The sequence below is a fragment of the Sphingobacterium zeae genome (assembly GCF_030818895.1).
Classification (GTDB): domain Bacteria; phylum Bacteroidota; class Bacteroidia; order Sphingobacteriales; family Sphingobacteriaceae; genus Sphingobacterium; species Sphingobacterium zeae.
On record NZ_JAUTBA010000001.1, the window covers coordinates 4,037,003 to 4,152,345 of the forward strand.

Consider the following 115,343-nt stretch of genomic DNA (forward strand, 5'->3'; position numbering starts at 1 on the left):
GACCGGGAATTAACTCATGCTGAACTGTACCGCGGGAAAAATAAGGATTATTGCCGCGCATGCTCATCAATTTTGCCTGCTGATCCATGGTATTTGTCGGATAGGATATGCTAATTTCCCGCCCGCCTGTAAAAAAGGGGTTGACCCGCTGCCGTTCAGGTGTCATCATGATCATACCCCAGGTCTCGTCTGCCAGCTCGGGAATATCCATGAGTTTATTTTGTTCGATAAATTGCTGTGCATCATTATACAATTTCACAATGAGCTCGGGCTGTTCGCCAATGGGTACATAGGAGTTTTTAACCTTTTCCTGCGCTGCCCGCCAGTCATCCCCAAAGCCCATTTCACGGCTTGCTTTCAATAACTCTGCTTCACACCATTTAAACTCTTGATCAGCCAATTGTAAAAGGTCAGTAGCGGTATAACTGATCATTTCAGCTTTGAGCCTTCGGTTTATATCCTTTTCGCCAATTGGCACACCCGCAATCTGGCTACCATCATCAAACACTTTCCGGTCGCTTTTTGCGCCTAATTTTTCCTTGTAGTCTGACAACTTGTTTTTCACCTGTTGAAATATAGCGGGTACCCACCACGTAAATTCGGGGTCGTAACCATTGTAAAAATCGAAGGTGCTCGTGATCCTTAAATCCAACGAATTTAATAAGGCGGTTAGAAAGTTCACATCGGCATCAGGAATTTTGGTCTTTCCCTGCAAAGCTGCTATTGATTGATCTATTTCTCCCACAACGAGCGTCAGTTCTTTCGCGACATCTTCTCCCGCCAAACGTTTTCCTCGACGACGTTCCTTTTCAAGTGTAAATATTCGCTGTGCAAAAGGTAAATACATGGCTAACCGCTTGTAATTCGACTCATCTTCTTCCAATGAAAGGAGATCACTTTTTAGTTTGCGCTTCAGTAAGATAAAATCCACCTGCCCAGATGTTTCAAGTTGTTCATAGGGAAACTTGTCCAGTTTGTTCAAATATTCGTTATCCAAACGTTGGAGACGTGCCAACTGTTCGGGCGAAGCGGCAGCCTGTTGATTGCCCCAGCCTTTGGGCATAGGGCCATAAAAATAATTTATCGCCTCAACATCATGCTTGTATTGCACAATAAAAGGTTCTATAGGGGTTGTATGGTCGTATAATTTCATCTTCTGTGCATGCATGGAGATGGGGAATAGAAAGAGCAGCCCATAAAACAATGTTTTGGGAGCTTTAAAAGAAAAAGAACGATTCATAATTTGGGTGTTGGTTTATATCCTAATTTTATCAGTCAAAACGATCAGGCCTAAAACCAGCGATTTCAGCGTCTATTTTCTTTCCTGCCAATAAATCTGCAGCAACTTTCCCGTAGGCAGGGCCCAAGCTTAAGCCCATCATACCGCCCCCGCCGGCAATTACGACATTATCAAATTTTTTCAATCTTCCCAGATAGGGCAATCCATCAGGCGAGCAGGGTCTGTAACCGTACCATATTTTTTCGCTTGGGTAATCGACCTTCAACTCTGGATAGTATTTAGGAATGGATTCTACAATTCCACGGACACGGTTTTCATAAATACGGTCATTTGCAGGTCCCAACTCCATTGTGCCACTGAATCTAATCTGGTCGTTCATAGGCGTTACGGCAACACGAGCCTCCAGTAATAATGCTGCATGATTCAATGTGTTCTCTTTCTCGGGCTGATACATAAACGAGTATCCTTTTCCTGGCATAAGCGGTGTATTTACGTGCAATTTTGAAGACAGTTGTGGCAAATAAGCGCCACCAGTCAAGACAAAAGCATCTGCTTGAAAACTTCCCTTATCACTGATTGCCTCTTTAACCTTATTTCCGGACGTAATAAATTTATGGACTTCAGTTTTTTCAAAAAAAGCTACGCCAGCGGCTTTCAGGTAGTGAATCAATTGCTGCATTAACTTGGAAGGATATAGTTTTCCATCACATCGATAAAGTATAGCACCTAAAACATCCAGCTTCAGATTTGGTTCTAAATCCTGAACAGCGTTCCCTTCCAGAATATCGACATCCAGTCCAAGATCCTGGGCACGATGGGCCAGTTCAATCTCTTCATGTTGCATTTCCTTGGATTTATACATCATCAGGATACCGTTCTGTTTCAATTCAAAATCAAACCCTTCTTCCTGCGCTAATTCATCATATAATCTGCTACTGTAGAGATTCAAATCACGTATTGCTGTCGCATGCTGTTCTACGTGTGAGCGATTAGCATGTTTTAAAAACTTTAGTCCCCAATTTACCAACCGTGGATTTAGCGAAGGCCGTACATAAAAAGGGCTTTTACTATTAAACATCCACTTTATCCCTTGCGCTACAATACCGGGGGCAGCCAAAGGCGTAAAATGACTGGGGACAATCATGCCGGCATTGCCATAAGAACAGTTATCATCCAAGGTATTTTTTTCCAGGATTTTCACATCCCATCCGTCTCTCATCAGGTAATAGGCCGAAGCAAGTCCTGCAATTCCAGCGCCAATTACGACAACTGTACCTCTATTGTTTTCTTTCACGTTGCTATTGTCTTATTAATTTCTAAATCACCTCAACTATATTAAATCACCTGAAAACCGCCAAAATAAGGATCTTCATCATCCAAAAAAATGGTATTATAACCCGTTATGCGTGCCCAGCCTTCGATCGATGGGACAATGGCCGGCCGACCATCCACGGTTGTCTCCGCTTCGATTTTACCGGTAAATTGCGAACCTATATAGCTTTCATGTATAAATTCGGTTCCTTTTTTGAGTTTTCCCTTTGCATACCACTGCGCCATACGGGCTGATGTACCAGTACCACATGGTGAACGATCCAGGGCATTATCTCCAACCAATACGGCGTTGCGTCCAGATGAATTAGAAAGCTTTGGATTGCCTGTCCATTGGATGTGGGTCAATCCATGTATATTGGCATCTTCGGGATGAACAAAAGAATATTTTTCGTTTAGCAACAGGCGGATTATCTTACCATAATGAATCAGTTGGCTCGCAGAATAGGAGCTAATATCATCAAAATTAGCCTGCGGATCGATAATGCCGTAGAAGTTTCCACCATAAGCAACATCAACGCTGATGTTACCTAGATCGGGGCAATCGACCGTTAGCCCTTCAGCATATAAAAAGGACTTGACGTTGGTAAGCTTCACGCTTTTCACCTTAGGTCCCTCTTGCTCATAGTCAATATGTACAAGTCCGGCCGGAGTTTCCAACCTCAATTTTCCGGGAACCTTAGGTTGAACGAGCCCCTCCTCAATGGCAATGGTCACGGTGCCTATCGTTCCATGTCCACACATTGGCAGACAGCCACTGGTCTCAATGTAAAGGACACCGATATCATTTTGCGGATCAAAGGGGGGATAAAGCATACTTCCGCTCATCATGTCGTGCCCTCTTGGCTCAAACATCAATCCCATACGAATCCAATCGTAGTCACGTATAAAATGTAATCTGCGCTCCATCATGGAATTTCCCGCTAATAACGGGGCTCCCCCGGCTACCAATCGCACGGGACAACCACAGGTATGCGAATCAATACAAAAAAAAGTTTTCTTCATTTCTGATTCCTTGTTGTTGATATGCTCATTTGTTTAAATTATGCTTTCGTCCATCGCTGATTGACCAAACGGTCAATTTGTAATGGATTTCCATCTTGCAATTCTTTCGGTAAAAATTCATTTGGCCAATTCTGAAAGCTAAAAGGTCGGAGGAAACGCTTTACCGCATCGGGTCCTACAGAAGTGAAACGCGCATCTGTGGTTGCCGGAAAAGGGCCACCGTGCTGCATGGCATATTGAACTTCTACGCCTGTTGGCATACCCTGAAACAAAAGCCTTCCGCATCTATCCTGTGCCAAGGCAAAAAGATTCTGACATTCGCGAATATCATGCGTCGATGCCGCAAAAGTGATGGTAATCTGTCCTTCGAGCTGCTCCATTACCTGTTTCATTTCGTTGAGATCCGCACAAGATATAATTAGTCCAAAAGGTCCAAAGACCTCTTCCAATAACTTAGGATTAGCCAAAACTTGGCTTGCCTCCGTTTCCACAAGTAGCGGCTGAGCAAAATCTTGCGCTTCATTATTCTGTCCCTCTTCCAATATACGGACAGCATCGTATTGAATCATTTGCTCTTTTAAACGGTTGTAGCTTTCCAAAATTCCTGCGTGCAGCATTTTGCCAGTGGTGGCAGCTTGAAGTTCTTTTTTCAACTCCGCTTTAAGATAATCCAGCTGTTCGCCTCCGACACTTACCAAAACACCTGGATTAGTACAAAACTGACCAACACCCAAAAGTAGTGAGGAAATATACTGCTTTGCAAATGCTTCAAAATTGTTAGCAAGGTAATCAGGTAAAAGAAAGACCGGATTTACGCTTCCCATTTCAGCAAATACCGGAATAGGATCGGGCCTTGACTGTCCGAGATCAAACAAGGCTTTCCCGCCATGAAAGGAGCCTGTAAATGCGACCGCCTTCACACAGCTATGGCGGACCAACTGCTGCCCCGTATCAAAAGAATCTGACACCACATGACTAAAAACACCATTTGAAGCACCATACATTGAAACCGCACGATCAATAGCGTCAGCCATTAATTGCGAGGTTTTAAGATGAGCAGGATGAGCTTTTACAATAACCGAACAGCCTGCACCAATGGCACTTGCTGTATCTCCGCCAGCAGTCGAAAAGGCGAAAGGGAAATTACTAGCGCCAAAGACGACAACTGGACCGAGTCCTTTGTTATATTTCCTTAAATCAAATTGGCCATTTGGATCCCGATCTATCCGAGCTTCACTGTATAAACCTGTGCGGACGGCATCGGCATACAGACGCCATTGATTGACGGTTCTCGCCTTTTCCCCTTGCAGTCTTCCCAAAGGAAGTGCCGTTTCCAGATGAGCTGTTTCAATCAATATTTCGCCCAATCCCTCAATCTCAGCGGCAATAGCATACATTAATTCCGCTCTTTCAGTGACATCAGTTTTCTGAAGAAACTGAAATCCAGTATCTGCCTGTTTTACGACGTAATCAATGTCATTTTGCGTTCTATCCATTCCTTTTGTTTTTATTGTAAGTAGTATCTTCAAAAATCAATAAAAACCTTCCCTATATTTCATCCCTTGTGGCTTGAATATAAATAAGAAGGTTCTTTCCGCCTATTATTAACAGACCTTAAAAAAGGAAATTTTCTGAACCTTCTTTCAGAAAGCTCAGAAATGTTCCTATAGTTGTGGTCTAGTTGCGATTGAATCTGCAATAATTTTTTTCACCCGTTGCTCTTCCTCACCAATCAATGGTAATCGAGGGGCGCGAGTATAGGGTGTTGAAATTCCTTCGGCTGTTGCAGCTAATTTAATATATTGGACCAATTTAGGGTGAATATCCAATTCTAATAAAGGCATAAACCAACGGTATATTTCTACGGCTTTGTTATACTCACCCGCCTTCACTAAATCGTACATAGCAACCGTTTCTTTAGGAAACGCATCGACCAATCCAGCCACTAAGCCATCAGCTCCCAACATCAAGGACTCGAGCCCCAACGTATCTACACCGGCCATAATCTTTAATCGATCACCAAAACGATTTTTCAATCGCGTGATATTGGTCAAATCGCGTGTAGACTCTTTCACCGCCTGAATATTTGGTTCTAACAATAGTTCCTCAAACATATCCAAGGATACATAAGTACTATAGTCAACAGGGTTATTATAGATTAAAATTGGCAGTTTGGTACTTTGCGCAACAGCACGAAAATAAGCGACAGCTTCTCTATCATCGGCTCTATAACGCATCGGTGGCAATAACATCAAACCATCTGCTCCTAATTCTTCACTGGTCTGAGCTACTTTGATCGCTGCAGCAGTTGTATTTTCTGCAATATTCAACAACACCGGTACACGCCCAGCGACAACTTTCAACGCATATGTCAATAAATCATACTTTTCTTCCGTACTCAAAACACTTGCCTCTCCCAACGATCCAGCGATAATCAAACCGTGAACACCTCCATCCAATTGTGCTTCAATGTTTTTACCAAACATATCAAAATCCAAATTTCCATTTTCATCAAATGGAGATAACATTGCAGGGTAAATTCCTTCCCATTTAAATTGTGCCATAGCGTATATTTTATTATTTCTTTATCACAAATCTATCTGAAATAAGATACACAGTCTTCTTATGAATTAATCAACACTGACCTAATATTGACCTTTTCCAGCAAAATCATCCATGACAAACCTGAAGAACGGCTTTTTACCTAAAATGGAGACATGAAACTCTTTTCAGCAGGAGATGTAGCTATTTTAAGATACAATTAGGTATGAACCACTTCAATGTAAGTTCAACATTTATAATAAGATTTACAAAAAATGGGCTATAAAAAGTACGTTTTCAATTCATAAGGGATGCGTCGGCTTTTATATGTCATTATTCCACGTTTTGAGCGTTCTTTATAACAATTACAACGATAGCGACTATAACCAACAAAGGTTGCACTGTCTGACAGGCAACCTTTGCATCGTATATAATAATTAAAAATGGGTAACTAATCGCGGCTCTCCTTTTTATATGCGTAATAAAAAACTATTGGTAATATTGAAAAGGACAGTATCATACACATAATCAATCCGCCCACAATCATGATAGCTAGTGGCTTTTGAATTTCGGATCCCATTCCATTGGAAAGCGCCGCTGGCAATAATCCCATTGCACCCATTAGAGCGATCATTAAAATCGGCCTTATACGGCTCTTCACAGCTTCATAAATAGCAGGCTTTAAACTCATTTTATGCAACAGATTTTCTTTCATAACCCCAATTAGAACAATACCGTCAATTGTCGCTACACCAAAAAGAATAATAAATCCAATGCCTGCCGAAATTCCAAAAGTTGTTCCGGTGACCCACAAGGAGATGAATCCGCCAATAAATGCAAAGGCGAGTGTCAGTGAAGATATCAGTGTATCTTTTACATTGCCAAAATTGGCATAAAGTAATAATAAAATTAAAATCAAAGAAATAGGAACGACATTCATCAACTGTTTGGTTGCGCGTTCTTTGCTTTCAAATTCGCCAGCCCATACCACTTTATAGGATTTAGGCAACTGAATATCCTTATCTATCTGCTTTTTTGCATCGGCAATAGTACTTCCCAAATCTCGTCCTTCAATGTTAAAACCAACGCCGATATAACGGGAATTACCTTCTCTATAAATAAAAGCCGGGCCGGTATGATAATCTATTGTTGCAATCTCCCGTAGTGGCACTTTCTGATCATTCATTGTCGGTATGATGATATTTCCTATCTTTTCTGGATTATCACGATATGATTTTTGGAAGCGTAGGCGAACATCAAAAATACGCTCATTTTCGTAGAAATGTGTAACAGATTGCCCACCAATAGTCATTTCGATAACAGACTGTACATCTTTGGTTGAAACACCATATTTAGCCATCTTTGAATCATGCAATTGGATACGCAACTCAGGAAGGCCTATATTTTTAAAAACATTGACATCTGTGATGCCATCCACCTTTTTAAGCGACTCTGCAAATTTATTAGCTTTATTTTCTAAATCTTGTAAGTTTTCACCAAAAATTTTGATCACTAGCGGGCTTTTTACTCCTGCAACATATTCCTCTACGTTATCTTGAATCGGCTGGCTAAAACCAAAGTTAATTCCAGGAAAAGTCTGTAGGCTGTCTCGCATCTGACCGATCAATTTCTCTTTTGACAGTTTACGTTTCCACTCACCCTGAGGTTTTAATTCAATATTGAATTCTATATTAAAAAAACCTGTTGGATCTGTTCCATCATTGGGGCGGCCTGTCTGCGTCATAATAAACTCAATCTCATCAAACTGCTTCATCAATTTTGTCTTCATCGTTTTGGTCAATTTGACCGATTCTTCCAGATTGACACTGTTGGGTAGAGTTGCACGAACATAAATTGCACCCTCATTCAGCTTAGGAAGAAACTCAGAACCATAGTGACTAAATCGAACAATACAAACTAACAACACACAGGCAAAAATTGATAACGTCCATTTTGGATGATCAAAAGCTTTCTTAAAACCTTTAAAAATGGCATTTCGACTAACTTTAGTGATCTTATTTTCATCCTCTTTGATATTTTTTTTCAGCAAGTATTTACACATGGCGGGCACATAGGTCAAACTCAGGATCAATGAACCTAACAAAGCATAACCGAGTGTGAAAGCCAATGGTGAGAACATCTTTCCTTCCACCTTTTGAAAAGAGAAGATCGGAGTCAACGCGACGATTAAAATCAACAGGGCAAAAAAGATATATCCGGCTACTGAACCCGCACTTTTTTTGATAATTCCTAACTTGGATATCTTATTAAAACGGGCTGTCCCAAGCCGATGTGCCTCTTTTTCCAGAGACACAAAAACAGTTTCTACAATGACTAGTGTACCCTCGAGCAGCAGTCCAAAGTCTAGGGCTCCCATGGAGATCAAATTGGCCGGCAATCCTTGAATCTTCAATAAGATGATTGCGAATAGGAAAGCTAATGGAATAACAGATGCTACGATAAAAGTTGTCTTCCAGTTGTTTAAAAAGATAAAGACGATAATCGAAACGAGCAGGACTCCCTCTATCAGATTTTTAGAGACTGTATGTACCGTATTGTTCACCAATTTCGTACGATCTATTACGGGTTCAATCTTGACATTTTCGGGTAAAATACGTTCATTCAATTCCGCTATTTTTTCTTTTAGCTTTGTCACCACTGCAGATGGATTTTCTCCCCTAAGCATAATGACAATTCCCTGGACAAGATCATCTTCTTGATTAAGACCTACCTGCCCGAGCCTAGGCTTGGCCCCTAATTCTACTTCTGCGACATGCTTGACTAGTATCGGTGTATTGCCCACCACTTTGATTAATATATTGCCTATATCATCGATTTTATCCAACAACCCAACACCTCGTACCACATAGGCCTGATTACCTTTTTGGATAACATCTCCGCCAACATTGATATTCGACCGCGATACGGCCTCATATACATCCAACGGCGAAAGGTTATAATTGGCCAATTCTGTTGGATTGATTTTTATTTCGTAAATCTTTTCCTCGCCCCCAAAACTAACGACGTCTGCCACGCCGGGCACACCCACGAGTTCCCGTTCAATCACCCAATCCTGAATGGCAGAAACCTCTTTAATCGGAAGATTACTCTTCACCACATAGCGAAAAATTTCTCCTGTTGCGCCAGACGGTGGTTCAATGGAACTTTCAGCGCCTTCTGGCAATTCAATAGAGCGCATTTTATTACCTGCATATTGCTGTGCGTAAAAGTCTGCTACACCATCTTCAAATTGAATTGTTACAACAGATAAACCAAATAATGATATCGAGCGAACATCCGTTTTCTTTGGAATCGTATTCATTTCTTTGGTGACTGGCAGTGTGACGAACTTTTCTATTTCCTCAGCACTGCGTCCCGGCCATTGCGTGATAATCCTAACCCTTGTATTGGTAACATCGGGAAAGGCTTCAATCGGTGTATGCAAATAGGCATATATACCGCCGAATAACAATGCCATCGTAAAAAAAAGGACGACCAAGGAGTGTTTCAATGAGAATGAAACAATATTTTGTACAACTTTCTTCATCCTATTTATTTATCAATTCATCAAATACAATCAGCTCATTTTCAGTCATCACCTGATCCCCCTCAGCCATTCCTGTTTTGACGAAAGCATAGGTTTCATTCTCAGCAACAATGTCTACTGGCTTTACAGCTAAATCACAATCATTCTTATAGAGAACTACAAAATTCTGATTGTTGTGAAGAATAATTGCATCTTTGGGTATGGCCAACATGTGCTCTTCCTGTCCAGAAACGGCTTTTTCTACCAACACATCTACACTCATGCCGGGCTTTAATCTCAAGTCTTTGTTTAACAATTTTATACGCGCTTTAACAACACGTTCATCTGGATCAAAAAAATTCGCTACTTGATCAATATACCCTTCAAAAGATTCTCCTTTATAAGCTAATGTTGTGATCTTGACTGGAGCACCATTTTTTACAAAAGGCAGGTTATTTGCATAAATATTGACCGAAACCCATACTTCATTCAGTTTACTAACCGACAGTAACTCCGTATCATCGCCAACTGTCATACCGGGGCTCACCTTTTTATCTACAATATAACCAGCTTTAGGCGCACGGATGTAAAACATACCGTTTTCTAATGATCCATTGAGCAGATTCATATTGGCCTTTACATTGCGAATTCCGATCTGTATGGCTTTCAGTTCACTGTCCATCTCTTCCAGCTCGCGTTGCGAAGCCATACCATCTTTCAGCAAGCTGTGCAGACTCTCCAATTTACGCTCCGTCAAGCGCTTACTATTTTCGAGCTCACGTAGCTCCTTTCCCAAATCATTGACTGACGTGCCCTTAAGCGATACAAGAATCTGTCCTTTCTCCACGTAGTCACCCATTTTGAACGAGACAGACTGTACGATACCGGGTATCGGACTCTTCAGCGCTGCCAGTTCATCCTGATCATATTGGATCACACCATTCAAAGCAATCTGTTCAGATACTGCCCTCTTCTTTATAGCATCAATTTTAATTTGGTTTTTGAAATCAGCACTAAGGCAGAAACCTTTGGTTGACGGGATAGCCTCCTCTTCATTCTTTGTTGACTGACATCCCCAAATTACACAGATGGACATCAAGGTTAATGGCATTAATAAGCTTCTTTTCATTAGACAATATCCTTTCCGATTAAATACATCAATTCTTCTTTATACTGTAGGTATTTGATCCTACGTTCCAATATCGATTCCTTATTTTCCATATAATTATTGATAAAGTCTATAAATTCAACAATGGTCAATCTTCGCTCTTGAAAATTTCGGACATAGCGCTCCAGCGCTACATCAAGATTATGATCAAAGCCTGTATTCATCGTTTTCAAACTCGCTTCGAGATTGGTCAAGCGCGCCGAAAGAAAATCAATTTCGCGTTCGATGTCGATACGAAATTGCTCGATTTCCACTTTATTTTTCTCAAGTTCCAGTTTAGCGATTTTGATATTGCCCTGATTCCGATTAAATAAAGGAAGATCCATGGCCACCCCCAACCCTACAAAATCACGCATAATATTTCCACCGCGGTCATAATTGATTGACACCTTCAAGTCCGGTATACGTTCTGCCTTTTCTATTTTCAGCTGAGCATCACTTTTTTTGAATTCGTTTTGGACGATTTTATAGTCGCTTCGATTATTAAGGGCCATCATTTTCCACTCCTGTTTTTTTTCCTGCAAAAAATGTGGCATGTCAATCGTATCTGCTATTGTGAGTGCGGCTCCCTTGTTCCCGAGGTATTGCGCAACCGCATTCATTTTTTCAATTTTCTCCTGTTGAATTTCATTCAATTTGTTCCCAAAAGCGATAGATTCGCTTTGAATCCTGAGGTAGTCCATCTCACTTACATTGCCTTCTCTCCATTGATTTTGATAAGACTGAGCCAATGTCTGGAAGATATTGACCTGATTACCGTATAACTTTTCTTTCTCCTGCAAGATCTGTAATTCGAGACACTGACTCCGAAGATCATATTTCATGTTCCGCAGCAATTCTTGGAACTGAAGCTGCGCATTCTCTTTTTCCAGCAGCTGCAGTTGCACCCGTTTCTTTCTTTTACCAGCCATTTCGATAGTCTGTTCCAATTCGACCGACACCTGTTGGTATTTACCGTAATTGCCGATCAGCGCTGGAAGCGATTCGCTGGAGGAATTTTTCCAAAGATTGACCTCAGAAATTGAGATCGTTGGATTGGGCCACAACTTTTGCTGAAGCACAGCTGCCTCGGCTTGTTGCATATGAAAACGTTGAGCCATTAAGTTCAGGTTATGGGTCAGGAAAATTTGTTCTATCTCTGATTTTTGTAAACGGTTTTCTCCGGCTTCCTGTGAAAATAGCTTACTATTCAGGCCTAGTAGTAGCAATAATGTAATCTGTAGTTTTCTCACCTAATTTTGAATTTCTACAAAACTAACTGGCGAGGATTACAGGTAACTTTAGGGAAAATTAAAGTTTGATTAGAAGAGATTAGAAAACGGTTAGAATTTAGGGAATAATAGCGATACCGTTGTACCCAAATCAGTTGAATGGATTTCAAAGTCAACCCCTTGATCTTTAAATACAATTTGCGCAAAAGAAAGACCTATACCGCTGCCCTTGACGTTACCGACATTGGAGCCACGATAAAAAGTCTGCTTCACAGACTCCAGTTCGGCAGCTGGGATGCCAATGCCGTGGTCTATAATCTGCAAAGACAATCTGCCATTTAAATTTGTCATTTTGACAAGTACTTCTTGACTATTTGCATATTTAAGTGCATTCTCTACTAAATTGGAGATAGAAAGTGTGACAAGCATCTTATTTCCCCAAAAATTAAAATATTGTGGTTCATCGACCTGTATATCAATCTTCAGAGGAGCAGTAAACGATCGCGAAAGCTTGGGCACGAGATCCCAAACCACCTCATCGATCCGAAAAAGCTCTTGGGAACGTTTCACGGCCTGATCATCTGTGAGTAAAAGAAAATTACCAATAAGCTGATTCAGAAAATTGACATGGTCGGTAATAGTTTCAGCCAATTCACGATATTCTTCTTCGCTTCTGACCTTCGTACCGAAGACCTCCATGGAGCCCAGGATTCCCGCCAAAGGCGTTCGGAACTCGTGTGAAACATAACTGACAAAATTCTTTCTAATAATCATATTTTCACTAATCCGCCGTAGGAGTGCATTATAACTTTCAATAAGATCCTGTAGTTCGTCCTTCGTTTTTATAGTTGTCAGAGGTTCCTGAATGGTGCTTAAATCCTTATGCTGAATTTCCTGGATTACTTTACGAATTGGGAGATAAGCATATTTACTCAGCCAAACCGACAATAAGGCGATACTGATTAATGCCACGAGAAACACAAAGACAAGCGTAATGAGCAAACGATTCAACTGATGATTAAAGTCTGCGCTCGACTCTTTGACAAACACAAAAAAATCGCCCTGATTATCGGGATAATACAACCCAAAATAAAAGCTGTCTGCTGTTTTAAAATAAACCGTTTTGTCTGTTTTCAGCTGTTGCAGCAAATCCTTATTAATTTGACTATCAAAACGCATACCGCCATAACTTACTTTTCCTGCAGCATTGTAAACAGCTACCATGGCACGTTTGACCAGGCTTTCATATTGATTTTTAGATTCCAGATGCTTTAGTGGGCTCTGTTCATCTGCCTCCAGGTAATAAATGCCGGCTATCTTTGCATTTTTTTCCAGCGAGCTTATTAGATGTCGTTCAGATGAACTATAAAACATCCAGTAAATGACTACTGTTGCAAGTGCGAAAATGATAGTGAATACCAACGTTGAAAAAAGTGTAAGCCGAATCTTTAAATTCATAATCAGTCCGTTGTAAGCATGTAACCGACGCCTTTGACTGTTTTGATAATAGACGTCTCACTACCGTCGTCGACCTTGCCCCTTAAGTAGGAAACATACACATCCACGACATTCGTATTGTTATCAAAATCAATTCCCCAAACGGCCTGCAGGATAGCGGTTCGTGAGAGTGTTTTATTTCGATTTTCGATCAGGTACTTGAATAGTTTAAATTCTTTGGGAGAGAGATCGATATTTTTACCATTCTTATGGACTTCATAGCGTTCAAGATCCACTTTCAAATCACGAATTTCCACGCTGCTGTCCTTTGATATGTTTTTATAATTATCACGGCGTACCAGGGCTTTGATACGGCTCACCAATTCCTTAAAGGAAAACGGCTTGACGAGGTAGTCATCAGCACCACTTTCCAAAGCCTCGACCTTATCTTCAATCTCTCCTAAAGCGCTTAAAATCAATATCGGAATATGATTTTTTCGATATCTGATTGTCTTTGTGAACTGTATGCCATCTATACCAGGCAACATGATATCAAGTACAATAATATCCAAAGAATCTACATTGATCCATTCACGTGCTGCTTCCGCAGATTCAACTAAAATGACCTGATGCCCCATTTCTTCCAAACCTTTCACAACAAAGCTGCTAATCCGACGATCGTCCTCTACTAAAAGTATCTGCATACACTACGCTGTTTATTTTTATGCGGGATTATAAAAATGATGAATTCCCTTCGGGATCTTACAAGTATACGAATTTACAATTTAATCGTTCGGTAATCCATAGTGCCCCCACTTTTTCAATCCTGTCCACTATAATTTTTATTGATACAGCACGATACACCATGCCGTCAAAGACAATTTGCCTACATAACGCTGTACATACTCTGCAATATGAAACAACAATCCGATAATGTGGCGGGGACTGCTGATCAACATTAATTAATTCGGGCATAAATATGGCGTGTAGTCTAAATTGGTTATATTTAACCTAACCATTCGAAAAGGATTAAGATGAATACAGCATTGCCTCCGAATAAGAAAAGAAGTGAAGAAATTACGATTCAATATTTTGAGTTCCTGGATCGTCATCTCGCAGAATTGATTAACGGAGTCAGCATAGAAATGTTTGAGCTTCAACATATTGCAAACACACTTTGCGTCTCACAAAAGCATCTTATCAAGATAATACAGGAAACGTCGGGAAATCACCCGTGCCATTTTTATGTACAAAAAATATTGACCTGTTCCAAGGACCTGCTTACCAATAGCGAGTTGACCATTTCGGAGATCGCAAGAACGCTGACCTACGACCCATCCAACTTCACCAAATTTTTTAAAAAATATGAGGGCATGTCCCCTTCGCAATTTCGTCAATTGCAAAAAGCGAAAAGTTCACCATAACAGAACCCTTAACATTTATGAAATTTGCTGTAATCAAAATTTAAATTATTATGGCAAGAAATGATGTAAAAGAAAAAGTTGTCCTTATTGCTGGTGGTGCAAAAAATCTGGGTGGATTATTAAGCCGGGATTTTGCAGCTAAAGGGGCAAAACTGGTGATCCATTATAACAGTGAAAACACCAAAAAAGATGCTGAGAAAACAGTAACGGCTGTAGAAGCCTTAGGTACAGAAGCATTACTAGTCCAAGCGGACCTAACCAAAATTGAGCATATCACGAAACTTTTTGATGCAGCCATTGATCGATTCGGAGGCGTAGATATCGCCATCAACACTGTCGGTAAAGTATTAAAAAAGCCAATTGTGGACACCACAGTCGAAGAATACGATAGCATGAGTGATATCAATTCAAAAGTTGCCTATTTCTTTATTCAGGAGGCAGGGAAAAAACTGAATGTAAATGGCAAGATCTGCACCATTGTTACCTCGTTATTAGCGGCCTATACCGGATTTTACTCGACTTATGAGGGACTGAAAGCTCCTGTAGAACATTTTACGCGAGCCGCATCAAAGGAATTCGGTGAGCGAGGTATTTCGGTTACAGCCGTAGCTCCAGGCCCAATGGATACGCCATTTTTCTACGGACAGGAAAGTGAGGATGCTGTTGCCTACCACAAATCTGCCTCAGCATTGGGTGGGCTAACGGATATAAAAGACATTGCGCCTCTGGTTGAGTTCCTTGTCACCGATGGCTGGTGGATTACCGGCCAGACGATTTTCGCCAATGGCGGTTATACAACACGGTAAACGACCAAGAGAAAGCATCCTAAAAGGGTGCTTTCTCATTTTTCCCACCGAAAGATAAACGAGCCTGCTTATTGATAAATTACAATTGCTCCAAAAAGCGAAGATAGTCCACAACGCCCTGTTCTATCCATTCGGCTCGAATCATTTTCTATTCCATAAAAGACAAACGGCTTTTGATAATCTGCTTTAACATAGTCAAAAGCAATTTCAAACGGACTTGTCAATTGTTCCGTAACGTATACGGAGATCAGAAAATGTTTACCCGATATTACCGAACGCATGCTGACGTACAGTTGTGCAAACTGGAAGATAGTGCAGTTGTAAAACGTACAGTACATGCTGAAGAGTCCGCGCGGGTCATGTATGAACTGACCGAGCTTTGTTATCAGCTCAGACCGATCAACGAGGAACTGGGGGAAGACAACGTGCCGTCACGAGCAATTGGCCAACGTGACGCTGCGCATGTTCTGCAGCATGGAACAACAGGCCAATCAATGTAGTGGGGATGCGCTTTCTTCCCAAAAAACGTTGCTCGCACAACGTATCCGGATCGATTAAAGTTAATTTCTGCAAAGATTGTCTAATCTGTTCATGTAAGTTTTCGACAAGAGATGCAGGACTAATATCGACATTTTCTTTGCCTTCTCTGTGGAGGTAATCAAATTGTTCGTCCGTTAGAGGTTTGTTTTCAGCATAAGTAAACATGCGATCGATAACCCCAATGATATGTTGTAAGTGAAAACCTATGCTGGCATTCCCACAGGGTCTTGTCCAGAGCTGTTGCGGGGACAACCGATCAGTATAGGTTGAAACATCCTCTGCAACCTGCAAAAGTGTATGTGCAACAGGCTGCAACAGATTGGGAATTCCCGCAATGGGCCCGCGCATCCACACTTCTAAATTTTCCATAGCTATATAACCTCTAATTTTCTTCTATTTATCCGCTGCTATATCCACCTAGCTAAATGTGTAAGTAAAAACAAGCTTTGATAAAGTAAAAATAATGACTTCTTTTAATTTGTTTAAAGAACAGCAAATTATTTTAAAATAAATTTGCATAGTGTAGAAAATACACTTACATTTGTATCATCATAATTTAGGTTTATAATTGGTTATTTAAGGTTTTCATTCTCCCCGTTTGAAAACCTTTTTTTATTTACACCATCATTATACGCTCAAAAACAGTATAGACTTTCTTCAGCATGTGCTACCTAGCGAATACGGACTGAAACAGACACCGGTATCCTGATATTATCACCAAGGGGCTCAAAAAGAGCCGATTTGTCTCAACTTACTTGAGATTATCATACTTTTCCAACTTTCCAGTTCTTTTACCAGCTCTTTTATATGCTGAGCAAGCAAATCGTACATTTTAGGAAAAACTTTTCATTTCAAACAGGAAAGGGCAATGTGTCTCATTGCCCTTTCCTGTTGTATACCCAATTACTAGTGTATTACATCTTGTAATATTGCTCCCAGCCTCTAGCAGGAGGAGGTCCGGCTAGAAGAGCATTGGCAAATTTATCATTGACAATTTCTTTTGTCTGTGTATTCAGTACCAATTTGCTATTTAAACGCTGTGCAATGACACCTAAACAAAACACTTGGCTCAAAGGGCCTGCAATTTCAAAAGCCGAGCGGGTCTTTTCTTCCCCTTTACAGCCTTTTAAGAAATTAGCGAAGTGGTTTGATGGTGATTTTGGCACTTCCGGTAACCGAGATTCCATTTCTTTAGCCCTGGGTTCTGGAATAATCTGCAGTGTACTGGCGTGCGAACCACCTTTAAATATCAAATCCTTTCCATAAATAATCTTTCCGGGATTTAATTTAGCGGGCTCTAATTTTCCTGTACTTGGTGGAGGGATATTGGGATCCAGTCCGGATACCCCATAGCCTTCGGGTATAGGTGGCAAATTATCCAAGCCGTCATACCAATTAATATCTACTGCAGGCATTTTTTTTCTTTTTGGAAAATGAAATTTTAAGGTGGAAGACATCGGAAAAAAATACGAATTATACCCATCTAGCTTTACCGCTGAGACTTCGGTCGGGAGTCCCAAATCTAAAAATTCATGTGCTGTATCCAATATATGTGCCCCCCAATCGCCCAAAGCGCCCATTCCGAAATCGTACCAACAACGCCATTGTCCATTGACAAAATCTTTATTATAATTGTGACCAATAGTCTGCATCTGCCAGAGATCCCAGTCTAGCGTTTCGGGTATCATCTCGGCGGCAGGAAAGCCCTTCATATTCACGTCCCAGCCATGCCATCTGCGCGGCATATTCATGTGCGCATCTATGCGTGTAACATCTTTAATAATACCCGCATCTTTCCAAGTTTTAAACTGAAAATAATTTGCTTCGGAGTGCCCTTGGTTTCCCATTTGGGTAGCAAGTTTTGGATTTTTCCGAGCTTTTTCTGTCATAAGTTCAACCTCAAGAAACGTTCTTGCCATTGGTTTTTCCACGTAAACATGTTTGCCCAAATCCAATGCAAGCATCGTTATTGCAAAATGAGAGAAATCAGGGGTTCCTATACTCACAGCATCGATCTGATTTCCCATTTTGTCAAACATCACCCTAAAATCCTTAAATTGAGGTGCGTCGGGAAACATACCCAATATCTCTTGTGTATGTTTAGCACCAAGATCCACATCACATAAGGCTACGATATTACAGAGTCCAGTCTTATAGAGTTCTTTAATGATTTCTGCTGCCCTATTGCCTAATCCTACGCATGCTAGATTAACACGTTCATTGGGTTTGGCCAGATTGACCTTTCCTAAGACACTGTTGGACAACATAACAGCTCCTGCAGCAATAACGGACTGTTTAACAAAGCTTCTGCGCGATAAATAATGATTCATAAAGAGTAGTCTTAATTGGGTGTATTGATTTTTATACTGCGAAAGGAGACCCGATCACCGTGGTCCTGCAAAAGAATAAAGCCTTCCTCGGCTTCGCCAAAGCTCTCCCAGTCTTTATATTTGCTGATTTGAACCAAATCTTTAAACGCTTTGGAGCCCCGTTCATAAGACAGCATTTTAATGCCATTCAAATAATGTTCAACTTTATTATCTGCTGTAACAACAACTCTACCCCTATTCCATTCACCGATCGGTCTGCGTGCACGCTCATCACGGTTGGATGTGATGAGGTCATATAGGGAGGCCAACGTACGGTTTCCATCCCTACCTAATTTCGCATCAGGGTGCAAAGCATCATCAAGCACTTGGTATTCCAAACCAATAGCCGATCCTTTTGATTTTTCTTTCAAGGTGACAAAATATTTCACACCACTATTTGCACCTGGACTAAGCTTAAATTCAAATGAAAGATCAAACACAGCATATTTATCTTTTGTGACAATATCTCCACCATTCGTTGATTCTCCACCATCAGATTTTAGCACAGTCATTTGTCCGTCCTTGACTTCCCACCCACGTTCTGGAAACTTATCGCTATGTATGCTACGCCAACCTGTATTGGTTTTACCGTCAAATAAGAGTTTAACACCCTTTTTCTTTTCAGCATCCACCACTTCATTGGGCTTGAGATTGACGATATATACATCTTTAGGAAAACCTTTTGGTTTAAGATCAGTTGTTTTTATTTTTACATTCTTAAAATAAACTTTCTTTCCATCCAATTGCGCCGGAATACTATGCACCTGAAGTCCGATAAACCCCGTTCTATCAATCGTATCAACAACGTACGACACTGGTATATCATTGACCCAAGTCAGCAGCTCATCGCCGATGGCCTCTATTCGGATATGATTAAATTGTTCTGCTTTATATGCTGTTTTTGCATTCTCATTTAAATCTAAGGGATAAATCCATCCGCGACGTGCTTCATCATATATTCCACCCGTCCACGCGCGCGCGGATGGGTCAATCTCTACTTGTCGTCCATATACACGCCCTCGTCCATCGTTGCCTTTTGGATCGAGATGGCTTCTAGTTTGGATACCTGAATTAGTTTCCTTTCCTTCAAGTTTAATATCAAGCTCCAATATGAAATCACCGTATTCTTTCTCAGTAATTAAAAAAGAATTGGGGGTACCCTTAGTCATTCGCCCAACAATAGCATCTCCCTCAATAGAATAGGGTGCTTTTCCTCCAACAGTTTTCCAGCCATTTAGCGTCTTTCCATCAAAAAGGTTTGTCCAACCTTTGTCATTACTCTTATCTGCCTGGGCATAGGCCAATACAACATTGCTGACCATAGCTGCCACTAAAACAGATTTAAATAGTGTATTTCTTCTCATTTTATCATTTAATCTTGAGTCTATCGACCCGGTTTATTTATTCATCATTGGTTTGTAAATCATAACAAGTTTTACCCCACATACATCCTAATTTAGGTATGGGCTATTCGTTTCAATTGAATTGAATTGGCAAAACAAGATATTAATTAATATAAGTGAAATGAACCAAATGATATGATTTATTTACGAAAACGTTTGAATCCATACAAAAGAAAGCTTGTTCCATTCCAAAGTAAAAGTGTTTAGGCTATATCGTTAGGTTAAAAGATGAAATGTAAAAAATCTCCTTAAATCACGCTTTTAGACTGTTCCTTTTGAGAGCTGACAACAAGTTTATTTAAACGTGGACGTGTTCCTTTGGTGTCAATATGCAAAGATGAAGCTAATCAGCAAGCTGCGTTCGCTATCGATTTCGTGCGCTGGAGGGCGAATTTGGTGATATGATAATCTTTAAGATGCGTAAATGAAAACAATCGGTAAAATATTTGGATAATACGAAAATTATACACAACTTTAAAGCACAAGCACCTGATCTAAAACAGGCTACAAATTAGTAGAGGAAATTTTTTATTTTAAAACGATGATTTTATCTTACAATCGATGATGGATAAAATTCTACATTAGTTTTTTTTGCAGAAAAACTTACTTAATGTACAAAAAGTAGCATACGAAATATGACAACCAACCTCATTAAGGTATATACAGTAGTTTCAAAAGAAGTAAGGGAAGATCCAGATTTGTTCACTAATCTCGAAGGTGTCTTCTCAACATATGAAAAAGCACAGGAATATATTGATCAGTTTTTTGGTAATGCTAAATATGGTTATCGCTCTATCATTACGACATATTTAGATCCTTTTCAAGAAGAAATCCAAAATAAAAATTCTTACTATAGCATTTCATCTCAATTAATAGGTTCGCATCTAGAGGTTGAGATTTGTAAAACATCTTTCGCGGTTGTTCTCTCGGAAGTTGAACAATTGCGCATCGATCCAGCAACTTCAGAAAAACCGCTTGAACTAAACCTGCATTGTTTTGCTGCTTCGGAAGAAAGTGCTGTGGAAAAATTCGAAAAATTGGTCTATGATTATGCAAGAGAGCACAACCTTCAATTCAGAATTAATCCCTTCCGTATTGCTGATTCGGACCAATGTTACTAGTCTTTTAGTTGCCGCTAATTTTAACCGCTCATTTAGCGGATTATTGTTTTTCGGATTTCACTTAGATATTCGGGTGTAAAGCTTAGAAATGATGCAATTAGATGTGGCGGAACACGTTGTGCAAAATGAGGTGCGTTTTTGTCCTGAAATAACCCATTATTTCCTCTAATTGGATCGGATATACATTGATAAATTAGGTTAGATGTTCTTTGAGATTTGCCAACATTATGTCAATTTATTCTACAAACAAAACTACTATTCATTTGACTAAAAAAGAAAGGTTCAAATCTATTTCAATGACCTTTAATTTAGAAGGACTGACAACATAAATAGATATATTGCGAATAATCACTCAACAGGTGCGAATAATAATTGCCGAGAGATTCGGCCGTTTTACTGCTTATATTTATAAAAAGTTACTAAAAATGGGTACAGAATAGAAAGAGCCGTTTTGCAGCAGATAATCTTCACCTATTTTTAGCAGCGTTTATATGCTTATAAAAATAATGATCAAAATTCATTTTAACAGCGGGAAAATTATCATAAGTATGGCGCTTTGTTTGTTCGCTATAGTCGTTACGCTTTATGCATGGTTACATAAAGATCTAATGTTAAAATTGGCTTCGACGGTGTGGGCACTAGCAGCAGCAAGCGTATTTCACCTCAGAATACAGCAAATAAACCGCTATCGAAAAGGGATAGCAGCACTCACGATAGGTCAAGACATGCTCGTAAACAACAGCGCATTAGAGCCCCAGCCAATTCCGTGGGCGGACATCGATTGTTTTGTAACCGGTTTATACCGAACATCTTCTATATTTATAAAATTAAAAGAATCTTCATTGCTACGAAAACAAAAAACAAGCCGTCTTATAAATCTCTTAAGCTTTATCGATCGTAATCTTATTACAAAGCCGGCTCATCTATGGATCGACATAGATGTGATCAATATCCGGGTAGAGGAGCTTGTTCCACTGTTAAATCAAAAATTGAAACAGTAAATAGGAATTGCTTATATCTTAACAAAGGATAATTTTAAGATACCCTTTGTTAAGATGCTATTTACGTTGTGAAATACTGAACTTCGTGAGCTTCTGTGAGCTGAGGAACATCCAAACTACCGAGCATTTTATCTAAGACTGCATCAGGTAATGGATATTCCCGATCTCTATTCTGTGTTCGCCATACCTGATAGGGTTTTTCGATATACAATAATTTAACATAGGCTTGGTAGCCAACAAAAAGATCGATCAGCTGCTGACGCATTTGGGAAGTTATATTCGTGGCATTCCAGATAAAATCCTGTCCACAGCGCAAATATTTTTTTGCCTGTTCTTTTGCTTCTTGTATGACCCATCCATTTTTCTTTTTATCAGTGGGATCAATTCGATATTTGCGTCTGATATCATCCAGGCTAATAATGGGCATATCTGCATTCATTTTTTGAATGTGATAGTCTTTACCCATTCCGGGCAGCCCTGAAAGCACGATAACCGTCGATTTAAATGTATCAAAAGGAACATAATCGACGTAGTTGTCATTTCCATTAAAATAGGTAAATTGAGCATTTTCTGTTAAGAAGGGACGAGGCCCATTCCAGCAGCCAACCTCCTTGCTATACAGTTCAAACATATCCAACGCATAAAGCAGTGCGTCCAGATCGCGACAATATCTACCTTTAGCATCTGCTTCAGCCAACAGTTTGAGCTGACTCATATTTACAGCGAGCGAAGCCTCTAGGGCGCTTTTCATTGGATCAGCTTTTTCCATAAGCCATAATGGCAAACCATGGTAACGTACCAAAGACACAATTTGTTCGCGTATGGCGAAAGGAGTCTCCACATCACGAAACAAAATCTCCCGCGTGGTTTTCGCTCCTTTTTTAGCGTGATTTGGCGAACTGATACGGCCATCTGATCCGATAATGGTGGTGGATCTTTTTTCAACATCATGCAACAAGGCCGAAGCCCAGATCAACTCCTGTTTTTGCAGGTTCAGCTTTTGGTATTCAGGTAGCTCTTGAAGCTGCTGAAGAACCAACTGTGTATGAATTGCTACATTTCCTTCTGCATGATGCCAAGGATCCTGCTGTACCTTTTCCATATCCTTTACCCAAGAGAATTTATTCTCTAACGTCGACCAGTCCTTATCTACTGCTATTTTCCATTCCATTAATCATCCTTCCTTTCCCAAACCATTTTTGTTCTGCGCCATGATTTTGTCCAATGTTCATCAGTCTGCACATGTCCTTTTCTGACATATTTAAAGACGTTGTGCTGAAATTTGCCAACAGGATATGCGTCGACATTCCTACATACCACCCCTTCCATCGTACACATATGTCCCGTTTTAGCATCAACAGATCCGAACACGGAGGGCTGTGTGGCCAAATTTTCGACTGAAAGTTGGAGCTGCTGTTCTGACATATTCTTTACATTTTCAAGTTTTAAAACAGGTACCATGGGCAAATCAAATAAACTAGCGTAAAATGTAACTTCTTCCCAAGAAAGCCATTGATCTTTAATTCGAGCAGCAAAAACATAGTAATAGTGCTCTAGTTTCCGATATTCGATTGAATGTACCGCATAAAGATTTTCACCAAAAAACTCCAAATCATGCAGATCATTTTTTAATCTGGTCCAATATTCCCTTAACTGAGCCGTCCATGGCGAAGTAGTTGGGGCTGCATGAGATCGCGCAAATACCCCCCTTTGTGAAAGACAGTTGTTTTCACCATCTAATTTTTCTGTATACAACAGTTGATGGAAGGATTGTATATCCGTCCAATAATGCTGATTAAAACGATCGTCGCTGTTTGTTCCCGGAGAAAAGGGAAAATGGTAGGTACGACCATATTTTGTTGAATCCATTTTTAAAATTTAAGTCCATACTAAAAAATTGAAGACATAGGAATAGAGTAGTCAAATCAGATAAACCCCGTTGATTACTTTCTCCCTCAATATCGACAATGCATTACATGGCTTTACGTTTTAAAAATTGATAACATGAATGATCTACAGCTGCAAAATTATAAAATTTATTTCAAAAATTTAAGCGAAAATGCTATCGATCCTAGAAATACGAGTGTAGATGAACACCAAGGAGTAATGTTATTCGTTTGAAATTTAGGAGAATTATTACATTTGCCAACAATCACATAACTTACAATTTCTTTTAACCCCAATTGAGGACTTAATCAAATGAAAGATTTCCCCCAACTAGAAACAGAACGACTTATTCTCAATGCAATTACTGCTTCTGATATTCCACAGATTGTCGACTATCTTCAAGATAAAGTATATTCGGACTTTACATCAAATATTCCTTATCCATATCGAAAAGAAGATGCTGAATATTGGCTTAAATTAGCAGAAGAAGCATATATCAATCGTAAAGGTTTTACATTTGCTATCCGAAACAAAGAGAAAAAACTGATTGGCGCGATCGGATTACACGATGAAGGCTCGGATAAGGCTGAACTGGGATACTGGATTGCTATTCCTTATTGGAATAAAGGTTATGTCACTGAAGCCGCAAAAGCAATCATTGACTTCGGATTTAAAGAACTGCATTTTAACAAGATTTTTGCGACCTACTTCCCACATAACCCCGCTTCGGGAAAGGTCATGGGAAAAATAGGTATGGAAAAAGAAGCGCTATTGAAACAGCATCTAAAAAAAGATGGAAAATATTATGATATTCCATTATACTCTATTTTCAATACCGAAAGATAAAACAAGTATTCGTGAATAAAAAAATCAAGTTCCGCTCGGATTATACATTTCCTTTAACCATTATTTTTTGCGGCAGTACCCTTATTCTTCCTGTATTAATTTCAAGGTATTCCATGACTACATTCGGTATACTATGGGAGATTTGCTGTACGTTTATAATACTTATGGCAGTTTGGAAATTTGAGCACTTTGAAATATCTGAAGATATACTTACTAAAGTAAATTTTGGTGGATTATATCGAAAGGATTTAAACCTGCGCTATATAATCAAATACAAAAAAAAAGTAACTGATATGAATCATTTTCGGAACCCATTTAATATCATAAAGTTATTCTGTAGAGACGAAAAATATTTTAAATTCAGAACCATAAAAATTTATACAACAAATAATTCGACAATGGTAATAAATGAAAAAAATATGTATAGTGAAGATTTTAAAAAATTACAGCATATCATTAAAACTTACCAAAAACAGTATGGTAAGCGTCAACATAAAATGCTTCTGGAAAATGACTAAATTTAAAGAACTAAGATTATTAAGGATAAAATATTGAAATATTCGCATTCGCTGGGAGTAATTGTTCCACTTTGATCAACAAACAGCTGGTCAAATTTTACTTAAAAGTTTCGATGAACACCAGATTAATTTGATCAATTTGAATGAGTATGACATACCAGTTTTTTCCGTCAATCTGGAAAAAGATGGATTCTTACTGGAAGGATGCTAATAGGCCAAGTTACATACATACACCTTCGCATAGTAATTATTTGCTATCTATCAGGCAGGGATTAAGACAAACTCGGTACAAAAACAGTAATTCGCTATTTACTTTTTACGCGCTCCTTACGCTATTAATTCGGGTAATTCTGGCTCTTCGTAAAAGGATTCGTTCCATTTAGCCAATTGGCACATAATAGGAATTAAGGCTTTACCTTTCTCAGTTAAAGAATACTCGACGCGTGGTGGCAGTTCCTTATATTCTTCTCTAAGAATAACACCATCCTCTTCCAATTCTTTTAATGAGCTGGTCAGAACCTTGCGGGAAATGTTTTCTATCAGCGCATCGAGCTGACCAAATCGGGCTTTCCGATCACGCAGTGTATAAATAATGACAGGTTTCCACCTCGTACCTAAAATTGCCATCGAGCGCTGCATCGCACAAGAACAGCTTTTAAATTCAGTCCTTTTCATTTGATATTTTGGGAATAGTTACACAAAGGTAACTAGTTTATACCAATAATAGTTACAAATATACACTATTTAAAATATCTTTGTGAAGATTTACAATTTAAACAAGAAAAATGAGCATACAAACACTTTTTAATCCCTTTGAATATAAGAATTTAAAATTGAAAAACCGCTTTGTCATGGCACCAATGACGAGAGCATTCTCTTTGGACGGAATTCCCGATAGCGCCGTAGCTGGTTATTATGAGCGGCGTGCTGCTGGTGATGTCGGTTTAATCTTAACAGAGGGTACAGTGATCGAAAGACCTTCTTCAAAAAATTTAAAAGACATTCCCAATTTTTATGGTGATCAAGCTTTAAATGGCTGGAAGAATATTGTTGATGCTGTTCATAAGAAAGGCGGAAAAATAGCCCCTCAAATATGGCATGTCGGTTATACCCCAATGCAATGGACGCCGCCTGCAGCATTTGAGAGTCCGGATACGATGACATTGGCTGATATAGAAGCCACCATACAGGCATACGCTGCTGCAGCCAAGTCTGCGAAAGATCTCGGCTTTGATGCTTTTGAAATCCATGGTGCCCACGGCTATTTGATCGATCAGTTTTTTTGGGAAGGAATGAATCATCGCACTGACGAATTTGGAGGCAAAACGATTAAGGAGCGTTCTAAATTTGCTGTGGAAGTTGTTAAAGCCATGCGGAAAGCTGTAGGACCGGATTTTGTGATTATCCTGAGATTATCACAATGGAAACAACAGGACTATACGGCCAAGCTTGCTCCTACCCCTGCTGCAATGGAAGATTGGATCCTGCCATTGACGGATGCCGGTGTCGACATTTTCCATGGAAGCCAACGCCGTTATTGGGAAGCAGAATTTGAAGGCAGTGATTTGAATTTCGCCGGCTGGCTTAAAAAGATCTCCGGACAACCCACAATCACAGTTGGATCTGTAGGCCTTGATAAAGACTTTGGCGACGTATTTACAAACTCCGAATTCAAATCTTCACCTGCGTCGCTAGACGAATTGGTCCGTCGGTATGAGCGTGGCGACTTTGACCTTGTTGCCGTGGGAAGGGCTCTCTTACAAGATCCAAATTGGGTAAAGAAAGTACAGGCCGAAAAATACAACGAACTGTCCACTTTTGAAGCGAAAAGTTTAGCGAGCCTGTCGTAACAGAGGAGCAATAACCGCTGCACTAAAATTACGTTACTCCATTATATGAAACAGGGGCGAAAATTGATTTTTAATCATTATTTTGCCCCTGTTTATTTATAGTGATCATCCAGCAGCTGTCTCCATAAATGTATACAGACACTTGATTCAATGAAAACAACCGATACCAAAATCTCTACTTACTGGATATTTATTGAGATCACCTTACCTAAAACCTCCAGCATTTAAAATTCAAGTGGATTCAAATCGGAATCATTCATTCCATTTACGGATAGCTACAAAGAAATATCTTTAAAAGCAAGACAGTACAGCGATAAAAACTTGATAAAGCTTTTCCTTATTAAAACAATACTAGCCGAAAGACAGTTATTTTATAAAAGCATCGGCCCATTATGAAGCTTATAACATACCGCTTTGTAACGCTAAGGGAATAAAATCAGGTTAAATTAACACAAGAACATGCGAAAAAGGCTCTTATTTAGTTTTCTATTCTTTCACATCTTTTTTCTCAACATGATGGCCCAAGTCAATAATTCAACAAGCCCACAACTAGAGGTAGCAGTAGATCTAGGTCCCTTCCGTCCCATTGGCGTGAGTGTTACATCCAGCAACCGTCTATTTGTTTCCTTCCCAAAACAAACCAAGAATTTTCAGTATGCACTGACTGAAATCATCGACGGAAAACCTGTCCCTTATCCTGATATTGAATGGAATAAAACAGGAATAGAGAATACCCACTTTGTTAATGTACAGGATATATTTGTCGATGCCCAGGACAATCTTTGGGTATTAGATTCCAAACCATCATCTGCCGGATCAATTTTTGGCGATGATGAAAAACCAGCCCAGGGGCAGTTCAAATTGTTAAAAATCGACACAAAAAAGGATCAAATTGAACGTATTTACAGTTTCGATGACCTTGATAAAACCAAATTGGGTCTAAATGATATGCGCATTGACGGAAAGAAAAATTTAGCCTACCTCTCTGATCCAAGCCAAGCGGCCATCATTGTTCTAGACCTTAAAACCGGAAAGAGCAGGAAAGCATTAGCTGGAAGCCGATTTACATTGGCTGATCCTGAAGTGGTATTAAGCTACGACGGTAATGATATGCGCAATGAAAACGGAAAACCTTTTTCTTCCAACGTGAATGGCATTGCGTTGAGTCACGACTTTAAATATCTATACTTCAAACCGATCAATCAAACCCATTTGTACTGTATCGCAACAGAATTTTTGGCTGATTCCACATTAACGAAACAAGAATTAGAGGCAAAAGTCGAAGACAAAGGAGAGGTTGGCATCACACATGGCTTACTGGCAGATATAAACGGGAATATTTACCTAACGTCATCCATCGACTATAGTATCAAATATTTAAGTCCTGATGGAAAACTACATACCTTAGTCCGTGACCATCGAATATTATGGCCTGATTCCATGGGGATCGGTGAAGATGGATATCTTTATTTTTCTTGTGCACAACTTTTTAAGGATCCACAATGGAATAAGAGAATCGACAAGGTGGAATTGCCATATTATGTCTTTAAAGTCAAACTGCCCAAGTCAGAAAAATAAGTTTCATAACAAATAGCCTATTAAAAATTCAGCCCATCAATCCCCAACGCGATTAGTCTTCGGAACGCGAAACCGGACAAAAAATAACTCCCTAAAATTCAACTAGCTGCTAACAACAAAAGTAACATGTAGTGAAAAACCGCTTAAAGGATATGTTCCACTTAACAGAATCAACGAACGCCTACTAAAACAATAAAATTATTAGTAATAATTTTGAAATACTAATATTATTAGTATATTTGATTATCAGTTTTAGACGACGCTTTTATGGAACAAATCACAGCTTATGATAATAAGGAGTTGCACGTTGGTGACATCGTTCGCTTTCATACCCCCTATCCCGATGAAGACCCGAATACGATTTTCATTGTACTGTGGTCATACTACGATCCAGAAGGAAAATCATCGAGAGCTGAAGTCGTTAAATTCGAACAGCGTTCCAAACAGCATCCAGTCATTCAGAAATGGTTTATAAGGGATCTCGAAAGGGTCCCCGAAGTAAGCCAGGAATTACTGAAACAGATTGAGCTATTTATGAAAAGTAAACTTGGCAACGCTATTATCAGCAAGCTAGTTATCTAATAGATTTTACAAATCAGATTTAAAGAAACACATGGTAAACAAATTCAAAGAGAAAAGAACAGCAATATCCAACTCCATTTGGTCCGACTGGCGCGAGCAGCTTAGAGAAAGTGAATTAGTGGGCTTACAGCAAAGGCTTGAAAAACTTGAAAAAGAAATGCTGCTTGATTGGCTACAATGGAATAATCCAAAAGGAAACTATACAGATCGCAAATGCATTGAAAATGGAGTACAGCAGATCTCTAAAATGAAGGCTGTAGAATATATATACAAAGAAATCTTGCGTATCCATATGAAGAGAAAATATAATGCTTTTTCGAACACCCATGCACAACTTATGTTCAACAACTAAAATTTGAAATTATGGAATCTTTTATCAAACAGATCATCGATCATCAGCTGCCAAAAATTCTAGCAATGGAATCGCATCGAAATGATTGGCGTTATCAGCTTTTAGGCTTAAAAGATAAGATGCTTTTCGATCAATTAATGCTGATGACTAGACAAGAACTACTCGGTTGGCTTCAATGGTACGATAAGGCTGGAACTTTCTCCGATCATGATTGCATCCGGAGAGGCATCCCTTTATTGACGAAGGTTCAGGCCTTGACAGCAGCATACCAGCGAATTATGCGTGAACATGAGGGCTGGGATGGTTTTATGGGAACAGAATATATCCGTAATCGAATCCTTTAAAGAGAAAATAGTTTTAAAGAGATGATGCTTTGCTCGCTGTGATATATTCCGTTAATGTATTCAAGTTAGCAAGTGCCGATCCAATGGTATTATTAAAATAAACATACACCTCTTTTTCCTCTGCGATCCAACTATTGATATAGGTACTGTATTCCCTCAGTACACTGTCTGAATAGTTTCCCCGATAGTCACCATCCGGCCCATGGAGACGCATATAGATAATTTTAGTATCGGCATATTGAAGACGCATGCCACGAGTATCCTTATCATGGACAACCACATGCATTCCATATGATTTTAAAAGAATAAGAGTTTCTTCCCTATACCAAGAGTCGTTTCTAAATTCTACACATACCTTCCAAGCCTGACTTCGCTGATCCTGACTGATACAGTCCAATAGCTCAGTAAGCCTTGCAATGGAAGTAAATTTAAATGATGGCGGTAATTGTATAAGCAAACATCCTTTCTTTTGACCGACACCATCAATAACGGATAGAAATCTAACTACATCCTGTGGATCAAACCTGAGTTCCTTTTCATGCGTAATTCCTTTCCAAAGCTTAAAAGTAAATCGAAAATCATCGGTCGTTTCCTCGGACCATCTTTTAACAGTTTCTTCCCTGGGAATTTTATAAAAAGAACTGTTTACCTCCAAAGAATTAAATAATAAGCTGTATACGGTCAGCCGACTCTTACCTGCTAGCTGCTCAGGATAAAAACTTCTATTCTTGTAGGGTAAAAGAATACCACTTGTTCCCAAAAAATAAGATTGTTCCATATCCTTATAACAATTGAGCCGCATATAATGGTTCATTTTTTTCTCATAAAGGGTTTATGATTTTATATAATAAGGAATTGAATTGCATATAAAAAACAATTTATCTAAGTTTGGGTAACGGATAATAGAACAACAGTTTATGACAGGATGAGTGATGAAGCACAACATTTCAATTAAAAAAAAATCTTATCTAATTAGTTTCATGTTTCTAGCCATTTTAAGTGGCTGTACTGAAAATAAGCGCAATAACACAAATACGACTTCAAGTTCCCAATCCGTACAGCACGAAGAAAATCCGACATTTACCTTTGACAGTATCAAACAGAGCTATACACTTGGAGAGTACCTAGTTTTAAAGATAAACAATGAGAAGACATTAAAATTAGACTCTATTGTCTATTACATCAATGATAAAAAAATTGGACAGGTAAACGGCAATCCGCCTTTCGAATATGCATTAGAACATGAAAAATTTGGCAAACAGATTATTAAAGCTGTCGTATTCAGTAATGGAAAACAAGAGGAAAATACGGTAAGCATAGATTTATTCGCTTCCACCCCTCCCCGTTTGCTTCAGTATAGCATTGTAAATATTTATCCGCATGATATTAAGGCTTTTACTCAAGGTTTGGAGTTTTATGGCGGCAACTTAATCGAAAGCACGGGAAATGGAATTGGCCCAAGCGGAAATAAAGGTAAATCGAGTGTTCGCTTAACTAACCCTAAAACCGGTGAGCCCATCAAGAAAATTGAATTGGATGATTCAATTTTTGGCGAAGGCGCCACTGTTTTCAATGGGCAATTGTATCAATTGACCTATAAAAACAATATAGCTTATGTATACGATATAAACACCCTATCGATTATTAAGACACTACCTTACTTTCAGCCAATGGAAGGCTGGGGATTGACTTCCGATGGCAAAAACTTATACATGTCTGACGGTTCGGATTATATCTATACGCTCAATCCACACGACTTCTCAAAATTAGACTATATTCGTGCGGCGACGAACACAGCTATGGTCGATCAGATCAATGAAATGGAATGGGTAAAGGGAAAAATATATGCAAATTTCTTTATGGAAGATGTTATTGGACGGATCGACCCTAAAACAGGCGCAGTAGAGGCATTGGTGGATCTTTCCAAATTACGTGAAAAAGTAACGCATCATGTCGATTTAGATGTACTCAATGGTATCGCCTACAATCGAAAATCGAACACCTTTTTTGTGACCGGCAAAAACTGGGATAAAATGTTTGAGATAAAGTTGATCGAATAGCTTTATCTCAAATGAAAAAATTACGTTATTATCGAATCATTTGCATTATCATTTTTCACGTTATCGCTGCTCTTTCATTTTGTTAAAACCTTCAGTTACCATCGGAACGATTTGTGGGGCGAATAGCTGAGATAATATAGGTGTTTCGTGGTTATCTTTAGCGCTAGTCCATTGTACATATTTATTAGCTAAAAAATCCAACCGCTGTACAGAGGATAATCCAGGCAACGTATAATAGATACTCTTTTCGCCTTCTTTACCCTCCATCTGCACATATCTACCCCTAGTCACTATCAGGTGATTAGTTTGTTCAAAATCGTGCAAAAAAGAGTTATCCTTATCTATCATATCCCATTTTGGATCACGTGGACAGCAAACAGATCCATAACTTTCCTTCCTGTAAACTGTCAACATATTTTTGGGCAGAGCGGGTTTTACGAAATCGAAGCCCGCATTATCGTCACCGGAACGACGAATACTATCAACCCTAACCGCACCATCCTCTTTTTTTATCGAATAATAAAAATTGGTCGTCGCAGGTTCTATACACATCCCTTGTTTTGACGCTTCTTTAGCAATCTCATCATAAAATTTCCAGTCCGGAACGATCAGCACAAAATGCTGAAGATCGGGATAAAATTCATTTGATTTCTTAAATAATTCTACCGGAATTCTAGCACTCAAAAAGAAAACATAGGTGGAATCTGGAACAATCCGCAATGGAAGATCTATTAAGTAACTGTCGTTTTTTTTAACCACTAAATCATCGTCAATCATAACAACCTGACCATAGTTTTCACGATACCAATCTGGCTTTACGGTATCCACCAATGCAATAAGCGTTGATGGCTGCTGTGCCGTTATTTTACTCTTACAGGATAATGCCGTCATCGGCAAAATAATCAACAAATACCACTTATATTTTAGCTTTAACATCTCTATAAAGTCAAAATGTACTTTAATTAATTTCTTGTTCCTTTTCAACTTTTATTCCAGCTTGACGCAGGAATAAAAGTTGATGCGCAAAACACTCATCGGCTAAGGCCGCAAGTCGCGCTTTTTTATCAGTCATCTCCCTCCGCAGACTTTTCCTGGCTCCTTTTTTCTGTTCATCAATATATTTAATCAACAAAACACCATATCCATCAGCGATCTGTGCCATATATGCAACTTTAGCCCCATGAAAAACCTCCGCAGTTTTAGTGGGTCTCAACTGAGCAGCTTTGCATTTTAGTCCCTTGATATAACTGCTCAAATCACGTGCCTCATTCAATTTCATTTCATAGGAGATTCGGATTTATCGACATCATATTCTCCATCCTACAGCTTGCCATAGTTCTCTTCCAATTTTTCGGTAAAGCGCTGGAAAAGATTTGCCATTTTCATATTATATCCCGATTCGAAATTACCCCTACAGGAACATATGGTAAATATCGTAACGGCGAGTGCTAAAATTCTGATTTCTTAATTTTTCCACAAATAACATATTTTTAATATTGTCCTCTCATTGCTTTTAATGTTCGCGGTCTTTATTCTAAGATTCGTCGTTACCCCTGCAATTTTCTCAACTCAAGATATCCCTCTTTTAATGAGACATTGTCTTGCACCTTCATTTTCTTCCTGCATGTTTTTATGCTACTTTATAAACCGCTCTAAACCGCAAAAATTCCGTCTCTCGTCGGCATGCTCCAAAAGGTTATTCAGAATCAAATCGTGTCGATTTATAATTACCCCCTACAAAAGCAAAATATGATTTCATTTTCCCTTTTATTACTTGTATTTTCAAAGCTATTTCATAATTTTTATAAAATAAATCTCATATTTCGCAAATTTTACAGATCGTTTGAAGCCGAACACTTGGTTTCTTAAAAATAATTACGGAAATTAGAGATATAAACCGAAGAAATTATGAATAATAGACCTTTAAACGGAATGACTATCGAAGAGCTGCATAACAATAGAAAAAATACACTTGTAGTCACTTGGATGCTAACCATTATGCTGTTTATCTTATTAGGCATGGGGATATATACATCAATCGCCAAAGGATTTAGTGCACTAATGGCTATTCCCTTTGCTTTATCCCCAATTGCAATTCTCAATTTCAAAAGAATAAAAGAGATCAATGAAGAACTCAAAATAAGAGGAGCCCAATAAAATCATGATGAAACAGCTTACGTTATTTATACTGTTTATATTCATTTCCAATCTAGTGTTTGGACAGGAGATCAGTAAATCAACGACACAGACGATCACGCAATCGGGAATAGGCCTTGGCTCAGTAATTGCCGTCGTCACTTCGTGGGACCGCAATAAATCAATACTTTGGGCTTTAATTCACGGGATACTCGGCTGGCTTTATGTCATCTATTTTGCGTTCACCCGAAGTGAATAAAGATTTACAATCAAACACGGCAGCTCCATGCTTACTACCAATATAGATTTTGTCATTGAAGAAATCAAAGAATCCAGTGACATCTTAATTACCCAACTCGTAGATTTGACTTTTAACATTGTCCAAGGAGGTGCCTCTGTAGGTTTTATGGACGATCTGACTGTTGAACAGGCGAGCAGGTTCTGGAACGAAGTTCTAGATAAGGTCGAACAGCAGAAAACTGTATTAATTGTGGCCAAAAATAGCGTAACAAATCAGATCACCGGAACAGTTCAATTGCAAACTGACCACCCTTCTAATCAAGTACATCGTGCAGATGTTGCCAAAATGATGGTTCATTCTGACTTTCGCAGGATGGGCATTGCACAGAAATTGCTTCAGCAAATTGAAAAGATAGCCATTGATCTAAATAAAACGCTTATCGTGCTCGATACAGTAACTGATAGCCCTGCATATTTCATGTACCAAAAATGTGGCTGGACCATTGTCGGTGATATTCCGAATTACGCTGTTTTTCCCAATGGTTTGCCATGTAGCACAACCTACTTTTACAAAAGCCTGAATAATCCAGCCGAGAAAACAGGCAGCCCCCAAATTCATTAATATTCATTTGGAGGCTGCGCTTAAAAAGATCTAGCTAAATAGAAATGAGGCTATTTATTTTTGTACCACACCGGTCCTGGTTTCTCGCCCATTTCAAACACTAATGTCGCACCCGACATAATCTGTTCATGTGTAATATAACTCGTTTCAAGAGGTTTACCATCAAGAGTAACCGATTGGATATAAATATTGGATTTGCTCACCTGGTTTGCCTTAACCCTAAATTTCTTTCCATTGGACAGCTTCAATTCGGCTTTTTCGAACAAAGGTGTGCCGATCTCATATTTCCCACTGATAGGATCTACAGGATAAAAACCCAACGAGCTGAATACATACCAAGCTGACATCTGTCCACAATCATCATTTCCACTCAATCCAGCAGGTGTGTTTAAATAAAGTTTACGCATAACCTCTGCAGCATATTGCTGTGTTTTCCAAGGTTGTCCAACAGCATTAAATAAATAGAGTGCATGGTGGCTTGGTTCGTTACCATGTGCATATTGACCAATCATCCCTGTGCTAAAAATTGGTAGTTTGCTGGTATCCGAAGGATGAAATGTGAACATGCTGTCCAACTTCTGAGCGAATCGTTCTTGCCCACCAACAAGCTTAATCAATCCGGGAATATCATGCTGCACCGACCAGAAATATTGCCAAGCATTACTCTCACAGATATGCGCACTATACTCTTCGGGATCAAATGGGGTAATAAATTTACCTCTACTATCCCGGGGCTGCATAAATGAAGTCGACGGATTATAAACATTTTTGTAGTTCTGCGCTCTTGCAAAAAATATTCCTGCTATCTCTTTCTTGTCCATCTTATCCGCCATCATGGCGATACAATGATCATCGTATGCATATTCAAGTGTTCTCGATAGCGACCAGTTTTCAGCATTATATTCATCCTTGACATCATAGGGTACATAGCCTAATTTTTTATACAGACCTATGCCTCTATAATTGTCGATATTAGCTGTCGCAACACATGCTTCTAATGCTTTTGCGGTATCAAAATCACCGATTCCTTTTAAATATGCATCTACAATGACAGGAATTGCATGATTCCCGATCATCATATCTGTTTCACTCCCGTAAATATTCCATACTGGCAATCGGCCATGTTGTTCATAAAAAGCGATGAACGATTTAATCATATCGTTTACGCGATTAGGATCAATATAAGTAAATAAGGGATGCGACGCTCTATAAGTATCCCAAAGGGAAAACGTGCTGTAGTTGGTCCAGCCTTCAGCCTGATGTATTTTTCGGTCAGCCCCCATATAAGCACCATCAACGTCACTAAAAATTGTAGGTGCAAGCATGGAATGATACAATGCTGTATAGAATTTGACCTGCTCCTCGCTGTCTTTGGTTTCGATGGCAACCCTCCCCAATTCATTGTTCCAATTTTGTTCTGCCTCTTTCAAATAATAGTCAAAATCATCTTTAGGAACTTCCGCTTTCAAATTTCTGGACGCGCCTTCCATGCTTACGCCCGAAAGTGCTGTACTGAGCGTTACCTGTTCACCTTCGGCAGTTTTAAAATCAAATCGGGCTTTATAGGCTGTACCGATTCGCGTTGCCTTCTTCGCTGTGGTATCGATACTTGATAATATGACCGTGCTATCAATATGGACAGCTGTAAAAGGTTTGGAAAAACGAGTTTCAAAATAGACACGCTGCCCTCTGGCCCAGCCTCCAGAAAATCGATAGCCACGAATAGTCACAGAATCTACCACTTCGATGCGCGAATCTGTAGTCGCATCCCAGTTCATCGCTTTCTTTAAATCTAAAAATACGGCAGATTCTGCCTTTGGAAAAGTATAGCGCTGGATACCACAACGTGCTGTCGCCGTCAACTCTACATTGATATCATAATCAATCAGTTTTACCTGATAATATCCTGCATGTGCCTTTTCGTCTTTGTGGGAAAACTTGGAATGTATACCAAGCGGAGCTTCCGCTTCATGATAAGGCAATGTCACCGGCATGAAAGATATATCATATAAGTCACCTGCCCCGGTACCACTTAAATGGGTATGGCTAAAGCCAGAAATTGTACTGTCGGGATAAAAGTATCCGGAAATACGGTCCCAGCCGGGCAGTCCATTATCTGGACTTAGCTGCACCATCCCAAAGGGTGACTGTGCGCCTGGATAGGTATTTCCGGTAAAGTCCGTTCCAATAAAAGGATTTACATACGTTGCATAACTTTCATCGGAGCTTTTTAGTGAAGCACAACCAATTAAAGACAATAGGCCTGCGCAGGCCGCATAATTAATATAATTCATTCTGTAGATCAGTTTTCAATTTAGTTTGCTTATTTATCTATTTCCAGTAACAATTAGAATATCCCTGCTATTGACTAAAGTTTGGTGAGCGATTTTAAATCCATTTAATGGTTTTCCGTCTATCACGATCTTTTTGATATATTCACCAGTCCCCTCTTTTTGGCGTCTTATGGTTACTTTATCGGCATTTGGATAGTATTTTTTATCGAGCTGAATTGTTATTTTATCAAATACCGGGGTTACAACGGTATAATCTGGTCTACCCGGGCAGAAAGGATAAATCCCGATCATGTTCATGAGCGCCCATGTGGACATCGTCCCCGTATCATCATTACCAGGTATACCGCCGGGGCTATTGGTAAAATGTTTTTCCAGTATTTCTTTCACCAACTTTTGGGTGCGCCATTCTTCACCTTTAATTTCTGAAAACACATGTGGATACAGCATATCCGGTTCGTTTGTCACATCAAAATATCCCTTATCAAACGTTGCCTGAAGCCGAGCTACAAATTTTTGCTTTCCGCCCATCAATTTTACCAAACCAGGAATATCAAATGGAATCGCAAAACTATAATTCCAGGCATTACCTTCATGGAAACCATGGTTAGGTTCAAAATTAGCGCCCATCAATGGATTAAATGGACTTAAAAACTTACCGTTAGGAAGGATAGGTCTAAAAGTCCCATACTCTGAAGAATAGTAATGTTTATACCCCTGCGCCCGCTTACCAAAAAGCTGTGCATCTTTGGTTTTCCCCAAAGCGGCAGCCAACTGAGCTAAATTCCAGTCCGCAACATAATATTCTATCGCATGCGATACAGAATTATCAAATGAATCGCGCAACGGTACATACCCATACTTCACATAATCCGCATTGTCAGGCCTAATTTTATTTGTTGAATCAGTTACAGTGGCAGATTTCAAAAAGGCTTCATAAGCTGTATTGATATTAAAATCCCGAATACCTTTCATCCATGCATCAACAATCACAGGAACTGCAGGGTCACCATCCATCGTATAGCTTTCTCGGCTATACAATTCCCACTTCGGCATCCAGCCGTTTTCTTTATAAATATCGATCATGGAACGTATCATACCCACCTGCTTATCGGGATAAACCAACGACATAAGTGGCTGTACATTTCTATAGGTATCCCACAGTGAAAACACTGTATAACGATTGTGATCTGCGACAAGAGTCTTCCGGCTTTCCATTGCGGGATACTCGCCATTCACGTCCTGTAAAACATTGGGATGAATCATGGCATGGTATAGTGCTGTATAAAATACGGTTTTCTGATCTTCCGTTCCACCCTCTACTTGTATCTTGGACAAGGAATTATTCCATTGCAAAGAAGCCTGCTGATGCGTTGTCTCAAATCCGAAATCGGCCTGCTCGGCTTCTAGATTTTTACGGGCGTTGTCGACGCTCACAAACGACACGGCAAGCTGTACCTCTAAACTTTCATTTTCCTGAACATCAAAACTAAAGAATGCGCCAAGATCATCACCAGAAAGCTGATATGTATAGTCTGTAAAAATCTTATATTTTCCAGCATCTTTATTCCACTCATTTTCCCATTTTTCTCCGACACGCTGGAATTTCCAGTAACCTCTTTTTGCGGGCTTTTTATTGACACGCATAACAAAGAAGATTGGGTAAACAGCCTGATTATTACTGTAGCAGAAAGAGCCCAACAGCTTAGATCCTTCTATTTCAGTATCACTCACATAACGAACTGTCGCCCCCGTTTCATTTGTTAAACCTTCGCCCAAATTGAGCAAGATATTTGCCTGTCCTTTAGGAAAAGTGAATTTTGAAACTCCCACACGTGCTGTGGCTGAAACTTCCGTTTTAATGCCATATTTCTTTAATACATTGCTATAATACCCCGGATGGGCGACCTCTTGCGTATAGGTACTGCCATATTGATGATAATCAACCTCCAGTTTTCCTGAGGTTGGCATCAACAACAAACTTCCCATGTCTGGGCATCCTACACCACTTAAATTGACATGCGAGAAACCTGTAAAATAGCTGTTGCTATGTTCATAGGGCGTTGACCACCATCTTGCATCTTTATCAAATGCGTTAAGTGATGATCCCATTACATTAAAAGGGGAAACATTCATCAAACCGTTAGGAACCTGAGCTCCCGGATTAGTTGTTCCATAATTGCTGGTACCGATAAATGGATTGACATAGTCGGTAGGAAGCTTTTGGGCAGAAACATTCTCCAAAAGAAATAATCCTAAAAGTAAAAAACGGATAAATTTGATCATATAATCTCGATAGACGACATTGTTAATTGCTTGTATTCAAGCAAACACCATAGGCCGCGCATTTTAGCGTGTACCTACAATACTACAGATAATCGTAAATATTTACAAATATTACCAGCGGTTATATCGAGGATTTTACGTTTGTTAATAGGATTTAGCAAAACTAAAAAGACTACAGAAAGACAGTTCTAACCCATATCAAAAAAAAAAACCTGAAGTGGGGAACTTCAGGTTTTTACTAACTAACCAATTATTAACCTAAATTATGAAACTACCTCTATAACGCTGGCCGAAGGAAGTTTGTTATAACAGTCCGGTAGTTTTAACCAAACTTTAACAAATCATGGTTATGTCTCGCCCCTCTTATTCAAATTAAGTCAACCTGAACTCCTCAATAAAAGACAATTACTTATTGAAACAATCCCCATCGTTTATTGGGTACCGCACCCATTTCTAAAACAAGCTCTCCCCCCTTTAAAAGTTCATCGGCATCAAAATAAAAGATATTTAAAGGCTCTCCATTTAATGTCGCGCGTTGTACATACATATTTTTCTTACTTGCATTTTTTGCTTTGATCGTAAATTGTTCACCCCTTCCATATTGACCACCTAATTTAATCTTGATCTCCTCAAAAAGTGGACTTCCTATTTCATAAATAGGTTTTACCCTTGTCCCGCCATCGATCTGAAATAAACCAATCGCGTTCATAATATACCAAGCACTCATCTGCCCTTGGTCTTCATCCCCAAGGTAAGCATTTGAAATCCCCTGTCCATAATAGCGCGCACCGATGGAACGGCTCCATTTCTGTGTCAACCAAGGTTTATTTAGCCAATTAAAAATATAGGCGAAATGCATCGACTGCTGGTTTCCCTGAACGACAGGGTAATCCCAATATTGGTCATTAGGACCGTTATAGCGCCATTTCTCGCTCTCCGAAAAACCCCACTCCAATCGTTTTAAGACTACATCCTGTCCGATCATTTTTGCTAGTCCAGGAATATCCTGCGGCACAAAAAATGTCAATTGCCAAGCATTTCCCTCCACATAATGATGATTGGCACCAGACTTGAAAGGATCAAAATCTTTGTACCATTCTCCTTTGGCATCTTTCATCCGGGCATATCCACTATTGACATCGATTGCGTTTTTCCACCAGGCTCCACGGTCATTAAAATACGTAGACTCCTGCTCCTTTCCTAACGATTTTGCGAACTGGCCAACAGTCCAGTCGTCAAAACTATATTCCATCGAATTTGAAAATCGGCCCAAATCATAAGGAACATACTTGTACTTTAAATAAGCATCCAGATCCCTGTTACCCGCAAAACCGCCTTCAAATTTTAATGGGCTCGTTGTTTGCATTTTTTTAACGGCTTCGAATGCTTTTTCAACGTCATAATCTCTAATCCCCATCTGATAGGCCCCGACAATCAACGGTATTTCATGTTCTGCAACCATTACGGGTATATACTCCATGCCTGCCGGTCCTTTAGCCAACCAGCCATTTGCGTCATACATTGCAAGCTGCGACCGGACCCATTTATTGGACCACTCGGGTGTAACAAGATTCCAAAATTGATTTAAATTCCAAAAGGTATTCCAGAATGCATCACAACCTAAAGCGAGATCTCCTTTATGTGGCAACCTTTGTATCACTTCGTCTGAAGATCTCCATTCTCCATTGACATCGCTGAATGTGTTTCGGCTTGCCAAAGTGCGGTACATATTGGTGTAGAACTTCTCTTTTTGTAGATAGTCTGAGGATTTTATTTCCAACCGACTTAACAATTCGTCCCACACTTTATGCTGATTTGCCACGATCCGGTCAATGGACCATCCAAACGGGCCTGCCAATTCGGTCTTCAGATTCTCTTCAGCGTTGGCTAAGCTCACATAGGAAATCCCGGTGCGCAGCTGTACTGCCTTGTCTTTGTGAACATCAAATTCTAGATACATTCCAGCAAATTGAGCACTATCAGCAACCAGATCAGCATGTTGTATCACCTGATCATTATGCCATGTACCATAGTTGATGATTGGTTTATCAAACTCCATGACAAAGTACACGATATAATCCTGTTTTGCATCGGTAGACCAAACGTTTTCAGACAACTGATTACTGTATCCTACAACCTTGTAATCAGAAATCTTTTTGAGTGAAAGATCTTTAATTTTATAATCGTATTCTCCGTTTACCTTAAGATCAATCATAATACGCCCCGTATCAGACTTATGGTAGGTATACTGCTGAAAACTAGAGCGTGTTGCCGCGCTTAATTTTACATCGATATCGTGATCAAGAAGATGGACGGCATAATACCCCAATGGCGCCTTTTCGCTGGTTTTATCTATTGCTGATCGATATCCTGAATCTGAACTATACTGATCGCCGACCTTCGTTTTCAATTGACCTGCAGTAGGAAATGTTCCCAATCCCGCCATGGTCCATTCATGAATATGACTAAACGTACCTATAGATTCAATGGAAGGTTCATAGCCCGCCTGCCAGCCAATATTTTGGTTGTCTGGACTTATCTTCACCATTCCGAAAGGCATCCATGGTCCTGGCGCTATCATCCATCTGGAATGCGCCGAACCAATCATTGTGTTCACATAATCTGAAACACCCCCTAACCTCTTTGGCCCTCGGGCGATTGCTGACGATTGTATTAATTGTCCATTACTATAAATTTCATACTTACTCACGACATTTTTAGTGGTATAAGGCATCGGTATCTCAAGTTTAGCCGCACCTTTTTCAAGCGATTTCTCATAAATCTTCTTTCCATCCAAAAATATTTTAAGCTTTTCGTTATCTTTCACCGTCAAAAGATCGACCAGCATATGCTGAACAGGTTTTCCCGAACTCAGAATTTCAAAATCAGATTGCTGTACATTTTGAACGATCGCTGTACAATTGGCAATCAATTTAATACCTTGTGGACTGATTAGTTTAAAAGAATCAAACTCAACCCAACCGCCCTTTATGACAGTTAGGATAATCTGATTACCGCCTTTTCTGATGAGATCGGCAGGCAAGGGTATATCGATAGTCGAATTTCCAGATTTTGAAGTATTATTCAGGGGTTCACCGTTACCTGCTCCCTCTTTTACCTCAACGATATAAGGTTTGCCATTGATTGAGATCTGTAGTGTGGGACTATGCTGAGAATCACTATTTGCCAATTTAACCTGGAGGGTGCATTGACCATCTTCTAAACTGCCATTTAACACATAGTGTAGATTTAAAAAATGTGTTCTCAGACCAGATGTTCCTCCAGTCCCACCCCATTCGTTGGCTGGACCAGGCAGTACATAGGGTAAATCTTTTGCTAATGTAGATTGACCGATGATAAACGCATTGTCCTCATAACCAAAATCATGTTCTAAAAATTTCTTGTATCCATTAGGGGCCAAAGCAAATTCACCACTTGAACCGTCCGAATTTCCCAATTGCCAAATTGCATGCCCCTGTCCTAAAGCATACTGTCCACACATAAATAACAGTCCAGTTGCAAAAGAAAGTGAGAAAAGTGATTTCATAAGTATCAGATTTATAATTTTTAATTATATCAGTTGCTTTTCTCATAAACTGCACAAAAACTCATAACAAGCTTCACATTGTACATACATTATTTGTTTAACAAAACACTTAAAAGCAAAAGATTAAGCACAATATTACTACAAAAAAACAAATATCAAATGAATTAAAATAAAATGTATACACATATATCTAAAAAATGAATTGAATCCTATTCACACGAAAACTAGAAAATAAAAGATTTTGATTTACAGGTAAGAAAATGGGAAAATTTATAATTTGTTCGATATCAACCCTATTGAACACCTTTCCTGATTGTGGGAGCAGGCAACTTCCGCCAACAAAAAATTTTCTACTGAATATGCGTCGGAAAACGATGCGTCAAGGTAAACGTACAAATTTAAAAAATCGCTGGAAGTTATTATCTCAGGAATAAAAATTTGTCAAAACCTTAGGAAAGTAATAATTACTATTGGCTATTTGGCTCCAATAGGTTATATTTATGCAATTATTTGCTTTAAACCCTTAAAGATAATAGTATTATCTTTTGTATTATCATTATAAACAATATTCTACCCATTTGTGTAGAAACTTATTTGATTGCTGGACGGATATTTAATATTTTAAATAGGTTTAGATATTACTTTAACGATAGTTACAAATTAAGAATAGGATGTAAAAAAGCGTATTTCTAGCGTATAGATTGAGATTAAGTCCTTATTTTTGTAACTTGCACGCCAAGGCATCATCGATTTTACGTGGTATTTCAAAAGCGATTACGGATCATCTATGTAATTTACACTATGAAGATTAAGATTGAAGATTTTTTCAAGCCGGTACAAGTCAAAGACGACTTTAGCAAAGATGATTATGAAATTGTCGAAGCCTTTATTAATTTCGCTAGATCCTTAAGCAGATTAACCTATCAAAGTATATATTTAATTGATTATTCGAAGAAGAGCTTTCTATTTGTTTCTGATAATCCGATCTTTTTATGTGGTAGCACACCTACCGAAGTAATGCGGGACGGTTATTATCACTACGTAAATAATGTCCCTGAGAGCGATTTGCATTTACTTAAAAAAATCAACGATGTTGGTTTTGACTTTTTTGGAAATTTAGATGTCGAAGATCGTTTAAAATTCTCCATATCTTATGATTTCCATTTAAAGCAACCCGGTAATAAACCCCTTCTAGTAAACCATAAACTAAAACCTCTACTCTTGGATAAGTTTTCCAATCCTTGGATCGCGCTCTGCCTGGTTTCGATGTCCTCGCATGCAAATTCTGGAAATATTAGATTTAAATCTGATGAAGATGGGAAACAATTTGAATATGACCTGAATAAAGATGTTTGGATAGAGACTCCTCGTATTAAATTGAAGCCTCGTGAAAAGGATATTCTTCTCTTTTCGGCACAAGGGCTTACGATGGATCAAATAGCAGATCGGCTGTATGTATCAATTGATACCGTTAAATTTCATAAAAAACAAATATTTTCAAAACTAAAAGTCAAAAGTATAACAGAAGCCACAGCATTGGCCATTGAATTATCTCTTTTTTGATGTTATTCACTATTTTTTGAACATAGCAGCATCTGGTTAGACATCTCAACAAATTTCTGGATATCCACATTATTCCCCAAGCTAAGCTGGGAATACTTATTCTTCTCTATAAAAGTTTCCAACCATTCCGATTTAATATAGATTGGTAAAGTTTCAGAATATAAGTATATAATAGGATCTCCAAGCTGATAAGATTCAATTTCCAGTTTCCGAAGTGTGTTCACAACTTTCCGGTCACATTCCGCTATGACTAATCCGCTTCCAAGGCGATGTGGCCCGTAAAAAGCATCAAAGAGCATCTTTTTTAAGATATTAATTCGATTGCCTACTATCTTATTAGAGATAACAAAACGTCCGATATGCCAAAAATTAATTACATGTGGAATTAATAAGCTTTCTGTTTGGATATCAAATAATTTCTGAATCGGTAAGCTTGTTTCCTTATCCCAAAATGTAATTCTAATAGATGCATGAATACTGTTATCGAGCTTCCTTCGAAGAACATAATAAATGGAGCGATCAAAAAAAATCTTATCCTCCCCTATTAATGACTCAAAATCAAACTTATATTCCTCTTCGGAATAACTATCCAGTTTGTAATGCTCCTGGGTTGTCACTAAATAAAAATGAATAAGTTCAGGAAGTTCGCTTTTATTAAGCTTAGTAAAATAATAATTTTCAGGCGTCCAGTTCATGCAAATTTTATTCGATATGCAATTATAAAAATAAAGATTTTTCGTTTAAATTCCTACAGCAAAAAATTTACTACAGAAAAGTGTAATGGAAAGAATGTTTTTTTTAATTATATTAATTTCAGCTCATCATTGAAAGATAATAGGAATCCGGAAAGAATTTTACGGGCTTTGCTGTTGCCAGATTGAACACGGTGTGACTTACCATTCCCGACAATAGGTATAAACCTAGTGCTAGCTGCGGCGGTGGGGACGTCAACGCTATTTTACCATATTCCGCCAAAAACTCCTCAAACCATTTCGTATCGATATCTTTTGCTTTTAAGCTATCCACAATAAATTTACCGACATTTAATTCAAAAGTCTGATGTGCCTTTTCCAACGATTGCAGATTAAGGCCTTCAGGAGGAAGAACAGTTAAAAATCCCGCCCAACCTAAATTATAAGGATGTACTACCGGTATATTTCTTTTGGCCATATATTGGTCAAAAATAAAAGGGATATCAGAAGAAAAATCCAGCGCATTGATCGCAACCTTATGATTGAGATCGATATCATGCAAGTTGCCCTGATTAATAAATTCAGGAAACACGATTATATTGGCTTCTGGATTAATTGTATGCAAACGATCCCGCAGGGCTATTGCTTTCTTTGCACCAATATCTTTGTTTGTGTAATTTTGACGGTTTAGGTTTGTCAATTCCACAACATCTCCATCAGCAATTGTCAAATTTTCGAACCCCATGCGTAATAAGCATTCTGCGATATAACTTCCTATTCCACATCCCCCGATCAATACAGGAAAATCTTTGATACGTTGTTGATCCTCTTCATTAATATGTATGTTATTCCGAATATACCTCAAATCCATAGCTAATAATTCAATAATTTTGTATCACATAAAGATAGAATTATAATTTATAATATTTTTATTAAAGAAATTGCTAAGCATTTTTTTTCTGGTAGTCCTTCTCCAAATAGGTGTCCGACCTGGTTACAACAAGTCTTTGGTCAAACTAATTGGTACACTTGTCCAGCTTCCCGGTTGATGGTATACCCAAATACTACTACCGGGCTTGGCGTGAAGCGCATACACGTTAAATTACCGGGCACCACAATAGACTATACTATCAGCAATCGCAGCGTGAAACTGAATCTCACCTTTGGGAAAATAGCATTCACAAACAATTTTTATTTTCCATTGCAAATTACCGTCTTTTTTTAAACAGTAGAAACAACCAACAAAACTGACCACTAAATATTTTAAAGCTTTATTTTAACAAATCATTTGTTAAAATTGATAAACCAATTTTATCCCACTAACTTTGGAATATGATTTAGATGCATGATTTACAAATGGATCAATAAATGAGGCTCAGAAGCTGTGGCACACTAAATTTTTATACGAACAATTGACAATGGAAAAGCAGGTAAATGCAGGTGAATTTGTAGATCGCTTTATGACAGGCAGTCTGGAGCATCTTCGCTATCAACAATCGCCGATAAAGATATTTCAGCTTAGTGAAATCGCTCCTTACATTAAATTTCCTACCCCACCAATTTTCTTGGGTTATAACCTCCTCGTTCATATAACTGAAGGGTATTTTAAACATCAGATCGGAGCCAAAGAATATGTCGTTCAGGCTCCGGCGATTCTTATCAGCAATTACGGAAATATTTCCACCATAAAATCTGTCGATAAATCTGCGAAAGGACATTGCGTTTTAATCAACGACAATGCGATGACCTCCATCTTTCGGGAGCAGGAGATTTTGAATATCTTCAATATCTCGCCCTTGCTTAACTTAACGGGCCAAGACAGCAGTGATCTCCAAGAGCTTTTTAGATTGCTTTATAATGAACTGCTTTCGGAATTACCCTATAAAGAATTGTTTGAAAATCTATTAAAATCGGCAATTTTAAAAATCATCAAACTCTCTTCCTCCAATCAAGCGCTCAATCGGAGACAGGAAATTGCGATGATGTTCAAACAGCTTGTGCACAAAAACTTCAAAAAGCAAAAAAACATTACATTTTACGCTGACAAGCTCGCGGTATCTACAAACTATCTTAATCGTTGCGTATTTTCGGTGTTCAAAAAATCTTCCAAAGAACTCATTCTTGAAGTGCTGATTATGCACAGTCAATTTCTATTGTTTGAATCCAACAAAAGCATTGCAGATATCTGTTATGAATTGGATTTTTCAGACCCTTCTTACTTCTCACGGCTTTTCAAAAAGATCGTTGGCGTTTCTCCTACTTCTTATCGAAACAGAGCAACTTAGATTTTCAATATGCACGATTTGTCCTATCTTTTATACTGAAGTACACAAGCGAATCAAATTGATTGCAGTTAATTTTGTGTAAGTGATAGAAGCAAAAGAGAATTTTAGTTCAACAGACACCCTTTCTTCTTTCTGTTTCGATCTACATTGTTCCATCATTTAATTATATATTTTAAAGATGCTTAAGGTTTCAGAACACAACAATATAACCCAAGATTTCGATTTGTTTATTGCGGATTTTAAAACTAAGCTATCAAGCTTATTCCATAAAGAATATGATTACAACTCGCTCAGTCTAACACGCGGGCTACCGCCTGATTTTTTAGCTGAGATCATGAAAATGCAACCCTTATCGGTTGCTATCCCCGAAAACCACGGTGGCCGAGGCCTTCATGTCAAAGAATGCTTGGGGGTACTTGCAGCCGCTTCTTATGAGTCACTATCTCTCTCGCTGATCTTCGGAATTAATATTGCTTTATTTTTGGAGCCTTTTTCTAAATATGGCAATACATTACTTCAGGAGAAGGTATTCCAGCAATTTCTGGAAAATCAAGCCATGGGAGGACTGATGATTACCGAACAAGCTTACGGCAGTGACGCACTCAATATGCGAACATCTTACGAACAAAAGGATGATAAGTATTTTATAAAGGGGGAAAAACATTGGCAGGGTCTTACTGGCGCGGCAGATTTCTGGCTCGTAACAGCACGTAAGAAAAATGAAAATGGAGAATTAGTGCGGGATATAGACTTTTTTGTAACCGAGAATGCTTCCGAAGAACAAAAGATAGTGGTCACGAAAAAATACAATAGTCTTGGCCTATATGCAATCCCTTACGGTGTTAATAATATTGATATCAATGTTCCTACGGATCACAAACTAAACCCAGAAAGCACAGGTATTAAGTTGATGTTGGATACCCTGCACCGCAGCAGACTTCAATTCCCTGGAATGGGTATGGGCTTTATCAAACGCATGTTGGACGAAGCAATGGGACATTGTTCAGAACGCCGTGTAGCAGGTATTAGTTTAAATGAATTAGACTCCGTTAAGTTTCAGTTGTCGCGCATACAGGCTGCATTTACATTGTGTTCTGCAATGTGTTCGTACAGCGTCTCGATTAGTTCCATCAATAATGACCTTTCCGCTCATGGTGTAGATGCCAATAGTGTGAAAGCGTTTGTGACAGACTTAATGCACGAAGCCGCGCAAATATGTGTGCAATTATCAGGTGCAAATGGCTACAGATTGGATCATGTTGCAGGCCGTGGCCTCGTTGACAGTAGACCTTTCCAAATCTTTGAAGGGTCAAATGAGATGCTTTATTCGCAAGTGGCTGAAGCGATCGGCAAACTTATGCGTAAAACCAAAGAAAGCAACTTATTGTCTTTCTTAAAAAAATATAGCGGAACTGAATTCGCTGCACCATTTTTCTCATCAATCTTAAATTTTGATTTTCCGCTGCAGCCTAAGCAGCGTGAACTGGTTACCCTTGGAAAGATAATCGCCCGCGTCATTTGTTTTCAATATGTTCTACAAATTAACAATGCAGGTTTTAATGATAAGATGACAGAAATAACACGTCAGCATGTTAGCATGGACATTTATATGTTGGTAGGCCAATTATCAAATAATAATAATGCCGAACCACTGATGAACTATGACGAGAACACGGATTGGATGAAGTTCACTTCTTAATCAAGCGTTGTGCTAACGAAGTCAACCGTTTTTATCACGGTGAAATATAATTCCTGAAGCCATTTCCTAGGAAGTGGCTTCAGGAATTATATCGCAGAAATATCCCATTCCCATACACTATGGTAATGTCCAATTGCTTCGGTATAGGCGATAAATTCACGATAGAAAGAATTTGAACCGATTGTGGCACTATCACCTATTACAACGAGTTTTTTCTTAGCTCTAGTCATTGCCACATTCATCCGGCGAACATCAGACAAAAAGCCAATCTGCTGTTCGGCATTGCTTCGTGTCAAACTGATATAGATAATATCTTTCTCCTGGCCTTGAAAACTATCGATGGTCTGTATTTTAATCAAATCAGCAAAAGGTTTCAGTCCCCCCTCCCCCTCAAATATTTCCTGTAATAACAAGACCTGTCTCCGATAAGGTGCGATCACGCCAATGGTCAGGCTCTCCTCGATGCTCAAGGAAGCTGTCCAAGCCCCAATATGTCCGTTCAGATGAGATGTCAGAAAATGGGCTTCCCCGGAATTGAAGATTGCTCCATCGATTTCCGTTTCTTCAAATCCCGCTCCCGCTGTATCAATAAATAACACGGGCTCAGAATCTCCTGCTATCGTCCAATGTGCGACTGCACTATCCGCCTTCAATAAACCATCATACAACGCTACGGAAGGATATTGCATAATTTGTTCGTTCATTCGATACTGTATATCCAACAAAGAAACTAATTGCGGATTATGGTCTACCAATTTTTCGAACAATGTATGGCTCAGGCCATGACCAGCTATTTTACTGGATTTTACTGTGGGCGACAATTGATTGTGATCGCCAGCTAAAACAAGTCGATGTGCTTTTAATATCGGGATCCAGCAAGCAGGTTCCAGTGCTTGTGCTGCCTCATCTATAATGACTGTTTCATAGCCACGATTTCGAATAACCTCATGATTTGATCCAACCAAAGTTGCAGTAATTACCTGCGATTTGTCCAAAACATCTGCGCTGATAAAATCTTGAATCTGATCGACCTCCTTCCGGATCCGGTGAGCTTCATCAAACAATGCCTTTCTCTGCTCCCGCTCCGCCTTTCCAAAACTACGTTTATATTTTTGAGCCATCTCGGTATAGGCACGCACTTGCTTTTGAAGTATTTTAATATCCTTATTTGCAGGATGTCGATCAATTTTTGCATCGAGTGTCAGTTCTTGGAGATGCTCGGAAACTTTTACAGGGTTACCTATTCTTGTTACCGCCACTCCAACCGCATCTAACCGTTCGGTCAACAGATCAACTGCCGTGTTGCTAGGTGCAACAACCAACAGCTGCTTGCTTTCCTGTTTTAACAACGCCTTCACGGCCTTTATCAATGTTGTTGTCTTTCCAGTCCCCGGTGGGCCATGCAAAAGTGCCACTGTATTGGCTTCCAAGATCTGCTGAACAGCATTATTCTGACTGACATTCAAGTTGGGGTGGACGAAGAACTCTTCGTTGGATTCCATTGGAATTGATTCTTCTCCTATTAACTTCCTCACGAAACCACCCTGCTTTGTATCTTTACTCAATTCCTTGCCTTTTTCAAGCGCATTGAACATCTCCCGATAAGAATACTCATCAAATAATAAATCAACACCAAGCTTCCCTCTCCTGCTCCATTCAGGCAGTTCATCCACACGGAATGAGATTCGCATCCCGTCCCTATTTACGGAGGATATGATCCCATCTATTCGGTCCCTTTCGGGATCGTGATTCGAGAATAGGGAAACTGGCATACCGAAGCGGAACTTGTGATCGACATCATAATGATTGGTTCTGTTTAAACTAACAGACAAGTAATCCCCTCTTCCCAGCTCAGTATCTATTAGCTGAATCGGAAACCAAGTAACCCCTTGCATCCGGCGTTCATTCAAGCCACTTTTCAATAACAAAGTCTCATGCTGTAATCTATCAAATTGTTGTTCTTCACGTAATAAAGTGATAAGTTTGTCGAAATAATTCATACTTGGATATCCATATTGACCCAGCGCAAAATAACTGTTTTTTCCGTTATTTGAATCATTTGGGTTTAATTCTTTGCGTCTTTGACCAAATTCTACAAAGCATATTTATATGCTGACCACAAATTCATATTTATTTGCTATAATTGAAAAACAAAGAATTTACGATCTAAACATTCACAAAAATAGCAATTAGATGAGCGAAATATTCCTACACGACAGCGAACAGCAATGGACAGACTTGGGCGAAGGCGTCATGCGCAAGATACTCGTTTTTAATGAGGAGCTCATGCTCATGAAAGTTCGATTTGAAAAAGGGGCCATCGGGGCACTTCATCAACATCCACATACGCAAATTTCTTATGTCAGTGCTGGAAAATTCAGCTATCATATTGATGGTGTTGATAGCATCTTGACGGCAGGAGATTCGTGTATCATTTATTCAAATCTGATTCATGGATGTCAATGTCTGGAGGAAGGAGAACTGATCGATTCGTTCAGTCCCTATCGTGAAGATTTTGTGCAATCGACATAAAATATTCTAATCAAACGTTGAAGAAGCAATATTCATTTCGTTACAACGTTAATGCAATAACATTAAAAAATATGATTTCACTTCTTTCAGCTCGTATCCGTGGCCTCCTTGTTAGTTTTTGCTTGAGCACTGGTCTTCTATGTGTTTCTCCAGCAGTACATGCGCAGGAGAAACCTCTTTTAATAGAGAAAATTAATCCGAAACTATATCTTTACACAACCTTTAATACCTTTGACGGCACCAAATATGCAGCTAATGCCGTGTACCTAATCACGAAAAAAGGTGTTATCCTTTTTGACACCCCATGGGATTCTACCCAATACCAGCCCTTATTGGATAGTATCAAACAGAAACATAATTTACCCGTCATTGCTGTTTATGCAACACATTGGCACGAAGACCGTGCAGGTGGTTTTGCCTATTACAATCACATTGGGATTCCCACCTACGCAACAAAAATGACTAATGATCTACTAAAGGCAAATCACAAAGCACAAGCCGCCCATCTTGTTGACCTCAATAAAACCTACAAAATCGGTGGTCAATCTTTTGTTCTGAACTTTTTTAGTCCTGGACATTCCATGGACAACGTTGTCATCTGGTTTCCCGAATATAAGATCCTTGACGGCGGCTGTTTTATAAAAAGCTCGGAAGCGCAAGATCTAGGGTTTACGGCTGACGGAGACGTAAAATCCTGGAAACCGTCCTTGGCGAGGTTGCTGACAAAATATCCCCAAATTAACATGGTGATACCTGGACACGATGCTTGGAAAGATAATGGTCAGATAAAACGAACAGAGGCGCTTCTAACAGAAAAAAAATAATATGTCTATAGGAGGAGCTTTACCAACAGTTTTTCGCTGAGGTAAATTGGAACAGTCGATTGATAAGAGAGACGCCGTATTAATCAAACTCACTTATTTTTAATAGGATAAAAAAAATATGTAAAGTATTTAGCTGGACAGATTAAAATTGCTTATTCGCCTGCAATTAAGTGACGAAAAAACCGTAACTGGATAACAGTGTAAAAAAACAGCATAAAAGTAAAAAAAGGACTATGTTTATCCAAAAAAATGCTATATTAGCGACACGAAATAAAAGCAGGGGCATTAGCTCATTTGGCTAGAGCGCTTCGCTGGCAGTGAAGAGGTGATCAGTTCGATCCTGATATGCTCCACAGAAAAGGGTACTTGATACAAGTACCCTTTTTTTGTTCTTTATGCCACGTTTTAAGATACAGTACTATTTGTATGAATTTACAGATTTTGAAATTTTCCACGCTCCGTTTTCTTTAACAAGCGTGATAAAATCCGTTTTAGCGAAATCGTCAAATTGCATAGTAACTTTCGCGATTGCATAATCAGGTAATTCTTCAACGATCTGGGTTGTTGTTTTGCAGTTCATCTTGATACCTTTTTGTTTTTTCAAAAACTCAATCATCTCAAGACGACTATGTTGCAAATCTTGTTTGCCACAAATTTTTTGGTTAAAATCAGCTGTAAAAAGCTTATCCAAATTAGCTACCTGACCTTCGGTCATTGCACCAACGTACTCGTCGATGGCCAAATCAGCGGTAATTAAATTGCGTTCTTCTGGTTTAACAGAAGCCATTGAGCAAGTAGAGATTGCAATCATTGCTGCTGCTACAAATGTTTTTACGAGAGTTTTCATATTTTTTTTAAATTTTATAATGTATTGGTATATTTTTTTCCTATTGTATTGTCGCTTACTATATAAATTTGTTGCGCGCTTTTTATTTATTTATTTTCTGTTTCAAAGTTAAGACAACTCATCTGTTGATATCATTACATTTAGATTAACCTTGTATTAAAATCGGTGAGTGCTCTAATTTTGTAGGCGAGTGAAATTTTTAACTGGTTCTTTATATAACCAAAACGTGACAGAATGAATAAATTATTGGTTTGAATATTGTTATTCTGTCTTTTTCCTATTAGATTGCATGCTTTCATGACACACAACAATACACAATTTCTTTTTGACTTTAGACTACCTCTGCTCTTGATTTTACTGCTGTGCAGCGAGAAATTAATATATGCTCAACGCCCTGCAAATGAAATAGAAACCACCAAACATCTGGCTGACACAAGCAAACAACGCGACTTAATTGATATTGGCAAAGAAATATTAAATATCAGGCCGCCGCAAACGGTAAAAAGTACAGGAAAGAAAGTCTATTTTTCATTTTTGCCGTTTTCGACAAATGTTCCTGGCGGAGGGCATGCTTTAATTACCAGTACGACAGCAGGATTTTATCTGGGTGATCGTTCTAACACCTATATGTCTAAAATGACATTTACTCCATATACAAATTTTGGCAAAAGATTTGGCCTTCCAATCCGATCCTATATTTGGTTAAAAGAGAATTCCTGGGTAATCGACGGAGATATACGCCTCTTAAAATATCCACACGAAACTTGGGGCATAGGTAAAGAGCACCAAGGCGACCAACAGATTAATTTAGATTACACCTATTTTCGCCTATACCAACACGCATTAAAAAGAATTCACGGCGGACTGTTTTTGGGTATCGGATATGACTTGGATTACCGAATGAACATTAAATCTACGAGTAATACCAAACTCGAAGACTACACTTCTTATGCTTATGGAACAGATTTGAAAGATAATACCACATCTTCAGGAGTCAGCTTCAATTTAATTTACGATACACGTGCCAATTCGATCAACACCTGGTCAGGCAACTATGCCAACCTGCAGTTTCGAGTCAATCCGACATTTTTAGGTAGTGATCAAAATTGGAAATCATTATTTTTTGAAGTCAGACGATACCATAGGCTCACCCAAAACCGAAATCGACAAAATATGATTGCGGTAAGGAGCTTCTTCTGGACTGTATTTAACAGCAAAGCTCCTTATCTCGATCTTCCTAATTTAGGTTGGGATCCTTATAATAGTTCTGGAAGAGGGTTTCCTGTGAGTCGCTTTCGGGGTAAATCGCTTTACTATCTAGAGACGGAATATCGTCGTGATATTACAAGAGATGGCTTATTTGGATTTGTAGCGTTTATGAATTTTACCACTTTAAACGGGCCAAAGAATGCCATGTTTGAAGATTGGAATGTCGGTACCGGGGCTGGTGCGCGAATTAAGTTTAACAAAAATTCAGGCACCAACATCGGCATCGATTATGGAATTAGTAAGAACCACCGCGGCGTGAGACTTACCTTAGGAGAAGTGTTCTAACCCCTAACTCAAGTGATAACTTTGGTTTTTGAACTCCATTGAAGTATAGTATTGATATTTTCTATTGTCCAGCGGATAATCCCAACAGCCCATGCGGTGATAGATTTCACCACCAAAGCCTGTTTTGAACCGATAAAGCCCATACATAGGATGTGAAAGATCTGCCTGTGGAGAGACGCCAAAGAAATCATATTCTGTACATCCTTTTTCTTTCGCAAGCTGCATTGCACGCCATTGCAGAGCGTATGTTGCCATATAATTACGATTCCAGGACGCAGAGGCTCCATAAAGGTAAGTGCCGCGATTTGCGGCAATCACCAAAAACATAGCTGCCAAGGGCTGATTATCCACTTCTGCCACTAAAAGATACACATCAGCGGGCGATAACGTATCATTTGCCCTTGCAGAGAGAACAATCTTAAAATAATTGATATCATGTAAAAAAAAGTTATTTCGATGTGCCGTCTGTCTATAAAGTTCGTACCAAATTTCTAGACTTTCCATTCCTAGAGAACGCACGCGCACCCCTTTCCTTTCTGCCAGATTAATATTATATCTCGTCTTGGATTTCATATTTCCAAGCAACATATCCTCTTCCTTTTTAAGGTCCATAAAAATAGTATTGGAAGGAAGTATATCCGTATTTGCTTTATGAAAATTCCAGTTTTCTGTATTAAAGTTGAAACGCATCTCCTGAATACGTTTTTCGGGGACACCCAACCAGTTTCCATGAAGGTCATAACAATCCTCCTCTTTAGCCCAATGAGACTCCCAAGATAGATCGTAGCGTATCATAATGCAATTTGGCGGCAGATGGGTACGCAAACTCTCCGATAACTGTTCCAAAAAATAACCTTGATTTTCGTCCGATGGTTCAATCTCAGGCCCATAGGGTACATAGGCGATGCTATGCTCTTGATCTATGGCCTGTATAATAATCAATAAATCGCCAATAAAGTACGTATCGTCGTCAACCCCAACATAGAGATCAGATTGTTTCGACTTAAAGTTAAATGCCTTGGACTGTATGCCCTGCATTTTTTTTACTGCAGACCAATAAGCAGTCTGTTGAATAATACCTGTTTTATAAAGCCCACTGATTTCTTTGTCATTAATATCTGCTATCATGATATTTCTCCAATTTTATTAGGTGTATTTTTTCAGATCCTTAAAAAAACATCGGTTTTTAAGCCCAAAAACGGCAAACATAACCAAAATGTATGGCTAAAAAGGTACTCATTTGTCACTTTGTTGTTAATTTCAGGCAATACAGAGAAATAGCTATTTAAAATGGCTATTTCACATATTTAAACTTAGAATAACCTCATTTGAATTGTTATTTTGATCTAAAATTTAAGATATTTGTAGCTTAACAATTCAGCACACGATGGACAATAAAGCGATTTCCAAAATTTTCAAATTATGCAGTCAATTGATGGAATTGCACAATGAAAATCCTTTTCGAACAAAATCCATAGCGAGTGCCTCGTTTAAGTTGGACAAGCTGCCTTTTCGTATTGTTGAGGCGAGTCTCGAAGAATTGAGTGCGCAGCCCGGCATAGGAAAAAGCACCGCTGAAAAAGCAAAGGAAGTGGCTGCCACCGGAACTTTTAAAGAGCTTCAGACCCTTATGGAAAATACGCCATCCGGTATTGTTGAAATGTTAAACCTTAAGGGACTAGGTCCCAAAAAGATCGAGATTATTTGGAAGGAACTGGAGATCGAAAGTATAGGCGAGCTGCTTTATGCCTGTAACGAAAACCGTCTTGTTGAAGCGAAAGGATTTGGACTTAAAACCCAAGAAGACATCAAAAAATCCATTGAGTTTTCGATCTCCAACAAAGGATGGTTTTTATACGCAAAAGTACTTTCGTGGGCAGAACGCTTTTTAACTGATCTTAAATCGCATTTTCCGGCTTCCCTATTGTCTTTCACAGGTGATTTTAGAAGAAAATGCGAAATTTTGAGTACTGTAGATCTGTTGATTTCTGAGCATATCGATAGCGTAGAGAAATTTTTAGGGGCATATACCTTAGTGGAAAAAACAGAAAACTCCATAGAATTAACCGATGATCTGGGATTTACTTTCAAAGTCTTCAGTAGCAATATCAATGATTTTTATCGTGACCTGATTCTTAGCACCGGATCTAACGCACACCTGGATCTCCTATTTAATATACTTCCAGACCTCCCTTCACTTTCCAGTGAAGAAGCAATTTACCGCAACTTGGGTTTGGATTATATCGAACCCGAACTCCGTGAAGGATTGAATGAAATAGAACAGGCCCGAAATCACAGCCTACCAAAACTAATCCAATACAGGGATCTCAGAGGCACACTTCATAATCACTCTACGTATAGCGACGGTGTACATAGTCTCGAGCAGATGGCCCTACATTGTAAAGATGTTTTAGGACTCGAATATTTGGGAATCTGTGATCACTCGAAAACGGCAGTTTACGCTAACGGATTATCCATCGAAAGATTAGAAGAACAATGGAAGGAGATTACTGCATTAAATGAAAAATTGGCGCCATTCAAGATCTTCCGCGGGATTGAATCCGATATTCTAGGTGATGGCTCATTAGACTACCCTGATGAGATACTGGCAAAATTCGATTTTGTTGTTGCTTCCGTTCACTCCAATCTAAAAATGGATGAAGAAAAAGCAACCGCCAGGCTAATTAAAGCGATCGAAAATCCATACACAACAATATTAGGACATCCTACTGGAAGGCTATTGTTAAGTAGAGCGGGCTATCCATTGGATTTTAAAAAAATCATCAATGCCTGTGCTGCAAATGGAGTTGTGATTGAGATAAATGCCAATCCTTTACGCCTGGATCTTGACTGGAGATGGCACCGTTATGCCGTAGAAAAAGGAGTACTGCTATCCGTGAATCCGGATGCCCATCGTACGGAGGGGCTACAAGACATGCAGTATGGTGTGTTAGTCGCTCAAAAAGGTGGTCTTAAAGCAAATAACTGCCTGAACACATATTCTTTAGATGACATCACGGTGTATTTCAACAAGAAAAAACAGCGCTAGTGTATGTCCAGTAAAACAAATGCCGTTCGCCTGTTGGACACCGCTGGAATAAGTTATGAACTACGAGAATACGAAGTTGATGAGCAGGACGTCAGTGCCGAGCATGTTGCCGAAACCTTAGGTTTATCACTTGAAACATTATACAAGACTTTGGTTCTAAAAGGAAACAAAGACCCTTATATTGTGGCTGTCATCCCTGGCAACGCGCATCTTGATTTAAAAAAAATAGCAAAAGCTTCAGGCAATAAAAATTGTGAGATGCTTCCCATGAAAGATCTCTTATCGGTCACGGGCTATATTCGCGGAGGCTGCTCTCCCATTGCAATGAAAAAGCAATTTCCAACATTCATTGAAGAAGCCGCTCAACTAGAAAACCATATTTCAGTCAGCGCAGGAAAAAGAGGTCTTCAGATGGTATTAAATCCGCTGGATCTCGCTCGTATTGTTCATGCCCACTGGGCGGATCTGATTAGTTTATAATAGGCTTACTTTTTACGCCCGTATAATAGTATGCGTTTGAAAGAGTAAATAGCCGGAAATTTTGAAAAATGTTTATTGATTCGAGTTTTGAACTCATCAATAAACAGTACCTTCTTATCATCTGCTAATCGTTCGATATAGGGAATCAAAGCTGAGCCTGCAATGAAGTTGTAAAGCGTATCGGCATCAGTAGCAATCAAAGGATACACACGGAGCGAAAGATCCAATTGATCCAAGCCATTTTCAAACAGCAGCTGTGCATAAGCATCAATATCCAATACTGCCGATGACCTATTCCAATCATTTAGATATTTACGAAAAGATTCCTCGTTCCCCAGTTCAAATAAAATCTTATTTAAGATATTTTCTGGCTGATAAGGCATCTGTACCGCTAATTGCCCACCGGCATTTAACTTGGAAATTAGTTGAGGGAAAAGAACCTGATGATCTTCCAGCCATTGTAAGGCGGCATTGCTAAAAATTAGATCCCAGGTCCTTGGCTCAGCAAGGAATTTTTCGACTGAACTTTGTCTAAATTTTAAACTTTCAGTTTCAAGCCGATGGCTTTCAGAAAGCATTTCTGCTGAAGAATCTATCCCAAGAAAATTTGCTTCAGCGAATTTTTTACTTAGAATTGCTGTTTGTTCGCCGGTACCGCAGCCCAAATCTACAGCATGCAGTACGGTATCTCCAACGATAAGTTCGGCCAAATCATAAAATGGTTTAAAACGAATATCTTTAAATTGATTATAGTTGTCCGGATTCCAAGGCATATTCTTTTTTATTATACCCCATAGGGCAATACAACATTTTCTATTTAAACAAAGTAAGAATTTCAGCAGCATCGACCTGACCAAAATAAGCCGTTAGATCGACGGATTGTAAAAATAGATCAATCTCCTCCAATTCATGCTTTTTTCCAACCAATAAACTTTCGATTTCATGGATCGATTTGGAAGCAAAAAAATCTCCAAAAATTTTAGCGCCTTCAATATATCCTTTGTGTACATCCAAGTGTAATTCGATAAATCCCGCAGGAATCTTAATTGCTTTTTTTAAATTGTAATTTGGAGAAAAACCAAAATTCCAATCCCAGGTTTCGTACTTTTCTTTGATCAGCTTTTCAATATTTTCAACATCCAGAGGAGAAAACGTGCTCATTTTAGCTTCGGGGTTCTTCAGTTTCATTTCCTCAAGGAGCAATTCTTTAAAATGAGCGGTTGTGAAGCCACTGGGCAAATATCCAATTAAATTCGTTACGCGTGCGCGATTAGATTTTACAGCTTTATCTACAAACTTCAACGGATTGACTTTCAAAGCATCACTTAGCACTTGCATCTGTGAATCGATCAATATCGTCCCATGTTGAATCATTTTGCCATTTTTGGCCAGTTTAGCATTTCCGCTAAATTTTTTCCCGTCGACCAACAGGTCATTTCTTCCTTCTAATTTTGCGGGTATATCCAATTTCTTCAATAGTGAAACGACTGGCTGGGTAAAGGTTGAAAAATCCATAAAATCATAATTTCCCAATAAAGTATGAAAGGAAAAATTAAGATTTCCAGCATCATGATAAACAGCACCTCCTCCCGACATCCGCCTGACAACTTTGATATTATTCTTATTGACGTAATCAAGATTTATTTCCGCTAGGGTATTTTGGAATTTACCGATTATAATTGAGGGCGCATTTATATAGAGCAAGAAGATATCCTCTTTGGGGTATTTACCCAATAAATATTCCTCGGAAGCGATGTTAAAATAAGGATTGTCGGAAGGAGAATCTATAATCAGCATATTTTTCTTTTTTCAAAAATAACAAGAATTTAATCGAGGTAATTCATTTCAAATTCATAATTATCTCAAACAAATCTAACAATACTCCCTTAGACTGTTCATACAACCAATTTATTTAAGTGATACTTTTTTATTGATTGCAACCTTTTCCTTTAGTTTATTAATAATAAACCCTGAAAAATCCTCCTTTAAAATTTCTTCCGCCTGACATAAAGCACCTGGACTAAATACATTAATTTCCATAATACGGTTACCTACCACATCCAGACCAACAAAATACATTCCATCCCGGATCAATTTGTCTTTTATTTTTTCAACCATCCCCAATAGTTCCGCTGAAATAACGGCACTTTGCGTCGTTGCTCCTTGATGTACATTACTACGGATCTCATCGCCCTGTTGTACTCGATGGACAGCAGCAAATTTACCATTGATTAAAATAGGCTCTCCATTTAGCAAAAAGAACCTTATGTCACCATGTGCAGCTTCCGGAAGGTATTCTTGACCTATTACATAACCATCTCGCGCTATAGCCTCTACGGTCTGTTTAAGATTTTGCTGATTGTCTTTATTGATCAAAAACACATTTTTGCCACCCGAACCTTTTAAAGGTTTCAAAATTATTAGCCTGTTCTGTTGTTCAAAAAATCGTACCACATCCGCATAATTTCGTGTTACAATGGTTTTAGGTCGAATAGATTCATCAAACTCTTCTAAATACAACTTATTACTGGCTCTACCAAGACTATCTGGATCGTTAATGACCAATACTCCTTTCGCTTTTAGGAAAGATGCAAATTGCAGTGCTGAAGCTGCCGCCCAAGGTCTGCTTACCATATCCAATACTGGATCAAATCGTTGCCAAACTACGTCCATCTCCTCCAACGACATTTTAGTTTTTTCTGTTTCTCGCAATACCTCCATGAAACGGTCAGCAGATGTCAGCATCTGGTTAGGCATTACTTTTCGCACATGGGCAGCAATGTATGCCGACTCATAGTAAAAATCGGCCAAGCCAATATAATAAACTTCATGTCCCATTTGATGGGCCTTCAATGCCAAAAGAGTGGTCGTAAAACGCGCAGTTTCTTTGTGGGTTTGGTTGATCACGAATGCTATCTTCATATACAAAATTCGATTATTGAATCATTTGGAATATTCCATTATGTTTTTTAAGATTTAACAAAGCATCCTTATACGGAGCCGTTAAGTATCTTGGGGTTAAAATTGGAGACTTCAAGACCCCTTTTAAAGTGAGTTCTTCAACAATTGGTATATAATCTTCACGGATTTTGCCCATAGTTAAAAGTGCAACTTCCCTTCCGCTTTTGATATAATTGGTCAATTCTATTAAGCCACTCAAGTACAATGCATCTTTTGTAAGCCCACCACTTCTATAGACTCGCATTGTCATCTGGAAAGCAGTTTCGTGCAAAAATTGATACTTGTCTACTAAAAGCGAGAATGTGTCAATAAATGAGTTGCCTTGCTGCATATGATGGACAGCAATAACTCTTCCCGCCAGGATACGTAATCTATTATTAGTCAGCCCTCCGACTAAATATTCGGCGAGTACAGCGAGACCTTCCTGAAGTTTTTCATAACCAGGAACTCCTAATCTAAAAAGGCTGAAAGGTTGTTGTTTTCCATTATAGTAAGTGACGATATGTGTGCCAACTTCATGCTGTATGAGTGCCTTTACCCTATTGCGTGGTAAACTATATTGTTTACTTATATTGAGCACGCCTTGATTAACCATCACGCCGTAGATGTCATCGCGAAGTCTTACTGTAGTTCCAAAGTTTGGATCTTGGCTGTTCAAATAATCCAATTCCTCCTGGGCCAGTTTGGCGAATTCCTCGGCATAAACAATGTCTTCCTCTTTTGTCCTCACTTCTCGATTAGTTGTGGTGATCGTTAGGATCGCTTGTGCTTTTTCCAATAATTTTTCATTAACTGTACCAAAAACCTGCATACTTCCTAGCAAAAACCCTTCTTTTCCACGTTCACTCAGCATTGTCATCATTTGGTCTAGCTCTTTTCGTTTATCACGAAATAAATAGGCCATGGAGGGATCAAATAAATCTTCTATATGCAAATTATAAAGATTCCTTTTGATAATATCTGGATCGATAGGCATAGGTCTATAATGAAACACTGGTGTTTTTCGATAATTACCTTTCTTAAATTGTTGCCAGGCATCGTAAGAATTTGTAGGAGTAATCAACAGCAGAAAATCAAACCTTTGGCTTTCTCGAGCCAATTTCTGATCAATTTCCCATGCTAAAGGAAGCATTTTTTTGGGCTGGCTTATTTTAAATGCAGTAGGTTTCGATAATGTGTGTATACGGATGAATTCAAAAAATGTTTTGGACAAGCTTCTAGATATAGCTTCACGGAAATGGCGAAGATCGATTGGTAAAATTTGTTGATCTATGCCTAATAGATACTTAGGTTTTACCTCAAGCCCGATGTAAAATATATTTGTATTCAGATTATCCAATTGTATACTTGACGGCGAAAGACTCTGCGTTGCATTCGTTTTTGAATCCGTAAGTATTTCTACTTTGGAAATTGACTCTTCAGTGGTCAGTTGCCTTCCTAAATATTGAGCAATAGACTGCACGTTTTTACGGGCAATATGGATTAGAATATCTTCTTCCTGCGCCGGATCTGATGCCCAGGCTTCGATGATCAGACAAGCACCAAACTCCTCTACCAGTTTATTTAGTATTGGGGCAATCCATTCGGAAACGTTCATCTGTGGATCTCTTACTTTAAAATAAGCCGGCTCTGACTTCACCAACTCTGCAAGCATGGGATCTGGGCTCAAAAACTGTTGGTATAAAAATAGATAAGGAACAACTTGATTGAACACCAATTTATTTTTTGACGGAATCTGCACATGAAAAACTTCCTTATTTTTGATCATTTTTAAGATGCCAGCGAGTTGTTTCACATTATCTTTCATAGGCAAAATAATTTTCCAATGTCTCTATACTTTGCAAGAGAAGTTGCTTATACTCCTGTAGTTTTTGTGGAAAAACTTCCCCAGTCCATTCATCCATAAAATCCTTCCTAAATTCGATCGAAAAAATACATCCTTTATCTCCAAACTTACTATTCAAATACGCAGAAAGAAAACCACCTTTAAACTTCACATTCTCACGCACATCATACACTAGTCCATCTTTTCCACTCTGTAAAACTTTTAATAATTGGTCAGTCAATTGTCTCCATTTTTGGTGATTATGCTGCGTCCCTAAATTGATTTGTGGATCGGCAGCACTGTTCACAATTGCGTCAGGTCCCTCGCGACGCATGTTGTAGCTATGGATATCATAGATGACAAAATAACCATAACGATCAATAGTATATTGGATTTGCTCACATACGTCTGCATATACACGGTCATAAATCGCATATAACTCATTGATCTGCAGCTGCGGCAATGCTTCTTTCCATACACGCAAGCCCCAAGATTGCTCAGGTGTAAGATAGACAGCATCTTCTCGCTTTCGGTTCAAATCCAATTGAAATCTAGACGTCCCAGACACAAACCTATTGAAAGGTAGTTCCGCCAAAATGGCTGTATAAGGATCCTCCTCCCGTAATCGTTCCTCTTCGGAAATATTAAAATTGACTAGGATATTATCGTCGACGTGATGACCATCATGTATTGCAAAAGCCCAAAATGGACTTTCATTATTTTCAAATTGATAACGGTATGTTAGTGACATAGACTTTTTTTATAGTTTATGAAAGCAAGGCCATATTGATTGATAGCCCCCTGTGTAAAATTAACAGCTATGGCCAAAAAAAAGTTTGAAAATAAAATGGATTATCGCTATAATCAGAAACTTTTTCACTTCTCAAAAAAGTGCATGTTAAAAATCGTTAAACAGTGGGTTCGATACAAAGTGTTGGCATCTTTGTTGAATAAAAGATAGTAGTTTCATAAAGTTAGGTTAATAATTTAGTTAGTTTATAAAAAACCTGTTAGTATCCCCGCTAACAGGTTTTTTATTTGTAGAAAGAGATCTCATAGAAAGTGTGATTGTTTTTTGAATTCCCCTCTCAATTATTAAAAAATGTTAAAATTTGAAATAACTGATATGAAATGGAAACATTTTTTGAAGATACTACGTTATATAAGTACTTTTCATAAATTTAGGTTAATAATTGGTTAGGAAAACTCCTGTTGCTCCCAGCTTCAGGAGTTTCTATTTTATCCGTTTATTAAAAATGACAAAAGACAGCACATATCGAGGCAGTCAGGTTTCTTAATTTATTTTCAATATGTCACATTTTGAACTGCGAATATCATCACATAAAGAAAATCCCTTTTTGGCACAGCCTTTGTATTGTTTTAAGCATTCATAAATTTAGGTTAATAATTGGTTAGTTAGAAACACTTGAAGTTCCCCGCTTCAAGTGTTTTTTTTGATAGTCGTACACTAAATAGTATAGAAAACCATCGGATTGTATTCAGTTGACCGTTTCCACCAATTGCTTCAGAGCAATTTCGTAGGCTCTTGACGAAATATGAGTATTTTGCGGAGAAACTGCATTGATTTTTTTGAGCGCTTCAAAAATCACTTTAGAGACATCCGAAAAAATTGCATCATCACTAATTTCGATATTGCGTTGCATTAAATAGGCAAACACTCTCGCCATGCCACAATTGGCAATGAAGTCTGGAATAACTGCTACATGCTGGTCTGCAAATTCCATGACAGGCCCATAAAATATTTCCTGATCTGCAAATGGGACGTTTGCACCGGAAGCAATTAGCTCAAGCCCATGACTGATCAGATGTTGGATCTGATCTTTTGAAACTAACCGGGACGCCGCTGCCGGCACAAAAATATCGGTTTTTAAGTTCCATATTTCTTTCTGTATCTGATCAAAAGGAATGATATCCGGTGAGTAGAGTTCATTGCCTTTTCGCTCCAGAAATAAACGTGTAATATCGTATTCATTAAATCCTTCCGAATTGATCAGCCCACCAGCACGATCGATTATTCCGACGATTTTAACCCCTAGTTTAGACAGATAAAATGCTGCTGCAGCAGCTACATTTCCCCAACCCTGAATCACCGCACGTTTTCCAGCACAATGCGATCCAAAGAGCTTGTAGTAGTGGCGAATTGACTCTGACACGCCGTAACCAGTGATCATATCTGCCACTTTGTACTTTCGTTTCAGATCTGGACTGTAGGAACTATCCTCCAATACTTTGGAAACACCATATCGCAATTGTCCAATTTGATGAATGCGATTGCTTTCATTCACCTTAAAGTGTCCATTCAAAATTCCTTCTTGGGGGTGCCACAGGCCATATTCTTCCGTCAGTGGAATAACATCATGAATTTCGTCTATATTCAAATCTCCGCCCGTCCCATAATAGTTTTTTAGCAGCGGTGTGACAACCTTAAACCAACGTTCTAACACTTCATTTTTCCTGGGGTCATGCGGATCGAAATCAATCCCAGATTTTGCGCCCCCAATTGCGGGTCCCGATACCGTAAACTTGACCTCCATTGTTTTTGCCAAAGATTCTACCTCATGCCTATCCAATCCAGACCGCATCCTTGTTCCACCACCAGCAGCCCCCCCACGCAAAGAATTGATCACAATCCACCCTCTTGCATCCGTTTCGCTATCCTTCCATTCGAAAACAATTTCCGGGCTTTTATGCTCAAACGCCCGTAATAACTCTTTCATCCCTTCCATACTACTATAAATTTCCTCGGCGTTCCTGTTCACGTTCTATCGCTTCAAAAAGGGCCTTAAAATTTCCTGCCCCAAAGCTTTGTGCCCCTTTTCGCTGGATGATCTCATAAAATAAAGTTGGTCTATCCTCTACAGGCTTTGTAAAAATCTGCAGCAAATACCCCTCTTCGTCACGATCTACCAGAATTCCGAGTTCTTGAATGATCCGTATTTCTTCATCAATTTTTCCAACTCGCTTGGGCAACATGTCATAATATGCTTCGGGCGGAGCACCCAAAAACTCTACTCCTCTTGCTTTAAGTGCTTTCACCGTAGCAACAATATCTTTCGTTGCCAACGCCGCATGCTGTACACCTTCTCCCTCATAAAACTCAAGGTATTCTTCAATCTGCGACTTCTTTTTTCCTTCCGCAGGCTCGTTAATCGGGAACTTGACATAGCCATTTCCATTGCTCATCACTTTACTCATTAGCGCGGAATACTCGGTATTGATCTGCTTGTCATCGAATGACAGGATGTTAACAAAACCCATGACATCATGGTACCATTTCACTGTTTCGTTCATCTTATTCCAGCCGACATTACCAACACAATGGTCGACATAAAGCAAACCTGTTTCGCTTGGATTGTAATCACTTTCCCATTTTTCATATCCCGGCATAAATGGACCGGAATAATTCCGCCGTTCGACAAATAGATGGACTGTTTCGCCGTAAGTATAGATACCGGCAGTCCAGACTTCCCCGTTTTCATCCTTCAGAAACTGTGGTTCCTGATATACCTTTGCTCCTCTTTTTGTTGTTTCTTCAAACGATTTTCGGGCATCATCAACCCAGAGCGCTAATATTTTAACACCATCACCATGTTTCTTTACATGTTCTGCGACGGGATGATCAGATTTCAGCGCCGTGGTAAGCACCAAACGTATTTTATTCTGTTTGAGCACATAGGATACCCGATCTCGAACTCCTGTTTCAGGTCCGGCATAAGCATCCGACTGGAAGCCAAACGCTGTCTTGTAGTAATGCGCCGCTTGCTTCGCATTACCAACATAAAATTCAATATAATCGGTCCCATTGATAGGTAGAAAATCTTGCGCTTGGGCAATCTTTTCTGCAAATGTATTTGCCATAATTTATATAAAGGTTACTCTTCTTTTATTAATCTAACTCATCCAAGACTTATAATAATCTGGATCTTCTATATTGAGCGCTTCTTCTGTCAGCATCAATGGTCGAAAAGGATCGATCATCACAGCCAGCTCTTCGGTTTTAACCTGTCCGATGCTTTTTTCCACTGTCCCTGGATGAGGCCCATGAGGTATACCGCCGGGATGCAGGGTAATCTGTCCTCTTTCAACCGACTTTCTGCTCATAAAATCGCCATCGACGTAGTACAGGACTTCATCCGAATCTACATTGCTGTGATTATACGGTGCAGGAATCGAATCGGGATGATAATCATACAGCCGTGGACAAAAGCTACACAGTACAAAGTTGTCAGTCTCAAAGGTCTGGTGGACAGGTGGCGGCTGATGTAGTTTACCCGTTATTGGCATAAAATCATGGATCGAAAAGGCCCAGGGAAAATGATAGCCGTCCCAGCCAATAAAATCAAACGGATGACTTCCGTAGACATATGGATAAATCATCCCCTGTTTCTTGATTTTCACTTCGAAATCACCCAATTCATCAAAGGTTTCCAAATTTTGAGGTACCCGAATATCGCGTTCAAAAAAGGGAGCGTGCTCCATCAATTGACCAAATTCATTGCGATACCGTTTTGGTGTACGCACGGGAGAAAACGATTCAACGATAAACAACCGGTTATCTTTCTGCTCAAATTCCATTTGATAAATCGTTCCCCGGGGAATAACTAAATAATCACCATATCTAAATGGGATATTTCCATATCCAGTTTTTAATCTTCCGCTCCCCTGATGAATAAAAACAATCTCATCTGCCTGACTATTTTTATAGAAATAGTCATCCATGGACCGACGAGGAGCTGCCAAGGATATGTGCAGGTCCTGATTAACCAGCACGGGCGTTCGGCTTTCGAGATAATCTTCTTTGGCCTGAACCTGAAACCCTTTTAAGCTGGTATGCTTAAGATGTTTATCCCGTGCAATCTTCGGCGATATATCGTAAGGCTCCCTGATCTGCTTGACCAATGTAGGCGGGTGGCAATGATACACCAAAGAATAAAGACTGGAAAATCCATGGGTGGATACGAGTTCCTCAGCATAAAGCGTATTATCGGGCTTTCTAAAAACAGTATGTCGCTGCATTGGAATTTGCCCTTGTTTTACATAAAATGGCATAATTCTACGATTTAAACGGTTATAAAATTAATTGAATATCAAAGTACCAATAGAACTATTGGCAAGTGCATGAGAGAAGGTTAGTATTGTGCAAAAACGATATCAGCTAGAATTGCTCTATTAAAAGCAATATAGGGCATGGAGAACGCAAAGCGATGTACGCCACGATTGATCATTTTTTATAGTTTATAATGCTTTAATAAAGGTAAGATTATTTTTCTATTTTCAAGAGAAGAAATATTTTTTTCAAATCTTATACAATATATTTGTGTCAAATGCTATCAACATTGAATAACCAAATAGAACACGCTATATATGAGAATTGTCACCAGCATTAGGGGGGGTCAGGAGGAATTGGGGATTGTCATAAACGACCGATTTTATCCTTGCTCAGCAATCGATCAAACCCTTCCCAAAACTATGTCTGATTTTCTAAAAGGTGGAGAAAAAGCCATGGGTAAGCTCCAGGAATTTGAGCGCGCTCTAGCCCGGGGAACGATCGAAAGACCTTATCATCCGTTACAGGACACACAGCTTATCGCTCCGGTACCTCATCCAGCCTCTTTTCGTGATGCCTACGCATTTCGTCAGCATGTGGAAACATCAAGAAGAAACCGCGGACTCGAAATGATCCCCGAATTTGATAAATTTCCTGTTTTCTATTTTTCAAATCATCAGGCAATACAAGGTCCGGGGCCTATTCACTGCATGCCCTTACATTTAGATCAACTTGACTTCGAACTTGAGATCGCTATCGTCATCAATAAGCCGGGAATCAACATTCCTGCGGCCAAGGCAGATGAGTATATTGCCGGATTCATGATCATGAATGATTTTAGTGCAAGAAAACTGCAGATGGAAGAGATGAAATTGAGTTTAGGACCCGCCAAAGGCAAAGATTTTGCAACCGCAATTGGACCTTGGTTAGTTACAAAAGATGAATTGGAGCCTTATAAAATTCAACCAGCCGAAGGGCATATTGGCAATTGTTATGATCTCAATATGACGTGTAAAGTAAACGGCAGACAGGTTTCAGCGGGTAATTTTGCGAGCATGCACTGGACTTTTGCAGAAATTATTGAGCGGGTTTCTTATGGTGTACAGATCTTCCCCGGTGATGTGATCGGTTCAGGTACTGTTGGAACAGGTTGCTTTCTCGAACTCAATGGCACTGCACGCATAGCGAATCCTAACCACGAAGATCAATGGCTTAAACTTGGCGATGAGATTGAATTGGAGATCACCGCACTCGGAAAACTTTCCAATTCTATTGCTTTAAACCATCCATAAATCTAGCGAATATGAAGTCATCTTTCGAAACCATAACCTTTGAGTCTGTAACGGACAAAGCTATCATCGATAATTTAATTAAATATGCTATTGCACCGCGTCCAATTTGTTTTGCAAGCACGATAGATTGCAATGGACAAGTCAACTTAAGTCCTTTTAGTTATTTCAACCTAATGTCGCATCAGCCGCCTATCTGTGTTTTCTCGCCGCTGCGGCGGATGCGTGATGGCAGTACCAAACATACGCTGGATAATGTACGGGAAGTTAAGGAAGTCGTCATCAATATTGTCAACTACGATATGGTGCAGCAGCAATCTCTTGCCAGCACCGAATATGGGAAGGAAATAAATGAATTCGATAAGTCGGGTTTTACTGCTGTCTCTTCTATTCATGTTGCGCCACCACGGGTAGCCGAATCTCCAGTCCAGCTGGAATGCCGGGTTAGAGAAATCGTCGCTTTAAGCGATGAACCGGGGGCTGGTAATCTTGTTATTGCGGAGATCCTCTATATGCATATCCACAAACACCTATTGGGCAAAGATAATACCATCCAACAAAAAGATTTGGACCTTGTGGCAAGGCTGGGTGGTGACTGGTACTGCCGCGTCACTGATGAAAACCTATTTATTGTACCGAAGCCCCTCCGTAGTCTGGGAATTGGCATAGATCAACTTCCGGAAAAAATTAGATTTTCTACTGTACTGACCGGAAATCACCTTGGATTGTTGGCCAATGTCGAAACACTCCCCACATTAAAAGATATACAGCCAGCGGATAAGTACTTAAACTACCTCAAACTAAACTTTGAAGACAGCCCATCGAAATTCAGCCAGAAAGTTCACGAATATGCTGCACAGCTATTGGATGCAGGTCAGCTTGATAAAGCCTGGCAAATTTTATTAATGTGATAGTATAAGTAAGCACAAAAAAATAGGACTTTCAAACTTGTGGATAGTCCTATTTTTTGGAGCCTATTATATTGCTCCAAAGATTGATTTTAGACCTTTGGAAGAACTATTTTTCATTGATTATTTAAAAGAGCTTCCTCCTTTGCAACACGCAGCCCATCATTAATCAGTTTTTTCAAATGTGGATATAGCGTAACAAATTCCAAAAGTCTCTTTTCTGCCAGATGATTTAACTCCCCTAAATCATTCGCCCAGGCGATTTCAAATAACTCAACCAAACCTAACCAATGATCCCCATTTTCCGATCCCAGGAGATTGAAGATATCAAGCCAAGCTTTTTGATCAAACCCTTTGTCCCGCAAGTTGCGTATCGCAGCATGGATATTCACGAGCTTTACATCTTCGCTTTCGGTAGCCCTGGAAGATGAATCCTGATCCTGATGTTCCTCCAGGGCTTCATAGGCATTTTTATCGGCAGCACCGGCAAAAACAGAGACAATTTCAGCCCCTACAGCCATATCATATATCCCCCATTCGGGTTTAAAATACACCTCTTTCCTATCGTTACGGTATACTTCACATGCCGTAAATAAAATCAAAACAATCTTGTCGAATTGCCGGACAATCCGTTGAACAGTTCCTGCGACGATAATCCCCGAATCAAAGTTTAACAGACATTGCTGGCCTTCAACTATACCATATTGGATCAATGTTGCTGCATCAAAATCTTCTAGATCATGATCTGCACCTCTCAAACTTCCTACTGGAGAGCCAAATCCTTCGCTATGATAATCTATACCGTGTCCTTCGAGCTGTTTACCAGCGAATGCCAAAGCTGTAGGTCCCTGTGTCTGGATATAGGAAAGATTTTGATCCGCGTTGGCTAATTTAAAGACTCCCGATACTTGCAGGCCAGAACTATACTGCACCGTGCACACAGCTCGGCAATCAATGGCTTTGTCAATGCTCTGTTTCCCTCCTACCCGAAATGCCATGGTATCAGCAAATTTATCCAACACAATTTTTAGATGTGCAAAATCTGGTGTAACAAATAGCTGCGGCTGTGGTTTGGTAATATCATACGCATATTCGATCGCATTTAAACCATACGGCAACTTAGGCACATCTTCTTGCATGCAGCTCGCGCTTTCTCCAATGGAAGACAGTAAACCAGCTCCGTAAATTTTGGGTGTATGCAAATCACCAATAAGTCCGTATTCTACTGTCCACCAATGCAACCTACTCAACAATGCCATCTCCGAGGGCTCGCCCATATTATCCTGAACGGTCTTCAAATTCTTTTCTGCAGCAGCCAACTCAACCGCCGTTGTTGTTCCATTTTCTTTCAAAATAGATAGGTAACGAATAGCTTCATAGAGTTCAAAATCTTTTCCCGAAGACAGTGCTTTTGTCCCGACCTCTCCAAAATATTGCAAGTATGCAGCATAATCTGGTTCACCTATTATAGGCGCATGGCCAGAAGATTAGTGGATAATATCCGGCGCTGGTGTATATTCGATATGTTCCAATTGACGAATGTCTGCTGCAATAACCAGTACGCGATGCGCCTGAAATTCCATAAAAGCAGCTGGCGGAATAAAACCATCCACTGTCACAGCACCCCAGCCAATCAATTTTAGACTATCGTTCATATCCTGCAGGTTTGGTATGGTCGCAATTGATAAACCTGCTTTCTTCAATCCAGGGATATAAGGGTAATGTGCTACATCTTTCAAAAAAGAATAATTCTGACGCATGACATAACGCCACAAAGCCTGATCCAGCGCGGTATAACGTTCATAGCGCTGAGCTACCACATAGCGTTTCAAATGTTTGGGCAACCGCTCTAAAACAATGTTATTGTATGTTTCCATCTATAATTGGTATGAAAATAAAGTTTGAGACTTCTATATGAAGGTAGAAATTATTTGTGGTTCAAGAAAGAACCACTATGTCATTTTCTTGCTTTTCGCGAAATATTACAAAAGTATACCTTCACAAACCTTACTAAACAACTTTAAAATAAGTTCTTTTACCTAATTTAATTTTAAAACACAGGTTCAAGTCAACCATTAGCTCTGCATTCAGCTGTTTTATCGTATCAATCTGAACCGCACCGCCTATAATCAATCTTCGCATAGCTGACTTTGTTCCCCCCTTTAGGAAATGACATAGATCGACCAGCTTAACCTGTTCACCAAACTGGTCGCGCAATAGTTGAACCGATATCTCCTCAAAAGCTTTTTCCTCAAATTTCTTGCTTTGAAATTGCTTGACAAAAAAATCAGCTGCAGTCAAAGCCAACTCATCGCCATGGTACTGAGCGACAAGATTCTGTGCAATAAGTTTCTTAATTTCCATTGGATTTTCCCCCATTTCAATACGGGTTTTCATGCTAAGTTTGGTTTCCTGATTGAAATCAGTAGTCAAGTCAATATATTCCGGAATTAAATGATCAGGAATGGACATGGTTTTACCAAACATGTCATTCGGTTCATCCAAAAGACCAATCGTGTTGTTTAATGATTTACTCATTTTTTCTTTTCCATCCAGCCCGCGCAATAACGGCATACACAGCACGATTTGCGGATCCTGTCCAAATGATTCCTGCAGCTGCCGGCCCATCGCGCAATTGAATAGCTGGTCCGTTCCCCCCATTTCGATATCGCTATTGACATGTACGGAGTCAAAGCCCTGCAATATCGGGTAAAGCAATTCATGCATGGCTATTGATTGGTTTTCGTTAAAACGCTTATTAAAATCATGTCGTTGCATCAACTGTGCAACAGTGACTTTCGATACCAGCTGGATAACATCTGCAAAATTTAATTGATCCAACCAGTCTCCATTAAAAACAATTTTCGCTTTTGAAACATCAATAATTTTAGACAGTTGTGCAATGTAGGTTGCCGCATTGTGAGCGATCGCATCCTGGCACAAAGGCTTACGGGCTTTATTTTTTCCTGTAGGATCGCCTATACGGGCTGTAAAACTACCAACGAGGATCACGATTTCGTGCCCCAGTTCCTGAAACTGCCGTAGTTTCTTTAACACAACAGCGTGCCCTAAATGAAGATCCGGAGCTGTTGGATCAAAACCAAGTTTTATAATCAGTGGTCGGTTCTTTTCTTCAGCCTCCTTCAACTTCGATGCAAGTCCCTCCTTCGGTAAAATAATCTCGATATTTTCTGCTAACTCTTTTAACATAGTGTGATATAAAATAAAAAAAGCCCGAACGTTATGTTCGGGCTTAGCTATAAATAATAATTGAATTTCTTAATTTAATAGGCATAGGGGTCCCGAACGATTATCGGGCGATAATAATTAAAGAAAGATGGAAGACGTAATATGTTGCTCATTTTCTTCATTGTTTGACAAAGGTAGCGCTATATTTTTTAAATTCAAAAATATTCGCATCCACACTTGCTTGGATATGTATTTTTAAATTATCCACCAGTATTTTTATCCATCAATTTTCCCGCTCCATTATAAACATACTTTTCTGTATTCCCTTTATCCTTTTTCTCCACTACCTTCTGCACGAGCAATGAATTCTTAAAATACTCATGGTAAAAGCAGTTTTCAAGGTTATACTTCCGCTCGATAAGATTATTATTCTGATATAAATCAGTATAATCAACCTTAGCTTTCCGATAGGTATGTTTTAGTAATTGGCCATGAGCATCAAATGACTTTGATTCCTGTATCTGACCACCACAATTCAATTTAGCACTGTACATTAAGGTATTGTCTAAACGATAGTCAGCCCGGGTATGGTCAAAATCATTTTCAACGCTATAATAATTATCAAAAAAGACCTTTGTTATTTTTTTTCCATTATTTGCAGCTTGGTAGAATACCGTTTTTTCTTGACTGATTTTCCCATTCTTAAAATTTCGCTGCACACTTGAAGTATCCGTTATTGTATATTGGAAGTCTGGTAACGTGGCAGATTTGACATTGATTTGCTGCAATATACCGTGCCGTACCACAACAAAACCTTGCTTCCCGTCTTTTTCAATCTTAAAATCACTCTCTACTATACCTTCCTGATTGATTGAAATAAATGCATTGGAAAGTCCCATAAATTGATTCTTTTGCAGAATATATTTACCCGGTTTCAACTTCGTTTCTTTACCTTTTTCAAGCACGCGGATCGTATCCTTTGGATATTCTGATAAATGAAGCTGGTAAATATCTTTATTTAATCGAACATATTCTTGTGAAACTCCCAATTGAACAGTTAAACACAGGTATAATAGGGTAATGAAACGTGATTTTGACATAATGTAATAAAATTGTTGCAACAACAGTAACACAATTATTACACCAAAAATTAAAATACGACTACTTCTCAAAAATATTCTTCTCGTGAAATTGTACTAAATGGACGCTATTAAATATCATAAAAGCTTATGCAGACAAAAAAAAAAGGAGAAGTATCTACCGATAATTCTCCTTATAATCAAAGTCTGGGAATGTTCGCGCCCAAGGCGTGCACAACATCCAGCAACTAAACGGACTCTAAATACTGTGCATAACAATAGCCCTCTTCATTATCTTTGGTTCTGACCAGCCACCATTGATCATTAGCCTTACTAATCAAAGTGATGATTTCTCCTTTAGCAGCTTTGCCGACAATAGGTTGATCTGTACCAGGACCTTTTCTAATATTCAAGTTACTGTTTTCGGTAATGACCTTCACCTGACTTCCCGGCACTTCTTTAGCCACATCTACATTGAGTACTACATCTCCAGTTTGGAAATTTGGATCTATATTTCCGTAAATTTCCCATAGCTTATTTTTCACATCCGCAGTAGGTGCTGTACCCCTGATCTGCAATACACCATCCATTTCGGCATAATTTAGGTCATTTACACCTGAAGATTGCGCCGTATCCAAAAGAACTTTATATTTTTCTTGCAATGACATAGTTTTGTTATTTTACTTTTTGACAACAATACCACTTAGATCCACTTTTTTGGGATTCAAGTTATCCAGTCCTTGTTTTAAAGTTATTATCTTTGGTTGCTCTAAGGTACCTGTAACAGAGATTACACCATCCTTTACACTTGCCTGCACGGTCGGAAAATCCTTCATAAACGTATTTACTGCAGCGCCCAGTACCGCGTCATTATTGGATACTTCAATTGGAGCTGGGGTCGATGACACCGGAGCGCTAACAATAATATTGTTTTGAATAGACTTAACGTCTTTATCTCCTGCTGTTTTAGCAATCGACTCCACCTGTTGTTTTTCTTCCTCCGAAGCGACGGTACCGCTTAAGATAACTTTTCCTTTTTCAACTTCGACGTCCACCGTTTTGCGGCCAGTAAGCGCATTTTCTATCTTTTCCTCCAGCTTATCGTCTGACAATCCCGATTTGCAGGACGTAAAAGAAAGTACAGCTGTCGTTGCCAATAGACAAAATGTTAATTTGCTAAATTTCATAAGACCAATTTTAATTTATAATTCCAATACTAATCCTAACAAACTCCCATCACAATTGTTTGTCCAATTATTTTTAAACTTAAATTCCCTTGCCGGATCGTAATTATATAATTAAATTTAGAAGCAGAGGGCTTCATGGTCATTTCATTCGGATTATTTTCTCCTCTCGACTATAAAAACACTTTTAAAACACAGATACAAACATTGTAGATTCAATCGAACAGCTATTAATTATGGGATTTTTGAATAATATTTTTGGTAAAAAAGAAAACAAAAAGGACGATGTGCAAGATTTTTGGAACTGGTTTATAAAAAACGAACAGATATTTTTTCAAATTGTTAAAAGTGGAGAACAAATTGATCAGAATTTTTTCAGCAAGCTTTCACCCAAGATCGATGCGCTTCGTAAAGAACTATATTTTTTGACTGGCATGTACGATGATGAAACAGCTGAACTTGTAGTCACTCCCGATGGGGTCATTAAAAATATTGCTTTCGTAGAACAGCTGATTGCTTCTGCTCCATCACTTCCACGCTGGAAATTTACGGCACTAAAACCAGCTATTGCGGATATGGAAAAATTCAAAATCAAGATGTATGGATTCTCCTTTGACATCAAGGATATGTTTTTTTACCCTGTTCAGCATAAATACCAGCCGGATGAAGTCGATATCGTTATCGTTCACCCCAATTATACGGAAGAAAACAAAGCTAATATTGCCCATGGAATAGAAATATTCCTTGATAATTACATTGGTGAACTCAATTCAATTATAGCTATAGACAATTTAAATGTGACCTCAACAGATCTCGCAGCTGAAGAGTTGATTCCGCTGATCAAATTAAAAGATTATTTGATCTGGCGAGAAAAAGAATTTGTGGAAAAGTACACCGATCTAAGACACAATACCAGCGATGATACTTATACTGCCTTTGAAGGTATATTAGAAAACGAGCTACCTATCTTGGCTATTATTAACACAACGCTATTAGACTGGGATGGAAAAGCCTCTCACCCTTGGATCGTTACCCTAAAAATCAGCTATGATGGAACGGCAACCAATGGAATGCCAGATCAGGAAACTTATGATTTAATGGATAAGTTTGAGGGGGAATTAATGAACAACCTTCCAGCTGATATTGGCTTTCTTCATATTGGCCGAGAAACCGCTGATAATCTAAGGGAAATTTACCTAGCCTGCAAAGAATTCCGAAAAATCTCCATGACCGTTGATCAGTTAATCGAACAGTATAAGGAAAAACTTCAAATTGATTATAGCATCTACAAAGATAAATACTGGAAATCGTTCGAGCGATTCTATACACAAATAGATTAAGGTTCTTCGATCGAATCCAACAAAACCCGATAAGGGCTTCCAGAAACAACAAGAGCCTTCAACCAAGTAACAAACCCCTTAACAAACAAATCCTTATTTTCTTTTTGATTCACCATAGCATCGACTGCTGCACGAAAGGATTTCCCTTGAATGACTGCAGGATTTAAAAGATATTTTTCTACCAATTTAACAAAATCAATGACTCTATTTTCATTGACACTCATCAGGTACTTTCTATACCTGCGAACAAAGCTCCTTAGTTTCGAAGTTGCCAAATCAATATGATCGAATTGGATGTGGATCAGAATTTCGAGCAGACTCTTCCGTATGGTCCATAACATCCCCATTTTCTTCTCATACCAGGCATCTGTTCGAGTCAATTTTTGAAGCTCAACTAAAGCAGTTTTATCGCGGAATTGGGTTAAAAACATGACCAAACACAATTGCAGATCCGCGAGATCAAGTTCACTTGACTTTGGTGCCGCTTGTTTGATCCCTTCCCTTAACAGAGCAAGACCTTGCGCGCCATCGCCAAGGTAATGAAAATTCAATGCCTTCAACAATTGGCACCGCAGTTGAAACTGTGTTCGAAAAGCAGGACTTGCTTGCGACAAAACGACATCCATCCGTTCCAAATCACGCAAACTTTCCTTAAAAAAACCATTCCGCAAATTGAAGTTAGCCAGATAATACAAGATATGGAGATAGTAAAATAGCTGAAGGACTCCCTGCTCCCGATGCTTTCGCAGGAAATTATCTGCTGTTTTTAAGAAAGAACGCACCAGCGCATAATTTTGATGAATTGCGGCATACTCATTCGCAATATACAAGAGTTGATAAAGTGATTTAAATGATAAAAGATCATCTAAGGAAATACTGTATTTGCTCAACGTATCCATAATCAACTTATTGAGGTCAACTATTTTTGCCTTCAAATGAATATCCTGTAATTCCGCACGCAACAAGGCATAAGCAATCTGAAATTTTGCTTCTTGCTGTAATTTCCGTTGATTTTCGGCAAAACGATCGACAAGCAATTCCAAATTGGTACTTGGATCCAAATAAGCATATTGTAATCTAGTTTGTAAAATCTCGTTCAACAAACTAAACTGTTCAAGAATAAGCGCTTTGTCTTCAGCCCGCTGAAGACATTTAAACCCAATCTTGATCGACTGACTTTCCAGTAGAAAACGGCCAACAACAAGCAGTCTCAGTGCTTCATGCGCCTCGCTGTTGTCCCGCTCAAAAACCTTATTTGAAAGAAAAAACAGCAAACTCTCATGAAGCCTCTTTCTCAAAGCATGATAAGCATTCCTATTTTTAGTAGGATCATATAATTTTTTTAATCTATTTATATCGTCAGTTTCCATAATTTCTAGCAACCTGACATTTTTCACGTCATTTCGCTTGTTTTTACGTTTCAAAAAGGCCTTAAAATCCTTTTTATCGTTATCATTAAGCAGTAATAGTAAGTCTGATATTGTATCTGTCATAGCCCAAATCTAGAATTAAATAAATATATAGAACAAAATAATATCGTCAGTATTCTTATAAAATTAAGTTTAAAAATAATTAGATCCTATAGATATTTGAATCACAAAACAACAACACATTAAAACTAAAACAAGAAAATTATGGAACCGCTAAAAAACATGATTGAAGAAAAAAAAGCTGAAAGAGATTCAAACAAAAGAAATCCATTTAAACCAACGGGCGCATTTATTGGTGCTTCATGGACCGCATTATTGGTTGGAACCGTTGGCTATTGTATAGGTTTATGGAATGCAACAATGGCATTGAACGAAAAAGGGTATTATTTTACAATTTTACTGTTTGCCCTGTTTGCTGTTATTTCCGTGCAAAAAAGTGTCAGAGATAAAGCGGAAGGGCTCGCTGTTACCGAATTATATTATGGTCTGAGCTGGTTTGCAACAATTGCTGCCGTCGTTCTGTTGACTGTAGGGCTCTGGAACGCGGAACTGCTTTTAAGTGAAAAAGGGTTCTATGCGATGTCCTTCTCCTTGAGTATATTCTCTGCGATCGCAGTGCAAAAGAACACACGCGATGCAAAACTTATTGATGACAATGAAATAAAACTTTAGCGGGTGCCGATCCTGCGGCCTCTGCAATGCAAGTCGCAGGATCTTTCAATCCCCTTTTGGACGAAAAAAAGGAAGAGCGTATTATTTTAGCTTTTCCTTTTTTTAGGTTGGTGGGTTGTAGGCTAATGGTTGAGGCAGAGGAATCGGAAGGTAAACAAAAAATGTACTTCCAATCCCAAAATCACTTTGAACATCAATTTCTCCCCCCATGCTTTCTATAAATTCTTTGCTTATACTCAACCCCAAACCCGTTCCTTCTTTTGTACTTCCAGGGACACGGAAATAGCGATCAAAAATTTTCGTTAAATATTGCGCGGGAATACCTTGACCATGATCTTCAACAAGTAAAAGTACCCTTGCACCAATTCTTTTGGCGGAAATACCGATAACTCCCCCCTCATCGGTATACCGAATTGCATTGGACAATAAATTCGTCAACACCCATGCGGTTTTTTCCGTATCGATAAAAACCATTGGCAACTCCTTTTCCAATTGCACGTCTATCCGAATTTGTTTTTGCTCTACCATCGACCGATTGGCTAAAAGTGCATAATCTATAATCGGTCCGATAGACGCTGGGGCCAGCTTCATCTGAATTGTACCGCTCTCCACTTGTGCAATATCCAAAAGTTCTCCCGTAATCTTCAGGAGACGCGCTGTATCATCAGCTATCCCTTCGAGCAAATCTTTTTGTTCTTCATTTAAATCTCCTACCCGCTTATTCTCCAACAATTGGATACCCATTCGTATGGAAGCGATAGGCGTTTTCAATTCATGGGAGACCGTTCCAATAAAATTTGTTTTTGCTACATCACGCTCCTTAAAACTGGTTACATTCTTCAACAAAATAAATTGTCCGATAAATTGAGAACTCTCCTCTCCTGTTGGAACAACATTGATATCAATGACCTCTAACTCAAAATAGTTTTCTTTTCCAGAAGCAAATACCTGAACCAAGCCCAGATGACCAGATTCCTGACGCAAAGAGCTAATTTTGTGGAGGAGGTTGCTGATCAAATCATTAAAAGATGCAATTTCCTCCAAATTCTTCCCCTCAAATTCAGCAAGTTTTAACCCCGAAATTAAACAAGCAGGTTCATTTGCAAACAGCACTCTTTTTTCCTCATCCACCCCTATAACAGCATCATGCATATTATCGATAAGTGCTTCAATTCTCTTTTTATGCTGTAAAATCTTACCTAATTTACTTTCTGTATATTCCTCGAGCTTTTGAGCCATTGTGTTGAACGATTTTGCCACCGCACCAAATTCATCCTTTCGCTTAAAATGAAGCCTCATTTTATAGTTCCCGGCAGCAATCTGTTTAATACTATCGCTTAATTGTACAATTGGAGCAGCAATAGCTAGGGGGAGGTTAACCAACAACACAAACGCAATCGTAAAACAGATCGCACCTACAATGGAGATCGCCAAAATAGCTTTTTCTGCTGTCGTATTGGCGACATTGTTTTTGTATTCAATCGCCTGCATGTTAAGGTACATCAACTGGAATATATCTTTACGTAAATCGGCCACTACCGTTGCATTTTTCGTCTCTCCTTTTAAACTCAAAAAGTGATGATTTACACGTTCAGTTACAGCCCTTTCCCCACGTTCGGTCACATTGCGCTTTTGGAGCATTAAGTTATGTTCAAATAGCTGAACGCCCTTCGTATTTGCACGAAAATCTTCCAAAGCCAACAGCATATTCCGGGAATAATGCAACGTCTTATAATTGTCGACTAAAATATTGTTTGTATCTTTTTTTAGCCGGTACACGTAATACCCACTCACTATTGCAAGCAGCAAGATCATGAAAAATAAAAAACCTACCCCAAATGTCAGCTTAGCTTTTAGTTTCATTGGATCTTATATTCTTCAATTTTTCGATACAAGGTAGCTATACCGATTTCTAACAATCGAGCAGCCTCCGCTTTATTTCCATTCGTATGTTTCAATACACGCTGTATATGCTGCCTTTCTATATTCGTCATCGAAAAGTTTGACGAGCCCCCCGCCCCTTCTCTATACTCACGTTCTCCAAAAGGAAGACTCTGAATATCCAGCACGCCGTCCTCACTTAAAATTACACTGCGTTCAATCACATTTTTCAGTTCACGAATATTTCCCCGCCATACATTGTGTTCCAAGGCCTGCACAAATGCAGGGCTCATCTGCAAAGGTTTCAAATTGGATTTTACAGCAAAAATATCGGCATAATATTGCGCCAGCGGCACAATATCTTGTACCCGCTCACGCAGCGGCGGTAATTCAATCGTGAAAACAGACAACCTATAAAATAGATCACTCCTGAAATGGTCAGATGCAATTTCGGTTTCGAGATTTCTGTTGGTCGCGGCTATAATACGTACGTCCACTTTCGTTGGTTTGGGGTCCCCAACTTTTAAAAACTCGCCGGTTTCCAAAACACGGAGAATTTTGGCCTGAAGTTCCACAGCCATCTCCCCGACCTCATCCAGAAAAATAGTCCCCAAATGTGCTTCTTCAAACAAGCCGCGCTGATCTTTCGTCGCTCCGGTAAAAGCACCGGATTTATGGCCAAACAGCTCGTTTTCCAGCAGATCTTTTGTAAATGCGGCACAGTTAATGGCCACAAAATTACGGTCTCTCCTGGAACTGGCCTGATGTATTGCCTGTGCAAAAATCTCTTTACCGGTACCAGTTTCTCCAGTTAGTAGAACCGTTGTATTGGTAACGGCAACTTTTTGTGCCATGTCAATGGCAGCCTTTATTGCACTAGATTTTCCAATAATCTTATCGAAAGAAAGTTTGTCTCCTAATCGCTTTTCTAATTGCTGTACCCTTCTTGCCAATGCAACCTTTTCACAGGCTTTATAAAGCAGGGGTATAATGCGATTATTGTCATCTCCTTTGGTTATATATTCAAAAGCACCATTTTTTATCGCCCGAACACCGTCTGGGATATTCCCGTATGCTGTCAATAGGATAATCTCTACAATTGGATACCGTTCTTTAATTAATTTGGCCGTTTCTACCCCATTACCGTCAGGCAGTTTGACATCGCAAAGAACAACATCTACATCGTTGACTTCAAGTTTCTTCAACCCCGATTTAATATCAGCTGCTTCAATCACATCAAAACCTTCCAGGCTAATAATTTTGGCCATCAATTTCCGAAGTTTCTCTTCGTCGTCTATCAGGAGAATTCTATTCACAATATTCGTTTTTTCAAAAGTACAATTTGTCCGAAGCAAATAGTAGAAAAATAAACAATTTGACTATTTCTCAAAAACTTTCCCGTCATCAAAATAAAAACGCTATATTTGCTTCTCTCAACATCCTTAAAACTGCATGTAAGATTAAAATTCTTTAGAACGAAATAAATACCATCCATTGACAATACCTGTCCAAATGGTCTTTTCTAACATTTAAAGAATTTCAACATGCTTTCATTACAACAACTTTCTTATATACATCCGAATAAAGATTTATTGTTTGGGAACATAAATCTACACATCAATGCGCAAGAGAAAATAGCGCTTATCGGCCACAATGGTATCGGTAAATCAACTTTATTGCGACTGATTGCCAAAGAACTATTGCCTTCCAGTGGCAGCGTACAAGTCAGTACCAGCACCTATTATGTTCCTCAAGTTGTGGGACAATTTGAGGATAACACAGTCGCCGAAGCACTTGGCATTGCCAAAAAATTAGATGCACTCCACGCGATATTAGCTGGCGATGCGTCTGAAGAAAATTTCAATAGACTTCAAGATGATTGGACCTTGGAGGAACGATGCCAAGAAGCTTTCGCGCAATGGGATCTGCCCGACATCCAGTTGACACAGAAGATGTCTTCCCTTAGCGGTGGACAAAAAACAAAAGTCCTATTGGCCGGAATCCACATTCACCGATCCGAACTTATTCTTCTTGATGAACCCAGCAACCATTTGGATATGGATAGCAAAACGCTACTATACGATTGGATTCAATCAAGCAAAAACACAGTGATTATTGTTAGCCACGATAGAGCCCTGCTTAATTTATTGGATGACATGGCCGAAATGACCCCAAAAGGTATTAAGCGGTATGGGGGGAATTATGCCTTTTACGAAACTCAAAAAGAGACCGAGCGCCATGCGTTACAACAAGATATTCACCACAAGGAAAGGGCGATTAAAATTGCAAAGGAGAAAGAAAGAGAAACAATCGAACGCCAAAATAGATTAAACAACCGCGCTCAAAAAAAACAGGAAAAGGCAGGTGTAGCGCGTATTATGATGAATACACTGCGCAACAATGCTGAAAAAAGTACAGCCAAAATAAAAAGTGTGCATCAGGACAAAATTGGAGATATCAAATCCGATCTACAGGAACTCCGAGGTTCACAATCTGCACTGGACGAGATTAAAATAGATTTAGGAAACAGTGCTTTTCCAACCGGAAAGAGTATGGTCAAAGTCGAAAATGTCAATTTCAAGTATGACTCACAAGGACTCTGGCCAGTTGATATCAACTTTCAATTATTCAGTGGAGATCGTATCGCACTACAAGGACAGAATGGATCTGGTAAAACGACATTGGTCAGACTTCTACTCGGCCAATTGACACCTGTACAAGGAAAAATTGAACGTCAATCATTTCGTGCGATCTATTTAGATCAAACATACTCCATTTTGTCTTCGCATCTAAGTATTTATGAACAGGCCCAGCAATTCAATAGCGACGCACTACCTGAACATGAGATCAAAATTAGGCTCAATCGGTTCTTATTTGGAAAAGACGATTGGGACAAGCCTTGCCAATTGTTGAGTGGTGGTGAAAAAATGCGTCTGATATTATGTTGTCTCACCATTCAGCAACAGTCGCCGGATCTAATTATCCTTGATGAACCAACAAACAATTTAGATCTTCAAAATATCCGGATTCTGACCAGAGCGATTCAGCTCTATAAAGGTACGCTACTCGTCATTTCACATGATGCGGTCTTTCTACAGGAGATCCATATCAACAAAGTCATCAAACTAAAAGACCTGTAAATGACAACTGCGTTTATTTCGTTGCAACGGAATAAACGCAGTATTCAATGACTGCTTCCTATAAAATTTTAATAAAACACGGTATCTTTTGTAACAATCCCATATTCGTTATTTAAAATCTGCTAAATCGATAAATTAATTTAAAAAAAACGAATTTTTATCGATATATTCACGATGATTTTAAACATGAAACAATAACCATTAAATTAATTGAACCTTCTCATTTACATAGCAGCCTTAGGGCAGATGTATCGCACAGGCCTCTCAATTAATTACTTCATTTAATTATGTCAGATTATCAAATTAAAGAAAATCCCGAATTATTTGACGCCATCGTAGTTGGTTCCGGCGCAGGTGGTGGTATGGCAGGTTATATACTTGCACATGCGGGGCTTAAAGTATTGATGCTGGAAGCAGGTCCTTTTTATGACCCAGCAAAAGATTCGTTACAACTACGCTGGCCTTGGGAATCTCCAAGAAGAGGAGCCGGTACCACAAGACCATTCGGGGATTTTGACGCAGCCTTCGGTGGCTGGCAAATCGAAGGTGAACCCTACAGCAAGGTAGCGGGAACTGAATTTGAATGGTTTAGAGCACGTATGCTGGGCGGCAGAACCAACCACTGGGGTCGAATTTCATTACGTATGGGACCTGACGATTTCAAGCCAAAGGATGGAGTAACAGACGAATGGCCTATCACTTATGAAGAAGTTAAGCCATTTTATGACCGTGTCGATCGAATGATCGGAATATATGGCACCGTGGAGGGGCTTCATAATGAACCGGATGGGATTTTTATGAAACCACCTAAGCCACGCTTAAACGAACTATACATTGCAAAAGGTGCCAAAAAAGCTGGAGTTCCAGTGATTCCCGGAAGAGGAGCCGTGCTAACGGAAGTATCAAAAGATATTAAAGATCGAGGTACCTGTTTCTACTGTGGCCAATGTGGCCGTGCATGTAAAGTTTATGGAGACTTTTCTTCTTCATCTTGTCTGGTTATTCCAGCGATGAAAACAGGTAACCTAAAGGTGATAGACAATGCAATGGTAAGGGAAGTCATTACAAATGATGAAGGAATTGCAGTTGGTGTTTCTTATGTAAACACCAAGGATTTGCAAGAATATACCGTTAAAGGGAAAACCGTTATTTTGGGTGCTAGTGCCTGTGAAAGCGCGCGGATCATGTTAAATTCCAAATCAAAATCGCATCCTGGGGGTGTTGGTAATAGCAGCGGTTTAGTCGGAAAATATCTCCACGATTCTACAGGGGCCAGTTTATCGGGCTTTTTACCACAACTACTTGACCGGAAGCGTTATAATGAGGATGGCGTTGGAAGTGTCCATATTTATTCACCATGGTGGGAAGATAATGCCAAGTTGAATTTCCCAAGAGGTTACCACATCGAATATGGTGGTGGTTTACATATGCCCTCTTATGGATTTTTGAATTGGGTACCGAAAGTAAATGACCTGGCAAAAAATTCGGATGGGAAGTCAAAAGCCAAAGGCGGTTATGGTACTGCATTAAAAGAAGATTTCCGTAGCTATTATGGTGCAAATGTAGGTATGGCAGGCCGGGGAACGGCATTGGCAAGAAAAGACAATTACTGTGAAATTGACCCCGATAAAGTCGACAAATTCGGAATTCCTGTGCTACGTTTCAACTACAAATGGGCTAATGAAGAAATAGCACAAGCCAAACATATGCAAGAGACATTTCAGTCTATTATGCACGAAATGGGCGCTGTAATTACTTCTAAAATACCAGGAGCAGATACATTGTATGGCCTGGAAGCTCCCGGAAAAATTATTCATGAAGGTGGTACCACAAGAATGGGAAATGACCCTAAAACCTCCGTTTTGAACAAATGGGGACAAGCGCACGATTGTAAAAATCTCTACGTCGTGGATGCGGGACCATTTGTACAACAAGGTGACAAAAATCTGACCTGGACAATACTCGCCTTATCAATGCGGACAGCAGAATATATACTTCAAGAAAAGAAAAAATTAAACGGTTAAAAGCATGAATAGAAGAGAATCTTTAAGAGCATTAGGATTAATTGCAGCTGGATCTGGTCTTTTAACCGCAGCTTGCAATTCAAAAGATGCTAAAAATGCAGTAGCAGACAATAGCAAAAAATTACCTGGAGTCCAGGATTTTGAATACGAACGCACGGAACAATTATATGCCGAAAAGTTTTTTGACGAACATGAAATGGCTACAATCACTGTTTTGGCGGATATTATTATTCCTAAGGATAACATTTCAGGAAGTGCTTCGGAAGCGGGAGTACCCGATTTCATCGAATTTATCGTAAAAGATTTGCCGGATAATAAAATCCCTATGCGTGGCGGACTTCGTTGGCTCGACCTCCAATCCAAAAAGCGTTACGGAACAGTATTTATCAAATGCAGTGCAAAAGATCAACTTGCATTGGTAGATGATATTGCCTACCCTGACTTGGCAAAACCGGAAATGAAACAAGGTGCCGCCTTCTTTTCATTAATGCGCAACCTGACTTCCTCAGGATTTTACACGAGTGAAATGGGTGTGAAAGATATCGGCTATGCCGGAAATAAACCTGGAGTCTGGAATGGTGTACCAGATGATGTGTTGAAAGAGCACGGTTTTGACCCGACTAAATTCTTTGGATAATAAAAAAATCCTTTCCGTTTTCGGAAAGGATTTTTTTATTTACCTCATTAAAATCTATTGTGCTGATGGCACCTCGGTAGCCTCCGGAGCCTTATCAATCAACTCCATAAATTGATCCAATTTAGGGGTGATAATAATCTGCGTTCTTCTATTCCGTTGCTTACCTAGAGCCGTTGTGTTATCTGCAATTGGATTATATTCTCCCCTACCGCCTGCAGTTAAGCGTTTAGGATCCACACCATATTTATTTTGTAAAGCCTGTACCACAGAAGAAGCCCGTAAAGTACTTAAATCCCAGTTATTCCGAATATTAGGTTTAGAAATTGGATCGGTATCGGTATTACCTTCAATCAATACTTCATAATCTCTATAATCTTGGATAATTTTCGCAATTTTACTTAATGTCTGGTCGGCTCTATCATTAATTTCATAGCTACCGGATTTGTAAAGCATATTATCAGCAAGTGAGATATAAACTACCCCTTTTAATACCTGTACATCAACTTCCTGCAATTCCTCACGGCTAAGCGATCTCGTCAAATTATTGGTCAATACCAGATTCAAGGAATCGGATTTGTTTTTCGTCTCAACGAGATGCTTAATATATTTATTTGAAGCGTTAATTTCATCAACCAACTTGGAAATATTAATATTTCCCTGTGAATTCTGATTAATACTGTTATCGAGCGATTTCTGCAAAGCAGCATAAGCCGATCGGAGATCCGCATTATTTTGTCGTTCAGAGGCCAACTGATCTTCTAAACTCTTGATCCGTGTCCGACCTTCAGCCAATTGAAGCTGTCCATCCTGATATTGTTTGGTCAATTGACTGTGCTCCGTTTGTAATTTACTATAGTCGGACTGTAAACCAGCATATTGCTTTTTGCTAACACCACATCCGATAACAAACAAACTGGCCGTTAATACAGTCATTGGAAAAACTAAATTCTTCATGATATACTCTTTTTGTAGATGTTGAATTAATTCATAGAACAAGATACGCAATATTCTAGCCAAAATACCCCACAGTCTTGTCAAATTAACAACCTTTAACGTCCTATTGGGCTAGCTCCTTCAGCTCTGTAGCGCTAAATACTTGCCCACCTTTAAGATAGGGATTTGCGCCTTTGAGATAATTATAAATAATTGATTTAGCCTCTTCATTGGGTAATTTATAAAGATTTTTAACAAGGAAATTTTTATCCTCAAGGATATTATTGTTATATCCCAAAAAAGAAGGCGCATGTACCTGTACGCTCCAACGTATAAACCGTGCTTCAATATGATTTGGATTTTCTTTTATTACTTCTTCCAAATAATTTTTACCCTCCTTAAACTGCCCAACTTTTTTAAATGGATTACCGATATGTTTCGCTAATAGGATCTGATAAGCGGCCAAGTATACTTTATCAGTAGGTGATTTGGCCCCCTCCTTTAACACTTTTAAATTATGTTCACATAGATCCTCATCCTTTACGGCCCCTGCATATTCCCTTCGAATTTTATCTATATTCACCTGTTGGCCAAATCCAGCCTTCGACAGGCAAAATAGAACAATGATTATTACTATTCGTGTTATCATAATTATAAATTAGCTCGTTTAAACCATTTCATTTTCCCGTTTAAATTACTAAAAAAATTGAATCCAGCTATTAATTTTAAATTACCATAGCATAACGCCAAAAATTCATGTCAACGCATCGCCACAGCCAGCCTTAAATAAGAGAAAAGTCTTCATTCCAATATATTTTTAAAGCAATTTTGCGGCATGAAACTGATTTTAGCAACAAGCCCATTCTGGTTAAAAGTGATTTTGTCGATTCTATTTGGTGTGATATTAGGCTGCTTCTTAGGGGAGATTGTGTTTAACTTATTACAAGCCTAAACTCCGCATTACAAGCCTAAGCCCGTCATCATTGATATCGCGTTCTCTACTTGACAATCCCGTGAATTTTATGCGTAGAGATAATCCGCTTATTGCAGCTCTATAGATCAAACCAATAAGTTTCATATTCCTTGCCAAAAGTCAAATTATTTTTACTATATTGGGTATACCATTATAAATTTAAAAGGAGCTATGGAGACAAAAGCAGAATATCAGATTTGGGATACTATTGTGAATAGCGCAAAAACTAAATTCGATTATAAGCATATTCGTGCTATGTTTAAAAAAGAGGATGACGAAATAACCGATAAGTTTCTATTCCATATCATTGCAGGATTTGCCTGTGGTGAAAATCATCAGACTATCTCAACCAATCTTTTCAATGAATTACAAAGCATTCATTTTGAGTGCAATGAAGAACAGATCGATAAATTTATCGCTGATAAACACGTAAAATTCAGTCCTGAAATATACGCCACCTATCTTGCATTCTCTATGCTGGAGGATGGTGAAGATATCGATAATATCAACGAAATCATTAATAATCTGTTGCAACTAGATAAATAATTATACGGAAGTATCGTTTAATTTTGGCTAAAAACTTATATTCGTGAATTATTACACCTATAGTTATGCGCCAGTTTTTAACGCTATTTTTAATATTTTCTATTTATACAAATAGTATAGCCCAAACTTTTGACTTTGGTAAAGTTTCTATTTCGGATTTCTCGCGAACAGATTTGGATAGTAATGCCAATGCAATCGTGCTCAATGAATTTGGACGAAGTTCTGTTTTTGTTGATGATTATGATAATCGTATAAAACTTCAACATGAGTACCATGTAATTATCCGTATCAATAATAAAGAAGGATTTAAAAAAGCTAATTTTGAAATTCCCTCCTATAAACGCGGAAGTTACATCCGTGATTATTTTGACGAACTAAAGGCCGTTACTTATAATTTAGAAAACGGCAGAATCGAGAAAACGGAACTTGAAAACAAGAAAGTTTTCAGAGAAAACTACTCCGCCTATCTAGATCTAAATAAATTTACACTCCCGAGTATTAAAGAAGGATCTATTATTGAAGTATCCTATCGGACGTTGGAACAAGATTTATTCAATTTCAAAACATGGGAATTCCAAGATGATATTCCCAAAATACAAAGCCAATATATCGCCATCATACCTGCGTCTTTCACCTACAATGTGGTCTTACGTGGCCCTTATAAGCTTAGCGATCAAAAAGGTGAAGTATTGAAAGAATACATTTTTCTTGATGGATTACGAATGGATTGTTCTAAGTTGACCTATTCCATGAAGAATATTCCGGCATTTGTAGAAGAAGACTACATGACGTCTCCAACCAATTTCAAATCTGCCATCTATTATGAGCTTGAATCGATCTATTATCCGAGCACGGGTAGCAAGAAGACATTTAGCAAAACCTGGAAAGACGTCGATACAGATCTGATGAATGAAAAGGCGTTTGGTGGACAATTAAAAAAAACAGACCTATTTAAAACCAGTTTGACAACGATAGTATCGCCTACTGATACAAAATTAGAAAAGGCAAAAAAGATCTATGGCTATATCAATAAGCAAATAAAATGGAATAACTATTTAGGGAAATACGCCGAATCAGGTATCGAAAAAGCTTTGGAAAGACGGACTGGAAATATTGGAGATATCAACTTAGCACTGGTAACCGCCTTGCTGGCGGCTGATCTCGAGGCCTACCCGGTTATTCTTTCAACACGAAGAAAGGGTACTCCAAACGCCCTGTTTCCAGTGCTGTCTGACTTTGACTATGTGATCGCCTGCGTAGATATTAATGGGATAAAGTATAAGCTTGATGCCTCCAATGCATACTTACCTTTCGGTGAACTGCCCTTACAATGCCTGAATGAACGGGGAAGAATTATTTACTCTAAAAAGAGTTCCGATTGGTATCCGCTGACTGCTGAAGAATCTTCCGATGTAAACTATGTATTGGAGGGCACATTGAATGACCAATTTAAAATCAAGGGAAAACTGACTATCAGCAGTAAAGGAAACAAGGCACTATTAAAGCGCCAGCATATCGCTAAATTCAATTCTTTAGAAGAATACTGGGAAAAACTAGACGAGGAAATGCCCAATATCACCTTAACAAAATCAAGTATCCAAAATTTGGAGGATATTGATCAGCTATTAATAGAAGAATTTGATGTTACAATGGATGTCTCCAAACAGATGGGACAAGATGTACTGGTTTTGGCGCCCAATATTATTGATAGGATTTCCTACAATCCATTTAAGGCGCAGGAAAGAACTTACCCCGTCGATATGGGTTTTAAATCCAAGACCTTGTACTCAATCAAATTGACAATTCCTGATCAATATGAAATTGTCGAAAAACCACAAAATGCTTCTTTAGCACTCCCAGAGTCAGCTGCAAAATATAGATATGTGACACAAGTCGACGGTAATCAGCTTGAAATCCTACAGAGCCTGGTGTTTAACAAACCTATATTTTCAGTCGATGAGTATTTTTCGCTCAAAGAGTTGTATTCTCGTATCATTCAACAGCAAAAGCTAGACATAAAATTAACCGGTAAAAAATGAAAATCTTATTATTCGTCACCTTACTCTTACTTCCGATCTTCGCAATTGGGCAAGATAATTACGATGTCGCCAATATCCCGAGTGCATTAAAGAGCCGGGCAGTAGCAACTGTCCGTAATGATAAAACTGTGGTAGAAATGAAATCTCCTCAACAGGTGATTACGAGCATAACTTGTGCCATTACTGTTTATAATAAAAATGGAGATCGCTATGCTTCCCTCCCGGTCTATTATAGTAAGTCCAGCGAAATCAAAAATCTAAAAGGAGCGATTTATAATGAAATGGGGATATTGCAAAAGAAAATTGCAACGAAAGATTTCAAAGATATAAGCGCTGTGGACAACAGTACCATGTTTGCCGATTCACGGGTAAAATTATATGTCCCAGACTACCACAGCTATCCTTATACGGTGGAATACCAATACGAAGTGAAAAATAAACAAAATTTGATCATTCCATCTTGGACTCCTGAGGTGTCGAACAACGTTTCTGTGGAAAAAAGCAGTTTTCAATTTATTGCTCCCCTTGGCACCGAATGTCGAATTGAAACAAAGAACTATACAGGCAGCATCAAAGAAGAGAAAAATGAGAAAACCGAAAGCAAAACTTGGACTGTAGAACAGATTGCAGCAAGAAAGGATGAATCCTATGGCCCCAACCCCAATCTAAAAAGAACAAATGTGCTCATCGTTCCCAAAAACTTTATTTACTATGGTAAGGAAGGAAATTTCTCGGATTGGAAAGAGTTTGGCAATTGGGTGTCGAATAGCTTGTTGAACAAAAAACAAGATCTGACCGAAGCTTCCAAACAAAAATTTGTTGCATTGACCAAAAATGCCAGTTCAGACAAGGATAAAGCAAAAATTCTATACGATTACTTACAAAAAAACACACGCTACATCAGTATTCAGATAGGTATTGGCGGTTTGGAACCATTTCCTGCTTCAGAAGTGGACCGTCTGGGCTATGGCGATTGTAAAGCGTTAGTCAACTACATGCGAAGTATGCTGTCGGCCGTCAATATCCCTTCCTACTATTGCATCGTTGAAGCTGGAAGACGCAAAGAAAGCTTCAATAAAACCTTTGCAAATGCCCAAGATGGAAACCATGTCATCTTATGTATTCCATTCAAAAATGATACGACCTGGTTGGAATGTACTAGCCAAAACCTTCCCTTTGGTTTTCTGAGTGATTTTACAGACGATAGAGATGTGGTTGCCTGTACCGAAAATGGCGGTGTAATCATGCATACGCCGAAATACCTTAACTCCACTAATCTTCAACTTCGTTATGCTGACCTAAAACTTTCTGAAGACGGAAGCATCCAAGGGACCTTAAACACCAAGTTTTATGGAACCCAATATGAGAACCATATGGACGTGATTTTAGCCAACAATAATGATAAGAATAAGCTTCTCACGGAATACTACAATATTGACAATATTAATTTTGATCAGGTAAACTATATTGAACATAAGGAGGAAAATCCATTTATTGAAGAGAACCTGAATATTTTTGTTAAAAATTATGCTGTAAAAAATGGCAATAAACTTTTAATCCAACCTAATCTATTTAATATGCGTTCCAATATCCCTGAAAGCAAAAATAGAACAGAAGATATTTTCATTGAAAGAGGCTTTGTCGATATCGATAGCATTAGTATTGCGCTTCCAGAAAATATACTCAAAAACGTAACTCCTGAGAAGAAAATCATTGAGAAATCCTTTGGAAAATATGAATTTAAGTCAGAAATAAAAGACGATAAACTATTCACCTACAGAAAATTGGAACTTTTTGAAGGTAGCTATCCAGCCCATAATTATGAAGAGTTTTTCCAATTTAACAACGAGGTAAGCAGTTGTGATCGAGGACGCTTTAATCTCAGCTTCCTCTAACCGAAAGAAAATATTTACCAGATTATGAATTTATAACACCGGCCAAATAGGGCAATTATTGTATATTAGCTCAATGACAGAATACGCAGCGATATTTGACATGGACGGTGTCATCAGTCACACCAACCCTTTCCATGCCGAAGCTTTTAGAGCTTTTTTTAAAAAACATAATCTACAACAGGCTACAGAAGAGGAATTTGAACAGCATATGTATGGCAAGCATAATAGTTATATTATGCAACATTTCTTTAAGCGCCCGATATCTACTGAGGAACTGCGAATGCTTGAATTTGAAAAAGAGCAGCTCTTTAGAGTTATTTACAAGGAGCACGTAGCTCCTTGTAAGGGATTAATTGAGTTTCTAACTGAATTAAAAGAAAAGGGGTTTAAGCTTGCTGTGGCGACATCTGCTCCCCGTGAGAACATGGATTTAATTCTAGATGAATTAAAAATACGCCATCTTTTCTCTTCCACGTTAAGCAGCGAAGATGTAAAATTACATAAACCACATCCTGAGGTTTACCTAAAATCGGCAGAAAATCTTCAAATTTCAACCGATCGCTGTATAGTGTTTGAAGATTCTTTTTCGGGTATTACGGCAGCAAAAAATGCTGAAATGAAAGTTGTTGCCGTACTTTCAACGCACAAAAAAGAAGAGTTGCCTGTAAGCAACGATTATATCAACAATTATACGGAAATATCAGTAGCGCATGTTGAAGCCATTCTAAAGACACAGTAGCTAAAACTTTAGTTCACAATACTCCGGTTGTTGTTGGATGTATAAAAAAAGAGATTCCTTTGAGAATCTCTTTTTTTATACTGCTTCATCCAATTCGGCACAAAACCTCGCGGGCAGCTCATTGGATAAAATTTTATGTGCAGCGATTAATCTCTTTTCAGACCAAACTTTTCTATTTTACTATAGAGGTGACTACGTTGAATATCAAGGTCGTCGGCCGTTTTCGAAACGTTCCAATTATTTTTCTCCAATTTATATTTAATAAATTCCTTTTCAGCATGATCTTTATAATCTTGAAACGAATCAAAGGAGTCCATATCTAACCCATAATTTGTTGTACCTTTTTCATGGGCTACACTGTTTAACGGTTCGCGCGAAGGATTGGCAAAGGCAATGACATCTTTGTCGGTAATAGACTTGTCGCTCAAAATAATTAAACGTTCAATCATATTTCTTAATTCGCGAATATTTCCCGTCCAAGGAAGGTGGCTTAACTCTTTCATGGCTGCTGTAGTGATATCCTTAACGGGAATTCCGTACTCCATACAGATCTCTTCGCAGAAATTAGTAGATAATAAAGGGATATCATCAACGCGATCAACTAATGCAGGTACATGGATCAATATAACAGAAAGACGGTGATATAAATCCATTCTGAAATTACCATCCTCAATTTCTTTCAATAAGTCCTTATTAGTCGCAGCAACCACACGTACATTGACATCAATTTCTTTATCACCCCCCACTCTCGTAATTTTATGTTCCTGTAGCGCTCTTAATACTTTTGCCTGCGCCGAAAGGCTCATATCACCAATCTCATCTAAAAACAATGTTCCGCCACTAGCTTGTTCAAATTTTCCAATACGTTGCTTAATAGCCGATGTAAAAGATCCTTTTTCGTGCCCAAACAGTTCTGATTCAATTAATTCGGAAGGTATTGCCGCGCAGTTGACTTCAATTAATGGGCCTTGTGCGCGATTTGATTTCTCATGTAACCAACGTGCAACCAATTCTTTTCCTGAACCATTCGCTCCAGTAATCAATACGCGAGCCTCAGTTGGTGCAACACGGTCAATTGTTTCTTTAATACGTTTGATAGCCCCAGATTCACCTAATATATCTTTCGTTTTCGAACTGCTAACTTTTCGTTTCAGAACTTTAGTTTCGGTGACTAGGGAACTTTTATCCAATGCATTTCGAACCGTGATCAATAATCTATTTAGGTCCAGTGGCTTTTCTAAAAAGTCAAATGCTCCTTTTTTCGCAGCTTCAACAGCGGTTTCAATCGTACCATGTCCGGAGATCATTATGAAGGGAATATCTGGACTGCTTTGGTGGGCATCCGCCAACACTTCCATCCCATCCATCGTGTTCATCTTGATATCACACAGAACAAGATCTATTTTTTCCTTTTTTAAAATATCTAAACCATCCCGGCCATTGTCGACATCTAAAATCGTATAATCTTCATATTCCAAGATATCACGCAACGAACTTCTGATGGCGCGCTCATCATCAATGATTAAAATCGTACTCATAAATAGAGAATTATGCTATTTTTTCAATTATGAAAATCAATATAAGTTTTTTTTGGCAATTAGCGAAAAAGAAGCAAACCTTGTAAGCCGGGTTCTGTAGACCACCGAAGTGGAATTTCTATCATTTATCTAGATTTGCCATCGCTGACAAACTCAATCAACCTACCCATTACGAATTCCAATACATTGAAAGAAGACGAGCAGCCTTCGATTTTCGCAACCTATTTGGTCTTTCAACACACGAGGTTTACCGTAATGCATGTCACCATACAAGACCGTAAGCTCTTACCTTACGTTTTCACCCTTACTCCGAAAAGCGGTATATTTTCTGTGGCACTTTCTGTCTACTATTTCCATAGCAGCCTTCCCGTTAGGAAGCGTGTCGCTCTATGTTGCCCGGACTTTCCTCTCCTCTCAAACAGAGCAGCGATAGAACCAGTTTGCTTCTGCGCAAAAGTAGCTATTTTACTCGGATAAACCCGAATTTCTTTTCAATTTCGAAAAGTCCATTCATTTTGAATCACAGGCATAAAAATCTACGCAATTACCTTGCGCAGATAAAGAAAGTTTTTGTATTTTCAATCTATCAAAAAAAAGCATGGCTCTCAATAAACTAGCTCTTATACGTTATAAAACGATTGACCATTGTCTTCGTTTACGACATCGGAAATGGACCTTGGAAGATCTTATGGAAAAGGTTTCCGATGCACTTTATGAATTTGAAGGAATCAAAAATGGGATAAGTAAACGCACCATACAAGGTGATATTCAACTCATGCGTAGCAATAAGCTCGGCTACAATGCCCCTATTGTCGTCTCGCACCGCAAATTCTACACCTATGAAGATCCCAACTATAGCATTAGCAATTCACCGATTTCCGTCGGTGACATGCAAAAAATGAAGGAGGCTGTGGAGGTACTTAAGCATGTGAGCGGTTTCTCCAGCTTTGATGAAATGAGCGATATCGTCGCACGACTTGAAGATAGCATCCATACAAAAAAGGACAATTCACCTTCTATTATACAAATGGAAAGCAACAATCTGCTCAAAGGCCTTTCTTTTATCAGTCCACTGCATCAAGCCATTCGTGAAAAAACACCACTCCTGATCAGCTACCAATCGTTCAAAGCAACACAACAGCAGGATATCGTTTTCTCGCCCTATCTCCTAAAAGAATATCGTAACCGATGGTTTCTAATTGGTCACCATAAAAAGAGTGAAGGATTGATGACACTAGCGCTCGATCGGATCAATGCCATTGAGGAAATGGGTAAAAATTCATACAGGGAATATACAGGGGTCGATTTCGAACGTTACTTTTCGGATACCATAGGCGTAACGAAGACACAAAAGGACCGCGGACACCGGGTGATACTGCAAGTCAATGCAAAAAATGCACCTTATGTAGCAACAAAACCCTTACATGCGTCACAGCAGATTTTAGACAAAAAGGAGGATGGTTCAATCTTAATTCGTATCGATGTTGTACTTAACTTTGAACTGGAAAGAGAAATTTTAGGTTTTGGCGAATCCATTAAAGTACTCTCCCCAAGAAATTTACAAACGAGAATAAAACAGCGCTTGGCTGCTGCCTTACAACTTTATACCTAAGAATCTGTAGACAGACCTTTGGATAAAAAAAATGTATAGTATTTCAGTTCATTCTACCGGTTAGGTGATTTTCCCATATAGATGGGAAGCATTGTCACCTTCAAAAAGGCTAAATATCTTTAGCAATGGCATAACCACTAGCCCAAGCCCATTGGAAATTATAGCCGCCCAGCCATCCGGTAATATCCACGGTTTCTCCTCCGAAATAAAGGCCTTCAACTTTTTTTGACATTAAAGTCCTGGGATGAAGCTCTTCCGTTGATACTCCTCCACGCATGACCTCGGCTTTATCATACCCCTTATCTCCCGCAGGTTTTACCTTGAAGCGATGGATCGTGTCGACAATCAATTTCGCATCAGCTTTACTCAGTGAGGCGATTTTGGTATCCAATACCAGGAATTTTCCAAGAGCATCAACCAATTTCCTCGTAAAGTGATCGTTCAACAATTGGGAAACAAATCTTTTTCCGCCGTATTGGCGCTCCTGTTTAATCAAATTTTCCAAATTAAAATTAGGCAACAAATCAATCGTAATCTCCATTCCAGGCCGCCAATAACTTGATATCTGAAGAATTGCGGGTCCGCTTAATCCCCAGTGCGTGAAGAGAATATTCTCTTCAAAAGACATTCCGGCAACAGATACCTTTGAGAATACCGAATTTCCAGCTAAGGAACTATACCAATCGGCATCTTTTCCTGTTATGGTCAGCGGTACTAATGCAGGAGCTGTACCGACCACCTCCAAACCAAATTTTTTGGCTAGGCGTAAACCAAAGTCTGATGCGCCAAGCTTTTGAACCGGAAGTCCTCCCGAAGCAACGATAACTTTTGGGCTATGATAGTGGGATTCACCTGCTCCATTTTCTACTGTTACAACAAAACCTTCGGCATTTCTCTCAACAGATTTCACCAAGGTATTTAAAGCAATATCCTGATCCGTTTCATATAAAATTTTAGAAAACACAGCAACAATATCTTTTGCTTTATTTGTTAGCGGAAATAGCTGCCCCAAGGTCTTCTCCTGCCCCACAATGCCATAGCTTTCAAAAAACACAACAGTATCCTCCACAGTCCATTGCCTGAACACGCTATGCAAAAAATCTGGATTTTCAGAAATGAAATTTGCTGGGCCAGTACCGGTATTGGTATAATTACACCTTCCTCCTCCGGAAATCAAGATCTTTGCACCGACTTTATCATTTCGTTCCACCACTAAAGTCTTCTTTCCAAACAGTCCTGCCTGTGCTGCACACATTAATCCACAGGCTCCACCTCCAATAATTATAGCATCGTATTTTCTACTCACAGCGGCGTTCTAATAAGCAATCAATGTGTTTTCAACGGATACAACTTTTCGTTCCAATTGACTCCGATATCCCAGTTCAATGATCTGAATAACATCTCGAGCCTGTTCTGCCGATGCAATCAAATCAGCTTTTCCTAATATTGTATCCGCCACGTTCTGATAAAAATCGGGATAAGATCCTATTTCGGAAGGAATAACCTCTTCGATATCTTTACCTTCTTCCACAATATTAAGCTTACCGTAGAGACTTGGATCCTCTTGCCCCCAGTTTGGATCCTCATCCGGGAATTTACCATCCCGTAATAAGGCTTCCTGTGGATCAATACCATATTTCACAAAATTTCCGTTCATCCCAAAGATACGATACCGTGGCGTAGGTTCTTTTGCAAGCATGGAACCTTTCAGCGATACCCGCAAATTATCATAGTACAATAGGCAGTCGAAATTGTCAATCGTCTGGGCGTGATCCCGTTGGATGGCCAAATCAGCAAAGACTCCATTTGGCTTTCCAAATAATTGCAGCGCCTGGTCGATGAGATGTGGTCCTAAATCATAAAATATACCAGAGCCCGGCAAATTTTCCTCACGCCAGGCGTTAGGACGCAGGTAATTACGGAAACGATCGAACCGAGATTCTAGATTCACAATCCGGCCCAATCTCCCGCTTTTTACCATTTTCTCAACAGTCCGATAATCGGAGTTGAACCTTAAATTATGATAGGGTGCCAAGATCAGATTTTTCTCCTTTGCCAAAGCAATAAGTTCATCTGCTTGTTCGACACTATTGGTAAATGGCTTTTCAACAACAACGTGTTTTCCTGCCTCCAGTGCACGTTTTGCAAACGGATAATGCATTTCATTGGATGTTGCAACTACGACAAGATCAATGGTTGTATCGTTAAAAATATCGTCTGCACACAAGGCAATTTCCGCATGCGGATAGCGTTCCTTAAGCAAACTCTGCTGATCAGCTTTGCGTGCCGTCACCTTGACAAGATCCAGTTCCATAATCGAACGCATCACGGGGGCATGAAAAACTCGACCTGAAATTCCAAAACCAATGAGTCCTACTCGAATTTTCTCTATCATATTACATTCTTTCAGGCACTTGGATACCCAATAAATTCATTCCTTTTGCAATAACCCTCGCTGCGGAAGCAGATAAGTGCAACCTAAAGTTTTTAACATCGTGATCGTCCGCTTTCAAGATGGTTTCCTCATGATAAAATTTATTATAAATCTTGGCTACTTCATAAATATAATTCGCCAACTGGGCAGGGCTGAACTCTTGTGCTGAGGCTTCAATAGTCTCTGGAAATGCCCCCAGTTGCTGAATCAAATCACGTTCGTAAGAAGAGATCGTTGCCGGTACAGAAACCGCACTGTCAAAATTGAATTCAGCTTTACTTAAGACAGATTTAATACGTGCATGTGTATATTGAATAAACGGACCTGTATGTCCTTGAAAATCGACGGACTCATTGGGATCAAACAAGAGACGTTTTTTGGGATCTACCTTCAATAGAAAATATTTAAGCGCCCCCATTCCAATCGTATCATAAAGAGCTGCTTTGGATGCTTCATCCAATCCTTCCGTCTTCCCAAGCTCTTCAGTCCGTTCCTGCGCAGTTTTAAGCATCTCAGCCATCAAATCATCCGCATCAACAACTGTTCCTTCCCTTGATTTCATTTTACCAGATGGAAGATCGACCATTCCATAAGACAAATGGAACAAACCTTCAGCCCAGGCTTTACCAAGTTTTTTTAAGATTAAGAACAATACCTTGAAATGATAATCCTGCTCGTTACCCACCACATAGATAGATTCACTCATTTTGAACTCATCATACTTTAGTTGAGCTGTCCCCAAATCTTGGGTGATATAGACAGAAGTACCGTCGCCACGAAGCACAAGCTTCTGATCCAATCCTTCGTCTGTTAGATCAATCCAAACGGAGTTATCTTCTTTCTTGAAGAAAACGCCTTTGTCCAAACCTTCTTCAATAATATCTTTACCTAACAAGTAAGTATTCGATTCATAATAATATTTATCAAAATCGACCCCTAATTGCTTATAGGTCTTTTCAAATCCAGCATATACCCAGCTGTTCATAGTTTTCCAAAGTGAGATCACCTCTTCATTACCGGCCTCCCATTGTTGCAACATCGCTTGGGCTTGCTTCATCAAAGGCGCATTTTTCTTTGCCTCATCTTCGGTTTGCCCTTCAGCCTTCAATACCTCGATCTCCTTTTTATATTCTTTGTCAAAAACGACGTAATATTTTCCGACGAGGTGATCTCCCTTCATCCCGGTAGATTCAGGCGTTTCACCGGAACCAAATTTCTGCCAGGCCAACATCGATTTACAAATATGGATACCACGGTCATTCACCAAATTCGCTTTGATCACCTCATAACCATAGGCCTTCAGAATTTCGGCTACGGAGTATCCTAATAAATTATTCCGAATGTGGCCTAAATGCAGCGGTTTATTCGTATTAGGAGAAGAGTATTCCACCATCAGTTTTTTTCCATTTGCTGGAAATACGCCAAAGTCCTTCGCAGTGATCGTCTGGTTCAGCAAAGTGATCCAGTAAGCATCAGAAAGAACAATATTCAAAAACCCTTTGATCACATTGAAATCCGATATTTCAGCGATATGCTGTTGCAAATAAGCACCAATTTCTCTTCCGGTTTGTTCCGGAGAAGATTTCGAAAAGCGCGTTACCGGAAAAGTTACGATCGTAATTTGTCCTTCAAACTCCTTTCGGGTAGCTTGTAAAGCAATTTGATTTTCTAAAATATCTGCATTGTAAAGCTCTTTTACAGCCTGTACAGTGACTTCAACAAGTCGCTTTTGAATAGAATTTGCCATTTAATGATTTTGTAATTTTTACAACTTCCTGATAGTGAATTGGAAATAAATAACATTCCTTATTTAGGTATTCACCATTAAAGTATATCTTTGCAAAAATAATAAAAAATGCAGAGCTATCAGGAATTTCTTGACTTAAGTGTTGGTTTTCCGCAGGACGGATTCGAAATCATCGACGACGAATTGTATTTCCACGATTTGAATTTAATGGAAATGATAGAAACGTACGGTACGCCGTTACGTTTTACCTATTTGCCTATCGTCAGCAAAAAAATTCAGCAAGCGAAAATCCTTTTTCAGACCGCAATTCTGAAACATAACTATCGCGGATCTTACAAATATTGTTATTGCACCAAATCATCCCATTTCAAGCACATTGTAGAAGAGGCCTTGAAAAATGATATCCACCTGGAAACTTCCTCTGCATTTGACATGCCGATGATCGATTCATTGGAAAGACAGGGAACAGTAACAAAAGACATTACAGTCATCTGTAATGGGTTCAAAACCTACCAGTATAAACAGTATATTGTGGATATGATCCATGACGGGTATACAAACATTATACCGGTACTGGACAACAAAGAAGAGTTTAACCTATACGATGATGAAATCGAACTGGATGAGCCTTGTGGGTTAGGAATACGCGTTGCATCCGAAGAGCAACCAGACTCTCAATTCTATACATCTCGTTTGGGAATCCGTCAGGAAGACGTCATTGACTTCTATAACAACAAAATCGTTGACAATCCAAACTTTAAAGTCAAGTTACTTCACTTTTTCATTAATTCAGGTATCTCAGACACTCCCTACTACTGGAATGAACTGGAGAAATATGTGACATTATACTGTAAATTCAAGAAAGTAAACCCAGACTTAGATACCTTGGATATCGGTGGCGGTATGCCGTTTAAGGATTCACTGGTGCACGACTTTGACTACGAATATATGGTCAATGAAATTGTGAACCGGATCAAACAAATCTGCGCGCACCACGAGGTAATGGAACCCGATATTATTACCGAATTTGGTAAATACACCGTTGCTGAAGCTTCAGGTATTCTATACAAGGTACTCGGTCGTAAGCAACAAAATGACCGTGAGCGCTGGTTTATGATTGATGGCTCATTTATTACGAATTTACCGGATGTGTGGGCATTGAACCAAAAATACATTCTCTTGCCGATAAACAACTGGGATTCGGAATATGAACGTGTCAATCTAGGGGGTATTACCTGCGATGGTCAGGATTATTATAATCAGGAGGCACATATGAATTCGGTATTTATGCCAAAGACACGAAAGGTACAATACTTGGGATTCTTTCATACAGGGGCCTATCAAGATGTATTAAGCGGATATGGAGGAATTCATCACTGCTTATTGCCTTCGCCTAAACATGTGCTCGTACGTCGCAATAGAGACGAAACATTCAACTACGAAGTGTTTGGTGAAGAACAAAACTCCAAACAAGTCATGAAATTATTGGGGTATCAATAAGCTATTCTGTCCAAAAAAAACTATTTGAAGTCGCAACAATCGCAACGTGTATGTTTGCTAAAGAGTATTTTTATATAACGATAAAACGGTCCCGGTCTTATAAACGGGACCGTTTTATTTTTGTTTAACCGCCCCAATTATAATCGGGATTCAATTCGAAAACCAAGTGCAGATACCCAGCCTCATTCATCAACGCGGATCGCACCGATAAACCTCATACCAAGTCTTAATATGATACGGACATCATCCGCACCTAATAGGGACTTGATAGGGACCTCATTCGGATGAAAGCGTTTAAAGTACCTGTCAGCTTCGAATTAGATCAGTATAAAATACAAGGCAATTAGCTTGTTGGAGAGTTCTCTTTCCGAACTTGTTCACAACTTAAACCCCGATTTCAGCAGGCGGTTAACGTATTATACAGGGCTGTTTAGGTCTTACAAAGAAAGGCCCTTAAAAAGAGGCTTTCAGTTCATTTATTTACTATTTTCTATTTTAGTATATCATAGAAATTACGGTTTCAAAAACATTTATTTCGCCACCCAAGCTGTAAAGAAGTTAAGTACTTTTTCTTCATCATAGCCTTTTCCTTTTTCCAGATTCCCACTTTCCTGTACATGCAGTGTTTTTCCGTTTCTGTCTAACACAATAAAAAATGGATAACCTAATTTATTTCCTTCAGGAGCATACTTCTGAAAAACAGCCTCGTTTTTATTTTCCTTTGAATAATTCAGGTGATAATAGAGAAAGCGATTCTTCAACAACTTGTCTACACTTACGGTTTTGTGGATATAATCATTAAATCTCAAACACCAGACACACCAGTTTCCCCCGGCTTGGATAATAATATTTTTCCTTTCTTTCTTTGCCTGAACTAATAACTGATCAATATCATTTTGTGCATCAGCATCTGGATGGTAAGGCTTTGAAAACTCCTCAGTTGTAGTAGCCTGTTGTGAAAACGCTTTAGACTGTAAAACTACCGTTCCAAAAAACACAACAGCTCCACACAGAAATAATCTTATATTTCTCATCATAAATAAATTAAATAGTACTCTAAAATTACAAAATCATTTACCCAAACCAAAACATAAGCAGCATATAATGGTTAAACATGATATAGCTATCGACCATAAAAACATCCGCGATCACACAGCATACATTTTGATCGGATCGTTAAACATGACCGGACAGCACAGATGCTGCCTTAAATATTCAAATTGGGGCAATTATCAAATACTCTTTATTAGCGAGGAAAAAAACACACAGCTTATTGACACTCCATAAGGAGCTGTTGGTAAAAACAGAAAAGCTTATTTCATATTAAAATCAAAACAATAAAAAAACAAAACAAAACAAAAACAAACACCATACCTTAACATAAATATGATTTAATTTCTTTTAAAATTTAATAAATATACCATAACTTAGCAATCAGGAAGCGGAAAAACAGGTATATAAGATTCACCATACAAGACCAAAACGAAACAAAATGAAACACCAAGAATTCAAAAGGTCAAAACTGATAGAAAAAATAAAAGATACGAGCTCGTGGGATGTTATCGTCATAGGCGGCGGTGCCAGCGGCTTAGGTGTTGCATTAGACGCATTGAGCCGAGGTTTCAAAACAATTTTACTGGAACAGGTTGATTTTGCAAAAGGCACATCAAGCAAAGCAACTAAGCTTGTCCATGGTGGTGTTCGCTACTTGGCTCAGGGTGATATCGCACTGGTTAAAGAAGCGCTTCATGAAAGAGGTTTACTTCAAAAAAATGCACCGCATCTAGTCAAAAACCAATCATTTATCATACCCAATTACAGTTGGTTCGATGGTCCATTCTATACCATTGGAATGAAAATATATGATCTTTTGGCCGGTAAATTAAGTCTGGGAAAATCCATCCATATCAATAAAGATGAAACACTTAGTCGGATAAGCACGGTTAGACCAAAAGGTTTATATGGTGGAGTGGTCTATCAGGACGGGCAATTTGACGACTCAAGACTTGCGCTCAATGTAGCCCAAACCTGCATACAGATGGGTGGAGTTGCCCTAAATTATGTAAAAGTGAATAATCTCACTAAGGATAAGAACGGACGAATAAACGGTGTTATCGCCAATGACACCGAAACAGGTGAAGTTTTTACGATACAAGGTAAGGCAATAATCAATGCAACAGGCATATTTGTCGATGATATCTTAAAAATGGATAGACCGGAAGCCAAACAAATGGTACGTCCTAGCCAAGGAGTCCACCTCGTATTTGACAAATCATTTCTCCCGGGAGATGATGCGATCATGATTCCAAAAACAGACGATGGACGTGTCCTTTTCCTAGTTCCCTGGCACAATCGGGTCATTGCAGGAACAACCGACACCCCGATTGATGAACACAGCCTTGAACCCGTAGCTTTGGAACAGGAAATCGATTTTATTTTGAAAACTGCGGGACGCTACTTGACGAAACAGCCAACAAGAGCAGATGCATTGGCGGTATTCGCTGGCCTTCGTCCATTGGCCGCCCCTACTGGCAACTCCAATAAAACCAAAGAAATCTCACGAAGCCACAAGGTAATTGTCAGCGACTCGAAATTACTCACTTTAACTGGTGGAAAGTGGACAACATTTCGTCGAATGGGACAAGATACGATCGACAAAGCGATAAAAATTGGCTGTTTACCGCAAAAAGAAAGTCGGTCCGCCACACAAACGATTTATAGTGCCATTCCGACATCAGACAGAAGCAATCATCTCTATATTTATGGTGCTGACCAAGAAGCTATCCGTGCATTAGCCCAGGAAAATCCTGAATGGAACGAGAAATTAATAGCGCACCTTGAATTCAAAAAGGCAGAGGTTGTTTGGGCGGCACGCAATGAGCTTGCCAGAACAGTAGAAGATGTGCTATCCCGTCGTGTACGCATGCTCTTTCAGGATGCAAAAGCTGCAGTTGAAGCAGCTCCTGACGTCGCGAGATTACTCGCACAGGAACTGGGTAAAGATGAAAATTGGCAAAATGATCAAATAGAAAACTTTCAAAAAGTTGCAAAAAATTATATCTTGAAGTAACACTAAAAATAACCAACAATACTCAATTATGGAACAGCAATACATCTTGGCAATGGATCAAGGTACCACCAGCTCCAGAGCAATAATTTTTGATAAAGACAGAAATATAGTTTCCATTGCCCAGAAGGAATTTACACAGATATTCCCACAACCGGGATGGGTCGAACATGACCCACATGAAATCTGGTCAACGCAGGCAGGTGTCACAGCAGAAGCCACCACAAAGGCAGGATTAAATGGTAAAAATATTGCCGCTATCGGCATAACCAATCAACGCGAAACCGTTGTCGTCTGGGACAAAGAAACCGGAAAACCCATTTATAATGCCATCGTTTGGCAAGATAAACGCACTGCAGATTATTGCGACGAACTACGCCGTTCTGGAAAACACGATATGATTCAGGAAAAAACAGGACTGATATTAGATCCGTATTTCTCCGCTACTAAAATAAAATGGATTCTGGACCATGTAGAGGGTGCACGGGAAAAAGCACAAAGCGGAGAATTAATCTGTGGAACAATCGACACCTGGCTCGTCTGGAACCTCACCCGCGGAGACGCGCACATTACCGACGTCACCAACGCTTCCCGTACCTTACTGTTTAATATCCACAACATGGAATGGGACAAGGAACTCCTTGAATTGTTTGACATCCCCTCTGCCATGCTTCCGCAAGTAAAAGAAAGCAGCGAGATATATGGAGAATCCCGGACAACCATTTTTGCCCACAAAGTCAAAATAGCAGGAATTGCCGGCGATCAGCAGGCTGCACTTTTTGGACAGCAATGTATCGAGAAAGGAATGGTCAAAAATACGTACGGAACGGGATGCTTTATGTTAATGAATATTGGCGGTAAACCAATCCGATCAAAGAACAACCTTTTAACAACCGTTGCATGGAAAATCAACGGAAAAACAGAATATGCCTTGGAAGGCAGCATATTTATCGGCGGCGCATTGGTCCAATGGTTGCGCGACAATCTTAACATTATCCATAAGTCGGCCGACGTTGAACAACTGGCACTTACAGAAAAAGATAATGGTGGCATCACCTTTATCCCAACGTTTGCAGGATTGGGAGCCCCATACTGGAATGCCCGTGCACAAGGCACTTTATTTGGACTCACGCGCGCAACAACCAATGGCCATATTGCACGCGCTTCGCTGGAAGCAATCTCCCTTCAGACACGGGATGTACTACAGGCAATGGAAGCTGATAGTGGCATACCGATCAAAGAATTGCGTGTAGACGGTGGCGCGACTGGAAATAACCTGCTCATGCAAATTCAGGCCAATATACTCAATAGCAACGTTGTGCGACCAAAAATTACAGAAACAACGGCTTTGGGCGCGGCATACTTGGCGGGACTAGCTGTGGGCTATTGGAAAGACCCGCAGGAAATATCGAAGTTTTGGGCACAGGATCGTCTATTTGAACCCGAAACTGAACAAGAAGACCAAACTAACAAGATCATTAAACTCTGGACCAAAGGAGTTAAAGCATTACAGTACTGGACCGAAAACTAGCCCATAGCATGAACCATTATTTAGCAGAATTTATCGGTACAACACTCCTAATACTTTTGGGGAACGGAGTTGTCGCCAACGTTATATTGAAAGGTACAAAAGGTGAAAATGGTGGATGGATTGTAATCACCACGGCATGGGCACTTGCAGTATACGTGGGGGTAGTATTTGCGGGACCCTATACCGGTGCGCACCTCAACCCTGCAGTAACAATTGCTGTCGCTCTCAATCATGGACTCTCATGGACGGAAGTGCCTGGCTATATTCTTGCCCAAGTTGCCGGCGGTTTCTGTGGTGCTATGTTAACCTACGCCATGCACAAAGATCACTTCGATGCTACTGCAGATGCTACGACCAAACTCGGTGTTTTCGCCACTATACCGAATATTCGACATACTTCAACAAACCTGGTGAGTGAAATCATCGGAACCTTTGTGTTAATTTTTGCAATTTTCTTCATTACAGGCCAAGAGATTACCATCAATGAAAAAACTGAGCCCATCGGTATGGGTTCCCTTGGTGCTATTCCTGTCGCTTTTGTGGTTTGGGCCATTGGTTTATCATTGGGTGGTACTACAGGGTATGCCATAAATCCTGCCCGTGATCTCGGTCCGCGCCTATTTCATGCGCTTTGGCCAATTAAAGGAAAAGGCAGCTCGGACTGGTCCTATGCTTGGATTCCTATCGTGGGCCCCATCTTAGGCGCTATTTTGGCTTTTGGGCTCTATATATGTATAAAACCTGCCTAGTCAGCATATTTTATAACAGCTAAAAGGGGGATTCATAAATGAATCCCCCTTTTGCTTTTTATCCGCGTTTAGGCTTTCGATGACCGTATTCACGGTCCCGCTCAAACGTATTCATATGGCGTTCCTTCTTTCCAGGGTATACATCGTCTATTACAATTAAGATGCCTTTTTCCTCCACAGTACCAAATTCATTATTACGTGCTGTACCAAAAGATTTCATGGTTGGCGAAAGGTTCATATACGTATTGATGAGCGGTGGAATATTCTCTCCCAATGCTCTTACACGACTGTTTAAAACTTTATATCCCTCCCTATAATCCAATCCATCAAAAATACCTATAAAACGATCGTAATCGTTCTTTATTTCCAATGCAGGAAGGGGTAATACCAAGTTATCGTGATCAGGGAAATAATAATCCATAAAGTAAAGCAGCATATCACGCGCATCTTTATTGTAATGCGGATACATAGTTACTTTTCCGAAGAGATATTTTATTTCCGGATTAAGCATAACCAAGGCTCCTAAGCCGTCCCACAAGTTATCTAACGAAAAAATTCCTTTTCGATTGTCTATTGCGGGTTGATATTTAGGTTGGACAAAAGAGCGCCCCAATTCTATGGTGTAGGGCAAATATTCTTGTGCGAACAAATCAGAAAACTGAAAATAATGCGCTGTTGACAAATTGGGCACACCATCTACCTCTCCTGCGTCAGCACATTTGATGACACGATAACCAGCAACTACTTCCTCATCTTCGGGATTCCACGCGATTAACTGATCGTAGCAATCTTCGCAGGTATCATTTTCATCAATATCAATTGAAAGTCCTGTACCTCCGCCTGCCCCACGAAAAGTCAACTCCCGTAAACGCCCAATTTCCCGCATGACATTTGGCGAATTATGATAGTTGATTAAATATATCTCGTTATTTCCATTGTTGGTATATCGTAAGAAAACGTCTTTATTCAATTCGGTCTTCAATAATGCTTTATCAACTGGAGGTATAATTTCTTGCATAAATTCTATTTTTCTTGAGCCAATCCATAAACCCTTCTTTTCACTTCCTCAGCCCAAGTTTTTTCGTTTTTTGATTGATCAAACGCTGTATAAGGGATTCTTTCTCCTACTATAATATTGACGGTATGTCCACGTTGAGCAAACATTTCATCAGGTAAATATAACATTTCAAGGTTTACCTTAAGACCTATTTTCTGTCTAAGCCTTGCAAAATTATAAAAAAACTTAGAGTTTTTACCGTCTATTAACACTGGAATGACATCTTTTTTATATTTTTTTGCTTTACTGATGAAACTTTTCTTCCATTCAAGATCCTCAATATGCCCATCTTTTTGTTTTCTGGAAACTAAACCAGCGGGAAATACCAATAGCGCATCATCGGCACCATATGCCTCTTCAATCGCTGTAATAGCCTGTTTTCCCTGCCCTCCGAGCTTGTTTACCCCCACAAAAAGAGGTCTCAAATTGCCTATATTTAGCAGAATATCATTCACTAAAAATTTGACGTCACGCCGGTGCTTACCAATAGCATGCATAAATGCGATACCGTCCAATCCGCCCAAGGGATGATTGGATGCAAAAATTACAGGATCCGATGCTGGAATATTTTCCGCACCGTACAAATTGACCGTTACATCCAGATCATTGATTAAAGCATCAACAAAATCCAATCCCTGAAGATCTGCAAAGCGCGTCATAATATCATTTATCTCATCTTCATGAATTGTCCTTTTTAAATAATTCATTAAAAAAGACGGAATCCATTTAGCAAGCCCCGTGTTCTTTTTGTGAATAACTTCACGTATATCAATAAATTTTTTATTCTCGCTTGTGGTCATCAATCCTATTTTTCTGATTAGAAATTACATCCTTAGAAAAGCTTCTAACCAAGCCTTTCTCAATTCGCTGACAAAAATAATAACAGAATGGTAATAAAAGTACAATTTTAAACTTTAAAAATGTACTTATTTGCAATTATGCAATCTGTCCTCTTGCCTGAGTTTTCGAAGTGCTACAGCAACTCAAAGAATTAAGCAGAAATCTCATCCTTAAAATTTCTTTTGACCTAGTTTTTTTATTAAGTTTGGATATGCTAATAGGTCAATTTCTTTCAAACGCAGATTTCAGCATTCAAAATACTGATTCAATACAACAGGCGCTCGAAAAGCTGCAAGATATGCTTTGTAAAGAATTAATTGTTTTAAATGGAGACGAATATATTGGCTTGGTCAATGAAATCATTTTACTGGAAGCCGAAGACGAGGAGGCATTACTTTCTTCCATCCCCATAAATACAGTTCCAATACCGTTAAAGTTTAATCAACATCCTTATGATGCCCTGGTGATGATGACTGTGTACAGTGGCACAATTGTTCCTATTTTAGACCAGGACAACAAATATATTGGAGTCTGTACGCAGTTAGATATTTTAAAAGCAATCAGTTTGATTCAATCACAAAACGAATCGGGCGCAATTATTGTCTTAGCCATCGGACTACATGATTTTTCATTGTCTCAAATTGCGCATCTCGTGGAAAGTGATAATTGCAGAATTCTCAATTGTGCTACCAAAATAAATTTGGACACCGATAATATTGAAGTTACGCTAAAAATCGACAAATCAAATATTGGTGCTTTGCTCAATTCATTTCTGAGGCATAACTACATAATTTTGGAAACTCACAACACGATAGCATCCTTCGATGACACTGCCGACCGCTATCAACAGCTCATGAATTACATCAACATATAATTAGAATTATTTTTTTCTCATCTTTGCCCCCATTAAAATTGAAAACAATATGAGAATCGCAATATATGGAAGAGAGTTTCAACCCTCTGTTATAACACATGTGAAACACTTGTTTGAGTATCTTGTAGATAAACATATTGAAATTTGGGTGTATGAACCATTTCATAAATTTCTCATCACACAGTTTGAATGTGATTTTAATTTCTCAACATACCATACGTACCAAGAAATTAAAGGTTGTATCGACATAATGCTGAGTTTGGGTGGTGATGGAACAATGTTGTCTGCCGTTTCACTAATAAAAGATTCTGGAATTCCAATCGCTGGATTGAATTTCGGTCGACTTGGTTTCTTAGCTTCAATCAATAAAAATGATTTTGAAGACTCTTTGGATGACATTCTTAACCAGCGTTATAGTGTACAAAAGCGTGTGTTGCTTTCTGTCGAATCCGAGCAGACAAATTTGTTCCAAGGTAATCACTACGCACTGAACGATATTACGGTATTTCGTTACGATAGCTCGGCCATGATTACCGTAAATGCACGCATCAACGGTGAATGGCTTAATTCATATTGGGCTGATGGACTGATTATCGCTACACCTACCGGTTCAACGGCATACTCGCTGAGCTGTGGGGGGCCAATTATTATGCCCGAAAGCGGTAATTTCGTGATTACCCCTATTTCACCTCACAATCTTAATGTTAGACCGATTGTCATTTCCAATCAGTTTACCCTGGAGTTAGAAATAGAGAGCCGTAGCAATCAATACATTCTGAGCTGTGATTCGAAAAATGAGTCTATTGATACATCCATAAAATTAACGATTAAGCAGGCTCCATTTACGATTAATCTCATTAGACTCCCCCATGAAAGCTTTTTCAGCACATTGCGCGAGAAATTACTTTGGGGGATTGATGTCAGGAACTACTAAGGTATTACTAGATTCGAACTAGCTCGCGCTAGTTGAAAAAAAGCACCAAAACTGATTGCCCAAGATATTTCAATTCATCTTTATATATATTGTACTTCTGAATTTCCAATTAAAAATCGATATTTGGAAGAAGTAAAGGGCGGTGGAATGATTAAGTTCCTATGAGAAATTTGCATGAAATCATTCATTCGATGAAAAAGTTTGACAAACACTATTCATTGATAGGAGTACAGAAAAACCGAGCATAGGTTTTAAGACGCCGAAACAGCATGACCGGTTAGGTGTTAATTTTATTGAAAACAGCAAAAATGAGTTTTTTAGATCAGATAGATAATATTAAGTTGCCACAGCATATCGCCATCATCATGGATGGAAATGGACGCTGGGCAAAACAGAAAGGAAAACTTCGTGTTTTTGGACACCAAAATGGTGTAAAAGCAGTGAGAGAAGCTTTAGAAGGATGTGTAAAAGCCAATATTAAATTTCTGACACTTTATGCATTTTCTGCAGAAAACTGGAATAGACCTAAACTGGAAGTCATGGCGCTTATGGAGCTATTGGTTTCTTCACTCAAAAAAGAAATTAAAACTTTTCAGGAAAATGGGGTTCGCTTGAATGTCATTGGCGACATTAGCAAACTACCTTCACATGCACAAAAAAAGCTTCAGGAGACCATAGTAGCGACGAAAGAAAATAAACACTGTACGTTGACGTTAGCATTGAGCTACAGTTCCCGCCAAGAAATCGTAGATGCTACTCGAAATCTAGCACAACAAGTAAAAGATGGACTACTCACTATAGATGAAATTGACGATGAGTTATTTGCTTCAAACCTCTATACGCAAAACCTTCCAGACCCTGATCTACTCATACGCACAAGTGGAGAATTGAGAATAAGCAACTTTTTACTCTGGCAAATTGCTTACTCAGAACTGTGCTTCTTAGATAAGATGTGGCCTGAGTTTACTAAAGAGGATTTGTACAAATCGATAGTAGACTACCAACAACGTGAAAGAAGGTTTGGAAAAACAAGTGAGCAGTTATAAATGATTTTATTAAATTTGTCCACTGATTTGAAAAAAACAAGCTGGTTAAATTTTCTTAATTAACAAAAATTAACAAACGATTGGTGTACTTTAGCGCCAATAATTATAGATAAATGAAGCGTATACTACCCGTAATACTATTTTTTGGTCTCTCATCAATGCAACTCGTCTACGGACAGGACAAAGGTGCGTTCAATTTAAATGACCCAGAAAAAATCAGCTATCTCAATCCTAAAAACTATGTAATTAGTGCAATTGATATAACTGGAACACAATTTTTAGATAAAAATGTATTAATTACCATATCTAAATTGTCGGTCGGTCAATATTTGGAAGTTCCAAGTGAGGCAACTGCAAAAGTAGTGAAGGATATGATGGCTCAAGGCCTCTTTGATGATGTCGAATTATGGGCAGACAAAATTGAAGGTGAAAATATATTTTTGACCATTCGTGTAGTAGAACGTCCCCGTTTAACTCGAATTGACATCAATGGCTTAAGTAAAAGTCAAACCGAAGAAGTACGCAAACGTTTAAATAGCAACACAGGCAAAATCGTCAATGAAAATTTGATGAATACTACGCGTGCTACCATTCAGCGTTTTCTAAAAGAAAAAGCCTATTTATATCCGGAGATTACGTTGAAGACTGTGAAAGACTCTGCACAGGCTAATAATGAAATACTTATTGCCGATGTAGATAAAAAACATAAGGTTAGAGTCAAAAAAATGACTTTTACGGGCAATGAGCATTTTTCTCAGAAAGAGTTGAGAAAAATGGCCAAACCTATAAAACAAAAAATGTGGTACCGTATTTTTGGCCCAGGAAAATTCAAGGAAGAGAAATACAAAGAAGGTAAAGAAAACCTAATCAAAAAAATGGCTGACAAAGGATATCGTGATGCGACTATCCTAAAGGATACTGTTATTCGCGAGGGTGAGAAAAATGTGTTGGTAAATTTTGACATTTACGAAGGTCCTAAATATTATGTAGGTAATATTGTCTGGACAGGTAACGCTAAATATTCTGACACCTTACTTAACAAAATTTTAGGGATCAAACGTGGCGATGTGTTTTCAGAAGAAAAATTAACCGCAAAATTGATGGGGCCCACAAAAAATAGTGATGACATCTCTTCCATCTATATGAACGATGGTTATCTTACTTTTTCGGTAGACCCTGAACAAACCCGTATTTACAACGACACGATCGATTTGAATTTACGCGTCTATGAGGGGGCTCAATATACGATCAACAATGTTATTGTCAAAGGTAATGATGTTACCAATGACCGTGTTGTCTTACGGTCAATTTACACAAAACCAGGTCAAAAGTTTTCAAAAGAACAAATTATGCGAAGTGTGCGCGAAATTGCCCAGTTGGGAAATTTTGATGAACAAAAAACCAACCCGGTACCCACAAATTTAAATTATGCAGAGGGTACGGTGGACATCGTGTATAACGTAACAGAAAAACCTTCGGATCAGGTCGAACTTTCTGGTGGTTATGGTGCAGGGCAGATTATCGGAACCTTAGGATTAACCTTCAATAATTTCTCTACCAGCAATTTCTTTGACAAAAGTTCATGGAAACCGTTACCACGCGGGGATGGACAGAAATTGAGTGTCCGTGGGCAAACTTCGGGTAAACGCTATCAATCGTATAGCTTCTCGTTCTCAGAGCCGTGGCTAGGTGGGAAAAAACCAATTTATTTTGGCTTGAGTGCCTATACGTCAAGCTCATCGTATGGAGGATTTAACTACTATACTGGAGAACAAATTGTAAAAGATTCAGAGTTAAACCGCATCTGGATGACAGGTGTTACGGCTACTTTAGGTAAACGCCTGCAATGGCCAGACAACTGGTTCCAGGCAAATACT

The 115,343-nt window shown here is 39.0% G+C and carries 97 protein-coding genes, 1 tRNA gene, 1 other RNA gene and 1 pseudogene (2 of these 100 running past the window's edge); 45 read left to right on the forward strand and 55 right to left on the reverse strand.

Annotated elements, in window-relative coordinates; genetic code table 11:
• From QE382_RS16960 to QE382_RS17005, 10 genes are all read right to left on the reverse strand, one after another.
• Window positions 1–1,240, reverse strand: the 5' portion of a protein-coding gene (locus QE382_RS16960) for a DUF885 family protein (protein ID WP_307186954.1). The gene continues 533 nt to the left of window position 1, outside the view; 1,240 of the gene's 1,773 nt are visible here — the first part of the coding sequence; it begins with the start codon at window positions 1,238–1,240; its stop codon lies off the left edge, out of view.
• A gap of 31 nt (window positions 1,241–1,271) precedes the next feature.
• Window positions 1,272–2,534 carry an NAD(P)/FAD-dependent oxidoreductase gene (locus QE382_RS16965; protein ID WP_307186955.1) on the reverse strand — a complete coding sequence of 421 codons (1,263 nt, stop codon included), beginning with the start codon at window positions 2,532–2,534 and terminating at the stop codon, window positions 1,272–1,274.
• Window positions 2,535–2,575: 41 nt separating this feature from the next.
• Entirely contained in the window at window positions 2,576–3,574 is a 999-nt protein-coding gene (locus tag QE382_RS16970) for a 4-hydroxyproline epimerase (protein WP_307186957.1), read from the reverse strand.
• A gap of 38 nt (window positions 3,575–3,612) precedes the next feature.
• Window positions 3,613–5,070, reverse strand: a complete 1,458-nt coding sequence (locus QE382_RS16975) for an aldehyde dehydrogenase (NADP(+)) (RefSeq protein ID WP_307186958.1) — start codon at window positions 5,068–5,070, stop codon at window positions 3,613–3,615.
• A gap of 168 nt (window positions 5,071–5,238) precedes the next feature.
• Window positions 5,239–6,138 (reverse strand): dihydrodipicolinate synthase family protein, encoded by a 900-nt coding sequence (locus tag QE382_RS16980; protein WP_307186959.1) that lies wholly within the window; start codon window positions 6,136–6,138, stop codon window positions 5,239–5,241.
• Window positions 6,139–6,566: 428 nt separating this feature from the next.
• Window positions 6,567–9,662: an efflux RND transporter permease subunit gene (locus QE382_RS16985; RefSeq protein WP_307186960.1), complete on the reverse strand. Its 3,096-nt coding sequence runs from the start codon at window positions 9,660–9,662 to the stop codon at window positions 6,567–6,569.
• A gap of 1 nt (window position 9,663) precedes the next feature.
• A complete protein-coding gene (locus tag QE382_RS16990; RefSeq protein ID WP_307186961.1) occupies window positions 9,664–10,770 on the reverse strand; it encodes an efflux RND transporter periplasmic adaptor subunit in 1,107 nt (368 codons plus the stop codon).
• Complete coding sequence (locus QE382_RS16995; RefSeq protein ID WP_307186962.1) at window positions 10,770–12,041, reverse strand: TolC family protein; 1,272 nt, start codon at window positions 12,039–12,041, stop codon at window positions 10,770–10,772. The genes QE382_RS16990 and QE382_RS16995 overlap by 1 nt, the downstream gene beginning before the upstream one ends.
• Before the next feature lie 90 nt (window positions 12,042–12,131).
• Window positions 12,132–13,478 carry a sensor histidine kinase gene (locus QE382_RS17000; RefSeq protein ID WP_307186963.1) on the reverse strand — a complete coding sequence of 449 codons (1,347 nt, stop codon included), beginning with the start codon at window positions 13,476–13,478 and terminating at the stop codon, window positions 12,132–12,134.
• A gap of 2 nt (window positions 13,479–13,480) precedes the next feature.
• Complete coding sequence (locus QE382_RS17005) at window positions 13,481–14,161, reverse strand: response regulator transcription factor (protein WP_307186964.1); 681 nt, start codon at window positions 14,159–14,161, stop codon at window positions 13,481–13,483.
• Window positions 14,162–14,491: 330 nt separating this feature from the next.
• Here QE382_RS17005 and QE382_RS17010 point away from each other — a divergent pair, with 330 nt between their 5' ends.
• Window positions 14,492–14,881 carry a helix-turn-helix domain-containing protein gene (locus QE382_RS17010; protein WP_307186965.1) on the forward strand — a complete coding sequence of 130 codons (390 nt, stop codon included), beginning with the start codon at window positions 14,492–14,494 and terminating at the stop codon, window positions 14,879–14,881.
• 50 nt (window positions 14,882–14,931) lie between these two features.
• A complete protein-coding gene (locus QE382_RS17015; protein ID WP_307186966.1) occupies window positions 14,932–15,687 on the forward strand; it encodes an SDR family oxidoreductase in 756 nt (251 codons plus the stop codon).
• A 68-nt stretch (window positions 15,688–15,755) separates the two neighbouring features.
• On the opposite strand, the gene QE382_RS17020 is transcribed toward QE382_RS17015, so the two are convergent.
• Window positions 15,756–15,968, reverse strand: a complete 213-nt coding sequence (locus QE382_RS17020; RefSeq protein ID WP_307186967.1) for a hypothetical protein — start codon at window positions 15,966–15,968, stop codon at window positions 15,756–15,758.
• On the opposite strand from QE382_RS17020, the gene QE382_RS23605 reads away from it, so the two are divergent.
• Entirely contained in the window at window positions 15,942–16,187 is a 246-nt protein-coding gene (locus QE382_RS23605) for a winged helix-turn-helix transcriptional regulator (protein WP_370877899.1), read from the forward strand. The two genes, QE382_RS17020 and QE382_RS23605, sit on opposite strands and share 27 nt — an antisense overlap.
• Here the strand turns inward: QE382_RS23605 and QE382_RS17025 are convergent.
• The 3 genes from QE382_RS17025 to QE382_RS17035 all read right to left on the reverse strand — a co-directional run bounded on the left by QE382_RS17025 (window position 16,087) and on the right by QE382_RS17035 (window position 19,960).
• Complete coding sequence (locus QE382_RS17025; RefSeq protein ID WP_307186969.1) at window positions 16,087–16,575, reverse strand: DinB family protein; 489 nt, start codon at window positions 16,573–16,575, stop codon at window positions 16,087–16,089. The two genes, QE382_RS23605 and QE382_RS17025, sit on opposite strands and share 101 nt — an antisense overlap.
• A gap of 566 nt (window positions 16,576–17,141) precedes the next feature.
• Window positions 17,142–18,557: a Gfo/Idh/MocA family protein gene (locus tag QE382_RS17030; RefSeq protein WP_307186970.1), complete on the reverse strand. Its 1,416-nt coding sequence runs from the start codon at window positions 18,555–18,557 to the stop codon at window positions 17,142–17,144.
• A gap of 11 nt (window positions 18,558–18,568) precedes the next feature.
• Window positions 18,569–19,960, reverse strand: a complete 1,392-nt coding sequence (locus QE382_RS17035) for a 3-keto-disaccharide hydrolase (RefSeq protein WP_307186971.1) — start codon at window positions 19,958–19,960, stop codon at window positions 18,569–18,571.
• Between the two features lie 674 nt (window positions 19,961–20,634).
• On the opposite strand from QE382_RS17035, the gene QE382_RS17040 reads away from it, so the two are divergent.
• Window positions 20,635–21,120, forward strand: a complete 486-nt coding sequence (locus QE382_RS17040; protein ID WP_307186972.1) for a hypothetical protein — start codon at window positions 20,635–20,637, stop codon at window positions 21,118–21,120.
• A gap of 506 nt (window positions 21,121–21,626) precedes the next feature.
• On the forward strand, window positions 21,627–22,121 hold the full coding sequence (locus QE382_RS17045) for a hypothetical protein (RefSeq protein WP_307186973.1): 495 nt from the start codon (window positions 21,627–21,629) through the stop codon (window positions 22,119–22,121).
• A gap of 61 nt (window positions 22,122–22,182) precedes the next feature.
• On the opposite strand, the gene QE382_RS17050 is transcribed toward QE382_RS17045, so the two are convergent.
• The gene (locus QE382_RS17050) at window positions 22,183–23,292 is read right to left on the reverse strand and encodes an AAA family ATPase (protein ID WP_307186974.1); all 1,110 of its coding nucleotides are present in this window, start codon (window positions 23,290–23,292) and stop codon (window positions 22,183–22,185) included.
• Complete coding sequence (locus QE382_RS17055; RefSeq protein ID WP_307186975.1) at window positions 23,292–23,990, reverse strand: RNA ligase family protein; 699 nt, start codon at window positions 23,988–23,990, stop codon at window positions 23,292–23,294. Before QE382_RS17055 ends, QE382_RS17050 begins: the two co-directional genes overlap by 1 nt.
• 330 nt (window positions 23,991–24,320) lie before the next feature.
• Here QE382_RS17055 and QE382_RS17060 point away from each other — a divergent pair, with 330 nt between their 5' ends.
• Both QE382_RS17060 and QE382_RS17065 read left to right on the forward strand, forming a co-directional pair.
• The gene (locus tag QE382_RS17060; RefSeq protein ID WP_307186976.1) at window positions 24,321–24,854 is read left to right on the forward strand and encodes a GNAT family N-acetyltransferase; all 534 of its coding nucleotides are present in this window, start codon (window positions 24,321–24,323) and stop codon (window positions 24,852–24,854) included.
• Between the two features lie 164 nt (window positions 24,855–25,018).
• A complete protein-coding gene (locus QE382_RS17065; protein ID WP_307186977.1) occupies window positions 25,019–25,372 on the forward strand; it encodes a hypothetical protein in 354 nt (117 codons plus the stop codon).
• 327 nt (window positions 25,373–25,699) lie between these two features.
• On the opposite strand, the gene QE382_RS17070 is transcribed toward QE382_RS17065, so the two are convergent.
• Window positions 25,700–26,047 carry a winged helix-turn-helix transcriptional regulator gene (locus tag QE382_RS17070; protein WP_293904149.1) on the reverse strand — a complete coding sequence of 116 codons (348 nt, stop codon included), beginning with the start codon at window positions 26,045–26,047 and terminating at the stop codon, window positions 25,700–25,702.
• 110 nt (window positions 26,048–26,157) lie between these two features.
• Between QE382_RS17070 and QE382_RS17075 the strand changes: the two genes are divergently transcribed.
• From QE382_RS17075 to QE382_RS17095, 5 genes are all read left to right on the forward strand, one after another.
• Entirely contained in the window at window positions 26,158–27,222 is a 1,065-nt protein-coding gene (locus QE382_RS17075) for an NADH:flavin oxidoreductase (RefSeq protein WP_307186978.1), read from the forward strand.
• Window positions 27,223–27,681: 459 nt separating this feature from the next.
• Window positions 27,682–28,800 (forward strand): SMP-30/gluconolactonase/LRE family protein, encoded by a 1,119-nt coding sequence (locus QE382_RS17080; RefSeq protein ID WP_307186979.1) that lies wholly within the window; start codon window positions 27,682–27,684, stop codon window positions 28,798–28,800.
• A 267-nt stretch (window positions 28,801–29,067) separates the two neighbouring features.
• Window positions 29,068–29,382, forward strand: a complete 315-nt coding sequence (locus QE382_RS17085; protein ID WP_307186980.1) for a hypothetical protein — start codon at window positions 29,068–29,070, stop codon at window positions 29,380–29,382.
• 31 nt (window positions 29,383–29,413) lie between these two features.
• The gene (locus QE382_RS17090; RefSeq protein WP_307186981.1) at window positions 29,414–29,734 is read left to right on the forward strand and encodes a hypothetical protein; all 321 of its coding nucleotides are present in this window, start codon (window positions 29,414–29,416) and stop codon (window positions 29,732–29,734) included.
• A gap of 11 nt (window positions 29,735–29,745) precedes the next feature.
• The gene (locus QE382_RS17095; protein ID WP_307186982.1) at window positions 29,746–30,078 is read left to right on the forward strand and encodes a hypothetical protein; all 333 of its coding nucleotides are present in this window, start codon (window positions 29,746–29,748) and stop codon (window positions 30,076–30,078) included.
• 13 nt (window positions 30,079–30,091) lie between these two features.
• Here QE382_RS17095 and QE382_RS17100 read toward each other — a convergent pair whose 3' ends face one another.
• The gene (locus tag QE382_RS17100; protein WP_307186983.1) at window positions 30,092–30,856 is read right to left on the reverse strand and encodes a DUF72 domain-containing protein; all 765 of its coding nucleotides are present in this window, start codon (window positions 30,854–30,856) and stop codon (window positions 30,092–30,094) included.
• Window positions 30,857–31,058: 202 nt separating this feature from the next.
• Between QE382_RS17100 and QE382_RS17105 the strand changes: the two genes are divergently transcribed.
• Entirely contained in the window at window positions 31,059–32,138 is a 1,080-nt protein-coding gene (locus QE382_RS17105) for a glutaminyl-peptide cyclotransferase (protein WP_307186984.1), read from the forward strand.
• A gap of 60 nt (window positions 32,139–32,198) precedes the next feature.
• Here QE382_RS17105 and QE382_RS17110 read toward each other — a convergent pair whose 3' ends face one another.
• Window positions 32,199–33,074, reverse strand: a complete 876-nt coding sequence (locus QE382_RS17110; RefSeq protein WP_307186985.1) for a hypothetical protein — start codon at window positions 33,072–33,074, stop codon at window positions 32,199–32,201.
• Between the two features lie 22 nt (window positions 33,075–33,096).
• Window positions 33,097–33,417 (reverse strand): hypothetical protein, encoded by a 321-nt coding sequence (locus QE382_RS17115; protein ID WP_307186986.1) that lies wholly within the window; start codon window positions 33,415–33,417, stop codon window positions 33,097–33,099.
• Window positions 33,418–34,046: 629 nt separating this feature from the next.
• Here QE382_RS17115 and QE382_RS17120 point away from each other — a divergent pair.
• The 3 genes from QE382_RS17120 to QE382_RS17130 are packed head-to-tail and all read left to right on the forward strand — an operon-like array spanning window position 34,047 to window position 35,136.
• Entirely contained in the window at window positions 34,047–34,295 is a 249-nt protein-coding gene (locus QE382_RS17120) for a redox-active disulfide protein 2 (protein WP_307186987.1), read from the forward strand.
• A gap of 4 nt (window positions 34,296–34,299) precedes the next feature.
• Window positions 34,300–34,533 (forward strand): hypothetical protein, encoded by a 234-nt coding sequence (locus QE382_RS17125; RefSeq protein ID WP_307186988.1) that lies wholly within the window; start codon window positions 34,300–34,302, stop codon window positions 34,531–34,533.
• A gap of 27 nt (window positions 34,534–34,560) precedes the next feature.
• Window positions 34,561–35,136, forward strand: coding sequence for a GNAT family N-acetyltransferase (locus tag QE382_RS17130; RefSeq protein WP_307186989.1), 576 nt, complete (start codon window positions 34,561–34,563; stop codon window positions 35,134–35,136).
• A gap of 50 nt (window positions 35,137–35,186) precedes the next feature.
• Here QE382_RS17130 and QE382_RS17135 read toward each other — a convergent pair whose 3' ends face one another.
• From QE382_RS17135 to QE382_RS17145, 3 genes are all read right to left on the reverse strand, one after another.
• Entirely contained in the window at window positions 35,187–37,430 is a 2,244-nt protein-coding gene (locus QE382_RS17135) for a GH92 family glycosyl hydrolase (protein ID WP_307186990.1), read from the reverse strand.
• Window positions 37,431–37,463: 33 nt separating this feature from the next.
• The gene (locus QE382_RS17140) at window positions 37,464–39,713 is read right to left on the reverse strand and encodes a GH92 family glycosyl hydrolase (RefSeq protein ID WP_307186991.1); all 2,250 of its coding nucleotides are present in this window, start codon (window positions 39,711–39,713) and stop codon (window positions 37,464–37,466) included.
• Between the two features lie 409 nt (window positions 39,714–40,122).
• Window positions 40,123–43,260, reverse strand: a complete 3,138-nt coding sequence (locus tag QE382_RS17145) for a GH92 family glycosyl hydrolase (protein ID WP_307186993.1) — start codon at window positions 43,258–43,260, stop codon at window positions 40,123–40,125.
• Between the two features lie 801 nt (window positions 43,261–44,061).
• Between QE382_RS17145 and QE382_RS17150 the strand changes: the two genes are divergently transcribed.
• Window positions 44,062–44,823 (forward strand): response regulator transcription factor, encoded by a 762-nt coding sequence (locus QE382_RS17150; RefSeq protein ID WP_307186995.1) that lies wholly within the window; start codon window positions 44,062–44,064, stop codon window positions 44,821–44,823.
• 2 nt (window positions 44,824–44,825) lie between these two features.
• On the opposite strand, the gene QE382_RS17155 is transcribed toward QE382_RS17150, so the two are convergent.
• Complete coding sequence (locus tag QE382_RS17155) at window positions 44,826–45,518, reverse strand: hypothetical protein (protein ID WP_307186996.1); 693 nt, start codon at window positions 45,516–45,518, stop codon at window positions 44,826–44,828.
• Between the two features lie 118 nt (window positions 45,519–45,636).
• Window positions 45,637–46,386 (reverse strand): HesA/MoeB/ThiF family protein, encoded by a 750-nt coding sequence (locus QE382_RS17160; protein ID WP_307186997.1) that lies wholly within the window; start codon window positions 46,384–46,386, stop codon window positions 45,637–45,639.
• 547 nt (window positions 46,387–46,933) lie between these two features.
• On the opposite strand from QE382_RS17160, the gene QE382_RS17165 reads away from it, so the two are divergent.
• Together QE382_RS17165 and QE382_RS17170 are read left to right on the forward strand one after the other, a co-directional pair.
• The gene (locus QE382_RS17165; RefSeq protein ID WP_307186999.1) at window positions 46,934–47,800 is read left to right on the forward strand and encodes a helix-turn-helix domain-containing protein; all 867 of its coding nucleotides are present in this window, start codon (window positions 46,934–46,936) and stop codon (window positions 47,798–47,800) included.
• Window positions 47,801–47,978: 178 nt separating this feature from the next.
• Window positions 47,979–49,499 (forward strand): acyl-CoA dehydrogenase family protein, encoded by a 1,521-nt coding sequence (locus QE382_RS17170; RefSeq protein ID WP_307187000.1) that lies wholly within the window; start codon window positions 47,979–47,981, stop codon window positions 49,497–49,499.
• A gap of 86 nt (window positions 49,500–49,585) precedes the next feature.
• Here the strand turns inward: QE382_RS17170 and QE382_RS17175 are convergent, their stop codons facing one another.
• Window positions 49,586–51,499 carry an AAA domain-containing protein gene (locus QE382_RS17175; RefSeq protein WP_307187001.1) on the reverse strand — a complete coding sequence of 638 codons (1,914 nt, stop codon included), beginning with the start codon at window positions 51,497–51,499 and terminating at the stop codon, window positions 49,586–49,588.
• A gap of 193 nt (window positions 51,500–51,692) precedes the next feature.
• Here QE382_RS17175 and QE382_RS17180 point away from each other — a divergent pair, with 193 nt between their 5' ends.
• The 3 genes from QE382_RS17180 to QE382_RS17190 all read left to right on the forward strand — a co-directional run bounded on the left by QE382_RS17180 (window position 51,693) and on the right by QE382_RS17190 (window position 53,208).
• Window positions 51,693–52,031, forward strand: a complete 339-nt coding sequence (locus QE382_RS17180) for a cupin domain-containing protein (protein ID WP_307187002.1) — start codon at window positions 51,693–51,695, stop codon at window positions 52,029–52,031.
• 71 nt (window positions 52,032–52,102) lie between these two features.
• Complete coding sequence (gene bla, locus QE382_RS17185; RefSeq protein WP_307187003.1) at window positions 52,103–52,855, forward strand: BlaB/IND/MUS family subclass B1 metallo-beta-lactamase; 753 nt, start codon at window positions 52,103–52,105, stop codon at window positions 52,853–52,855.
• Between the two features lie 279 nt (window positions 52,856–53,134).
• Window positions 53,135–53,208 (forward strand) — tRNA-Ala (locus QE382_RS17190).
• Window positions 53,209–53,273: 65 nt separating this feature from the next.
• On the opposite strand, the gene QE382_RS17195 is transcribed toward QE382_RS17190, so the two are convergent.
• Window positions 53,274–53,702, reverse strand: coding sequence for a nuclear transport factor 2 family protein (locus QE382_RS17195; protein ID WP_307187004.1), 429 nt, complete (start codon window positions 53,700–53,702; stop codon window positions 53,274–53,276).
• Window positions 53,703–53,999: 297 nt separating this feature from the next.
• Between QE382_RS17195 and QE382_RS17200 the strand changes: the two genes are divergently transcribed.
• On the forward strand, window positions 54,000–55,256 hold the full coding sequence (locus QE382_RS17200) for a BamA/TamA family outer membrane protein (RefSeq protein ID WP_307187005.1): 1,257 nt from the start codon (window positions 54,000–54,002) through the stop codon (window positions 55,254–55,256).
• Window positions 55,257–55,259: 3 nt separating this feature from the next.
• Here the strand turns inward: QE382_RS17200 and QE382_RS17205 are convergent, their stop codons facing one another.
• Window positions 55,260–56,384 carry a lipid II:glycine glycyltransferase FemX gene (locus QE382_RS17205; RefSeq protein WP_307187006.1) on the reverse strand — a complete coding sequence of 375 codons (1,125 nt, stop codon included), beginning with the start codon at window positions 56,382–56,384 and terminating at the stop codon, window positions 55,260–55,262.
• Between the two features lie 259 nt (window positions 56,385–56,643).
• On the opposite strand from QE382_RS17205, the gene QE382_RS17210 reads away from it, so the two are divergent.
• Window positions 56,644–58,305, forward strand: coding sequence for a DNA polymerase/3'-5' exonuclease PolX (locus tag QE382_RS17210; RefSeq protein WP_307187007.1), 1,662 nt, complete (start codon window positions 56,644–56,646; stop codon window positions 58,303–58,305).
• 3 nt (window positions 58,306–58,308) lie between these two features.
• A complete protein-coding gene (gene ybaK, locus QE382_RS17215; RefSeq protein ID WP_307187008.1) occupies window positions 58,309–58,785 on the forward strand; it encodes a Cys-tRNA(Pro) deacylase in 477 nt (158 codons plus the stop codon).
• Between the two features lie 5 nt (window positions 58,786–58,790).
• On the opposite strand, the gene QE382_RS17220 is transcribed toward ybaK, so the two are convergent.
• The 8 genes from QE382_RS17220 to QE382_RS17255 form a co-directional block, all read right to left on the reverse strand.
• Window positions 58,791–59,558, reverse strand: coding sequence for a methyltransferase domain-containing protein (locus tag QE382_RS17220; protein ID WP_307187009.1), 768 nt, complete (start codon window positions 59,556–59,558; stop codon window positions 58,791–58,793).
• 40 nt (window positions 59,559–59,598) lie between these two features.
• Window positions 59,599–60,582, reverse strand: a complete 984-nt coding sequence (lplA, locus tag QE382_RS17225; RefSeq protein ID WP_307187010.1) for a lipoate--protein ligase — start codon at window positions 60,580–60,582, stop codon at window positions 59,599–59,601.
• 111 nt (window positions 60,583–60,693) lie between these two features.
• The gene (locus tag QE382_RS17230) at window positions 60,694–61,707 is read right to left on the reverse strand and encodes an ATP-grasp domain-containing protein (RefSeq protein WP_307187012.1); all 1,014 of its coding nucleotides are present in this window, start codon (window positions 61,705–61,707) and stop codon (window positions 60,694–60,696) included.
• 13 nt (window positions 61,708–61,720) lie between these two features.
• Window positions 61,721–63,553: a peptidase MATCAP family protein gene (locus tag QE382_RS17235; RefSeq protein ID WP_307187013.1), complete on the reverse strand. Its 1,833-nt coding sequence runs from the start codon at window positions 63,551–63,553 to the stop codon at window positions 61,721–61,723.
• Window positions 63,543–64,322, reverse strand: a complete 780-nt coding sequence (locus tag QE382_RS17240) for an N-formylglutamate amidohydrolase (protein ID WP_307187014.1) — start codon at window positions 64,320–64,322, stop codon at window positions 63,543–63,545. The genes QE382_RS17235 and QE382_RS17240 overlap by 11 nt, the downstream gene beginning before the upstream one ends.
• Before the next feature lie 748 nt (window positions 64,323–65,070).
• Window positions 65,071–66,351: a Glu/Leu/Phe/Val dehydrogenase dimerization domain-containing protein gene (locus QE382_RS17245; RefSeq protein ID WP_307187015.1), complete on the reverse strand. Its 1,281-nt coding sequence runs from the start codon at window positions 66,349–66,351 to the stop codon at window positions 65,071–65,073.
• The gene (hppD, locus tag QE382_RS17250; RefSeq protein ID WP_307187016.1) at window positions 66,323–67,450 is read right to left on the reverse strand and encodes a 4-hydroxyphenylpyruvate dioxygenase; all 1,128 of its coding nucleotides are present in this window, start codon (window positions 67,448–67,450) and stop codon (window positions 66,323–66,325) included. The genes QE382_RS17245 and hppD overlap by 29 nt, the downstream gene beginning before the upstream one ends.
• 33 nt (window positions 67,451–67,483) lie before the next feature.
• Window positions 67,484–68,641: a homogentisate 1,2-dioxygenase gene (locus QE382_RS17255; protein ID WP_307187017.1), complete on the reverse strand. Its 1,158-nt coding sequence runs from the start codon at window positions 68,639–68,641 to the stop codon at window positions 67,484–67,486.
• A gap of 315 nt (window positions 68,642–68,956) precedes the next feature.
• Between QE382_RS17255 and QE382_RS17260 the strand changes: the two genes are divergently transcribed.
• Together QE382_RS17260 and QE382_RS17265 are read left to right on the forward strand one after the other, a co-directional pair.
• Entirely contained in the window at window positions 68,957–69,931 is a 975-nt protein-coding gene (locus QE382_RS17260; RefSeq protein ID WP_307187018.1) for a fumarylacetoacetate hydrolase family protein, read from the forward strand.
• Window positions 69,932–69,942: 11 nt separating this feature from the next.
• Window positions 69,943–70,839: a flavin reductase family protein gene (locus tag QE382_RS17265; RefSeq protein WP_307187019.1), complete on the forward strand. Its 897-nt coding sequence runs from the start codon at window positions 69,943–69,945 to the stop codon at window positions 70,837–70,839.
• 113 nt (window positions 70,840–70,952) lie between these two features.
• Here QE382_RS17265 and QE382_RS17270 read toward each other — a convergent pair.
• The 6 genes and pseudogenes from QE382_RS17270 to QE382_RS17295 form a co-directional block, all read right to left on the reverse strand.
• Window positions 70,953–72,311, reverse strand: a pseudogene (locus QE382_RS17270) (aromatic amino acid hydroxylase); the annotation flags it as partial.
• A 12-nt stretch (window positions 72,312–72,323) separates the two neighbouring features.
• Complete coding sequence (locus tag QE382_RS17275; protein ID WP_307187020.1) at window positions 72,324–72,713, reverse strand: hypothetical protein; 390 nt, start codon at window positions 72,711–72,713, stop codon at window positions 72,324–72,326.
• A 133-nt stretch (window positions 72,714–72,846) separates the two neighbouring features.
• A complete protein-coding gene (tyrS, locus tag QE382_RS17280; protein ID WP_307187021.1) occupies window positions 72,847–74,046 on the reverse strand; it encodes a tyrosine--tRNA ligase in 1,200 nt (399 codons plus the stop codon).
• 239 nt (window positions 74,047–74,285) lie between these two features.
• Window positions 74,286–75,125, reverse strand: coding sequence for a hypothetical protein (locus QE382_RS17285; RefSeq protein WP_307187022.1), 840 nt, complete (start codon window positions 75,123–75,125; stop codon window positions 74,286–74,288).
• 227 nt (window positions 75,126–75,352) lie between these two features.
• Window positions 75,353–75,772 carry an SH3 domain-containing protein gene (locus QE382_RS17290; RefSeq protein WP_307187023.1) on the reverse strand — a complete coding sequence of 140 codons (420 nt, stop codon included), beginning with the start codon at window positions 75,770–75,772 and terminating at the stop codon, window positions 75,353–75,355.
• A 12-nt stretch (window positions 75,773–75,784) separates the two neighbouring features.
• Window positions 75,785–76,291 carry a BON domain-containing protein gene (locus tag QE382_RS17295; RefSeq protein WP_307187024.1) on the reverse strand — a complete coding sequence of 169 codons (507 nt, stop codon included), beginning with the start codon at window positions 76,289–76,291 and terminating at the stop codon, window positions 75,785–75,787.
• Between the two features lie 233 nt (window positions 76,292–76,524).
• On the opposite strand from QE382_RS17295, the gene QE382_RS17300 reads away from it, so the two are divergent.
• Window positions 76,525–77,628, forward strand: coding sequence for a DUF695 domain-containing protein (locus tag QE382_RS17300; protein WP_307187025.1), 1,104 nt, complete (start codon window positions 76,525–76,527; stop codon window positions 77,626–77,628).
• Here the strand turns inward: QE382_RS17300 and QE382_RS17305 are convergent.
• Window positions 77,625–79,121 carry a hypothetical protein gene (locus QE382_RS17305; RefSeq protein ID WP_307187026.1) on the reverse strand — a complete coding sequence of 499 codons (1,497 nt, stop codon included), beginning with the start codon at window positions 79,119–79,121 and terminating at the stop codon, window positions 77,625–77,627. The genes QE382_RS17300 and QE382_RS17305 overlap by 4 nt on opposite strands.
• Before the next feature lie 141 nt (window positions 79,122–79,262).
• On the opposite strand from QE382_RS17305, the gene yiaA reads away from it, so the two are divergent.
• Window positions 79,263–79,730, forward strand: coding sequence for an inner membrane protein YiaA (gene yiaA, locus QE382_RS17310; RefSeq protein ID WP_293904052.1), 468 nt, complete (start codon window positions 79,263–79,265; stop codon window positions 79,728–79,730).
• A 102-nt stretch (window positions 79,731–79,832) separates the two neighbouring features.
• On the opposite strand, the gene QE382_RS17315 is transcribed toward yiaA, so the two are convergent.
• Together QE382_RS17315 and QE382_RS17320 are read right to left on the reverse strand one after the other, a co-directional pair.
• Entirely contained in the window at window positions 79,833–81,593 is a 1,761-nt protein-coding gene (locus QE382_RS17315; protein WP_307187027.1) for a sensor histidine kinase, read from the reverse strand.
• On the reverse strand, window positions 81,590–82,927 hold the full coding sequence (locus tag QE382_RS17320) for a sigma-54-dependent transcriptional regulator (protein ID WP_370877881.1): 1,338 nt from the start codon (window positions 82,925–82,927) through the stop codon (window positions 81,590–81,592). Before QE382_RS17320 ends, QE382_RS17315 begins: the two co-directional genes overlap by 4 nt.
• Before the next feature lie 228 nt (window positions 82,928–83,155).
• Between QE382_RS17320 and QE382_RS17325 the strand changes: the two genes are divergently transcribed.
• The 3 genes from QE382_RS17325 to QE382_RS17335 all read left to right on the forward strand — a co-directional run bounded on the left by QE382_RS17325 (window position 83,156) and on the right by QE382_RS17335 (window position 87,412).
• Window positions 83,156–84,751, forward strand: coding sequence for an ABC-F family ATP-binding cassette domain-containing protein (locus QE382_RS17325; protein WP_307187028.1), 1,596 nt, complete (start codon window positions 83,156–83,158; stop codon window positions 84,749–84,751).
• 287 nt (window positions 84,752–85,038) lie between these two features.
• Window positions 85,039–86,775 (forward strand): GMC family oxidoreductase, encoded by a 1,737-nt coding sequence (locus QE382_RS17330; RefSeq protein WP_307187029.1) that lies wholly within the window; start codon window positions 85,039–85,041, stop codon window positions 86,773–86,775.
• Window positions 86,776–86,779: 4 nt separating this feature from the next.
• On the forward strand, window positions 86,780–87,412 hold the full coding sequence (locus QE382_RS17335) for a gluconate 2-dehydrogenase subunit 3 family protein (RefSeq protein WP_294184724.1): 633 nt from the start codon (window positions 86,780–86,782) through the stop codon (window positions 87,410–87,412).
• Window positions 87,413–87,466: 54 nt separating this feature from the next.
• On the opposite strand, the gene QE382_RS17340 is transcribed toward QE382_RS17335, so the two are convergent.
• Together QE382_RS17340 and QE382_RS17345 are read right to left on the reverse strand one after the other, a co-directional pair.
• Window positions 87,467–88,366, reverse strand: a complete 900-nt coding sequence (locus QE382_RS17340) for an OmpA/MotB family protein (protein ID WP_075994703.1) — start codon at window positions 88,364–88,366, stop codon at window positions 87,467–87,469.
• Window positions 88,367–88,469: 103 nt separating this feature from the next.
• Window positions 88,470–88,994 carry a hypothetical protein gene (locus tag QE382_RS17345; RefSeq protein WP_307187030.1) on the reverse strand — a complete coding sequence of 175 codons (525 nt, stop codon included), beginning with the start codon at window positions 88,992–88,994 and terminating at the stop codon, window positions 88,470–88,472.
• A gap of 495 nt (window positions 88,995–89,489) precedes the next feature.
• On the opposite strand from QE382_RS17345, the gene QE382_RS17350 reads away from it, so the two are divergent.
• From QE382_RS17350 to QE382_RS17365, 4 genes are all read left to right on the forward strand, one after another.
• A complete protein-coding gene (locus QE382_RS17350) occupies window positions 89,490–89,864 on the forward strand; it encodes a hypothetical protein (RefSeq protein ID WP_307187031.1) in 375 nt (124 codons plus the stop codon).
• Between the two features lie 65 nt (window positions 89,865–89,929).
• Entirely contained in the window at window positions 89,930–91,903 is a 1,974-nt protein-coding gene (locus tag QE382_RS17355) for a DUF3858 domain-containing protein (RefSeq protein WP_307187032.1), read from the forward strand.
• Window positions 91,900–93,798, forward strand: a complete 1,899-nt coding sequence (locus tag QE382_RS17360) for a DUF3857 domain-containing protein (protein WP_307187033.1) — start codon at window positions 91,900–91,902, stop codon at window positions 93,796–93,798. The genes QE382_RS17355 and QE382_RS17360 overlap by 4 nt, the downstream gene beginning before the upstream one ends.
• Before the next feature lie 73 nt (window positions 93,799–93,871).
• Window positions 93,872–94,537, forward strand: a complete 666-nt coding sequence (locus tag QE382_RS17365) for an HAD family hydrolase (RefSeq protein WP_307187034.1) — start codon at window positions 93,872–93,874, stop codon at window positions 94,535–94,537.
• A gap of 146 nt (window positions 94,538–94,683) precedes the next feature.
• On the opposite strand, the gene QE382_RS17370 is transcribed toward QE382_RS17365, so the two are convergent.
• Window positions 94,684–96,075 carry a sigma-54-dependent transcriptional regulator gene (locus tag QE382_RS17370; protein ID WP_307187035.1) on the reverse strand — a complete coding sequence of 464 codons (1,392 nt, stop codon included), beginning with the start codon at window positions 96,073–96,075 and terminating at the stop codon, window positions 94,684–94,686.
• A gap of 67 nt (window positions 96,076–96,142) precedes the next feature.
• An RNA gene (rnpB, locus tag QE382_RS17375) (RNase P RNA component class A) lies at window positions 96,143–96,521 on the reverse strand.
• A gap of 152 nt (window positions 96,522–96,673) precedes the next feature.
• Here rnpB and QE382_RS17380 point away from each other — a divergent pair.
• Window positions 96,674–97,687, forward strand: a complete 1,014-nt coding sequence (locus tag QE382_RS17380; RefSeq protein ID WP_307187036.1) for a helix-turn-helix transcriptional regulator — start codon at window positions 96,674–96,676, stop codon at window positions 97,685–97,687.
• Window positions 97,688–97,796: 109 nt separating this feature from the next.
• On the opposite strand, the gene QE382_RS17385 is transcribed toward QE382_RS17380, so the two are convergent.
• The 3 genes from QE382_RS17385 to argS are packed head-to-tail and all read right to left on the reverse strand — an operon-like array spanning window position 97,797 to window position 101,868.
• Window positions 97,797–98,942, reverse strand: a complete 1,146-nt coding sequence (locus QE382_RS17385; RefSeq protein WP_370877900.1) for a BaiN/RdsA family NAD(P)/FAD-dependent oxidoreductase — start codon at window positions 98,940–98,942, stop codon at window positions 97,797–97,799.
• Window positions 98,943–99,002: 60 nt separating this feature from the next.
• Window positions 99,003–100,082 carry an oxidoreductase gene (locus QE382_RS17390; RefSeq protein ID WP_307187038.1) on the reverse strand — a complete coding sequence of 360 codons (1,080 nt, stop codon included), beginning with the start codon at window positions 100,080–100,082 and terminating at the stop codon, window positions 99,003–99,005.
• Between the two features lies 1 nt (window position 100,083).
• Window positions 100,084–101,868: an arginine--tRNA ligase gene (gene argS, locus QE382_RS17395; RefSeq protein WP_307187039.1), complete on the reverse strand. Its 1,785-nt coding sequence runs from the start codon at window positions 101,866–101,868 to the stop codon at window positions 100,084–100,086.
• Window positions 101,869–101,976: 108 nt separating this feature from the next.
• On the opposite strand from argS, the gene QE382_RS17400 reads away from it, so the two are divergent.
• Window positions 101,977–103,368 (forward strand): type III PLP-dependent enzyme domain-containing protein, encoded by a 1,392-nt coding sequence (locus tag QE382_RS17400; RefSeq protein WP_307187040.1) that lies wholly within the window; start codon window positions 101,977–101,979, stop codon window positions 103,366–103,368.
• 530 nt (window positions 103,369–103,898) lie between these two features.
• Here QE382_RS17400 and QE382_RS17405 read toward each other — a convergent pair.
• Window positions 103,899–104,405, reverse strand: a complete 507-nt coding sequence (locus QE382_RS17405) for a thioredoxin family protein (RefSeq protein ID WP_307187041.1) — start codon at window positions 104,403–104,405, stop codon at window positions 103,899–103,901.
• A 455-nt stretch (window positions 104,406–104,860) separates the two neighbouring features.
• On the opposite strand from QE382_RS17405, the gene QE382_RS17410 reads away from it, so the two are divergent.
• The 3 genes from QE382_RS17410 to QE382_RS17420 are packed head-to-tail and all read left to right on the forward strand — an operon-like array spanning window position 104,861 to window position 108,715.
• Window positions 104,861–106,438 carry a glycerol-3-phosphate dehydrogenase/oxidase gene (locus QE382_RS17410; RefSeq protein ID WP_307187042.1) on the forward strand — a complete coding sequence of 526 codons (1,578 nt, stop codon included), beginning with the start codon at window positions 104,861–104,863 and terminating at the stop codon, window positions 106,436–106,438.
• Window positions 106,439–106,466: 28 nt separating this feature from the next.
• Window positions 106,467–107,966, forward strand: a complete 1,500-nt coding sequence (gene glpK / locus QE382_RS17415) for a glycerol kinase GlpK (RefSeq protein ID WP_307187043.1) — start codon at window positions 106,467–106,469, stop codon at window positions 107,964–107,966.
• Between the two features lie 8 nt (window positions 107,967–107,974).
• Entirely contained in the window at window positions 107,975–108,715 is a 741-nt protein-coding gene (locus tag QE382_RS17420) for an MIP/aquaporin family protein (protein ID WP_307187044.1), read from the forward strand.
• A gap of 58 nt (window positions 108,716–108,773) precedes the next feature.
• On the opposite strand, the gene glsB is transcribed toward QE382_RS17420, so the two are convergent.
• The gene (gene glsB / locus QE382_RS17425; RefSeq protein ID WP_307187045.1) at window positions 108,774–109,733 is read right to left on the reverse strand and encodes a glycine N(alpha)-acyltransferase GlsB; all 960 of its coding nucleotides are present in this window, start codon (window positions 109,731–109,733) and stop codon (window positions 108,774–108,776) included.
• A 5-nt stretch (window positions 109,734–109,738) separates the two neighbouring features.
• Window positions 109,739–110,572: a lyso-glycine lipid O-acyltransferase GlsA gene (gene glsA, locus QE382_RS17430; RefSeq protein WP_307187046.1), complete on the reverse strand. Its 834-nt coding sequence runs from the start codon at window positions 110,570–110,572 to the stop codon at window positions 109,739–109,741.
• A 251-nt stretch (window positions 110,573–110,823) separates the two neighbouring features.
• On the opposite strand from glsA, the gene QE382_RS17435 reads away from it, so the two are divergent.
• The 4 genes from QE382_RS17435 to bamA all read left to right on the forward strand — a co-directional run.
• Window positions 110,824–111,486, forward strand: a complete 663-nt coding sequence (locus QE382_RS17435; protein ID WP_307187047.1) for a CBS domain-containing protein — start codon at window positions 110,824–110,826, stop codon at window positions 111,484–111,486.
• 49 nt (window positions 111,487–111,535) lie between these two features.
• On the forward strand, window positions 111,536–112,420 hold the full coding sequence (locus QE382_RS17440) for an NAD kinase (protein ID WP_307187048.1): 885 nt from the start codon (window positions 111,536–111,538) through the stop codon (window positions 112,418–112,420).
• 308 nt (window positions 112,421–112,728) lie between these two features.
• Complete coding sequence (gene uppS / locus QE382_RS17445; RefSeq protein ID WP_307187049.1) at window positions 112,729–113,466, forward strand: undecaprenyl pyrophosphate synthase; 738 nt, start codon at window positions 112,729–112,731, stop codon at window positions 113,464–113,466.
• A 113-nt stretch (window positions 113,467–113,579) separates the two neighbouring features.
• On the forward strand, window positions 113,580–115,343 hold the 5' portion of the coding sequence (gene bamA, locus QE382_RS17450) for an outer membrane protein assembly factor BamA (protein ID WP_307187050.1). It continues 801 nt past the right edge of the window; 1,764 of the gene's 2,565 nt are visible here — the first part of the coding sequence; the start codon lies at window positions 113,580–113,582; its stop codon lies off the right edge, out of view.

What these genes read in the sequence shown, in the direction of transcription:
- QE382_RS16970 (WP_307186957.1), bottom strand. Translation starts at nt 3,574, where the DNA reads ATGAAGAAAACTTTTTTTTGTATTGATTCGCATACCTGTGGTTGTCCC.
- QE382_RS16975 (WP_307186958.1), bottom strand. Translation starts at nt 5,070, where the DNA reads ATGGATAGAACGCAAAATGACATTGATTACGTCGTAAAACAGGCAGAT.
- QE382_RS16980 (WP_307186959.1), bottom strand. Translation starts at nt 6,138, where the DNA reads ATGGCACAATTTAAATGGGAAGGAATTTACCCTGCAATGTTATCTCCA.
- QE382_RS16985 (WP_307186960.1), bottom strand. Translation starts at nt 9,662, where the DNA reads ATGAAGAAAGTTGTACAAAATATTGTTTCATTCTCATTGAAACACTCC.
- QE382_RS16990 (WP_307186961.1), bottom strand. Translation starts at nt 10,770, where the DNA reads ATGAAAAGAAGCTTATTAATGCCATTAACCTTGATGTCCATCTGTGTA.
- QE382_RS17000 (WP_307186963.1), bottom strand. Translation starts at nt 13,478, where the DNA reads ATGAATTTAAAGATTCGGCTTACACTTTTTTCAACGTTGGTATTCACT.
- QE382_RS17005 (WP_307186964.1), bottom strand. Translation starts at nt 14,161, where the DNA reads ATGCAGATACTTTTAGTAGAGGACGATCGTCGGATTAGCAGCTTTGTT.
- QE382_RS17010 (WP_307186965.1), top strand. Translation starts at nt 14,492, where the DNA reads ATGAATACAGCATTGCCTCCGAATAAGAAAAGAAGTGAAGAAATTACG.
- QE382_RS17015 (WP_307186966.1), top strand. Translation starts at nt 14,932, where the DNA reads ATGGCAAGAAATGATGTAAAAGAAAAAGTTGTCCTTATTGCTGGTGGT.
- QE382_RS23605 (WP_370877899.1), top strand. Translation starts at nt 15,942, where the DNA reads ATGTTTACCCGATATTACCGAACGCATGCTGACGTACAGTTGTGCAAA.
- QE382_RS17020 (WP_307186967.1), bottom strand. Translation starts at nt 15,968, where the DNA reads ATGCGTTCGGTAATATCGGGTAAACATTTTCTGATCTCCGTATACGTT.
- QE382_RS17025 (WP_307186969.1), bottom strand. Translation starts at nt 16,575, where the DNA reads ATGCGCGGGCCCATTGCGGGAATTCCCAATCTGTTGCAGCCTGTTGCA.
- QE382_RS17030 (WP_307186970.1), bottom strand. Translation starts at nt 18,557, where the DNA reads ATGAATCATTATTTATCGCGCAGAAGCTTTGTTAAACAGTCCGTTATT.
- QE382_RS17035 (WP_307186971.1), bottom strand. Translation starts at nt 19,960, where the DNA reads ATGAGAAGAAATACACTATTTAAATCTGTTTTAGTGGCAGCTATGGTC.
- QE382_RS17040 (WP_307186972.1), top strand. Translation starts at nt 20,635, where the DNA reads ATGACAACCAACCTCATTAAGGTATATACAGTAGTTTCAAAAGAAGTA.
- QE382_RS17045 (WP_307186973.1), top strand. Translation starts at nt 21,627, where the DNA reads ATGATCAAAATTCATTTTAACAGCGGGAAAATTATCATAAGTATGGCG.
- QE382_RS17050 (WP_307186974.1), bottom strand. Translation starts at nt 23,292, where the DNA reads ATGGAATGGAAAATAGCAGTAGATAAGGACTGGTCGACGTTAGAGAAT.
- QE382_RS17055 (WP_307186975.1), bottom strand. Translation starts at nt 23,990, where the DNA reads ATGGATTCAACAAAATATGGTCGTACCTACCATTTTCCCTTTTCTCCG.
- QE382_RS17060 (WP_307186976.1), top strand. Translation starts at nt 24,321, where the DNA reads ATGAAAGATTTCCCCCAACTAGAAACAGAACGACTTATTCTCAATGCA.
- QE382_RS17065 (WP_307186977.1), top strand. Translation starts at nt 25,019, where the DNA reads ATGGCAGTTTGGAAATTTGAGCACTTTGAAATATCTGAAGATATACTT.
- QE382_RS17070 (WP_293904149.1), bottom strand. Translation starts at nt 26,047, where the DNA reads ATGAAAAGGACTGAATTTAAAAGCTGTTCTTGTGCGATGCAGCGCTCG.
- QE382_RS17075 (WP_307186978.1), top strand. Translation starts at nt 26,158, where the DNA reads ATGAGCATACAAACACTTTTTAATCCCTTTGAATATAAGAATTTAAAA.
- QE382_RS17080 (WP_307186979.1), top strand. Translation starts at nt 27,682, where the DNA reads ATGCGAAAAAGGCTCTTATTTAGTTTTCTATTCTTTCACATCTTTTTT.
- QE382_RS17085 (WP_307186980.1), top strand. Translation starts at nt 29,068, where the DNA reads ATGGAACAAATCACAGCTTATGATAATAAGGAGTTGCACGTTGGTGAC.
- QE382_RS17090 (WP_307186981.1), top strand. Translation starts at nt 29,414, where the DNA reads ATGGTAAACAAATTCAAAGAGAAAAGAACAGCAATATCCAACTCCATT.
- QE382_RS17095 (WP_307186982.1), top strand. Translation starts at nt 29,746, where the DNA reads ATGGAATCTTTTATCAAACAGATCATCGATCATCAGCTGCCAAAAATT.
- QE382_RS17100 (WP_307186983.1), bottom strand. Translation starts at nt 30,856, where the DNA reads ATGGAACAATCTTATTTTTTGGGAACAAGTGGTATTCTTTTACCCTAC.
- QE382_RS17105 (WP_307186984.1), top strand. Translation starts at nt 31,059, where the DNA reads ATGTTTCTAGCCATTTTAAGTGGCTGTACTGAAAATAAGCGCAATAAC.
- QE382_RS17110 (WP_307186985.1), bottom strand. Translation starts at nt 33,074, where the DNA reads ATGTTAAAGCTAAAATATAAGTGGTATTTGTTGATTATTTTGCCGATG.
- QE382_RS17115 (WP_307186986.1), bottom strand. Translation starts at nt 33,417, where the DNA reads ATGAAATTGAATGAGGCACGTGATTTGAGCAGTTATATCAAGGGACTA.
- QE382_RS17120 (WP_307186987.1), top strand. Translation starts at nt 34,047, where the DNA reads ATGAATAATAGACCTTTAAACGGAATGACTATCGAAGAGCTGCATAAC.
- QE382_RS17125 (WP_307186988.1), top strand. Translation starts at nt 34,300, where the DNA reads ATGATGAAACAGCTTACGTTATTTATACTGTTTATATTCATTTCCAAT.
- QE382_RS17130 (WP_307186989.1), top strand. Translation starts at nt 34,561, where the DNA reads ATGCTTACTACCAATATAGATTTTGTCATTGAAGAAATCAAAGAATCC.
- QE382_RS17135 (WP_307186990.1), bottom strand. Translation starts at nt 37,430, where the DNA reads ATGAATTATATTAATTATGCGGCCTGCGCAGGCCTATTGTCTTTAATT.
- QE382_RS17140 (WP_307186991.1), bottom strand. Translation starts at nt 39,713, where the DNA reads ATGATCAAATTTATCCGTTTTTTACTTTTAGGATTATTTCTTTTGGAG.
- QE382_RS17145 (WP_307186993.1), bottom strand. Translation starts at nt 43,260, where the DNA reads ATGAAATCACTTTTCTCACTTTCTTTTGCAACTGGACTGTTATTTATG.
- QE382_RS17150 (WP_307186995.1), top strand. Translation starts at nt 44,062, where the DNA reads ATGAAGATTAAGATTGAAGATTTTTTCAAGCCGGTACAAGTCAAAGAC.
- QE382_RS17155 (WP_307186996.1), bottom strand. Translation starts at nt 45,518, where the DNA reads ATGAACTGGACGCCTGAAAATTATTATTTTACTAAGCTTAATAAAAGC.
- QE382_RS17160 (WP_307186997.1), bottom strand. Translation starts at nt 46,386, where the DNA reads ATGGATTTGAGGTATATTCGGAATAACATACATATTAATGAAGAGGAT.
- QE382_RS17165 (WP_307186999.1), top strand. Translation starts at nt 46,934, where the DNA reads ATGGAAAAGCAGGTAAATGCAGGTGAATTTGTAGATCGCTTTATGACA.
- QE382_RS17170 (WP_307187000.1), top strand. Translation starts at nt 47,979, where the DNA reads ATGCTTAAGGTTTCAGAACACAACAATATAACCCAAGATTTCGATTTG.
- QE382_RS17175 (WP_307187001.1), bottom strand. Translation starts at nt 51,499, where the DNA reads ATGAATTATTTCGACAAACTTATCACTTTATTACGTGAAGAACAACAA.
- QE382_RS17180 (WP_307187002.1), top strand. Translation starts at nt 51,693, where the DNA reads ATGAGCGAAATATTCCTACACGACAGCGAACAGCAATGGACAGACTTG.
- bla (WP_307187003.1), top strand. Translation starts at nt 52,103, where the DNA reads ATGATTTCACTTCTTTCAGCTCGTATCCGTGGCCTCCTTGTTAGTTTT.
- QE382_RS17195 (WP_307187004.1), bottom strand. Translation starts at nt 53,702, where the DNA reads ATGAAAACTCTCGTAAAAACATTTGTAGCAGCAGCAATGATTGCAATC.
- QE382_RS17200 (WP_307187005.1), top strand. Translation starts at nt 54,000, where the DNA reads ATGACACACAACAATACACAATTTCTTTTTGACTTTAGACTACCTCTG.
- QE382_RS17205 (WP_307187006.1), bottom strand. Translation starts at nt 56,384, where the DNA reads ATGATAGCAGATATTAATGACAAAGAAATCAGTGGGCTTTATAAAACA.
- QE382_RS17210 (WP_307187007.1), top strand. Translation starts at nt 56,644, where the DNA reads ATGGACAATAAAGCGATTTCCAAAATTTTCAAATTATGCAGTCAATTG.
- ybaK (WP_307187008.1), top strand. Translation starts at nt 58,309, where the DNA reads ATGTCCAGTAAAACAAATGCCGTTCGCCTGTTGGACACCGCTGGAATA.
- QE382_RS17220 (WP_307187009.1), bottom strand. Translation starts at nt 59,558, where the DNA reads ATGCCTTGGAATCCGGACAACTATAATCAATTTAAAGATATTCGTTTT.
- lplA (WP_307187010.1), bottom strand. Translation starts at nt 60,582, where the DNA reads ATGCTGATTATAGATTCTCCTTCCGACAATCCTTATTTTAACATCGCT.
- QE382_RS17230 (WP_307187012.1), bottom strand. Translation starts at nt 61,707, where the DNA reads ATGAAGATAGCATTCGTGATCAACCAAACCCACAAAGAAACTGCGCGT.
- QE382_RS17235 (WP_307187013.1), bottom strand. Translation starts at nt 63,553, where the DNA reads ATGAAAGATAATGTGAAACAACTCGCTGGCATCTTAAAAATGATCAAA.
- QE382_RS17240 (WP_307187014.1), bottom strand. Translation starts at nt 64,322, where the DNA reads ATGTCACTAACATACCGTTATCAATTTGAAAATAATGAAAGTCCATTT.
- hppD (WP_307187016.1), bottom strand. Translation starts at nt 67,450, where the DNA reads ATGGCAAATACATTTGCAGAAAAGATTGCCCAAGCGCAAGATTTTCTA.
- QE382_RS17255 (WP_307187017.1), bottom strand. Translation starts at nt 68,641, where the DNA reads ATGCCATTTTATGTAAAACAAGGGCAAATTCCAATGCAGCGACATACT.
- QE382_RS17260 (WP_307187018.1), top strand. Translation starts at nt 68,957, where the DNA reads ATGAGAATTGTCACCAGCATTAGGGGGGGTCAGGAGGAATTGGGGATT.
- QE382_RS17265 (WP_307187019.1), top strand. Translation starts at nt 69,943, where the DNA reads ATGAAGTCATCTTTCGAAACCATAACCTTTGAGTCTGTAACGGACAAA.
- QE382_RS17275 (WP_307187020.1), bottom strand. Translation starts at nt 72,713, where the DNA reads ATGGAAACATACAATAACATTGTTTTAGAGCGGTTGCCCAAACATTTG.
- tyrS (WP_307187021.1), bottom strand. Translation starts at nt 74,046, where the DNA reads ATGTTAAAAGAGTTAGCAGAAAATATCGAGATTATTTTACCGAAGGAG.
- QE382_RS17285 (WP_307187022.1), bottom strand. Translation starts at nt 75,125, where the DNA reads ATGTCAAAATCACGTTTCATTACCCTATTATACCTGTGTTTAACTGTT.
- QE382_RS17290 (WP_307187023.1), bottom strand. Translation starts at nt 75,772, where the DNA reads ATGTCATTGCAAGAAAAATATAAAGTTCTTTTGGATACGGCGCAATCT.
- QE382_RS17295 (WP_307187024.1), bottom strand. Translation starts at nt 76,291, where the DNA reads ATGAAATTTAGCAAATTAACATTTTGTCTATTGGCAACGACAGCTGTA.
- QE382_RS17300 (WP_307187025.1), top strand. Translation starts at nt 76,525, where the DNA reads ATGGGATTTTTGAATAATATTTTTGGTAAAAAAGAAAACAAAAAGGAC.
- QE382_RS17305 (WP_307187026.1), bottom strand. Translation starts at nt 79,121, where the DNA reads ATGACAGATACAATATCAGACTTACTATTACTGCTTAATGATAACGAT.
- yiaA (WP_293904052.1), top strand. Translation starts at nt 79,263, where the DNA reads ATGGAACCGCTAAAAAACATGATTGAAGAAAAAAAAGCTGAAAGAGAT.
- QE382_RS17315 (WP_307187027.1), bottom strand. Translation starts at nt 81,593, where the DNA reads ATGAAACTAAAAGCTAAGCTGACATTTGGGGTAGGTTTTTTATTTTTC.
- QE382_RS17325 (WP_307187028.1), top strand. Translation starts at nt 83,156, where the DNA reads ATGCTTTCATTACAACAACTTTCTTATATACATCCGAATAAAGATTTA.
- QE382_RS17330 (WP_307187029.1), top strand. Translation starts at nt 85,039, where the DNA reads ATGTCAGATTATCAAATTAAAGAAAATCCCGAATTATTTGACGCCATC.
- QE382_RS17335 (WP_294184724.1), top strand. Translation starts at nt 86,780, where the DNA reads ATGAATAGAAGAGAATCTTTAAGAGCATTAGGATTAATTGCAGCTGGA.
- QE382_RS17340 (WP_075994703.1), bottom strand. Translation starts at nt 88,366, where the DNA reads ATGAAGAATTTAGTTTTTCCAATGACTGTATTAACGGCCAGTTTGTTT.
- QE382_RS17345 (WP_307187030.1), bottom strand. Translation starts at nt 88,994, where the DNA reads ATGATAACACGAATAGTAATAATCATTGTTCTATTTTGCCTGTCGAAG.
- QE382_RS17350 (WP_307187031.1), top strand. Translation starts at nt 89,490, where the DNA reads ATGGAGACAAAAGCAGAATATCAGATTTGGGATACTATTGTGAATAGC.
- QE382_RS17355 (WP_307187032.1), top strand. Translation starts at nt 89,930, where the DNA reads ATGCGCCAGTTTTTAACGCTATTTTTAATATTTTCTATTTATACAAAT.
- QE382_RS17360 (WP_307187033.1), top strand. Translation starts at nt 91,900, where the DNA reads ATGAAAATCTTATTATTCGTCACCTTACTCTTACTTCCGATCTTCGCA.
- QE382_RS17365 (WP_307187034.1), top strand. Translation starts at nt 93,872, where the DNA reads ATGACAGAATACGCAGCGATATTTGACATGGACGGTGTCATCAGTCAC.
- QE382_RS17370 (WP_307187035.1), bottom strand. Translation starts at nt 96,075, where the DNA reads ATGAGTACGATTTTAATCATTGATGATGAGCGCGCCATCAGAAGTTCG.
- QE382_RS17380 (WP_307187036.1), top strand. Translation starts at nt 96,674, where the DNA reads ATGGCTCTCAATAAACTAGCTCTTATACGTTATAAAACGATTGACCAT.
- QE382_RS17385 (WP_370877900.1), bottom strand. Translation starts at nt 98,942, where the DNA reads ATGTGTGCAGCACAGGCAGGACTGTTTGGAAAGAAGACTTTAGTGGTG.
- QE382_RS17390 (WP_307187038.1), bottom strand. Translation starts at nt 100,082, where the DNA reads ATGATAGAGAAAATTCGAGTAGGACTCATTGGTTTTGGAATTTCAGGT.
- argS (WP_307187039.1), bottom strand. Translation starts at nt 101,868, where the DNA reads ATGGCAAATTCTATTCAAAAGCGACTTGTTGAAGTCACTGTACAGGCT.
- QE382_RS17400 (WP_307187040.1), top strand. Translation starts at nt 101,977, where the DNA reads ATGCAGAGCTATCAGGAATTTCTTGACTTAAGTGTTGGTTTTCCGCAG.
- QE382_RS17405 (WP_307187041.1), bottom strand. Translation starts at nt 104,405, where the DNA reads ATGATGAGAAATATAAGATTATTTCTGTGTGGAGCTGTTGTGTTTTTT.
- QE382_RS17410 (WP_307187042.1), top strand. Translation starts at nt 104,861, where the DNA reads ATGAAACACCAAGAATTCAAAAGGTCAAAACTGATAGAAAAAATAAAA.
- glpK (WP_307187043.1), top strand. Translation starts at nt 106,467, where the DNA reads ATGGAACAGCAATACATCTTGGCAATGGATCAAGGTACCACCAGCTCC.
- QE382_RS17420 (WP_307187044.1), top strand. Translation starts at nt 107,975, where the DNA reads ATGAACCATTATTTAGCAGAATTTATCGGTACAACACTCCTAATACTT.
- glsB (WP_307187045.1), bottom strand. Translation starts at nt 109,733, where the DNA reads ATGCAAGAAATTATACCTCCAGTTGATAAAGCATTATTGAAGACCGAA.
- glsA (WP_307187046.1), bottom strand. Translation starts at nt 110,572, where the DNA reads ATGACCACAAGCGAGAATAAAAAATTTATTGATATACGTGAAGTTATT.
- QE382_RS17435 (WP_307187047.1), top strand. Translation starts at nt 110,824, where the DNA reads ATGCTAATAGGTCAATTTCTTTCAAACGCAGATTTCAGCATTCAAAAT.
- QE382_RS17440 (WP_307187048.1), top strand. Translation starts at nt 111,536, where the DNA reads ATGAGAATCGCAATATATGGAAGAGAGTTTCAACCCTCTGTTATAACA.
- uppS (WP_307187049.1), top strand. Translation starts at nt 112,729, where the DNA reads ATGAGTTTTTTAGATCAGATAGATAATATTAAGTTGCCACAGCATATC.